99 protein-coding genes and 1 pseudogene (1 of these 100 running past the window's edge) are annotated in these 115,343 nt (G+C 60.9%); 24 read left to right on the forward strand and 76 right to left on the reverse strand.

Going from position 1 to position 115,343, the window contains the following annotated elements:
* Nucleotides 1-56 precede the first annotated feature (56 nt).
* Both L1075_RS00005 and L1075_RS00010 read right to left on the reverse strand, forming a co-directional pair.
* A complete protein-coding gene (locus L1075_RS00005; protein WP_040243598.1) occupies nucleotides 57-1,403 on the reverse strand; it encodes a Na+/H+ antiporter family protein in 1,347 nt (448 codons plus the stop codon).
* A 409-nt stretch (nucleotides 1,404-1,812) separates the two neighbouring features.
* On the reverse strand, nucleotides 1,813-2,013 hold the full coding sequence (locus L1075_RS00010; protein ID WP_098060090.1) for a hypothetical protein: 201 nt from the start codon (nucleotides 2,011-2,013) through the stop codon (nucleotides 1,813-1,815).
* A 456-nt stretch (nucleotides 2,014-2,469) separates the two neighbouring features.
* Here L1075_RS00010 and L1075_RS00015 point away from each other — a divergent pair, with 456 nt between their 5' ends.
* The 5 genes from L1075_RS00015 (at nucleotide 2,470) to L1075_RS00035 (ending at nucleotide 7,566) form a co-directional block, all read left to right on the forward strand.
* A complete protein-coding gene (locus L1075_RS00015; protein WP_246939022.1) occupies nucleotides 2,470-3,801 on the forward strand; it encodes a hypothetical protein in 1,332 nt (443 codons plus the stop codon).
* Between the two features lie 334 nt (nucleotides 3,802-4,135).
* On the forward strand, nucleotides 4,136-5,062 hold the full coding sequence (locus L1075_RS00020) for a GGDEF domain-containing protein (protein WP_246939025.1): 927 nt from the start codon (nucleotides 4,136-4,138) through the stop codon (nucleotides 5,060-5,062).
* A gap of 198 nt (nucleotides 5,063-5,260) precedes the next feature.
* Nucleotides 5,261-5,911: a hypothetical protein gene (locus L1075_RS00025; RefSeq protein WP_246939027.1), complete on the forward strand. Its 651-nt coding sequence runs from the start codon at nucleotides 5,261-5,263 to the stop codon at nucleotides 5,909-5,911.
* Complete coding sequence (locus L1075_RS00030) at nucleotides 5,908-6,648, forward strand: DUF3307 domain-containing protein (protein WP_040243601.1); 741 nt, start codon at nucleotides 5,908-5,910, stop codon at nucleotides 6,646-6,648. Before L1075_RS00025 ends, L1075_RS00030 begins: the two co-directional genes overlap by 4 nt.
* 24 nt (nucleotides 6,649-6,672) lie before the next feature.
* Nucleotides 6,673-7,566 (forward strand): N-acetylmuramoyl-L-alanine amidase, encoded by an 894-nt coding sequence (locus tag L1075_RS00035; protein ID WP_246939030.1) that lies wholly within the window; start codon nucleotides 6,673-6,675, stop codon nucleotides 7,564-7,566.
* On the opposite strand, the gene L1075_RS00040 is transcribed toward L1075_RS00035, so the two are convergent.
* Nucleotides 7,544-8,101 (reverse strand): helix-turn-helix domain-containing protein, encoded by a 558-nt coding sequence (locus L1075_RS00040; RefSeq protein WP_040243603.1) that lies wholly within the window; start codon nucleotides 8,099-8,101, stop codon nucleotides 7,544-7,546. The genes L1075_RS00035 and L1075_RS00040 overlap by 23 nt on opposite strands.
* Before the next feature lie 306 nt (nucleotides 8,102-8,407).
* Here L1075_RS00040 and L1075_RS00045 point away from each other — a divergent pair, with 306 nt between their 5' ends.
* Nucleotides 8,408-9,586: a benzoate/H(+) symporter BenE family transporter gene (locus L1075_RS00045; RefSeq protein ID WP_246939033.1), complete on the forward strand. Its 1,179-nt coding sequence runs from the start codon at nucleotides 8,408-8,410 to the stop codon at nucleotides 9,584-9,586.
* Here L1075_RS00045 and ppc read toward each other — a convergent pair.
* From ppc to cysM, 5 genes are all read right to left on the reverse strand, one after another.
* Nucleotides 9,583-12,234 carry a phosphoenolpyruvate carboxylase gene (gene ppc / locus L1075_RS00050; RefSeq protein ID WP_246939036.1) on the reverse strand — a complete coding sequence of 884 codons (2,652 nt, stop codon included), beginning with the start codon at nucleotides 12,232-12,234 and terminating at the stop codon, nucleotides 9,583-9,585. The genes L1075_RS00045 and ppc overlap by 4 nt on opposite strands.
* A gap of 107 nt (nucleotides 12,235-12,341) precedes the next feature.
* Nucleotides 12,342-13,184 carry a nucleoside triphosphate pyrophosphohydrolase gene (gene mazG, locus L1075_RS00055; RefSeq protein ID WP_246939039.1) on the reverse strand — a complete coding sequence of 281 codons (843 nt, stop codon included), beginning with the start codon at nucleotides 13,182-13,184 and terminating at the stop codon, nucleotides 12,342-12,344.
* The gene (gene relA, locus L1075_RS00060) at nucleotides 13,181-15,433 is read right to left on the reverse strand and encodes a GTP diphosphokinase (RefSeq protein WP_040243606.1); all 2,253 of its coding nucleotides are present in this window, start codon (nucleotides 15,431-15,433) and stop codon (nucleotides 13,181-13,183) included. Before relA ends, mazG begins: the two co-directional genes overlap by 4 nt.
* Nucleotides 15,417-16,844: a 23S rRNA (uracil(1939)-C(5))-methyltransferase RlmD gene (rlmD, locus tag L1075_RS00065; protein WP_246939041.1), complete on the reverse strand. Its 1,428-nt coding sequence runs from the start codon at nucleotides 16,842-16,844 to the stop codon at nucleotides 15,417-15,419. The genes relA and rlmD overlap by 17 nt, the downstream gene beginning before the upstream one ends.
* Nucleotides 16,845-16,846: 2 nt before the next feature.
* Entirely contained in the window at nucleotides 16,847-17,743 is an 897-nt protein-coding gene (gene cysM, locus L1075_RS00070; RefSeq protein WP_040243610.1) for a cysteine synthase CysM, read from the reverse strand.
* Nucleotides 17,744-17,890: 147 nt separating this feature from the next.
* Between cysM and L1075_RS00075 the strand changes: the two genes are divergently transcribed.
* On the forward strand, nucleotides 17,891-20,644 hold the full coding sequence (locus L1075_RS00075; protein WP_246894624.1) for an ATP-binding protein: 2,754 nt from the start codon (nucleotides 17,891-17,893) through the stop codon (nucleotides 20,642-20,644).
* An 11-nt stretch (nucleotides 20,645-20,655) separates the two neighbouring features.
* On the opposite strand, the gene pdxJ is transcribed toward L1075_RS00075, so the two are convergent.
* The 9 genes from pdxJ to rpoE all read right to left on the reverse strand — a co-directional run bounded on the left by pdxJ (nucleotide 20,656) and on the right by rpoE (nucleotide 30,142).
* Nucleotides 20,656-21,477 (reverse strand): pyridoxine 5'-phosphate synthase, encoded by an 822-nt coding sequence (pdxJ, locus tag L1075_RS00080; protein ID WP_246939043.1) that lies wholly within the window; start codon nucleotides 21,475-21,477, stop codon nucleotides 20,656-20,658.
* Nucleotides 21,478-21,525: 48 nt separating this feature from the next.
* Complete coding sequence (recO, locus tag L1075_RS00085) at nucleotides 21,526-22,230, reverse strand: DNA repair protein RecO (protein WP_178998215.1); 705 nt, start codon at nucleotides 22,228-22,230, stop codon at nucleotides 21,526-21,528.
* 30 nt (nucleotides 22,231-22,260) lie between these two features.
* Nucleotides 22,261-23,160, reverse strand: coding sequence for a GTPase Era (era, locus tag L1075_RS00090; RefSeq protein WP_075370416.1), 900 nt, complete (start codon nucleotides 23,158-23,160; stop codon nucleotides 22,261-22,263).
* On the reverse strand, nucleotides 23,157-23,849 hold the full coding sequence (gene rnc / locus L1075_RS00095) for a ribonuclease III (protein WP_075370415.1): 693 nt from the start codon (nucleotides 23,847-23,849) through the stop codon (nucleotides 23,157-23,159). Before rnc ends, era begins: the two co-directional genes overlap by 4 nt.
* Before the next feature lie 81 nt (nucleotides 23,850-23,930).
* Nucleotides 23,931-24,734 carry a signal peptidase I gene (lepB, locus tag L1075_RS00100; RefSeq protein WP_075370414.1) on the reverse strand — a complete coding sequence of 268 codons (804 nt, stop codon included), beginning with the start codon at nucleotides 24,732-24,734 and terminating at the stop codon, nucleotides 23,931-23,933.
* 11 nt (nucleotides 24,735-24,745) lie between these two features.
* Nucleotides 24,746-26,566, reverse strand: coding sequence for a translation elongation factor 4 (lepA, locus tag L1075_RS00105; RefSeq protein WP_246939045.1), 1,821 nt, complete (start codon nucleotides 26,564-26,566; stop codon nucleotides 24,746-24,748).
* A 195-nt stretch (nucleotides 26,567-26,761) separates the two neighbouring features.
* Nucleotides 26,762-28,195, reverse strand: coding sequence for a DegQ family serine endoprotease (locus tag L1075_RS00110; protein WP_246894626.1), 1,434 nt, complete (start codon nucleotides 28,193-28,195; stop codon nucleotides 26,762-26,764).
* Nucleotides 28,196-28,538: 343 nt separating this feature from the next.
* A complete protein-coding gene (locus L1075_RS00115) occupies nucleotides 28,539-29,315 on the reverse strand; it encodes a sigma-E factor negative regulatory protein (RefSeq protein WP_246894627.1) in 777 nt (258 codons plus the stop codon).
* Between the two features lie 221 nt (nucleotides 29,316-29,536).
* On the reverse strand, nucleotides 29,537-30,142 hold the full coding sequence (gene rpoE, locus L1075_RS00120) for an RNA polymerase sigma factor RpoE (protein WP_075370410.1): 606 nt from the start codon (nucleotides 30,140-30,142) through the stop codon (nucleotides 29,537-29,539).
* Nucleotides 30,143-30,529: 387 nt separating this feature from the next.
* On the opposite strand from rpoE, the gene L1075_RS00125 reads away from it, so the two are divergent.
* Nucleotides 30,530-31,609: a 3-deoxy-7-phosphoheptulonate synthase gene (locus tag L1075_RS00125; protein WP_075370409.1), complete on the forward strand. Its 1,080-nt coding sequence runs from the start codon at nucleotides 30,530-30,532 to the stop codon at nucleotides 31,607-31,609.
* Between the two features lie 111 nt (nucleotides 31,610-31,720).
* Here L1075_RS00125 and dinG read toward each other — a convergent pair whose 3' ends face one another.
* A complete protein-coding gene (dinG, locus tag L1075_RS00130) occupies nucleotides 31,721-33,886 on the reverse strand; it encodes an ATP-dependent DNA helicase DinG (RefSeq protein WP_246939047.1) in 2,166 nt (721 codons plus the stop codon).
* 3 nt (nucleotides 33,887-33,889) lie between these two features.
* Entirely contained in the window at nucleotides 33,890-35,164 is a 1,275-nt protein-coding gene (locus L1075_RS00135) for a DEAD/DEAH box helicase (protein WP_075370407.1), read from the reverse strand.
* A 230-nt stretch (nucleotides 35,165-35,394) separates the two neighbouring features.
* Between L1075_RS00135 and L1075_RS00140 the strand changes: the two genes are divergently transcribed.
* Both L1075_RS00140 and xthA read left to right on the forward strand, forming a co-directional pair.
* Entirely contained in the window at nucleotides 35,395-35,643 is a 249-nt protein-coding gene (locus L1075_RS00140) for a hypothetical protein (protein ID WP_246939049.1), read from the forward strand.
* Complete coding sequence (gene xthA / locus L1075_RS00145; protein WP_075370405.1) at nucleotides 35,643-36,458, forward strand: exodeoxyribonuclease III; 816 nt, start codon at nucleotides 35,643-35,645, stop codon at nucleotides 36,456-36,458. The genes L1075_RS00140 and xthA overlap by 1 nt, the downstream gene beginning before the upstream one ends.
* A 36-nt stretch (nucleotides 36,459-36,494) precedes the next feature.
* On the opposite strand, the gene L1075_RS00150 is transcribed toward xthA, so the two are convergent.
* The 8 genes from L1075_RS00150 to L1075_RS00185 all read right to left on the reverse strand — a co-directional run bounded on the left by L1075_RS00150 (nucleotide 36,495) and on the right by L1075_RS00185 (nucleotide 43,577).
* Entirely contained in the window at nucleotides 36,495-37,763 is a 1,269-nt protein-coding gene (locus tag L1075_RS00150) for a tetratricopeptide repeat protein (protein ID WP_246939052.1), read from the reverse strand.
* Nucleotides 37,764-37,766: 3 nt separating this feature from the next.
* Nucleotides 37,767-38,543 carry an energy transducer TonB gene (locus L1075_RS00155; protein ID WP_246939055.1) on the reverse strand — a complete coding sequence of 259 codons (777 nt, stop codon included), beginning with the start codon at nucleotides 38,541-38,543 and terminating at the stop codon, nucleotides 37,767-37,769.
* Nucleotides 38,540-38,950, reverse strand: coding sequence for an ExbD/TolR family protein (locus L1075_RS00160; protein ID WP_040243640.1), 411 nt, complete (start codon nucleotides 38,948-38,950; stop codon nucleotides 38,540-38,542). The genes L1075_RS00155 and L1075_RS00160 overlap by 4 nt, the downstream gene beginning before the upstream one ends.
* The gene (locus L1075_RS00165) at nucleotides 38,943-39,476 is read right to left on the reverse strand and encodes a MotA/TolQ/ExbB proton channel family protein (protein WP_246894633.1); all 534 of its coding nucleotides are present in this window, start codon (nucleotides 39,474-39,476) and stop codon (nucleotides 38,943-38,945) included. Before L1075_RS00165 ends, L1075_RS00160 begins: the two co-directional genes overlap by 8 nt.
* Entirely contained in the window at nucleotides 39,460-40,884 is a 1,425-nt protein-coding gene (locus L1075_RS00170) for a MotA/TolQ/ExbB proton channel family protein (protein ID WP_246939058.1), read from the reverse strand. Before L1075_RS00170 ends, L1075_RS00165 begins: the two co-directional genes overlap by 17 nt.
* Nucleotides 40,881-41,753 carry a DUF3450 domain-containing protein gene (locus L1075_RS00175; RefSeq protein ID WP_343310711.1) on the reverse strand — a complete coding sequence of 291 codons (873 nt, stop codon included), beginning with the start codon at nucleotides 41,751-41,753 and terminating at the stop codon, nucleotides 40,881-40,883. The genes L1075_RS00170 and L1075_RS00175 overlap by 4 nt, the downstream gene beginning before the upstream one ends.
* Before the next feature lie 148 nt (nucleotides 41,754-41,901).
* Nucleotides 41,902-42,828 (reverse strand): electron transfer flavoprotein subunit alpha/FixB family protein, encoded by a 927-nt coding sequence (locus tag L1075_RS00180; RefSeq protein WP_246939063.1) that lies wholly within the window; start codon nucleotides 42,826-42,828, stop codon nucleotides 41,902-41,904.
* The gene (locus L1075_RS00185; RefSeq protein ID WP_040243646.1) at nucleotides 42,825-43,577 is read right to left on the reverse strand and encodes an electron transfer flavoprotein subunit beta/FixA family protein; all 753 of its coding nucleotides are present in this window, start codon (nucleotides 43,575-43,577) and stop codon (nucleotides 42,825-42,827) included. Before L1075_RS00185 ends, L1075_RS00180 begins: the two co-directional genes overlap by 4 nt.
* A gap of 381 nt (nucleotides 43,578-43,958) precedes the next feature.
* On the opposite strand from L1075_RS00185, the gene L1075_RS00190 reads away from it, so the two are divergent.
* A complete protein-coding gene (locus tag L1075_RS00190) occupies nucleotides 43,959-45,599 on the forward strand; it encodes an electron transfer flavoprotein-ubiquinone oxidoreductase (protein ID WP_075367921.1) in 1,641 nt (546 codons plus the stop codon).
* Between the two features lie 72 nt (nucleotides 45,600-45,671).
* On the opposite strand, the gene L1075_RS00195 is transcribed toward L1075_RS00190, so the two are convergent.
* The 15 genes from L1075_RS00195 to L1075_RS00265 form a co-directional block, all read right to left on the reverse strand.
* On the reverse strand, nucleotides 45,672-47,867 hold the full coding sequence (locus L1075_RS00195; protein WP_246939065.1) for an ATP-dependent helicase: 2,196 nt from the start codon (nucleotides 47,865-47,867) through the stop codon (nucleotides 45,672-45,674).
* A complete protein-coding gene (locus L1075_RS00200; protein ID WP_246939067.1) occupies nucleotides 47,864-48,418 on the reverse strand; it encodes a DUF1285 domain-containing protein in 555 nt (184 codons plus the stop codon). Before L1075_RS00200 ends, L1075_RS00195 begins: the two co-directional genes overlap by 4 nt.
* 19 nt (nucleotides 48,419-48,437) lie before the next feature.
* Nucleotides 48,438-49,265 (reverse strand): TatD family hydrolase, encoded by an 828-nt coding sequence (locus L1075_RS00205; RefSeq protein WP_040243651.1) that lies wholly within the window; start codon nucleotides 49,263-49,265, stop codon nucleotides 48,438-48,440.
* Nucleotides 49,266-49,331: 66 nt separating this feature from the next.
* On the reverse strand, nucleotides 49,332-49,661 hold the full coding sequence (locus L1075_RS00210; protein ID WP_343310712.1) for a PilZ domain-containing protein: 330 nt from the start codon (nucleotides 49,659-49,661) through the stop codon (nucleotides 49,332-49,334).
* 72 nt (nucleotides 49,662-49,733) lie between these two features.
* Complete coding sequence (locus tag L1075_RS00215; protein ID WP_246939069.1) at nucleotides 49,734-50,711, reverse strand: DNA polymerase III subunit delta'; 978 nt, start codon at nucleotides 50,709-50,711, stop codon at nucleotides 49,734-49,736.
* The gene (tmk, locus tag L1075_RS00220) at nucleotides 50,702-51,340 is read right to left on the reverse strand and encodes a dTMP kinase (RefSeq protein WP_246939071.1); all 639 of its coding nucleotides are present in this window, start codon (nucleotides 51,338-51,340) and stop codon (nucleotides 50,702-50,704) included. Before tmk ends, L1075_RS00215 begins: the two co-directional genes overlap by 10 nt.
* Before the next feature lie 18 nt (nucleotides 51,341-51,358).
* Nucleotides 51,359-52,360, reverse strand: a complete 1,002-nt coding sequence (mltG, locus tag L1075_RS00225) for an endolytic transglycosylase MltG (RefSeq protein WP_246939073.1) — start codon at nucleotides 52,358-52,360, stop codon at nucleotides 51,359-51,361.
* A 14-nt stretch (nucleotides 52,361-52,374) separates the two neighbouring features.
* Nucleotides 52,375-53,190 carry an aminodeoxychorismate lyase gene (pabC, locus tag L1075_RS00230; protein WP_246939075.1) on the reverse strand — a complete coding sequence of 272 codons (816 nt, stop codon included), beginning with the start codon at nucleotides 53,188-53,190 and terminating at the stop codon, nucleotides 52,375-52,377.
* Nucleotides 53,191-53,195: 5 nt separating this feature from the next.
* Entirely contained in the window at nucleotides 53,196-54,428 is a 1,233-nt protein-coding gene (gene fabF, locus L1075_RS00235; protein ID WP_040243661.1) for a beta-ketoacyl-ACP synthase II, read from the reverse strand.
* A 173-nt stretch (nucleotides 54,429-54,601) separates the two neighbouring features.
* Nucleotides 54,602-54,835 carry an acyl carrier protein gene (acpP, locus tag L1075_RS00240; RefSeq protein WP_011506901.1) on the reverse strand — a complete coding sequence of 78 codons (234 nt, stop codon included), beginning with the start codon at nucleotides 54,833-54,835 and terminating at the stop codon, nucleotides 54,602-54,604.
* Nucleotides 54,836-54,933: 98 nt separating this feature from the next.
* A complete protein-coding gene (gene fabG / locus L1075_RS00245) occupies nucleotides 54,934-55,677 on the reverse strand; it encodes a 3-oxoacyl-ACP reductase FabG (RefSeq protein WP_075367920.1) in 744 nt (247 codons plus the stop codon).
* A gap of 20 nt (nucleotides 55,678-55,697) precedes the next feature.
* Nucleotides 55,698-56,654, reverse strand: coding sequence for an ACP S-malonyltransferase (gene fabD, locus L1075_RS00250; RefSeq protein ID WP_040243665.1), 957 nt, complete (start codon nucleotides 56,652-56,654; stop codon nucleotides 55,698-55,700).
* A 5-nt stretch (nucleotides 56,655-56,659) separates the two neighbouring features.
* Nucleotides 56,660-57,793 carry a phosphate acyltransferase PlsX gene (gene plsX / locus L1075_RS00255; RefSeq protein ID WP_246939490.1) on the reverse strand — a complete coding sequence of 378 codons (1,134 nt, stop codon included), beginning with the start codon at nucleotides 57,791-57,793 and terminating at the stop codon, nucleotides 56,660-56,662.
* A gap of 24 nt (nucleotides 57,794-57,817) precedes the next feature.
* Nucleotides 57,818-57,988 carry a 50S ribosomal protein L32 gene (rpmF, locus tag L1075_RS00260; RefSeq protein WP_040243667.1) on the reverse strand — a complete coding sequence of 57 codons (171 nt, stop codon included), beginning with the start codon at nucleotides 57,986-57,988 and terminating at the stop codon, nucleotides 57,818-57,820.
* A 29-nt stretch (nucleotides 57,989-58,017) separates the two neighbouring features.
* On the reverse strand, nucleotides 58,018-58,545 hold the full coding sequence (locus L1075_RS00265; protein WP_075367904.1) for a YceD family protein: 528 nt from the start codon (nucleotides 58,543-58,545) through the stop codon (nucleotides 58,018-58,020).
* A gap of 122 nt (nucleotides 58,546-58,667) precedes the next feature.
* Here L1075_RS00265 and L1075_RS00270 point away from each other — a divergent pair, with 122 nt between their 5' ends.
* Nucleotides 58,668-59,249 carry a Maf family protein gene (locus L1075_RS00270; protein WP_246939077.1) on the forward strand — a complete coding sequence of 194 codons (582 nt, stop codon included), beginning with the start codon at nucleotides 58,668-58,670 and terminating at the stop codon, nucleotides 59,247-59,249.
* A 33-nt stretch (nucleotides 59,250-59,282) separates the two neighbouring features.
* On the opposite strand, the gene sppA is transcribed toward L1075_RS00270, so the two are convergent.
* From sppA to L1075_RS00285, 3 genes are read right to left on the reverse strand one after another with little or no spacing between them, the layout of a single operon-like run.
* On the reverse strand, nucleotides 59,283-60,359 hold the full coding sequence (gene sppA / locus L1075_RS00275) for a signal peptide peptidase SppA (RefSeq protein WP_246894646.1): 1,077 nt from the start codon (nucleotides 60,357-60,359) through the stop codon (nucleotides 59,283-59,285).
* Nucleotides 60,356-61,066, reverse strand: coding sequence for an HAD family hydrolase (locus tag L1075_RS00280; RefSeq protein ID WP_246894647.1), 711 nt, complete (start codon nucleotides 61,064-61,066; stop codon nucleotides 60,356-60,358). The genes sppA and L1075_RS00280 overlap by 4 nt, the downstream gene beginning before the upstream one ends.
* Nucleotides 61,067-61,123: 57 nt before the next feature.
* Complete coding sequence (locus tag L1075_RS00285; RefSeq protein ID WP_246894648.1) at nucleotides 61,124-62,071, reverse strand: RluA family pseudouridine synthase; 948 nt, start codon at nucleotides 62,069-62,071, stop codon at nucleotides 61,124-61,126.
* Nucleotides 62,072-62,789: 718 nt separating this feature from the next.
* Here L1075_RS00285 and rne point away from each other — a divergent pair.
* A pseudogene (gene rne / locus L1075_RS15830) lies at nucleotides 62,790-66,269 on the forward strand (ribonuclease E).
* Nucleotides 66,270-66,382: 113 nt separating this feature from the next.
* On the opposite strand, the gene murB reads toward rne, so the two are convergent.
* From murB to L1075_RS00325, 7 genes are all read right to left on the reverse strand, one after another.
* Nucleotides 66,383-67,384 (reverse strand): UDP-N-acetylmuramate dehydrogenase, encoded by a 1,002-nt coding sequence (murB, locus tag L1075_RS00295; RefSeq protein WP_246894649.1) that lies wholly within the window; start codon nucleotides 67,382-67,384, stop codon nucleotides 66,383-66,385.
* Nucleotides 67,371-67,874: a low molecular weight protein-tyrosine-phosphatase gene (locus L1075_RS00300; RefSeq protein ID WP_246894650.1), complete on the reverse strand. Its 504-nt coding sequence runs from the start codon at nucleotides 67,872-67,874 to the stop codon at nucleotides 67,371-67,373. Before L1075_RS00300 ends, murB begins: the two co-directional genes overlap by 14 nt.
* Nucleotides 67,871-68,644, reverse strand: a complete 774-nt coding sequence (kdsB, locus tag L1075_RS00305; RefSeq protein ID WP_246894651.1) for a 3-deoxy-manno-octulosonate cytidylyltransferase — start codon at nucleotides 68,642-68,644, stop codon at nucleotides 67,871-67,873. The genes L1075_RS00300 and kdsB overlap by 4 nt, the downstream gene beginning before the upstream one ends.
* A complete protein-coding gene (locus L1075_RS00310) occupies nucleotides 68,641-68,865 on the reverse strand; it encodes a Trm112 family protein (protein WP_040243681.1) in 225 nt (74 codons plus the stop codon). The genes kdsB and L1075_RS00310 overlap by 4 nt, the downstream gene beginning before the upstream one ends.
* A gap of 3 nt (nucleotides 68,866-68,868) precedes the next feature.
* Nucleotides 68,869-69,861 carry a tetraacyldisaccharide 4'-kinase gene (gene lpxK / locus L1075_RS00315; protein ID WP_246939080.1) on the reverse strand — a complete coding sequence of 331 codons (993 nt, stop codon included), beginning with the start codon at nucleotides 69,859-69,861 and terminating at the stop codon, nucleotides 68,869-68,871.
* Nucleotides 69,858-71,525, reverse strand: coding sequence for a lipid A export permease/ATP-binding protein MsbA (msbA, locus tag L1075_RS00320; RefSeq protein ID WP_246939083.1), 1,668 nt, complete (start codon nucleotides 71,523-71,525; stop codon nucleotides 69,858-69,860). The genes lpxK and msbA overlap by 4 nt, the downstream gene beginning before the upstream one ends.
* A 150-nt stretch (nucleotides 71,526-71,675) precedes the next feature.
* Nucleotides 71,676-73,952, reverse strand: a complete 2,277-nt coding sequence (locus L1075_RS00325) for a DNA internalization-related competence protein ComEC/Rec2 (protein WP_246939086.1) — start codon at nucleotides 73,950-73,952, stop codon at nucleotides 71,676-71,678.
* A 120-nt stretch (nucleotides 73,953-74,072) separates the two neighbouring features.
* Here L1075_RS00325 and L1075_RS00330 point away from each other — a divergent pair, with 120 nt between their 5' ends.
* On the forward strand, nucleotides 74,073-74,600 hold the full coding sequence (locus L1075_RS00330) for a DUF2062 domain-containing protein (protein ID WP_040244741.1): 528 nt from the start codon (nucleotides 74,073-74,075) through the stop codon (nucleotides 74,598-74,600).
* 9 nt (nucleotides 74,601-74,609) lie between these two features.
* Here the strand turns inward: L1075_RS00330 and L1075_RS00335 are convergent, their stop codons facing one another.
* Complete coding sequence (locus L1075_RS00335; protein ID WP_040243687.1) at nucleotides 74,610-75,320, reverse strand: ABC transporter ATP-binding protein; 711 nt, start codon at nucleotides 75,318-75,320, stop codon at nucleotides 74,610-74,612.
* A gap of 10 nt (nucleotides 75,321-75,330) precedes the next feature.
* A complete protein-coding gene (locus tag L1075_RS00340) occupies nucleotides 75,331-76,572 on the reverse strand; it encodes a lipoprotein-releasing ABC transporter permease subunit (protein WP_040244744.1) in 1,242 nt (413 codons plus the stop codon).
* A gap of 225 nt (nucleotides 76,573-76,797) precedes the next feature.
* Here L1075_RS00340 and L1075_RS00345 point away from each other — a divergent pair, with 225 nt between their 5' ends.
* The 3 genes from L1075_RS00345 to L1075_RS00355 all read left to right on the forward strand — a co-directional run bounded on the left by L1075_RS00345 (nucleotide 76,798) and on the right by L1075_RS00355 (nucleotide 79,814).
* A complete protein-coding gene (locus tag L1075_RS00345) occupies nucleotides 76,798-77,910 on the forward strand; it encodes an agmatine deiminase family protein (RefSeq protein ID WP_052445081.1) in 1,113 nt (370 codons plus the stop codon).
* Nucleotides 77,911-77,914: 4 nt separating this feature from the next.
* Nucleotides 77,915-78,814 carry a carbon-nitrogen hydrolase gene (locus L1075_RS00350; RefSeq protein ID WP_040243689.1) on the forward strand — a complete coding sequence of 300 codons (900 nt, stop codon included), beginning with the start codon at nucleotides 77,915-77,917 and terminating at the stop codon, nucleotides 78,812-78,814.
* A gap of 139 nt (nucleotides 78,815-78,953) precedes the next feature.
* On the forward strand, nucleotides 78,954-79,814 hold the full coding sequence (locus L1075_RS00355) for a DNA replication terminus site-binding protein (protein ID WP_040243690.1): 861 nt from the start codon (nucleotides 78,954-78,956) through the stop codon (nucleotides 79,812-79,814).
* Between the two features lie 5 nt (nucleotides 79,815-79,819).
* On the opposite strand, the gene L1075_RS00360 is transcribed toward L1075_RS00355, so the two are convergent.
* The 11 genes from L1075_RS00360 to L1075_RS00410 form a co-directional block, all read right to left on the reverse strand.
* The gene (locus tag L1075_RS00360; RefSeq protein ID WP_040243693.1) at nucleotides 79,820-80,104 is read right to left on the reverse strand and encodes a YrhK family protein; all 285 of its coding nucleotides are present in this window, start codon (nucleotides 80,102-80,104) and stop codon (nucleotides 79,820-79,822) included.
* A 132-nt stretch (nucleotides 80,105-80,236) separates the two neighbouring features.
* Complete coding sequence (sthA, locus tag L1075_RS00365) at nucleotides 80,237-81,655, reverse strand: Si-specific NAD(P)(+) transhydrogenase (protein WP_143333958.1); 1,419 nt, start codon at nucleotides 81,653-81,655, stop codon at nucleotides 80,237-80,239.
* 174 nt (nucleotides 81,656-81,829) lie between these two features.
* Nucleotides 81,830-82,087: a (Na+)-NQR maturation NqrM gene (gene nqrM, locus L1075_RS00370; RefSeq protein ID WP_040243697.1), complete on the reverse strand. Its 258-nt coding sequence runs from the start codon at nucleotides 82,085-82,087 to the stop codon at nucleotides 81,830-81,832.
* Complete coding sequence (locus tag L1075_RS00375; protein ID WP_052445082.1) at nucleotides 82,084-83,136, reverse strand: FAD:protein FMN transferase; 1,053 nt, start codon at nucleotides 83,134-83,136, stop codon at nucleotides 82,084-82,086. The genes nqrM and L1075_RS00375 overlap by 4 nt, the downstream gene beginning before the upstream one ends.
* Entirely contained in the window at nucleotides 83,133-84,365 is a 1,233-nt protein-coding gene (nqrF, locus tag L1075_RS00380) for an NADH:ubiquinone reductase (Na(+)-transporting) subunit F (RefSeq protein ID WP_246939087.1), read from the reverse strand. The genes L1075_RS00375 and nqrF overlap by 4 nt, the downstream gene beginning before the upstream one ends.
* A gap of 22 nt (nucleotides 84,366-84,387) precedes the next feature.
* Nucleotides 84,388-85,008 carry an NADH:ubiquinone reductase (Na(+)-transporting) subunit E gene (nqrE, locus tag L1075_RS00385; RefSeq protein ID WP_040243701.1) on the reverse strand — a complete coding sequence of 207 codons (621 nt, stop codon included), beginning with the start codon at nucleotides 85,006-85,008 and terminating at the stop codon, nucleotides 84,388-84,390.
* Entirely contained in the window at nucleotides 85,008-85,682 is a 675-nt protein-coding gene (locus L1075_RS00390) for an NADH:ubiquinone reductase (Na(+)-transporting) subunit D (RefSeq protein ID WP_040243703.1), read from the reverse strand. Before L1075_RS00390 ends, nqrE begins: the two co-directional genes overlap by 1 nt.
* A gap of 2 nt (nucleotides 85,683-85,684) precedes the next feature.
* Nucleotides 85,685-86,461: a Na(+)-translocating NADH-quinone reductase subunit C gene (locus tag L1075_RS00395; RefSeq protein ID WP_246894662.1), complete on the reverse strand. Its 777-nt coding sequence runs from the start codon at nucleotides 86,459-86,461 to the stop codon at nucleotides 85,685-85,687.
* Nucleotides 86,458-87,693 carry an NADH:ubiquinone reductase (Na(+)-transporting) subunit B gene (locus tag L1075_RS00400; RefSeq protein WP_246894657.1) on the reverse strand — a complete coding sequence of 412 codons (1,236 nt, stop codon included), beginning with the start codon at nucleotides 87,691-87,693 and terminating at the stop codon, nucleotides 86,458-86,460. Before L1075_RS00400 ends, L1075_RS00395 begins: the two co-directional genes overlap by 4 nt.
* 2 nt (nucleotides 87,694-87,695) lie before the next feature.
* Nucleotides 87,696-89,045, reverse strand: coding sequence for a Na(+)-translocating NADH-quinone reductase subunit A (locus L1075_RS00405; protein ID WP_040243708.1), 1,350 nt, complete (start codon nucleotides 89,043-89,045; stop codon nucleotides 87,696-87,698).
* Between the two features lie 309 nt (nucleotides 89,046-89,354).
* Nucleotides 89,355-90,809 carry a glyceraldehyde-3-phosphate dehydrogenase gene (locus L1075_RS00410; protein ID WP_246894658.1) on the reverse strand — a complete coding sequence of 485 codons (1,455 nt, stop codon included), beginning with the start codon at nucleotides 90,807-90,809 and terminating at the stop codon, nucleotides 89,355-89,357.
* Between the two features lie 273 nt (nucleotides 90,810-91,082).
* Here L1075_RS00410 and mfd point away from each other — a divergent pair, with 273 nt between their 5' ends.
* Both mfd and L1075_RS00420 read left to right on the forward strand, forming a co-directional pair.
* Complete coding sequence (gene mfd / locus L1075_RS00415) at nucleotides 91,083-94,535, forward strand: transcription-repair coupling factor (protein ID WP_246939091.1); 3,453 nt, start codon at nucleotides 91,083-91,085, stop codon at nucleotides 94,533-94,535.
* A 160-nt stretch (nucleotides 94,536-94,695) separates the two neighbouring features.
* Nucleotides 94,696-95,817 carry a L,D-transpeptidase family protein gene (locus tag L1075_RS00420; RefSeq protein WP_246894860.1) on the forward strand — a complete coding sequence of 374 codons (1,122 nt, stop codon included), beginning with the start codon at nucleotides 94,696-94,698 and terminating at the stop codon, nucleotides 95,815-95,817.
* On the opposite strand, the gene L1075_RS00425 is transcribed toward L1075_RS00420, so the two are convergent.
* The 6 genes from L1075_RS00425 to topA form a co-directional block, all read right to left on the reverse strand.
* Nucleotides 95,787-96,323, reverse strand: a complete 537-nt coding sequence (locus L1075_RS00425) for a L,D-transpeptidase family protein (protein ID WP_245798006.1) — start codon at nucleotides 96,321-96,323, stop codon at nucleotides 95,787-95,789. The genes L1075_RS00420 and L1075_RS00425 overlap by 31 nt on opposite strands.
* Before the next feature lie 258 nt (nucleotides 96,324-96,581).
* Nucleotides 96,582-96,845: an Lpp/OprI family alanine-zipper lipoprotein gene (locus tag L1075_RS00430; protein ID WP_075367878.1), complete on the reverse strand. Its 264-nt coding sequence runs from the start codon at nucleotides 96,843-96,845 to the stop codon at nucleotides 96,582-96,584.
* A 379-nt stretch (nucleotides 96,846-97,224) separates the two neighbouring features.
* Nucleotides 97,225-98,337 carry a cobalamin-independent methionine synthase II family protein gene (locus L1075_RS00435; protein ID WP_040243719.1) on the reverse strand — a complete coding sequence of 371 codons (1,113 nt, stop codon included), beginning with the start codon at nucleotides 98,335-98,337 and terminating at the stop codon, nucleotides 97,225-97,227.
* Nucleotides 98,338-98,526: 189 nt separating this feature from the next.
* Nucleotides 98,527-98,766, reverse strand: a complete 240-nt coding sequence (locus L1075_RS00440) for a hypothetical protein (protein ID WP_040243721.1) — start codon at nucleotides 98,764-98,766, stop codon at nucleotides 98,527-98,529.
* A 98-nt stretch (nucleotides 98,767-98,864) separates the two neighbouring features.
* Nucleotides 98,865-99,326 carry a DUF6586 family protein gene (locus L1075_RS00445; RefSeq protein WP_075367876.1) on the reverse strand — a complete coding sequence of 154 codons (462 nt, stop codon included), beginning with the start codon at nucleotides 99,324-99,326 and terminating at the stop codon, nucleotides 98,865-98,867.
* The gene (topA, locus tag L1075_RS00450) at nucleotides 99,323-101,956 is read right to left on the reverse strand and encodes a type I DNA topoisomerase (RefSeq protein ID WP_246939094.1); all 2,634 of its coding nucleotides are present in this window, start codon (nucleotides 101,954-101,956) and stop codon (nucleotides 99,323-99,325) included. The genes L1075_RS00445 and topA overlap by 4 nt, the downstream gene beginning before the upstream one ends.
* A gap of 435 nt (nucleotides 101,957-102,391) precedes the next feature.
* Here topA and pyk point away from each other — a divergent pair, with 435 nt between their 5' ends.
* Nucleotides 102,392-103,861: a pyruvate kinase gene (pyk, locus tag L1075_RS00455; protein ID WP_246939098.1), complete on the forward strand. Its 1,470-nt coding sequence runs from the start codon at nucleotides 102,392-102,394 to the stop codon at nucleotides 103,859-103,861.
* A gap of 160 nt (nucleotides 103,862-104,021) precedes the next feature.
* Entirely contained in the window at nucleotides 104,022-106,232 is a 2,211-nt protein-coding gene (locus tag L1075_RS00460; protein WP_246939100.1) for a DUF3141 domain-containing protein, read from the forward strand.
* Between the two features lie 12 nt (nucleotides 106,233-106,244).
* On the opposite strand, the gene oadA is transcribed toward L1075_RS00460, so the two are convergent.
* Both oadA and L1075_RS00470 read right to left on the reverse strand, forming a co-directional pair.
* Entirely contained in the window at nucleotides 106,245-108,059 is a 1,815-nt protein-coding gene (gene oadA, locus L1075_RS00465; RefSeq protein WP_075367874.1) for a sodium-extruding oxaloacetate decarboxylase subunit alpha, read from the reverse strand.
* A gap of 13 nt (nucleotides 108,060-108,072) precedes the next feature.
* Complete coding sequence (locus L1075_RS00470) at nucleotides 108,073-109,488, reverse strand: acetyl-CoA carboxylase biotin carboxylase subunit (RefSeq protein WP_075367873.1); 1,416 nt, start codon at nucleotides 109,486-109,488, stop codon at nucleotides 108,073-108,075.
* A gap of 176 nt (nucleotides 109,489-109,664) precedes the next feature.
* On the opposite strand from L1075_RS00470, the gene L1075_RS00475 reads away from it, so the two are divergent.
* The 3 genes from L1075_RS00475 (at nucleotide 109,665) to lipA (ending at nucleotide 113,071) form a co-directional block, all read left to right on the forward strand.
* The gene (locus tag L1075_RS00475; protein ID WP_011506853.1) at nucleotides 109,665-110,639 is read left to right on the forward strand and encodes a LysR family transcriptional regulator; all 975 of its coding nucleotides are present in this window, start codon (nucleotides 109,665-109,667) and stop codon (nucleotides 110,637-110,639) included.
* An 89-nt stretch (nucleotides 110,640-110,728) separates the two neighbouring features.
* Complete coding sequence (locus tag L1075_RS00480; protein ID WP_040243738.1) at nucleotides 110,729-111,751, forward strand: zinc-binding alcohol dehydrogenase family protein; 1,023 nt, start codon at nucleotides 110,729-110,731, stop codon at nucleotides 111,749-111,751.
* 267 nt (nucleotides 111,752-112,018) lie between these two features.
* Complete coding sequence (gene lipA, locus L1075_RS00485) at nucleotides 112,019-113,071, forward strand: lipoyl synthase (protein WP_246939103.1); 1,053 nt, start codon at nucleotides 112,019-112,021, stop codon at nucleotides 113,069-113,071.
* Nucleotides 113,072-113,192: 121 nt separating this feature from the next.
* Here the strand turns inward: lipA and lipB are convergent, their stop codons facing one another.
* The 3 genes from lipB to L1075_RS00500 form a co-directional block, all read right to left on the reverse strand.
* On the reverse strand, nucleotides 113,193-113,849 hold the full coding sequence (lipB, locus tag L1075_RS00490; RefSeq protein ID WP_246939106.1) for a lipoyl(octanoyl) transferase LipB: 657 nt from the start codon (nucleotides 113,847-113,849) through the stop codon (nucleotides 113,193-113,195).
* Nucleotides 113,850-113,855: 6 nt separating this feature from the next.
* A complete protein-coding gene (locus L1075_RS00495) occupies nucleotides 113,856-114,152 on the reverse strand; it encodes an HP0495 family protein (protein WP_040243741.1) in 297 nt (98 codons plus the stop codon).
* Nucleotides 114,153-114,269: 117 nt separating this feature from the next.
* A protein-coding gene (locus L1075_RS00500; RefSeq protein ID WP_040243742.1) for a D-alanyl-D-alanine carboxypeptidase family protein crosses the window boundary here: on the reverse strand, nucleotides 114,270-115,343 show its 3' portion. It continues 129 nt past the right edge of the window; only the last 1,074 of its 1,203 coding nucleotides appear in the window; the start codon falls outside the window, past its right edge — the gene reads right to left on this strand; its stop codon occupies nucleotides 114,270-114,272.

A 115,343-nucleotide genomic window follows, 5' to 3' on the forward strand; every position in this document is an offset into this window, starting at 1 on the left:
CTTTCAAGCAAGCGAAGCGACTTTATCAGGTCTCACCTTCAAAGCAGCATGCCCATTTAAAGCCACATTGCCGCTAGCCAGCCGAAGACGATGAGCGGGATATTGTAATGAATGAAGGTGGGGACGACCGAGTCCCAGATATGGTCGTGTTGGCGATCGACGTTGAGTCCCGAAGTCGGCCCCAACGTCGAGTCGGAGGCCGGCGAGCCGGCATCCCCCAACGCCGCGGCGGTGCCTACCAGTGCCACCGTGGCCATGGGCGAGAAGCCGAATTGCACGGCTAGTGGGACATAGATCGCGGCAATGATGGGAATCGTCGAGAACGACGAGCCGATTCCCAGCGTAATGAACAGGCCGACCAGCAGCATGATCAATGCGGCAAGGCCTTGATGATCGCCGATAATGGCAAAGGCGTTTTCGACCAGCGTGTCGATCTCACCCGTGGCTTGCATGACCGAGGCAAACCCCGCCGCCGTAATCATGATGAAGCCAATTAGCGCCATCATGCGCATTCCACTGGTGAAGAGGTCATCGGCTTCACGCCATTTGAAGATGCCGCCCAGCGAGAGCAAGGCAAAGCCAACGAGCCCGCCCATGATCATCGAGCCACTATACAATTGAATCGATAAGGCGGCGACGATGGCCACGACGGCCATTACTAACCCGCGAGTGTGGAGGCTAACCTCTCCGGAATGATGCGGGACGTTACTCGTCACGACATCGCGCGCTTCATAATCACGCGGCTTGCGATAAGAATAGAGCACAGCCACCAAGAGCCCCAGCGCCATACCCGCGACAGGAATGCCCATGGCTAGCGGTACCATGCCACGCGTTACCTCGAGCCCCACGGCCTCGCCCGCCGAGTTGATATTGGCCAACAGAATATCGTTGAGGAAGATCGCCCCGAAGCCGACCGGTAACAACATATAAGGCGCCGTTAGGCCGAAGGTCAGCACGCAGGCCACCATGCGTCGATCCAGACGCAGGGGGTTCATGATCTTGAGCAGCGGCGGGACCAAAATGGGAATGAAGGCAATATGCACGGGAATCAGGTTCTGCGAGGAAATTGCTACTAATAGCAACGCCACGAGCAGGATGTATTTCACCACCGATTGACGTTTATATGACGCTTCGTGGCCGAGCAGACGAATCAACCGCTGAGCCAATAAGTCGGGAAGTCCTGAGCGTGAAATCGCCACTGCGAACGCCCCTAGCGTTGCGTAGGCCAGCGCTACCTTGGCGCCGCCTCCCACGCCATCGTTAAACGCGGCCAGCGTATCCTCGAGTCCCAGACCGCCGACCAAACCGCCCACCAAGGCGCCCACGATAAGCGCAAACACTACCGATACTCGCGCCAATGCGAGCCCCACCATGACCAGAACGGCCAAAATAACCGCATTCATTGCCGTGTTCCCGTTGAGTGTGTTGTATCAAAAGTGCGAAATACTAACAGAAGTGACTATTAGAAGCGGCCATCAAAAAGTGACCATGTAAACGTCACATCCGTGACGCGACATTGTCACAGAGACTGGGTACAACAGGCAGTGGCGATGCATGGCTCAGCAGGCCATTGCTCGTCAGACAAGGGACACTGTCGTTAAGCGCGTTAGGGAAGCATGTTGAGCTAGGAGGCTCACGGGAACCGGTAAAGTACCGGTGCGTCAGGAAGACGCCAAGGGAGCGCGGAATCTTACGCCATGGTCGGAATAACCGACCATGGCGTTTTTATGATGCTGAAAACGGTCACCACGAAACGACCACGCGGGAGCTGCTATAACGAGCTTTAGATGGCCGCCCACAATACATCGCGCTTCAGCAGTTGCCTTTCTTGGCTTGTCCGGGCGGACAGAAATCACCGCCATGCCCATGTTCATGTCGCTCATCGTGGTCATGGTGTCCATCACCGACTTCAACAACGGGCTCGGGGTCGATACGCGCGGGCGTGTAACTGCACGCCGACACGCTTGCTCCGATACCGCCTACTAGAATCGCCATTAGCCATACTTGGCGCATCTCGTTCTCCTTGTCCATGTTGTCTGCTTGCTTCCTCACCACACTCGCCCTTCTGTTCATCAGGCGTGGGTTGGTGAGGCATTATCGTCAATCGAGCGCTCAGCGTCATCTCACGATCGTTTGCCCCCCTGCGAAATGCTTTTAGGGCCCTTCATAAGCGCTCATACGGGGAATCCCCTGCCATTCCATAACACCTATTTATGTAACGGCAAGATTTAGGTATGATGCTGCTCATAACGAAAATAAAGGCAATCAAGGGAACGCCTGAATCATATCCAACGCATGGCTCGCGAAGCATGGGAACCGCCCTCGTTTTCTGGGGCGCGTCTTCGTGCATGGCATGGCGTTGTGTGCTCATCTAGAGCAAGCGATTCAGCGTTTCCCTGGCGTCAGTTCGCAAGGGCTACCCAGCCCATCCGACGACTCACGACCCTAAGCAGGAAACGGAGAAAAAAAGTGGCACAACTATCATTCAAGGCAGCCGGCCTCGCCATGGGCGTTACCGGCACACTGGCTTTTGCTGCGCCGGCATTGGCACAACAAGACACCGAGGCCATGCAGCGCCAGTTGGATGCCCTACGCGCGCAAGTCGAGCGTATGGAGCAGCAACTCGACGCTCAGCAGTCGACCACGACCGCCGACAGCAGCCAGGCGACCTCAGAGACGCGTGACCTCGCCGAGGAAAACCGCTCACTGATCGATTCGATCCAGAATTCCCAGATCAGCGGTACGCTCCAGCTCAACGCGAGCTACAACGACTGGAGTGAGCCCAGCAAGGACACCGCTGGCGACATGGATTTCGGCAAGTTCGTCCTCGCCCTCAACGGTGAGCACGGCAACTTCCTCTACGGGTTCGATTACCGATTCTACGACGGTTACCAGTTCCTGAAGAGTGGCTGGATGGGCTATCAGGCCAGCGACAACGACACCGTCAAGGTGGGCCTGGTCCAGACGCCGTTCGGCAACATGGATTACGGCTACCTGGGTTGGTATGGCAACCTGCCGTATCTCGCCGGCTTCAATGACAACCAGAACGCCGGTATCAAGTGGGATCATAGCCAGGGCGCCTGGGATACCTCGCTGGCCTTCTTCAAGAGCGACCAGTTGGGTGACGGCAACGAGCACTACGGTGCCAACCCCATTGGCGAAACTCCGGTAGATGAGGATGGCAACCCCACACGCCAAGGTAATACGGCAGAAAACCAGCTCGCCGGCCGTGTCGCCTATACCTTCGGCCAGGGCACTGACTACACCACCGAGATCAACTTCTCGGCCAAGGGCGGTCAGCTCTACAACAATTACACTCACGACAGCGGCAGCAACTGGCAGGCCGCCGTGGGCTTGAACGGTAGCTACGGCTCCTGGCTCACACAACTGCAGGCCACCGCTTACGAATACGACGCCGAGAATCCTGCCAATAGCGGTATCTCCGATGATGTTATGCAAATTGGTGCATTCGGCTTCAACTACCTGATCCCCGCCGAAGGCCAGATGTATTCCGCCAGCCTAGGCTACAGCATGAACGTCAACTGGGGTGACATCGATAACCTCTACTTCTACAACGACTTCAGCTATATCAGCCCGGCAGACGATTACTCGCCAGTCAATGGCGGTTACGGTAACGTCGATGATCCGATGCTCAACGATCTGGGTATGAAGGTCACGGCCGGGCCCTACTATGCCTGGTTCAGTGTCGTTTCCAACAAGAACGCACTCAACTACTTCGGCTCACCGATCGATGATGGCTGGCACACCAGCGTGCAGACCAACTTCGGTCTCAACTTCTAAGAGCTCTTTCTTGACTAGCTGACGTTTTATCGCCCCGCTCACCAGCAGCGGGGCTTTTTTATGCGCCATGCTTCACGCCAAGTGGACCCGAGCATGTCAGACATGCCTTATCATGTATCCACTCCACTCCTTCCTCCCCCACAAATTGAACCGATACTTTAAAAGTGAAACGCAACTTCAATGTCATAGTTGATATAACGCTTTTATTAAACGTCTGTTTAAAATGATCCACATCAACTCATGAAAATTAATTTTGCTTTACTTATATGATACCTTTATTTACATCGATTGACTGTTTAGACTGACCGCTTCATAAAAAACGGCATGGATACTAATGTCTATAATATCGATGCAGGGAAAACAACCACTTATCTTCAAGGGGCGATGGGCCCGCCTGAGTGTGTTGGCCTTCATGGGCAGCGGCCTGTTCGGCTGGGGAGTCGGTGGGGCGCACTGGCCCTGGCCCATACAGGTCATCGCGCTGCTACTGCTGGTATCGCTGACTTCAGGCTGGGTGCTACTGAGAATCGAAAGGGACCTTTTGCACCCCATGCGGCGGCTCTCGGAGCATGCTCGTCGACTGCATGAAGGTGACAATACCCATCTCATGATGACGACCTACCTCACCGAACGCCGCGATGAAGTCGGCGAGCTGGCACGCCAGTTCCAGCACTTGGTCGAGGACCTCAAAACACACAATGCCCAGTTGCTGGAACAATCGCTGGTCGATCCGCTCACGAAACTGGGCAATCGCCGCATGCTGGAAAATCGGCTCGATGTCGCTCTGCCCCTCACACGACGTCTCGACTGTACGGTTTCAGTACTGATGATGGATGTCGACCATTTCAAACCTTATAACGACTACTACGGTCACCCAGCCGGCGACGAATGTCTGGTGCAGATCTCGGGCGTATTGCGCGATACCTTCCGTCGTGAAACGGACATCGTCGTTCGCTTGGGAGGTGAGGAGTTTCTCGTCTTACTCATCGACACCCCTAGTCAAGAGGCCTGGCGCTTGGCCGATGCCATGCGTGGCATGATCCAGGCCATGGGCATCCCGCATGAGTACTCGCCCACCGCCAACGTCGTGACCGTCAGCGTGGGAGTCGTGACGAGTCCTCCCGGCGTCGGCGCAGACATCGACGACATGATTGCCTGCGCCGATGAAGCCCTGTATGCCTGCAAAGCCCAGGGCCGCAATACCACCCAGGCGCGTATGCTCTCGTCACCCGTCGAAGCGCTTGAGACCCACGCCGGATAGCAGCCCCCCTGATTACAACCTCGCTCCACCGACACGGTGGCCCCTTGCGGGGTTGGCATGCCCAAAATACTGTATATAATTACAGTATACAGGATATCGCTCTAGCTTAGTTCAATAATCGATTCATTTTACGAGTAGCTAGACTTATATAATTATTCTACTATTATTGCCAAATATCGTATTAAAAGGCGATAAAATATGGATGAAATCCCACTCAGCGTACTGACCGGCGACATCGTCGGGTCACGCCGCATCAATGACCAAACGCGGCTCGATCAAGCGCTCGAAAGCGCACTAGGGCTCCTCGAATCGCAATACGGGGCATGCGTGGACCGCTATCGAGGCGATGGCTTTCAAGTCGCCTTGCGTTCGCCCGTGCAGACCATGACCGCCGCCGTGCTGACTCGTGCCGCGTTGATACGGCATTCCCCTTCGCGGCGCGAGACCTGGGACGCCCGCATCGCAGTGGCCATCGGCTCGGGGCATTTACCCAAAACGGGACGTTTCGCCTCAGCCAATGGCGAGGTCTACGTGCGCTCCGGCCAGGCCCTGGATGCCTTGAGCGAGGGCGATACGCGCTTTGCGCTGTCATTGCCCGAACCCGATGACACCCTGGCCCTGTTAACGCGTTTCGCCGATGCCACCCTCCAGGGCTGGACCCATAACGCCGCTGAAGTAATGTACTGGCAACTGCAGCATGCCGAAACCCAGAAAGCCTTGGCCAAACGCCTCGGGCGTGCGCAATCGACTATCCACCAACGCTTGCACGCCGCACGTTGGCCGCTGATCGAGGAGTATCTCGCGCATGTCGAGCAACGTATTGCCGCCATCATGGAGGCTTCACGATGATTGGCTCTTCCTTGACCACGCTGTTGCTGTTGCTGATCGCGCACCTGGCCGGTGACTTTCTGCTCCAGAGCGCTGCCTGGGTTCGCGACAAGAACGCTCGACGCCAACGTTCCCGAGCCCTTTACTTGCATGCCGGCGTGCATGGCGCATTGACTTGGCTGGTATTCATCAGCTCTCAATCCCTTGCCACCGCCTCGTTGGGAGCGGCTTTCATCGCCGTCACGCATCTCGTCATCGATGCCTTCAAGAGCCACGCCCCGGCCGAGTACGTGCGTTATTTCGTCGTCGACCAAGCCCTACATGTCAGCGTGCTCGTCATCGCCTGGGCATGGCTGGTCGGTGACGGCGCTTGGCTCGGCCACGCCGTCGCATGGCTATTGCATCCTCGAACCCTGCTGGTGGCCTTGGCGTATTTGATCGTCATGCGACCGTTCTCGATTCTCATCGCCCTGATCATGCGGCGCTGGAGCCATGGCGTGGACAACAGCGGTACGCTCGCCGATGCGGGCGCGCGGATCGGCATGCTCGAGCGGTTTCTAGTGCTAACCTTCGTGCTGGCCGATCAACTCGTGCCCATTGGCTTCCTGCTGGCCGCCAAATCGGTATTGCGTTTCGGCGATCTGCGTGAGGATCGCGACCGCAAGCTCACCGAGTACGTTTTGCTGGGCACCATGCTGAGCTTCTCGTTGACGCTTACCCTGGGCATATTGATCGCCCACTGGTATGCCGCACTGTAATGAGTTAACGCCGGAGACGCCGCCATGCCGACGCCATGCTTCCATTCGCACCCAGCGCGCTGGCGGCTACCCATACCTTGCCTTCCATTGGCCTGCCTCGTTGTCGTCGGCCTGTTCACGCTGACGGCGTGCAGCGGCACACCGACAACCGAGTCGCGTGACGGCTACCGAGTCGATCATTCTTATCAGTCCACGGCACAGAGCAGTCGCGTGCACCACTTGGTACTGCATTACACCGACAGCAATGCACGGCGTTCGCTCCGCACTCTGACGGGACCGCGCGTAAGCTCACACTATTTGGTGACGCGCGAGGCAACGCCGAGGGTTTATCAACTAGTCGATGAATCACGACGCGCCTGGCATGCCGGGGCTAGCGCCTGGGGGTCGCGTTCGAACCTCAATGACACCTCCATCGGCATCGAGATCGTCAACCGAGGGCCACGCGACACGCCCCGTGGACGTACCTGGACGCCCTACCCCGCGCAACAGATCGACACGCTCATTGCCCTGGCGCGCGATATAATCGAACGCCACGACATCGATCCCGTGGATGTCGTGGGACACGCCGATATTGCCCCGCAACGCAAGATCGACCCGGGCCCGCGTTTCCCTTGGTATCGCCTGTATCGGGCCGGCATCGGCGCCTGGCCGGAGACAGAGCGCGTGATGGCCTACCAGAGGCGCTTCATGACGTCGCCGCCCTCGCTGACCCAGTGGCAGCGCGCGCTGGCGGCGTACGGTTATCCCGTGGATGTCACCGGCCGCTTCGACGCGCTCACACGCGATACCTTGCGCGCCTTTCAGATGCACTTTCGCCCCATGCGCCATGACGGCTATCCGGATGCGCACAGCGCAGCCATCCTCTGGGCATTGCTGGAGAAATACCGGCCCGAGGCTAAACCTGCGGGTAATGAATGATGTCGTGAAAGCGCACCGCATGATCGCCAAGGTTACGATAGCCATGCTCACGGTCGGCGGCAAAACGGCGCGCCTCGCCAATGCCGAGCGCGTCCCACGTCCCATCGAGGCCCAAATCCAGCACGCCTTCGAGTACCACGACGTGCTCGACAACACCACGCTCGTGGGGCGATGACTCGCTACACGCGCCCGGCGCCAGCTCGATCAAGAACATCTCGAAGCACAGGTCCGGATCGAAAGCGAAGAGCGGTGTCACCGTCATGCCGGCGGCGGCGTCTTCCAATATCGTCGTCGCGGCGTTACCCGGCGGGCCTCCCTCGACCGAGGCCTGTTCGAAGAAAAGCGAGAACGACACTCGGAACCCGCCCGAGATTTTCCACAACGTCGCCACGGTCGGGCTCGACTCGCCACGTTCGATCTGCCCCAGCATCGCCTTGCTGACCCCCGTAGCGCGAGATGCCCGATCCAGACTCCAGCCTTGCGCGGCGCGCAGCGTCTTGAGTGTCGCGGCAATGTGCGGTGTCGGTTCCTGCATATCCCTGACCTCCGAAAAACCATCCTTGGAATGACTAGGCACTGTCCGAAAAGTGTCTGCGCTCGACCATGCTGTGTTAAAAATTGGCTCAAAGTACTCATTTACCATTGTAAACTCCGTCTTTTCGCCGATTTTTGCCTTGCCTGATCATCGCTCGTCGACTTTTCAGACAAGGCCTACACCGTGGATTAATGCACTGCGGGTTAATGCACTGCAGATTAATTGTACGTCATCGTCGGCGCTGCTATCGTGCGTTATAACGCACAGAACGCCAAAATCAGACCATCGCCTGGGCAAGGAGCCACCATGCGTCAGCCTTTTTTCGTACGCGATCTTTCCGTCTCGGCGACCGTGGCGGGGTTCGTGGCCGTGCTGGTGAGCTACGCCAGTTCGGCAGTGATCGTCTTTCAGGCGGCCGAGGCTGCCGGCGCCAGCCCTGCGCAGATCGGCGGCTGGCTGAGCACTCTAGGGCTGGGCATGGGCGTCACTTCACTGGGGCTGTCGCTTTACTATCGCGTGCCGGTGCTTACTGCCTGGTCAACACCCGGCGCAGCGTTACTGGCGACGAGCCTCGGCGACTATACGCTTGCCGAGGCCATTGGCGTTTTTCTGTTCTCGGGCGCACTGATGGTGTTATGCGGCATCACGGGGATTTTCGCGCGGCTCATGGAGCGCATTCCTTATGCCCTTGCCGCTGCCATGCTGGGCGGGGTGTTGCTGCGCTTCGGGCTCGAGGCCTTCGCTTCCCTCGAGGATAATCTCACCCTGGTGGGCGCCATGTGCATCGCGTATCTGTTGGGGCGACGCTATTGCCCCCGCTACGCGGTGCTCGGTGTCCTCCTGGCGGGGTTGGCCGTCGCCGGACTGCAAGGCGGCATCGACACGACACGTGTCACGCTGGCCATCGACATGCCTGAACCGATTGCGCCGCGCTTCACACTGTCATCGTTGATCGGCGTGGGCATTCCGCTGTTCGTGGTCAGCATGGCGTCCCAGAATGCGCCAGGCGTGGCGACTTTGCGAGCGGCCGGTTATACGCCACCGCTATCGCCGCTGATCGCCTGCACCGGGTTGGCGACGCTGATATTGGCGCCACTGGGCGGCTTCTCGATCTGCCTGGCGGCGATCACCGCCGCCATCTGCATGGGACCCGAGGCGCATCCCGACCCCGAACGACGCTACATGGCCGCCGCTTGCGCGGGGGCGTTCTACTTGCTGGCGGGGGTATTCGGCGGTTCCATCGGCACGCTGTTTGCCGCCCTGCCCGGCCCTCTGGTACTGGCCATCGCGGGGTTGGCGCTATTGACCACCATCGGCGGTAGCCTGCATAACGCCCTGCACGACGCGACCCAACGCGATGCGGCGCTGGTCACCTTTCTCATCACCGCCTCGGGGGTGACGCTACTCGGTGTCGGCGCCGCGTTCTGGGGTCTCGTCGGCGGCATACTGACCCGGGCGCTGCTCACGCCCGCCAAGCGTGATTAGCCAGTATTGCGCAGGCCTGCCGCAATCCCCGCCATGGTCACCATCAGCGCCCGCGACAGCTCGGGGCTGATGGCGCCGTCGGCGTCACGGTTACGCTGCAAGAGCTCTGCCTGCAAGCCATGCAAGGGGTCGATATAGGGGTTGCGCACCTCGATGGCCTGGCGAATCAACGGCGTGTGCTCGAGCAGTTCATCCTGGTCGAGGATATCCAGCAGCGCCGTTTCCAGATGCGACAAGCGCTGGCGCAGCGACTTGCCCAAGGCTTGCAGCGCCGGCTCGTCGACCAGACGGCGCTCGTAATAGGCGGCGATGTCTGGATCGGCCTTGGCCAGCAGCATCTCGAGCATATCCAGGTAAGTACCGAAGAACGGCCAGCGTTCGCGCATGTCGCGCAGGCGATCGCGGCCATCCGGTTCGGCGAGACGCGTGGCGAAGGCTTCGCCGCTGCCCAGCCAGGCCGGCAGCATCAGCCGCGTTTGTGTCCAGGCGAAGATCCAGGGAATCGCGCGCAGCGATTCTACGCCGCCCTCCTGGCGCCGTTTCGCGGGACGCGAGCCTAACGGCAGGCGGCCCAGCGCGCTTTCGGGCGTCACCGAGCGGAAATACGGCACGAAGTCGGGATCCTCACGCACGACACCGACGTAGGCACGGTGCGCGACATCGGACAGCCGATCCATTTCCTCGCGCCATACCGGTTCGGGATCGGGTGGTGGCAGCAGCGTGGCTTCGAGCACCGCGCACGCGTAGATCTCCATGGAGCGCAGGGCGATATCCGGTTGGCCGAACTTGAAGCGGATCATTTCGCCCTGCTCGGTGACGCGCAGGCTACCATTCACCGACCCCGGCGGCTGCGAAAGAATCGCCGCATGCGCCGGACCGCCACCGCGTCCCACGGTACCGCCACGCCCATGGAACAGCGTCAACGCGACGCCGTGCTCGCGGCAAATGCCGACCAATTGTTCCTGGGCGCGGTACTGAGCCCAGGCGGCAGCTAGCTGACCGGCGTCCTTGGCCGAGTCCGAATAGCCGATCATGACTTCCTGGCCATCGCCTGCCATGCGTCGATAACCGGGCAACGACAGCAATCGCGCGATGACATCGCCGGCGCGATTGAGATCATCGAGCGTCTCGAACAGCGGCGCGATAGGGAGATGCATGTCGCCGCCGACTTCCTTCATCAACAGCGCTACCGCCAGCACATCGGACGGCTGCCCCGCCATGGAAATGACGTAAGTGCCCAGCGCCTCGCGATGTTCTCGAGCGATAACGCTAAAGGTATCGATTACCTCGCGGGTTTCCGCCGAGCAGTCCCAGCGCCGGGGGATCAACGGACGCGGCGATTCCAGCTCCTCGAGCAGGAAGGCCTGGCGCTGCTCTTCATCCCACTCGCGGTAGCGGCCCAGGCCGAGGCATTCGCTCAACTCGTCGAAGACCTGGGCATGACGACTGGATTCCTGGCGGATATCCAGTTTGGTCAGCGAGACACCGAACACCGCCACGCGCCGCAGGGTATCCAGCAGGCTACCATTGGCGATGGTATCCAGGCCCATGTCGCACAACGAGCGATAGCAGGACAACAGCGGCGCATAGAGCTGATCGCGCGTTTCGATGATCGGGATATCGCTATCGAACGGGCGCCCGTCGAGACGCGCCTTGGCCCAATCGCGTGTCGCCTCGACCCTTGCCAGCAAGCGTTTGAGCAAGGCCCGATACGGTTCGGGGTCACTACCAACCTCGGCGCGCAACGCGCCGTTGGCCTTCCACATCGAGAGCTCGGACTTGAGGCGCAGCAGGTCACGCGCGTAGAGATCGGCGGCCATCCAGCGTCCCAGCAGCAAGACTTCCTCGGTGACCCGCCCGGTGACGTTGGGATTGCCGTCACGATCACCGCCCATCCACGACGCGAAACGCAGCGGCGCGGCGTCCAGCGGTAAGCGTTCACCAGCGGAGGCCAACAAGAGATCATCGAGCTCACGGTGGAAATCAGGCACCGCTTGCCACAGCGAGTTTTCGATCACCGCGAAGCCCCATTTGGCTTCGTCCACCGGGGTTGGGCGCTCGTGGCGAATCTCGTCGGTGTGCCAGGCTTGGCTGATCAGCTCCTCGAGCCGTCCTCGGGCACGACCGGCGATCTCCTCGCGCTCGGTGGCGCCTTCCATGGTAGTCAGACACTCGTCTATGGCGTCGTACTTGCGAATCAGGGTGCGCCGGATGACCTCGGTGGGATGCGCGGTGAGCACCAGTTCCACACGCATGGCGGCCAGCGTCTCGACCAGCTTGCGCGGCGCATGACCAGCGCTTCGAATGCGTCCGAATAGCTCGCCGAGATCGGGCTGGGTGCCGGGCTTGTAGTCCTCGACACGACGAAAACGCGCACGGTAATGCTGCTCGGCGATATTGGAGAAATTGAGAAACTGGTTGAAGGCACGCGTCACCGGCAGTAAATCCTGCTCGGGCAGCGCGCGCAGGTATTCGATCAATTCACGGCGGCCTTCGCTGTCTTCCTGGCGCCCTTGCTTGGCCAGGCTGCGAATGGTCTCGATCTTATCGACGAAGCCATCGCCCAGGTCATCGGCAATGGTGCGCCCTAGGCTATCGCCGAGGATGCGGACGTTGTCGCGCAGCGATTCATGCAAGTCGTGACTCATGATGCCCTCCGTGGTGGATGTGCCGGTCACCGCAATGACCGACATGGCAAGTTATTGTCTTGACTACATTACCCGGGCACGCCGACACCCACAACGGATGTTGCCTCTCACGACACAGAGGTTTCGCGGCGCTTGGCGGCTTGCCAGTGACGCTCCATTTCGTCGAGGGAGGAGGCCTCGAGAGAATAGCCCCGCTCCGCCAGCGCACTTTCTACATGACGAAAGCGGCGCTCGAACTTGCCGTTGGCTTCGCGTAGCGCGCGCTCGGGATCGACATCGAAGCGCCTTGCCAGATTGGTGACGGCGAACAGCAAGTCGCCGATTTCCTCGCGTACATGATCGGCATCTTGATGAACCGCGGCTTCCTCGACTTCCGCCAGCTCCTCGCGAATCTTGTCATACACGCCTTGGGCATCGGGCCACTCGAAGCCGACCCGCGCGGCGCGCTTGGAGAGCTTGGCGCCACGCGACAGAGCGGGCAGCGTGCGCGGCACATCATCGAGTACCGATACCGCCTGGCGCGTCTCGCGCTCCTGCGCCTTGAGGGCCTCCCAGCGGGTCTTGACGCCCGCCGTCTCGACCTCGTCGGCCGACACGCCGACCGGACGCCGCGATTCAAGCGTTCCCTCGGGGAAAACATGCGGATGGCGCGCCACCATCTTGGCGGTCAGCACGTCGACGACATCGTGAAAATCGAAGCGCCCTTCTTCTCGCGCAAACTGGCTGTAGTAGACGACCTGAAACAGTAAATCGCCCAACTCGCCGGGCAGCTCGTCGAAGGCGCGGCGCTCGATGGCATCGGCCACCTCGTAGGCTTCTTCCAGGGTGTGCGGGACGATGCTGTCCCAGTCCTGCTTGACGTCCCAGGGGCAACCTTGATCGGTGTCCCGCAACACCGCCATCAACGTCAAAAGATCGTCGAGCCCGTAACGCGCGGATGCCTCGCTCATGCCGTCTTGCCTCCTCCACTGCGCAGCCGCTTGACGTCGATGACGTTGGGCAGCTGCTGAATCCGCGAAAAGATGCGTTCCAGGGCCTCGAGGCCATCGACTTCCAAGGTGATTTTCATACGCGCCAGGTTGTCATGCTTGTCGGTCAGCGTATTGACCGATAGCACATTGATGCGGTCACCGGTGAGAATATGCGTGACGTCGCGTAACAGTCCCGAGCGATCCCAGGCTTCGATCTCGATATCCACCGGGTACTGAGCGCTGGCATTGCCCCACTCGACATCGACGATGCGGCGCGGCTCCTCGGCACGCAGCTGCAGAATATTGGGGCAATCCTGGCGATGGATGGTGACCCCGCGCCCCTGGGTGATATAGCCGACGATCTGATCGCCGGGCACCGGGTGGCAGCAATTGGCCATCGAGGTCTTGAGGTTGCCGACACCCAGCACGGTGATATCGTCCACGGCCGCCTTGGCCGTCCGACGCGGCTTGGCCAACAGGCGGTCGAGTTGCTCTTGATCGTCGGTGTCGCCGAAGAGTTGCTGCGCTTGGTGCAGCACTTGCCCGATGCGCAGATCGCCGCCACCGATGGCGGCATACATGTCGTCGACCGTCTGGTAATTGACGGCTTGCGCCAGAGCGTCGAAATCCACACCCTCGATATCCAGGCGCCGAAACGCCTTCTCGAACAGGGTGCGACCTTCTTCGATGTTCTGGCTGCGCGCCTGATACTTGAACCATGCCTGGATCTTGGCCCGCGCCCGCGAGGTCTTGACGAAGCCCAGGTTGGGATTGAGCCAGTCGCGGCTCGGCCCGCCCTTGGTCGCGGTGAGAATCTCGACCTGCTGACCGGTCTCCAGCTGATAGGTCAACGGCACGATACGGCCGTCGACCTTGGCGCCCCGGCACAGATGGCCGACCTCGGTATGCACGCGATAGGCGAAGTCGATGGGCGTGGCGATCTTGGGCATGTCGATGACATGGCCATCCGGGGTGAAGACGTAGATACGATCCGGCGCCACATCGCTGGAAAGCCCCTCGCGCAGGTCGCCCAGCTCGCCGACTTCTTCCTGCCATTCGAGCACCTGGCGCAGCCAGGCGATCTTCTCCTCGTAGCTGCGGCTTTTCGAGTCGACATCGTGACCTTTATAACGCCAGTGGGCACAGACACCGAGTTCGGCCTCCTCGTGCATGGCGAAGGTACGTATCTGGATCTCCAGCACCTTGTTCTCGGGGCCTATCACCGCCGTATGCAGCGACTGGTACCCGTTGCGCTTGGGATTGGCGATGTAATCGTCGAACTCATTCGGCACGTGATGCCAGCTCGAGTGCACGATGCCCAGCGCGGTGTAGCAGTCGGCGACTTCCGGCACCAGAATGCGCACCGCGCGCACGTCGTAGACCTGCGAGAAGTCGATGTGCTTGCGCTGCATTTTGCGCCAGATCGAGTAAATATGCTTGGCACGGCCATCGACATCGTATTGCTTGATGCCTTGCTGATCGAGCAACCCTTTAAGGGTTTCCACCACGTCATGGATGTAGCGGTCGCGGTCGAGGCGTTTCTCGGCCAACTGCTTGGCGATAGCCTTGTAGTCACTCTCTTGAAGATAGCGAAACGATAGGTCTTCGAGCTCCCACTTGAGTTGCCCGATGCCCAGACGATGGGCCAGCGGCGCGTAGATATCGAAGACCTCACGCGCCACTCGCAGTCGCTTGTCACGCGGGGCATCGCGCACCATGCGCAGCGCACAGGTGCGCTCGGCGATCTTGATCAAGGCCACGCGCACGTCGTCGACCATCGCCACCAGCATCTTGCGCAGGTTTTCCTGCTGATTGTGCTGCGATAATCCCTGACGCGGCGCTTGCAGTTGGCTGATCGCCGCCATGTGCAACACGCCGTCGATCAGTGAGGCCACTTCAGAACCGAAGCGCTTCTCGATGGCCTCCAGCGTGATCAGCCCCTCGCGCACCGCGCGATAGAGTACCGCCGCCTCGAGAATCGACTGATCGAGCTTGAGTTCGCCAAGGATATCGGCCATTTCCAGGCCGGTGCGAAAGCTCGAGGCCGGTTCGGCCCAGTTGTGGTGCGGTTTCTCGGCGTTATAGGCCAGATGTCGGGCAAGCTCGCAGGCCTCGCGCATCTCCTCGGTGTCGCGCAGCACGACGTCATCCTCGAGACGCTTCAACCACAATGCGATATCGACCTCACCGGTCTGCGTCAGCGGCTGGTCTTCACGGACCTTGACCATGATCTTCCCTTTCTGCGGACATGGACCGACCGCGCGATCTCTCGCGGGTCAGTAACAGCATGGACTCCAAGTGCGCGGTGTGCGGAAACATGTCGACCACCGCGGCACGTTCGATGCGGTAGCCACCTTGCACAAGATATGCCGTATCCCGCGCCAGCGCGGCGGGATCGCACGAGACATACAGCACTTTTTCCACCGGATGCTCGACAAGCCCCCGGCACAGCGCTTCGGCACCGCCACGCGGTGGGTCGAGCACGACCCAGTCGACATCGTCGACATCTGGCATACGCGTGGCCAGATCGGCCTGATGTGCCTCGACATGGTGCAAACCGACACGGCGCGCGTTGTCGGCAAGGCGCTCGACCATCGCCGGACTGCCTTCGATGCCACTGATCGCGGCCACATGCGGCGATAGCGCCAGGGTGAAGTTGCCCACACCGGCGAACAGGTCGAGCACCCGCTCGTGCCCTTGAGGTGCAAGCCAGCGTAACGCCGTACGCACCAACTGAGCATTAACCTCGGTGTTGATCTGCAGGAAATCGCCCGGCGCACATCCTAGTTGCAAGGTGGTGTCGTCCAGCGCCAGCGTGACGTGCAGCGTCTCGCCAAACGGCGCATGCAGCCAGCGCTGCGTGGGCGAATCGCGCCCCACCTGCCAGACCAAGGTGATGTCGCGTTCGGCGGCGAAACGTTGCCAGCGAGTTTCGTCCCCGGGGACATCGCGCAATTGACGGATGACCACGCAGGCGCCTTCGGCAGTGGCAAGCAGCTCGATGTGGCCGACGCGTCGCGGCGCCTCCAGCGTGGTCAGGCATTCGCGCAGCGGGGCGATCAAGTCCGCGAGGACGGGCTCGAGCACCATGCAGTCGTAGATGTCGACCAAGTGTTCACTGCCACGGGCACGAAAGCCGAGATGCGGCGTTCCCAGGGCATCGCATTTGACGCCCAGGCGAGCGCGACGCCGATAGCCCAGCCCCTCGCCAGCCAAACGTTGCACCTCGGGGAGGCCGAGCCCCTGACGCGCGAACAGTTCCTCGAGCGTGCGCTGCTTATGGGTACGCTGCTCCTCGAGCGCCAGGTGCTGCAAGTCACAACCGCCGCAACGCCCGTAATACATGCAAGGCGGTGTCACCCGCTGCGGAGAAGGTTCGAGACACTCGACGACATGCGCCTCGTCGAAGCGCTTGCGCTGACGATGAATAGCGATGCGCACGCGCTCGCCGGGGAGTGCCTGATCGACGAACACCGTCTTGCCATGCGGGTCGCGTGCCACGCCTCGCCCATCATGTGCCAAGCGCTCGATGGTCAACGTATCTGCCGCTTCGCCACTACGCGGTGCATGCGTCCCACTTTCCCGACGTACGCGGCTTGTGGCGGCGCGCGGTGGGCGCCGTTTGCCCAGCATCGCCATCCTCAACGCTCCGGGGCAAACAGACCGGTGGACAAATAACGATCGCCCCGGTCGCAGACGATGAACACGATCACCGCGTTCTCGACCTGCTCGGCGATGCGCAACGCGCCGGCGAGCGCACCACCGGAAGAGACGCCCGCCAGAATGCCTTCTTCGCGGGCGAGCAAGCGCATATGTTTCTCGGCTTCCTGCTGACCGATATCCAGGGTGACGTCGACCCTTGAGGCATCGAAAATGCTCGGCAGGTACTCGCGCGGCCAGCGACGAATACCGGCAATGCTGGCGCCATCGGCGGGCTGCAGGCCGACGATCTGAATATCGGAACGCTGCTCCTTGAGATACTGCGAGACGCCCATGATGGTGCCGGTGGTGCCCATCGAACTGACGAAATGGGTGATTTGCCCGTCGGTCTGCTCCCAGAGCTCCGGCCCAGTGGTGCGATAATGCGACAATGGATTGTCGGTATTGGCGAACTGGTTGAGCGGCTTACCCTCGCCCCGCGCGATCATCTCATCAGCCAGGTCGCGCGCACCTTCCATGCCCGCGTCCTTGCTGACCTCGATCAACGTCGCGCCATAAGCGGCCATTGCCTGCTTGCGCTCGCTGGAAGCGCTCTCGGGCATGATCAAGGTCATGCGGTATCCCTTGATCGCCGCCGCCATGGCAAGCGCAATGCCGGTGTTGCCCGAGGTCGCTTCGATCAGAGTGTCGCCGGGGCTGATCTCGCCACGCGCCTCGGCTTCTCCGAGCATCGATAATGCCGGGCGGTCCTTGACCGAGCCCGCCGGGTTGTTGCCCTCGAGCTTGGCCAATAATGTGTTGTTACGACCTGCGTGCAGCCGGGTCAAACGGACCAACGGCGTGTGGCCAACCACATCCGCGAGAGTGGGAAATTGCATGGTTCATCCTTTGCAATGCGCGTCGCGTCAAAACGCATTCGTCGGTTATTCGATACGTCCAATTATATCCGGGACAGCCCGTCGGCGACAGGCGAACCCGCTGAGTGTGGCATACTGCCAACGAGGAAGACGAAGGGAACGGTCGGAATGTCACTAAGGCTGCGCTTGCTGCTTTTATTGCTGGGTTTGCCCTTGGGCGTGGGAATCATCTATGGGGCGTATGACATCTATGCCGGTCGCCAAGAGGCGCGTCAGGCACTCGCCACACGCGTCGCCGATGTCACCACGACGCTGGCGCCGGCCTTCACGCTGGCGCTCGATGAAGAGCGTGACGAGCATCTCCGCCAGCTAGCCCAACGCCTGCTGGATATCGATGAGATCGACGCCGTCAGCGTTCGTGACGGCGACGGCGACGCCGTGCTCAGCCTCGGCGAAACACAACAGGCCCCTGCTCGCCCGATGCCGACCCAGGGCACATTGCAGGAGCACGCGCAACGCTGGCGCTGGCTGCAACCCTTGGGTACGGTCACGGATCAAGATGCGCCGGATGAAACCACGACCTACTGGCTCGATGTCGATCTGGGTACCACGACGCTGACGCTGGCTTTTTATCGCCAGCTAGCTAGCCACGGCATGGCCGGATTGGTGCTGGGCCTGTTGCTGTTCCTGCTTGCCTACCCCTTGAGCCGTCGCCTTACCAGGCCTCTGCAACATCAGATCGATCTGCTCGAACGCCTCAATGGCGGCGATTACAGCGCCCGTCTGAAGCCTCGTGGTGCGCGTGAACTGGCAACGTTAGGGCATCAGCTCAATGACCTGGGCGATCACATGATGCGCTTGCGCGAGGATACCCAGGCGCAGATCGACCAGACGACCTTCGACCTGCGCGAGTCGATGGAAACCATCGAGGTCAAGAACATCGAACTCGATATGGCTCACCGCCGCGCGTTGGAAGCCAACCGCATCAAGTCGCAGTTTCTCGCCAATATCAGCCATGAAATTCGTACGCCACTCAACGGCATCATCGGGTTCTGCCAACTGCTCGGGCGCAGCGCCCTGGACAGTCGCCAACGCGAATGGCTCGAGCAGGTACAAACCGCCTCGGACAACCTGCTTTCGCTGATCAGCGATGTGCTGGATTTCTCCAAGATCGAGGCCGGTAAGCTCGAACTGGAAACCGTGCCGGTGGACATGGTGGCCCTCGTCGATGAAGTGCTTGGCCTTCAGGCCCCCAACGCGCAGCGCAAGAGCCTGCACCTGCTGGGCCTGGTCTACGACGATGTGCCCGACCAACTGCTCGGCGATCCGTTACGCATCAAGCAGGTGCTCACCAACCTGGTCAACAACGCCGTCAAGTTCACCGAGCGCGGCGAGATTGTGGTCCGCGTGATGCTCGACGATCTCAGCGCCACCAGCACCAAGCTGCGTATCAGCGTCCGCGATACCGGCATCGGCCTCGACCTAGCGAGTCGCGAGCGGCTGTTCCAGGCCTTCAGCCAGGGCGATGCCAGCCGCTCACGCAAATACGGCGGCACCGGACTGGGGCTGATGATCAGCAAGCGCTTGGTCGAGCAGATGGGCGGCGAGATCGATGTCGAAAGCGAAAGCGGCGAAGGCACGACCTTCACGTTTTCGCTGACGCTGATCGCCACGCAACAGCGCGAACGCCTTCCCGAATTGAACCTGGGCGGCTACCGCGTCGGCTTGTTCGAAGCTCATACCGCCAGTCGGCACGCGTTCACGCATCTGCTCGAGCGCTGGAACGCTCACGTCGTGCCGCTACCCTCGCGGGACGCCTGCACGGCCCAGCCGCCGGGAATCGACCTGTTGCTGTTGGGGCTGACCCAGGATGACCTGCGCCCCCGGGAGATCACTGCCTGGCGCGAGGCGCTGGATCGTTGCGCCTGCCCGGGACTACTGCTGGTCAATGCCGATCCCTTCGAGCTCCCCGACCTGACACTTCCCCACGGCGGCGATATCACCACCAAGCCTGTCTCGCGACGCGGGTTAGGTAATGCCATCAACACCTTGCTGACGAGCGAGCCCGAGGCGGCGCACGCAGCGGTAGAGGCGCCATCCTCCACGCCGGCCGGCAAGGTGCTGGTCGTCGATGACACCCCCTCCAACCGCTTGCTGGTCAAGGAGCTGTTGCAGGACCGCGGCTTGACGCCGCTACTCGCGGGAAGCGGCGAAGAAGCGCTGGCAATGGCGCATGGTGAGTCCATTGCCTTGGTATTGATGGACATCCAGATGCCCGGCATGAACGGCGTGGACGCCATGAAAGCGCTCCGCGCGCTTGGCGGGGATTGGCAGCGGCGGCCCATTGTGGCGCTGACTGCGCACGCGCTCGAAGAGGAACGCCAGCAGTTGCTGCGCGATGGCATGAGCGACTGCTTGATCAAGCCGATCCGCGAGTCGGCGCTAGACACCCTGCTCAAGCGCCACCTGGGCGAGGCCGTCAACTCCACAGCCGACGTTCGCCCCACGGCACTCCCCTCGCCACCGCCCGATGAGACACCGTCGCAAGACGCCCAGGACGATACCGCTGGAGATGAATTGCCGGTGGTCGACATGCAACTGGGCATGCGTATGGCCGGAGGGCGCGAAGCGCTGGCACACGACATGCTCACCCTGCTTTTCGAGCATTTGGATGAATCCGAGCAGGCGATTCACGCCGCCTGGGTTGCCCAGGACGCCGAGGCTTTCCATGAGCAGGTCCATCGTCTCAATGGCGCCTGTCGCTACTGCGGCGTGCCGCAACTGGCCTTGTTGGCGGAGACGCTGGAAACACGCTTCAAGGCCGAGGGGCTGGAGGCCTGCCAAGGGCTCTACGCTTCGCTTCAGACCGCGATCACGCGGCTACGCGAGTGGCAGGCCAAGCACTGGCAGACCGAGCACTGAGCAACGCAGGATCAATCGCCGCAACACTCGCCGTTATCGTCATGATCGTGGTCGTGGTCATGACCGTGTTCGTGGGCATCGAGCTGCGCCATGACCCCGGCTTCCTGCCCGGCAATCGCGAGACGCTTCATGTCCGCCACGGCCTCTTTGAGGCCCACGAACAACGCCCGCGCGATTATGGCATGTCCGATGTTCAGCTCGTGGATACCGGGAATCGCAGCAATCGCCTCGACGTTGTGGTAATGCAGGCCGTGGCCGGCATTGACCGTCAGCCCCAGCTCGAACGCCATCTCAGCCGCCGCCACCAGGCGCTGGTACTCGATACGCTGTGCTTCACCGCTGGCCTCGGCATACGCTCCGGTATGCAGCTCGACGGTCGGCGCGCCCAGCTCGAACGCGGCCTGGATCTGGGCCGGCTCGGGGTCGATGAACAGCGAGACTTCGCTGCCCGTTGCGGCTAGCCGGCGGCAAGCCTCACCCACACGCTCGCAAGCGCCCACGACATCGAGCCCGCCTTCAGTGGTGAGTTCTTCGCGCTGCTCGGGCACCAGGCAGACGTTGGCGGGACGCAACGCCTCGGCGAAGGCGATCATCTCGTCGGTCACGGCCATTTCCAGGTTCATGCGCGTGGCCAGCGTTTCGGCCAGCACACGCACGTCGCGTTCCTGGATATGACGGCGGTCCTCGCGCAGATGCAGGGTGATGCCATCGGCGCCGGCTTCTTCGGCCAGCATGGCCGCCTGCACGGGGTCGGGATAGCGTGTCCCACGGGCCTGGCGCAGCGTGGCGATATGGTCGATGTTGACGCCCAATAGGATGCGTGGCGGATGCATGGCGATGTCCTTTCGATAAGAAGTTGAAATAATAAGATGAAATGATCGTTAGGAGGTGCGTCGACGCTCGGCCAGTCGCCGCATCAATTCTCGTGAACGCAGGGGGCGTTCACCCAACAAGGGCGCCAATGCCGCACGCGTGACATGCTTGGCAACGCCGGCCAGACCCGGTGCTTCCCAGTCGCCCCGTGCCAACCACTTGAGACTACGACCGTCGATGCCGCCCTGTCCGGGCGCTATGGCGCGAAAACAATGACGCTCGGCGTGATACAGATAATGCGTGTAGGCGTCCAGCGGAGCATCGTGCTCATCGACGAAACGGGGCGCCATGTCGAGACTCTCCAGCAGGGTGATTTCCAGGCGTCTCAACGCGCCCGCTCGCTTGGCCGGCGATGGCAAGGCCTCGAGCGTCAGCGCGTAAAGCGAGAATACCTCGCCCACTGGATACTCCAGCGGCAATACCCGCGCCATGAGTTCGTTGGCGTAAAATCCGCACAGCAACCCTTCGCCGGCCAGCAAGGCCGTACTGCCCTGGCTTTCAAGCAGTCGCAAGCGCTTGAGTTCGCCATTGCCGCTCCAGGTGACGTGCAGGGGGGAATACGGCTGCAGAATACCGCGCGCCTTGCTGCCACCGCGTTGTACGCCTTGAGCAACGGCACGCACACGCCCCTGAGTAAGCGTCAGCAACTCGACGATGGCGCTGGTCTCACGGTAGGGACGTTTGTGCAATAAAAAGGCCGGTTCAGGCGTCATCGCGGCATCCATGCGCCTTGGCAAGCGCCATCAGTCGAGATCGTAACCCAAGCTTTTCAGGGCGCGATCGTCGTCGGACCACCCTCGCTTGACCTTCACCCACAGGTTGAGCATGACCTTGGCATCGAAGGCACGCTCCATCTCCAGACGCGCTTCGCGGCCGATGTTCTTGATACGCTCCCCTTGGTCGCCGATCAGAATCTTCTTCTGACCCTGGCGCTCGACCAGAATCAAGGCGCTGATATGCAGCGTCTTGCCGTCGTCCTTGAACTCTTCGATTTCGACGGTCATCTGATACGGCAGTTCGTCGCCTAGCTGGCGCATGACTTTCTCACGCACCAACTCGGCGGCCAGGAAGCGCTGACTCTTGTTGGTGATCTGGTCTTCCGAGAAGTAATGCACGCTTTCCGGCAAGCGTTGGGCGACTTCGGCTTCAAGCTCAGGCACGTTAGTGCCGTTCTTGGCCGAAAGCGGGACCACGGCCGCGAACTCGCGCTTCTTGCTCACGCTATCCAGCCAAGGCAGCAGACTGCTCTTGTCCTCGAGCCAATCGACCTTGTTGACGGCCAGAATCACCGGGGCCGGCACGTTGCTGAGCTTCTCGAGCACTACGTCGTCTTCCTCGGTCCACTTGGTGCGGTCGACGATGAAGATCACGCAGTCGATATCGCGCAGGGCGTGCGTAGCAGCTTGATTCATGAAGCGGTTGATCGCCTTGTTGCGATCCCGCGACTGAATGTGCATGCCGGGGGTATCGACATAGATGAACTGGGTGTCTTCCTCGGTCTTGATGCCCATCACCTGATGGCGCGTCGTTTGCGGACGACGCGAGGTGATGGAGATTTTCTGCCCGAGAATTCGGTTCATCAGCGTCGACTTACCGACATTGGGGCGGCCAACGATGGCCACGAAACCACAGTGTTGCGTCATGCGTGCCTGCTCTGGGAAGGTTCGAGTATTTCCAGCGCCTTTTCGGCGGCTTGCTGTTCGGCGTGGCGGCGACTGGACCCAACGCCTAGCGTATGATCCTCGAGCATCTCGACATGACACTCGATGGTAAAGACCTGCGCGTGCGCTTCGCCTTCGACCGAGACCACGTCATAGCGTGGCAACGCCGACTGCCGCGACTGCAAGAATTCCTGCAGTCGCGTCTTGGGATCTTTCTGATTGTCCTGTAGGTCGAGCGCTTCCAGACGCGTCGCGTACCACGACAGCACCCGCGCCTTGGCGACGTCCATGCCCGCATCGAGATAGATGGCGCCGATCAGCGCTTCCACGCCATCGGCGAGGATCGAATCGCGCCGGTAACCGCCGCTTTTCATCTCGCCGGAGCCGAGTCGCAGGCATTCGCCCAGCTCGAACTCGCGCGCCAGTTCGGCCAGGGTCTGCCCTTTCACCAGGCGCGCGCGCAAACGCGACAACTGGCCTTCTCGGGCTTGAGGGAAGCGCTGGAAAAGCGCTTCACCGATCACGAAGTTGACGATCGAGTCACCCAAAAATTCCAGGCGCTCGTTATTCTTGCCCCCATAGCTACGATGGGTCACCGCCAACTCAAGCCGCGCGGCATCGCGAAACTGGTAACCAATTCGTTTACTGAGGGCGTACAAAGGGCTACTCACGACACTGCCTTTTTCATCTGTTCTGGGTGAAGCGGCGGAGAGCGTTGCTCTCCCCCAGTATGAGTCATACAAGAGTATGGTTCATTCGATGACTCTGACACTAGAGAAACTCGGCAAGCCGCTATCCCAGTGCATCCACACCGCGAACGCCTTGCCCACGATATTCTCTTCCGGTACGAAGCCCCAGTAGCGGCTATCGTTGGAATGATCGCGGTTGTCGCCCATCATGAAGTATTGGCCTTCCGGCACCACGACTTCACGCATTTGCGGACCGGGATCGTCGGGATTGTTATATATGGCGTGCGACACGCCACCCAACTGCTCTTCGAGCTGTTGCTCACCGGGCGCTGCCTTGATCTCGTCATCCGTCACCGATTTGCCGACCGGCTCATCGTTGACGTAAAGCTGCTTGTCTTCATAACGAATGCGGTCCCCCGGCAAGCCGATGACACGCTTGATGAAGTCGACCGAGGGGTCGTCCGGGAAGCGAAATACCATGACATCGCCGCGCTCAGGCTCGCCGAAATCGACGACCTTGGTGTTGATGACGGGTAACCGCAGCCCGTAGGTGAACTTGTTGACCAAGATGAAGTCTCCGACCTTGAGTGTCGGACGCATCGAGCCGGAGGGAATCTGAAATGGCTCGACCACGAAACTCCGCAGCACTAGCACGATCAGCAACACTGGGAAGAATGAACGCGCATAATCCACCGCCCAGGGTTCTTTGCTCAACTTGTTCCGCGTGGCGGTATCCAGCCCACCGTCTACTTGCGATTCGGCCTTTTCCAGGCGAGCGCGGCGGGCGCGCCGCCACCATACGATATCAACCAGCCAGACAACGCCGGTGATGGCCACCGCCAACACCAGCAACAACGAAAAATCCATGGCTCTGATTCCTAATCATTCATCTTGAGGACAGCAAGGAAGGCATCCTGGGGAATTTCGACTTTACCCACCTGCTTCATGCGCTTTTTGCCTGCCTTTTGCTTTTCGAGCAATTTCCGCTTGCGGGTCACATCGCCCCCGTAACACTTGGCGGTCACGTTCTTGCGCAACGCCTTGACGGTCGAGCGCGATACGACCTGGCCGCCCAACGTCGCCTGGATGGCAACATCGAACATTTGTCGCGGGATCAGCTCTTTCATCTTTTCCACTAGCGCACGACCACGCGGATGGGCATGATCGCGGTGCACGATGGTAGCGAGCGCATCGACGCGGTCACCGTTGATCAATACGTCGAGACGCACGAGATTGGCGGCTTCGAAACGCTCGAAGTTGTATTCGAGCGACGCATAGCCCTTGGAGATCGACTTCAGACGATCGAAGAAGTCCATCACCACTTCGCTCATCGGCAATTCGTAGGTGAGCTGAATCTGACTGCCCAGGAACAGCATGTCGAGCTGTGTCCCGCGACGCTGCTCGCACTCGGTAATGACATTGCCGACGTATTCCTGCGGCACCAAAATGCTGGCACGTACGATAGGCTCGCGCATCTCTTCGATGTCGGCCATGTCCGGCAATTTGGACGGATTGGATACGTAACGTATCTCACCGTCCTTCATGACCAACTCGTAGATGACCGTCGGCGCCGTGGTCAAAAGGTCCAGGTCGTACTCACGCTCGAGACGTTCCTGGATGATCTCCATGTGCAAGGTGCCGAGGAAGCCGACGCGGAAACCGAAGCCCAATGCATCGGAGTTCTCCGGCTCGTAATCCAGCGACGCATCGTTGAGAGCCAGCTTCTCCAGCGCATCGCGGAAGTCTTCGTAATCGTCGGAGCTGACCGGAAACATGCCCGCATAGACCTGGGGCTTGACCTTCTGGAACCCGGGCAGGCGCGCGACGTCATCGCCGCCCTTGGCATGCACGATGGTGTCGCCCACCGGCGCGCCGTGAATGTCCTTGATACCCGCCACGACGAAACCGACTTCACCGGCACGCAGAACACCGGTTTGCTTGCGCTTGGGCGTGAAGATACCGACTTCACTGACCTCCCAGGCCCGCTCGGTGGACTTCATGCGGATCTTGTCACCCTTCTTGATCGTGCCGTCGAAGAGGCGCACCAGGGAAATCACGCCCAGGTAATTGTCGAACCACGAGTCGACGATCAACGCCTGCAACGGCGCCTCGGGATCGCCCTTGGGTGGCGGCACATCACGCACTAGACGCTCGAGCAAGGCTTCCATGCCCAGGCCACTCTTCGCGGAGACCTGACAGGCATCGGAAGCATCGATGCCGATGATCTCCTCTACCTCATGGGCAACGCGATCGGGGTCGGCCTGAGGCAGGTCGATCTTGTTGAGGACCGGCAAGACTTCGAGCCCTTGCTCCACCGCCGTGTAGCAATTGGCCACCGATTGCGCTTCGACGCCTTGCGCCGCATCGACCACCAACAACGCGCCCTCGCAGGCATAAAGCGAGCGCGACACTTCGTAGGAAAAGTCGACGTGGCCCGGCGTATCGATGAAGTTGAGCTGATAGACCTGACCATCCTCGGCCTTGTAGTCCAGCGTCACGGACTGAGCCTTGATGGTGATGCCTCGCTCACGCTCGAGATCCATGGAGTCGAGCACCTGCTCCTTCGTCTCGCGCTCGGTCAAGCCACCGCAGATCTGGATGATGCGGTCGGAAAGCGTCGACTTGCCGTGGTCGATGTGGGCAATGATGGAAAAATTGCGAATGAGTGGAAGCGTTGCGTTATTTTCGTCGCGGCTCATCAAGTCCTACCTGAGTCAGAAACACGATCCGGCCAAGCAATACCGCGAGGCAAGCGTACGCGGACCGACGGGCATTCAATTGAAAGGCATTGTACCGGCAAGCACCCTCCATGGACAGCGAGGGCGCGTGATCGACATGACGAGGCCCCGGCGGAGCGGGGCCTCGATTCCTAGCGTCGGCACGCCGACCCGGCGTCATTCATCGGCAGACTGCAGCCGCAGCGCCACGAACAGCGAACGCCCCTCGCGAACGATACGCACCGGGATGGCACGGTCGGTCGGCGCGTTCTCCACCGCCTCGATCAAGGCATCGGTGTCCTCGATGGCGGTGCTATCGAAGCTGACGATGACGTCACCGCGCGCGATCCCGGCGGCGGCCGCGGCACCGCGTGGATCGAGCTGACGCACCACGACGCCGTTGTCAACGTCGAGTTGACTGCGCATCTGATCGTCAAGGTCACTGACCGCGACACCCAGGCGCGATTGGCTATCGTTTTCAGACTGCTGTTGGCTGGAAGCCATTTTGCCCTCTTTCGGCCAATTGCCTACGGTGACTTCGATCTTCTGAGGCTCGCCATCACGCAGGATGCTCAGCGTTACTTCATCGCCTGGCGACACACGCCCCACCAAACGCGGCAAGGTGGAGGAATCTTCGACTTCGTCGTCGTCGACCGAGAGCACCACATCGCCGGCCTTGAGCCCAGCCTCACTGGCAGGGCTGTCGTCGGTGACATCGGCAATCAATGCACCCCGCGTATCGTCCAGGCCAAAGGATTCCGCCAAATCGTTCGACACGGGCTGGATCACTACCCCGAGCCACCCACGGCTAACGTGGCCGGAGTCTTTCAACTGATCGGCGATATCCATCGCCACGTTGATCGGAATGGCGAAGGACACGCCCATGAATCCACCGCTACGGGTATAGATTTGGGAGTTGATACCCACGACTTCGCCATCGAGATTGAACAAGGGGCCGCCGGAATTGCCGGGGTTGATCGCCACGTCGGTCTGGATGAAAGGGACGTAAGCGTCGCTCGGCAAGGTGCGGTTGATAGCACTGACAATGCCCGACGTCACCGAGTGATCGAATCCGAAGGGCGAGCCGATGGCAGCGACCCATTCACCAACCTGCAGGTCGTCGGAATCCCCCATGTCGAGTGTCGGCAAATCGTCGGCATCGACCTTGAGTACGGCGACATCGGTTTTCTTGTCGGCCCCCACCAGAGTGGCCTCGAGCTCGCGGCGATCGTTGAGTCGCACCACGATTTCGTCGGCTCCGTCCACCACATGGGCGTTGGTCATGATGTAACCGTCATGACTGATTACGAACCCCGAACCCAATGAATGGCGCTCTTGACTACCCTGACCGGGTGCCCCCGGCGTCATGGGCGGCATCTGATCGCCGAAGAAGTGGCGAAAGATGTCGGGGACGCCCTGCTCACCGAACGGCGAGCCCTGCATGGCCCGTGTATCGACCGTACTGGTAGTGGAAATGTTGACGACGCCCGGCGCAGCGTCTTCGACCAATTGAGTGAAGTCCGGCAATTCTCGCGCCTGAGCGAACTGCGCAGCGCATAGCGCAACGAACGCCAATAACAGTGGGGTGACATAACGAGAGAGACGTTGCATAAAAGACTCCTGATAAAAAGCGTGAACTCGTTAACCAAAACGAGGAGTCACATTGACGAGGTGCCGGTTCGCATTACCGGCTTACCATGGGACGGTGGCTAAGAAATCTAGCACCGCCAACTCCATTGATACACTAACGGGACAAGAGTTCACTGAACAACGTAATTAGTTCAACGCCACTAGCTCAATGCGCGGCCCAGTTGCCTGGCAACCGTGCCTAGCCCCTGCCACCCAGTGCATCGGCAAAGCGCAAAACGACAAAAGGCGCGCCCCTGACAACAGGTGACGCGCCTTGGCACGGATTCGACGGTGTCGTCACACGGGGGCGACAGACGCCATGGAATTAACGCTGACTCGACACCTCGGCACCCGAGCCATTGGCTGTGCGAGAAGACGACATCCACGCCTCGTCCGAACCACCGGCCTGCTGCTGATTCAGGTACGCCTGCAGCAGGCGTGCCTGTTCATGGTCGCTGCGTGTCGCCTGACGCGGAGAGTCGGAAAAGAGCGACGCGTCCATGCTGGCTTCCATGGCACCGCTAGGGCTCGAAGGCGCGAGGCTGGGAAATACTGGGTTCGCGCCGGGCGACGACGTCAAGAACCCGGTGCCGTCACCACCGAAGCTCGCTAGCCTGGCGCCGATACCGTTCCCCGAAGGTGCGCTCTGCAATGATGCAGGCTGCACACTGGCACCACCCTCGGCGGAGGGCGTCTCGACGGAAGAGGCGTTACCGCTGGCGAATTCGGCACCATCACCGCTGGCACCGCTTGGTGAATTGGCGTTATACACCTGGACGCCGGTGATGACCATCAGCGACACCGCAGCCGCAATGGCGGCACTTCCCGCAAAGGAAAACGGCACCGCGCGACGCGTGCCGGGTGTCGTCGCTTCCTGCAGCCCAGGTTCATCGGCAAGGCGTGCCATTATGCCAGCGGAAAGATCCGCGCTGACATCCACACCACGATCACGCTGCATCATGCTGCGCGCCAAGTGATAACGTCGCCAAGTTTCGGCGTCTTCTGGCGCGTCTTGCAACGACCTCATGACACGACGTATCTCAAGTTCGTCGCCCTCATTATCCATCAGCGCGGACAAGGACTCTCGCACGTTCTGATTCATACCTACACCCTCACATTCGAGAAGACGAATGCCCATCGTCTACTGGGCGCTACGCAGCGGTTCACGTGTGGCAACACCTTTTCTTGATATCTTGCACGAGCGTCCTGCCCACCTGACGCGGTAGCGTCCACTCATTCCACTGGTACTCGTTGAGACGTCAAAGTCGCCGGACAGTTCAATTTTGCATGCGATGAGCGACACTTTTTTATCACCCGATTCGATCACTCGACCGTGGCATCGGCCTGACGCGGCGCGTTGAGCATCGGCTCGATGGCTTTGTCCACCGCCTCACGCGCCCTGAAGATACGCGAACGTACCGTACCCACCGGGCACTGCATGATATTGGCGATGTCTTCATAGGCGAGCCCGTCCATCTCGCGCAAGGTGATTGCGGTCCGTAGATCTTCCGGCAGGTTCTCGATAGCCTCGAACACCACTGCTTCGAGCTGATCGCGCTGCATGGCAGCTTCCGGGGTTTCAATATCGGAAAGGCGACCGCTATGGTCGAGTACCTCGGCATCCGCGATATCCATGTCACTGCCCGGCGGTCGGCGACCGCGAGAAACCAGATGATTCTTGGCGGTGTTGATGGCGATGCGATACATCCACGTATAAAAGGCACTATCGGAGCGAAACTTGCTCAAGGCGCGGTACGCCTTGATGAAGGCTTCTTGAGCGACATCCTGCACTTCGGCGGGATCATGCACATAACGCCCAATCAAGCCGAGAATCTTGTGCTGGTACTTTTTGACCAGAAGATCGAAAGCTCGGGTGTCTCCCTTTTGGGCACGCTCGACGAGCTGGTGGTCGGTTTCCCTAGTGCCCATTCATTTCTCCCCCATGCCGGAGGCACTATAAAGCGAAGCGCCGACAACGGCGCCAGCGCAGGAAGATTGTATCTGCTGTGTGGTCATCATGTTCCAGTCGAGCCCGCGGGGCGCTGAATAATCAAGGTAATAGACGAAATTGGGCGAAGACCTAGGGTCATGTGGCCGATCCACTTGCTTAACTTAAGTAGTGCCTAGTGTTCCTTTTTCTGCCCGCCCCATCAAGACGATAAAGCGGCGGATGCGCTGATGGCATCCGAGCATTGACCGCCATCATGGCGAGAAGTTCGGCCATGACATTGATTTTCCCAGCGCCGACAAGCGATAGTAACGCTTCTTCGCAAGCGAAACCGATGCCCTTCGCGACACATATCTACAGGTAGCGGAATGTCAGAACAGCAGGTCAATAACATTAACGTCCTTTCACAGGACGTACTGGTCACACCCGAAGCGCTCAAGCGTGAAATCCCCCTTTCCGAGGAGGCCGAGCGCACGGTACTCGAAGGACGCCGAACCGTTCAACGGATTCTCGACGGCGACGACCCACGTCTCGTCGTCGTCATCGGCCCCTGCTCGATCCACGATGTGGACGCGGCACGCGATTATGCCCGCCGCCTACGTCAGTTGGCCGACGAGGTGAGCGATAGCCTGTACGTGGTCATGCGCGTGTATTTCGAGAAACCGCGCACCACCGTCGGCTGGAAGGGGCTGATCAACGACCCGCACCTCGACGACACCTTCGACATCCAGGAAGGGCTGCGAACCGCCCGGCGCCTTCTGGTAGAGCTCACCGAAATGGGTCTGCCATTGGCAACCGAGGCGCTCGATCCCATCTCGCCACAGTATTTGCAGGATTGCATCAGTTGGTCGGCCATCGGGGCACGCACCACGGAGTCCCAGACACACCGCGAGATGGCGTCCGGCCTCTCGTCTCCGGTAGGTTTCAAGAACGGTACCGACGGCAGTCTCGACGTCGCAGTCAACGCGCTCAAGTCCGTTGCCCACCCGCACAATTTCCTGGGTATCGACCAGGGCGGACAGGTCGCCGTCATTCGTACGCGCGGCAATCCCTACGGCCATATCGTGCTGCGCGGCGGCAATGGCAAGCCCAATTACGACAGCGTCAGCGTTACCCTCGCCGACAAGGAACTGCGCAAGGCGGGCGTGATACCTAACATCATGGTCGACTGCTCGCACGCCAATTCCAATAAGGATCCGTCCTTGCAGCCCTTGGTGATGGATAACATCGCCAACCAGATCCTCGAGGGCAATACCTCGATCATGGGGCTGATGGTCGAGTCGCATATCGGCTGGGGCAACCAGAAGATCCCGGAAGATCGCTCGCAACTGCAGTACGGCGTTTCGATCACCGACGCTTGCATTGACTGGCCAACCACCGAAACGGCCATGCACGAGATGAACGAGAAGTTGAAGCCGGTGCTGGCACAGCGCCAGCGCGGCGAGTAAAGCTCTCTCCCCGACCCCGCTTTACCGGCGGGGTCGACTATCGCTCAAGAGACCAGGCATTGCTCGAAACAGGCTGTCCGAAAAGTGCCTAAGCTCTGTCTACGAAGCGCTTTACTGCGCCACGCCGTCTATTTCACGCCGGAAAGGCGGTAACGAATCGAGCAGCGCCCTTCCATAACGACGCGTCAGGACACGGCGATCGAGTAATGTGATGCGTCCCTGATCGGCTTCCTTACGGATCAATCGACCGCAGGCCTGGACCAGACGAATCGAGGCATCCGGCACCGAGATGCGCATGAACGGATTGCCGCCACGACTCTCGATCCATTCCGCCAGGGTCGCTCCCACCGGGTCATCGGGCACCGAAAACGGCAAGCGGGTGATCACCACATGCGTGAGATACTCACCCGGCAGATCGATCCCCTCGGCGAAACTCGCCAGCCCGAAGATGATACTGCCCTCTCCGGCATCGACGCGCGCGCGATGGCGCTGCAGCAATTCGCGCTTGGGTAGGTGATTCTGCGCTAGCACCCGCTGACGCACCGCCTCTGGCAACGCATCGAGCACGGCGCGCATCTGCTTGCGCGACGAAAACAGCATGAGCACGGCTTCGCGCTCACCCAGCGCTTGGGTGAAGTCGATCAGCGCACGCTCGTGAGCCTCGCGATTGCTGGGGTCGACGGCTTCCGGCGGCACGCTAAGCACCGCTCGCGAATAATCGAAAGGGCTCGGCAGGCGTTGATAGCGATAGCGATTGGCAAGCCCGGCGCGCTCTTGCAAACGCTCGAAGCGATTGAGCGCAGTCAGCGTCGCCGAGGTCACCACCGCACCATAGCATGTGCCCCACAAATGCCGGGCCAAGGTCTCGGCGGCCGAGACGGGGCTGGCCGAAAACGTCAACTCTGCCTCGCCGGCGACACGCTCGAAGGTCAGCCAACGTGCCTGCGGCACGCCGTCCTCGGGGTCCGTCGTGGCCAATGCCTGCCACAGGGCATGCGCTTCCAGAGTCCGACCGTGCAGCAGGGCGATCAACGGCAGCCAGGCCTCGGCCTGTTCGCGCGGCAAGCCCGTGGCCTTTTCCGGATCGAGGCTCTCGCGCAGGATGTCGGCCATGCTCTCGAGCGTACGCGACAACTCGGCGAAGGCCGTGACCATCGCCCCAGCCTGCTCGGAAAGTGCTTCGGGCACCCGCCCCATGGAGAAGCGGTGATGCACGGCATCACTGGCTTCTTCAGGCAGCCCGTGTTCCAACTCGGCGATGCTATGCCCCATGGCGAACGCCTCGCCGAGGCGCGGTTCCAGCGCGGCGATGGCTTCCGGCAAGCTCGACAACAAGCGAGCCAGGGTCGGCTGCACGGTCAGCGCGGTATTGAGCTCGGTCAGCGACTTCTTCAGCGTGCGCAGCCAGCGTAGCGTACCGTTGACCGGCAATCGGTGATAAAAGTGGTCGAGAGCCTTATCGGGCAGATGGTGCCCTTCATCGAAGACGTAGATGCACTCCTTGGGCGATGGCAATACCAACCCGCCCCCCAAGGAAAGATCCGCCAGCACGAGATCGTGGTTGGCGACGATGATATCGGCCTGATCGAGCCCACGGCGGGCACGAAAGAAGGCGCAGGCGCCGAAGTGGCCACAGCGACGATTGGTGCACTGTCGATGATCGATGGTCAGGCGGCGCCAATCGGCATCGTCGATCCCCGTCGGCCAGCTATCGCGATCCCCTTCCCAGCGCCCTGCCGAGTAGGCCTCAGCCATCTCGTGCGCCAGGGCCTGGAAGTCGTCGCCGTCGCGGGACGTCATCGCCTCTTCGAAAAGCGACAGCGTGGGATTGTCTTCCCCGCCTTCCAAGGCTTGATCGAGTCGCGCCACGCACAAATAGCGCCCCCGGCCCTTGGCCAGAGCGTATTCGAAATCGAGGCCGCTATGCGCCTTGAGGGCCGGCAGGTCGTGATGCAGTACCTGCTCTTGCAGCGCCACCGTGGCGGTGGAGATCACTAGGCGCTTACCTCGCGCCTGGGCGATGGGCAGCGCAGCAAGCAGGTAGGCCAGCGTCTTGCCAGTGCCGGTCCCCGCTTCCAGCACGCAGACATGCTCGTTGGAGAGACGTCGACCAGCGTCATCCGCCTCGATGCCGCCCAAGGTCCGCGCGATCTCGGCGATCATCAGGCGCTGACCATAACGCGGCGTCAGCTCGAGCCCGTCGAGCACCTGCCGGTAGGCCGCCTGAATGGTCGCCTTGAGCTCGGGATCGAGCGCCTGGGATGCCGTTTCCGCCAAGGGTCAGAGCAACCCTTCGGGAGGATGCTGACAGGGCAGCTTGGCGTCGATGTAGGACTCGATTCCCGGCAGCGCAAAAGCATCTTCTTCGCCGACGAAACTGATCGACACGCCCTCGGCGCCGGCACGGCCCGTGCGGCCGATACGGTGAACGTAATCCTCGGGATCTTCCGGCAGGGTGTAATTCACCACATGGCTGACATCGTCGATATGAATGCCCCGCCCTGCCACATCGGTGGCAACCAGCACATCCACCTCGCCGTTGCGGAAACGGTCGAGCGTTTCGATACGTGCTTTTTGCGGCACATCACCGGAGAGCATCGCCACATTGATCCCCGCCTGGCGCAGTTCGCTGTCGAGGTTGCGCACCAGATCACGGCGGTTACCGAACACGATCACGCGTTCCATGCTCTCTTGGTTGAGCAAGTTGATCAGCAAGCGCTGCTTGTCGCTATCACCCACCAGATAGACACGCTGGTCGATGTTGGCGGCATTCTCGAGACTGGCCTCGATCTCGACGTGCGTGGCGTCATGCGTCCACTGGCGGGCCAAGTTGAGAATGTCCGGACTGAACGTCGCCGAGAACAGGAAGGTCTGGCGCTCTTCGGCCTTGGGCGTATGTTGGATGATGCGCTTGACGTCGGGAATGAAGCCCATCGACAGCATGCGATCCGCTTCGTCGAGGACCAGCACCTCGGTTTGCGTCAAATCGACATCGCGCTTCTCGTGGAAGTCGAGCAAGCGCCCCGGCGTCGCGACCAGTACATCGAGCTTGCGCGACAACTGATCGCGCTGCTTCTGATAGTCCATGCCGCCGACGACGCTGGCCACATTGAGCGACGTGAAGCGTGCCAGTGCCTTGGCGTCTTTCTCGATCTGCAGTGCCAGCTCACGCGTCGGCGCGACGATCAACGCACGCGGCGCACCAGGCTTCTGGCCGTCGGGGGCCTTCTCTTCCAGGAAATACGCCAGAATCGAAATCAGGAAAGCAGCGGTCTTGCCGGTGCCCGTCTGCGCCTTACCGACCACATCGCCACCAAGCAGCGTATGCGTCAAGGCTTCCGCCTGGATCGGCGTGCAGTATTCGAATCCCAGGGCGTGAATCGCGCGCATAAGCGGCACAGGAAGATCGAAATCGTGAAAACGCCACTTGCCCGCCACCGGTGTCACCTGAAACTGCTTGATATCCCACTGGGACTGCGACCGACGCGGCTTGCGACGCCGACGCTTGGGCTTGCGGTTCTGGGCCGGTGCTGGGGTTTTATCCGACTCACTCATAGGCTTCTATGTCTGTCCATATTCGTACGCAAATGCATGAATCCAGCGCGCTTGTCCGCCTTTCCGGAGCGCGCCACGGCCATCGCGACAGCCAAGCTGGATCACGACGCAAGCGGGCATTGTATCAGTCATTGCCGAGCGTCGCGCGTGCATCGCGCTCAAGCACGGATGTCGCCCGGCAACGCGGCTGGTAGAATGTTCCTCAAGTCAATACGACACAGGGTCACGACATGACACGCAGCAAAAAAACACGCTCGATCGCCAGCAAGGTGACGATTCGCACCGGGCGTCGCAAGGACTTTCGTAAATGGCGCCACGACAACCCCGATCAGGTCAAATCGTCGCCGCGCTACGTGCAGAAGAAACGTCAGCAACGCAAACTGCAGGCAGCTCGTCGCCAGGCACGTCAACAGCAAGCGCCAACCCTTGACGTGCATGGCACGCCGACACGCGACGACGACTCACGGGGTGATCGCTGATGCGCCTAGTCTCCTTCAACATCAACGGAATCCGCGCTCGCCTTCACCAGTTGGAGGCGCTCATCAAGTCGCACCGTCCTGATATCATCGGTCTCCAGGAAACCAAGGTGCAGGACAGCGAGTTCCCGCGCGAGGCCGTCGAGGCGCTCGGCTATCACGTCGCTTTTCACGGCCAGAAAGGCCATTACGGCGTCGCGTTACTCACCCGACAGCCCCCCGAGGCCGTGCATTATGGCCTGCCCGACGATGGCGAAGAAGCCCAGCGACGCTTGATCGGCGTCCGCGTCAGCTGTGACGACGGCGAGAGCATGACCGTGTACAACGGTTACTTCCCCCAGGGTGAAAATGTCGAACACCCCACCAAGTTTCCCAACAAACGCGATTTCTATGCCCGGCTCACGGCATTGCTGCAAGAGCGGCATACGCCCAGCGAACGGCTCGCGGTCATGGGGGACTTCAATATCTCGCCCGCCGACATCGACATCGGTATCGGCGAGTCCAACCGCAAGCGCTGGCTGCGCGAAGGCAAAACCAGTTTCCAACCCGTCGAGCGTGAATGGCTCACACGCCTTGCCGACTGGGGGCTGAGCGATTGCTACCGTCTGCGCTATCCCGAAGTCGACGATCGCTTCAGCTGGTTCGACTACCGTTCTCGGGGCTTCGAGCGCGAGCCCAAGCGCGGCTTGCGGATCGACTACATCATGGTCACCCCCACGCTGTGCGAGCGGGTGGAAGACGCAGGCATCGATTACGAACTACGCGGCATCCAGCGTCCTTCGGATCACGCCCCGGTATGGGCACAGCTAGCGTTGTAAGACCCATCAACGTCCGTATAACGCGGGGGCAATGCGTCATTGCGTATCGGAGGGCGCCTCGGGTGTCGTCTCATTGAGTGATGCGTCGACGTCGGGCGCTTTCCCGACACCCTCTTCGTCGAGCGATGCCAGCCATGCTTCGGCCTGCGAGGCACCGGCATCGCGCGCCGCTTCGAACGCCGCGCGCGCCGCTTCTTCATCCGACGACGCCAGTTGCGATACCCCTTCCAGCAACCAGGTTCGCGCGGGATCGGCCCCCTGCTCACGCGCCTGGCGCAGCGCTTCTATCGCCGTCGACCACTCACCCCAGCCATAGGCCAGCTCACCGAGCTGACGCCAGTCCTCGGCGGCTTGGGTCTCGTCGACCAGCGCGCGCCACGCCGACAACGCCTTTTGGTGCGCGCGCGCCGACGTCCAGGCCTCGGCCAGAAGACGCAGATGCTCGCGATCGCGTGGCAGCGTGCCCTTCTCGAATGCCGTTTCCAGATGCTCGGCAGCGCGCGCCGGGGTCCCGCCAGCCAGATGCAGCCGAATCAAACGCTCGAGGTCGTCCTTGCCCACGAGTACGCCCCGCCGCCAGCCGGCTTCCCATAATGCCGCTGCCAAACCAGGTTGCTGCATGCGCTGTGCCAGCGCCGCGGCACGTCGCCAGGACTGGGGGTCGTCACTCTCACTTTGCAGCTGATCGTCAAGCAGTTCCAGCGCTGCGTCGTAACGCTCGGCGTGCTGATAAACGCTGGCCGCCAAACGACGTCTTTCGGCATCCATGTCACCCGCGCGCCGCGCACGGTCGACCCACTGCGCCGCCTGCGACCACTGTTTTTGCGTTGCCTTGGCATGCACCATCAGCCACAAGGTGTCGCGATCACCGCCATGACGCTCGATCCACTCGCCGAGCAATTCGGTGCCTTGCGCAGTCTGCCCCGCGCGCAGCCTCAAACGCGCCTCTTGATTGAGCCAGCGCCGGCGCGAATCGCTGCCCACACCGTCAATGCGCCGCGCTTGATAGAACAAGTCCGCAGCGGCGGCATCCCGTCCTCGCTGCGCCTCTCCGGTGGCCGCCAGTTGCAGAAACAAGGCACGCGCCCAGCGATCCGCCCGATTACCGCCTTGTAGCCGCGCAGCGGCCGCCTTGGCGTCCTCGATGGCGCTCTCGCTGGCGTTATCCTGCATGCGCTGCTGCAGTGACTCCAACGCCTGCACCATGTCCGGCGCCAGTGCCGGCCCGGCCGCACTGGCACTCGTGCTGGCCATTCCCAGGCCCAGACAGAGCATCGCTACACATCCCCAATGACGCCACTGCATGCGTTACCTCTTGAGACGAAATTCCAGCCGCTGACGCGCTTCACGCGGGTGATCGCTTCGCGGAAACTGCCAGTCGGCGACGGCCTTGAGCGCCGCACGTTCGAACATGCTACGCGGCTCGGCATCGGTGACGCGCAAGGAATCGCCATCGACCTGGCCATTGGGCAGGATCGTGAAGCTCACCTCCACGAATCCCTCGATACCTCGCCGCTGCGCCCGCGACGGATATTCCGGCGGCACGCGCTGGGTCGGCTGAGGTGAGCCGACTTGTTCAGCGTCCTGCTCGCTCGTTTCGCCGCTCGCCGAGGCTTCGGTGTCCGCGGCCTCATCGCTGTCGCCTTGCGACGTCGCCTCCGAAGGTGACGTTTCTTCTGCAGGCTCAGGGTCGGGCTGCGGTTCGGGATCGGGCTGCGGTTCAGGCTCGGGCTCAGGCGTGGGCTCGATTTCCTCGAGCTCGGGCAACGACTCCTCCGGCACTTCCGGCGAGGGAGGCGCCGATGTTTCCGGCTCGGGCAACGTCAGCGCGCTATCACTCTGGCTCGCGGGCACTGGCGAGGGCGGCGGTGGCGGTGGCGTTTGAGTCGGTGGCGTCGGCGCATCCGGTGCAGCCGCTTCCGGCGCCGACGCCTGTTGTGTCTCGGGCGCCTCGACGCGTGACATCGACATCGGCTGCTCGACCGGTTCACGGTTATCTTCCGGCGGCGCCACCAGCAGGGCCAATAGGTAAAAAAGCCCCAACGCCATCAAGATGCCGCCTACAGCGCCTGCAATCGTCCTCATCCGTCGGCGCCTCGATCCGCCGCCACGGCGACGTTTTCAACGCCGGCATCGCGAATGGCATCCATGACTTCAATGAGAAGCCCGGTGGTCGATTGGCGGTCGGCCTGAATCACGACGCCACCTTCGTCGCTCACCAGACTGGCTACTTCATTGCCCACACGATGCGCATCCACCGGCTGTCCATCGACCCACACGGCGTCCTCGGCGGTGATCGCCACCATGACTTGCGCTTCGGGGCGTGCGGTCGCGGAGGACGACTCGGGGCGGTCGATTTCCACGCCACTCTCCTTGATGAAGCTGGTCGTCACGATGAAGAAGATCAACATGATGAAGACCACATCCAGCATCGGCGTGAGATTGATTTCCTGGGCGTCGTCGTTGACGTCCTGTAGTCGACGCCTACGCATTGGCATCCTCCACGGCACGTGCCATGCGGTCATGTAGCCGCTGATCCTCGCGCCGAATCACGTGTTCAAGACGGGTGGTGAACAATAGTCCCACCACGGCGACCGCCATGCCGGTCAATGTCGGTAACGTCGCGCGGGCCACGCCATCGGCCATGGCCCGTGCCTGGTTGACGTCGGTCAAGGAGAGGCTATCGAAGACCTGGATCATCCCGGTGACCGTCCCCAGCAACCCCAGCAGCGGGCACAACCCCACCAGTAGCTTGAGCCACGGCAGGGGGCGCCGCAGTTGGCCGATGAGCTCCGACGTCCAGACCTCGCGCAGCGTCAACGCGCTCCAACTGGCGTGATCATGGCGCGCGACCCAGCGCGCCACCAGTGCCCGACGACGGCGGCTATGCACGAACTGCCAGTACAAGCCGCGCTCCAGTCCCATGGCGAAAAGCGCCATGGCCACCACGGCAATCATCACCAGTACCGGGCCACCGGCCTTGACCAGCCAGACGATGGGCTCAGCGAGCGTGGACATCGGCCTGCGTCCTCGTATGCCCGTGTGAGGCCTCGAGATGCTCGGCCAGCACGGCACTCGCCCGTCCCTCGAGTGTGCCGAGCAATTCGCGGCTGCGACTACTCAAGGCGGTATGCACGAATAGAAGCGGCACAGCGGTGATCAGGCCTAGCACGGTGGTCACCAACGCCTGGCTAATCCCGCCTGCCATGAGCTGCGGGTCCCCGGTGCCAAACACGGTGATCGACTGGAAAGTGCCGATCATTCCGGTCACGGTCCCCAGAAGGCCCAACAGAGGCGCGACGGCCGCCATGAGCTTGACCAGGGGCTGGCCACGCTCGAGACGCGGTTTTTCAGCCAGCAGCGCTTCGTCGAGGCGTGCCTCCAGCGCTTCCGGTGCGTGATCGTGTCCGAGCGCCGCGAAGCGACCCAGCACCCGTCCCAGCGGATTATCGTTGCGCAGGGTTTCGGGAGTGCGGAGTTGACGACGCAGACGCAGGCTGACCATCAGCAAATACGCGTATTGCGCCAGCGCCACCAACAAGCCCGCGATGCCCAGCACCACGATGACATAGCCAACCGCTCCGCCCTGCTGAAAACGTTCCCACAGCGAAGGTTGCTGCGCCAGGGCATCGAGCACATTGCCCTGAGTGGGGTCGAAGATCACGCGTTCCCCTTCGCCATGCTGAAAGGCCTGCAGCGCATCGCTGGCATCCTCGGGCGTATGCGACACCATACGCAGGCCAGCCTCATCCGCTTGATTTCCCGTGTCACGCGTCAAGAGCTTGCCACCACTGAAGGCGAGAAAGTCGCCCAACCGCACCGCCTCACGCTTTTCGACGTTACCTTCGGCATCGGCGATGGGCGCCTCGAAGCGTACGCCGCGCCCGGTTTCCGCCGTCAGCTCGGCGAACGTCCGCCCCAAGTTTTCCAGTGTCTGGGTATCGATGATGGCATCATCGTCGAGCCGTTCCGGCAGTGTCGTCCGCGTCCCCACGGTCAACCAGCCGTCGCCCAGCGCATCACGCAATTCGCCGATTTGCCCTTGCGCCACATCGAATACGCCATCGAGATCGCCCGCTTCATCGCGACGCCGCTGATTGACATCGTCGAGCGCTTCACGCTGGCTCGTTTGCGTTGCCTCCAGCTCATCGCGCCGTTGCCGCGCATCATCGCGTTCGGCTTCCGCTTCTTCCACCGCGTCGCGCAGTGCAGTGCGGTCATCCACCAGCGCATTCAAGCGCTCCCGGTCTCGCGCCTCGGCAGCCTCACTATCCGTACGCAGACTTTCCAACATTTGTCCCAGCGAGGGGCTTGAATCGCCCTCCTGGGCCAACGCCGATGGCACGATGCCCGGCAGTGCCAGCGTCAATACCAGCGCCGGGGCCAATACCCATGCCCGGGACCACAGAGACTTCCTTGTGCTCATGACGACTCCTCGTCCGCGGCTGGAGAATTCGCGTCGTCGGCCGATTGCGTCTCGACCGCCACCGAGACCGGGAGGTCAAGCAATGCCGGCGCCCGCTGATCGCGCGCAATACGCAACCCCTTGCGCAGTTCATCGAGCGCATCGCCCTCAAGGGCTTGCCACTCCTGGGCATCGGCGCGCCAGACACCGCCCGAACGGCCATCCGGCGTGGCGTAATAAAGCCCAATACGCCCCACGCGGAGATAGTCGACCTGGCGGTCGTCATCGCCTACCAGCGGGCCTTGCCAGGCATCCATCTCACGGCCGTAGTCGAGTTCCGTGCGCCAGGCGGAGAGCACGCGGTCGAGTTTGTCACCCGCGCTCATTTCGCTGTCATCGAGCATCGAATCGAGACTCTCGACGCGCGCCAGGCGCTCCTCGCGCAAGAAAGGTAAGTCGGCTTCGATCAGGGTGCGCAATTGCGACACCATGTCACGCAACTGCCCCGGCAAAGCTTCACGCGTCACCGAGAGTTGATCGATGGCCTCGCGGCGCTTCTCGATCAAGGCCTGCTGCGTCTGATTGCGGCGGGCAAGTTCGTCGTTATAGCGCTCGAGACGCGAGGCTTCGCGGCTGGCATCGCGCAAGCGCGTCAGTAATTCACGCGTTTCATCGTCGGCGGCGTCTATCTTGTCCTGCAACGCCGCCTGCTCTTGCTGCGCCTGCGCACTGGCGTCTCGCAATGACGCCTGCTGCGCCGAGGCCATTGCGGAAATACCCATCAATAACGCCATACCGGCGCAAGCCGCACGCCGGCATGTCCGTGTTCGGCTTCGCGTGTCGTTAGGCACCACGCTTTCTCCCGTTGCTTGATCTTGTCGGTCGCTCATTAGCGCCGACGAAAGGACGGCTAGTACGCTAATACAAACAAGAATAATTATCAATCATGCGTCATGATACAGAAAACCGGCCACGAAGGCCGGTTTGGCAATGCATCGCGGCCTAACGCTACTCGGCAGGCCGCGTTGGGACTTCGACTTACAATTTGGACTCGAGTTCGGGAAGTACTTCGAACAGATCGCCCACCAGGCCGTAATCGGCGACCTGGAAGATCGGCGCTTCCTCATCCTTGTTGATCGCCACGATGACCTTGGCGTCCTTCATCCCCGCCAGGTGCTGAATGGCGCCACTGATCCCCACGGCGATGTACAGCTCCGGTGCGACGATTTTGCCGGTCTGCCCGACCTGCATATCGTTGGGAACGAAGCCGGCGTCCACGGCCGCTCGCGAAGCGCCAATCGCCGCGCCCAGCTTGTCGGCGATACCGTCGAGCAGCTTGAAGTTCTCACCGTTGCCCATGCCGCGACCGCCGGAGACGACCACGCGGGCACTGCCAAGCTCAGGCCGATCACTGCTGGCCAGTTCCTCACTGACGAACTGCGATAGGGTGTTTTCGACCGTGGCGTTGACCGACTCGACCTCGGCGCTCCCCGTCGCATCGACAGCATCGAAGGCCGTGGTACGCACGGTGATGACCTTGAGAGCATCGCTCGACTGCACGGTGGCAATCGCGTTGCCCGCATAGATCGGGCGCAGGAAGGTATCGGGGCTTTCCACACCGATCACTTCCGACAGTGCGGCCACGTCCTTGAGGGCGGCGACGCGCGGCATCACGTTCTTGCCTTGGGTGGAGGCAGCGGCCAGCACATGGCTGTAGTCGTCGGCGAGTCCGGCGATGAGCTCGGCCGTCGGCTCTGCAAGCTGGTGGGCGTAGACGCCGTCGTCAGCGACCCTTACCTTACTGACACCGGTCAGTTTGGCGGCCGACTCGGCAACGCCCGCGACGCTCTCGCCCGCCACCAGGATCTCGATGTCTCCGCCGATGGCCTGAGCCGCGGCGACCACGTGGGCGGTGCTTTCCGCCAGTTGGCCGTTATGATGTTCGGCGATAACCAGAATGCTCATGCGATCACCTTGGCTTCGTTCTTGAGTTTGTCGACGAGTTCATCCACAGAGGCCACTTTGGTGCCGCCCTGGCGTTCCGCCGGCGATTCTACCTTGAGCACGCTCAGGCTGGAGGCTACGGCGACGCCCATATCGTCGGGGCTCTTGACGTCGATGGGCTTCTTCTTGGCCTTCATGATGTCGGGCAGCTTGGCATAGCGTGGCTCGTTGAGGCGCAGGTCGGTGGTAATTACCGCCGGCAGCTTGAGCGCGACGGTCTGCAGACCACCGTCGATTTCACGGGTTACCTGGACTTCGTCACCCTCGACCTGTACCTCGGAGGCGAACGTGCCCTGTCCCATGCCTGCCAAGGCGGCCAGCATCTGGCCGGTCTGATTGTTGTCGGTGTCGATGGACTGCTTGCCGAGAATCGTCAGGCCGGGCTGTTCGTCGTCGACGACCCGCTTGAGGAGCTTCGCAGCGGTCAGCGACTCGACCTTGTCGTCGGTCTCGACGTGGATCGCGCGATCGGCACCCAACGCCAAAGCGGTACGCAGTTGCTCCTGCGCGGCCTTGGGACCGATAGTCACGGCGACCACCTCGCTGGCCACGCCCTTTTCCTTGAGGCGCACCGCTTCTTCCACGGCGATCTCGCAGAACGGGTTCATGGCCATTTTGACGTTGGTGAGATCGACGTCGGAGTGATCCGGCTTGACCCGAATCTTGACGTTATAATCGATGACGCGTTTGACCGCGACGAGTACTTTCATGGTGTCCTCGCTTGGTTAGAACCGGCAGGCATGCCCTTAGAATAAATTCATTCAAGCGTTTGATAGGGGGCGTGTCCCGTAAAAATGTCGCCCGTTAAACACTTGGCGACCCTGTATAATATTGCGTGATCTCGTCCAACCTGGTCAAACCCTGAAGCGCCGTCATGGCAGTGCTACAGGACAAACCACGCGGAAAATGACATCATGCGGGCCGGTCGCTCAGGGTGGAATCAAACGGCCGTTTAAAATACAATCCTTAGAATACAACCAAGAAAAACGCGACTTGTCCATGCACCATTGCTCGAAAGACACTGTGCATGCTCGGGCGCGTCGACCGCCCAACGCGAAGATGGAGGAGATCAAGCCGTGGAACGCGAATACATGGATTTCGACGTCGTCATCGTCGGCGCCGGCCCATCCGGGCTATCGGCGGCGTGTCGCCTGATGCAGCAGGCCCATGAGGCCCAGCGCGAACTCAGCGTCTGCGTGGTCGAAAAAGGCTCCGAAGTGGGCGCGCATATCCTTTCCGGCGCCGTGCTCGAGACGCGAGCCCTTCGCGAGCTCTTCCCCGACTGGGAATCGCGTGGCGCGCCGTTGAATACCCCTGTAATCAGCGACGACCTCTACCTGCTCAAGGACGCCGAAAGCGCCCAGAAACTACCCAATGCCCTGGTGCCCAAGAGCATGCACAACACCGGCGGCGCGCATGACAATTACGTCATCAGCGCTGGTAACCTGTGCCGTTGGCTGGCCGAGCAGGCCGAAGAACTCGGCGTGGAAATTTTCCCCGGCTTCGCCGCCCAGGAAAGCCTGCATGATGACGATGGCACGGTACGCGGCATCCTCGTCGGCGACATGGGCGTGGCCGCCGATGGCAGCGAAAAACCTGGCCATATGCCGGGCATGGAACTACGCGCCAAGTACACGTTGTTCGCCGAGGGCGCACGCGGGCATCTCGGCAAGCGCCTGATCGAGCGCTTCGACCTCGACGAAGGCCGTGATCCCCAACACTATGCCCTGGGTTTCAAGGAACTCTGGGACGTACCCGCCGATCAGCACGCCCCCGGACGCGTCTTGCATGGTTCGGGCTGGCCATTGCCCAGCGACACCCATGGTGGCTGGTTTCTCTACCATGCCGAGAACCAGCAGGTAGTAGTGGGATTGATCGTCGACCTTTCCTACGACAACCCGTATCTCTCGCCTTTCGATGAATTTCAGCGCATGAAGCACCACCCGGTGCTCAAGCAACATCTCGAAGGCGGCTCCCGCGTTTCCTATGGAGCGCGCGCTATCACCAAGGGCGGCGCCAACAGCCTACCCAAGATGACGTTTCCCGGTGGCCTGTTGATCGGCTGCGATGCCGGCACGCTCAACTTCGCCAAGATCAAGGGCATCCACATGGCGATGAAATCCGGCTTGGTCGCCGCAGAGGCCGTGTTCGAGGCCTTCGTCGCGGGTGACGAAGGCGGCGCAGAGCTGACTGCGTTCACCTCGAAATGGCAAAACAGCTGGGCCTGGGCGGAGTTGACCGAAAGCCGCAGCTTCGGACCGGCGATTCACAAATACGGTACCGTCAAAGGTGGCGCCTACAACTTCCTCGACCAACTGCTGGGCGGCAAGTTGCCCACCGTGCACGACACCACCGCCGATCATGCGCGCATGCGCCATGCCAACGAAGTGACCCCCATCGACTATCCCAAGCCGGACGGCAAGCTCTCGTTCGACAAGTCATCGTCGGTGTTCCTCTCCAATACCAATCACGAAGAGGATCAACCCTGTCACTTGCGGCTCACCGACCCCGAGATTCCGGTACGCGTCAACTTACCGGAATACGCCGAGCCCGCGCAGCGCTACTGCCCTGCAGGGGTTTACGAAATCGTCGAAGAAGACGGCGAACCCAAGTTCCAGATCAACTTCCAGAACTGCGTGCACTGCAAGACCTGTGACATCAAGGATCCTGCCCAGAACATTACCTGGGTGGCGCCGGAAGGCGGTGGCGGTCCCAACTATCCCAACATGTAGCCATGCTCACGATGTCCTCGCCGACGGGAGGGGACATCTTAGTGATGTGTTTACAAGAGGGATATACGCGACTCAGCTCGGTACCGCCCGATCCGCCACATGCTCAAGCGGCGCGCGCGCGGCGATCAACCGCCGGCGCCCCGCCTGGGTGAAGCGCACCTCGATGACTGGATTGGCGGGGTCGCCCTCGAGCACCACGATCTCGCCATCGCCGAAGACCTCATGCCGCACCCATTCCCCCACTGACCATGTCGCAGACGTTGATTCAGCGACTGGTTCTGACGCACGAGTGACGGTTAGATTCAGGCCACAACGTTCGAGATAACGCCCGACCACCTCTGGCGCACGCACCGCCAGCGTGTCAGATGGTGTCTCGCCGAGCGCGGCGGCGGCGCGATGGCAGTCGTCCCAGGCGGTCTCGTCGAGGAAGCGACTGGGACGATGATCGCCGCCATCATGCAGGACCAGCAAACGCTCGCGCGCCCGGGTGATCGCTACATAGTAGAGACGCCGCTCCTCCTCCAGGCGCTCGGCGTCCAGAGGCGTCTCACGCGTGTAGTGCGGAAAGTCTTCCTCGTTGACCCCCCACAGCGCGACCATCGGCCATTCGAGTCCCTTGGCGCCATGCACCGTGGTCACCAACACGCCATCCTCGCGCGCTTCCACCGGTTGGCTGAGTAGCTCGATGAAGCCTTCGGGATCGTTAGCCAGTTCGCCGGCCTGTTCGATCAACACATCGAGCAGACGCACATCATCCTCGGCCTTGGCGCGTCTCGAAGCGGCGCGTTTGAGGGCCTTGTCCGCCTCGGTGGCCTCGACGACATGTTCAAGCAACTTGGCCGGCGGCCAATTCGACATGCGTGGTAGTTCGCATAACAACTGCCAGCGACGCTTGAGGTTGCGCCGCTGAAGAGGCTTCAATGCATTCAACAAAGGGTCGTGCCGCTCAGGCCATTGCTGAGTCTGGGCCAGTTGGTGCGCCAAGGCGGTCAACGTCTCGCGAGGCACGAAAACCGTCGGCTGCGACAGCAGCAGGTTGAGCTGCTCGGGGTCCTGCAAACGGCGCCCATCACGCGCCAGGGCCAGATACCCCGCCAACGCCTGCACCAGCGGCAGACGAAACACGAAGCGATCCTCACGCGCGAGCCGGAACGGGATGCCGGCACGCAACAGCTGCAACTGCACGGAGACGGACAACGCCCAACTGCGCACCAGCACGCAGGCCTCGCCCAAGGCTCGCCCGTCGCCGCGCCACTGCTGAAGGGCCTCGAGCAACGCACTGCTGCCTACCGCCACGTCGGCACGGGTCGCCGGCGTCCCGGGTGCGGCCAGGCATAGTTGATCGGGACGCCGACGGTTGGCGCGAATGGCATGGTTAGCCGCCAATGCCAACACATGGCCATGCCGAAAGGTATACGACAGCGGATAATCGTGAGCAGTACCGAACAAGGTGGTAAAGCGTTCGAACATCGCATCGGGGCGCGCACCGCGCCACTCGTAGATGCACTGATTGGCATCGCCCACCGCCATCACCTGGGCAGAAGACCCCGCAAGAATCGCCAATAAGCGCTGCTGCACCTCGTTGATGTCCTGATACTCGTCAACGATCACATGATCGAGAAAGCCCTGCACCCGCGAACGCGCTTCGGGAGTCGCTTCCAGGCAGCGCAGCGGCCGATAGAGCAGATCGGCGTAGGTCATCAAGGCGTTATCCTCGAGCAACTCCTCGAAGACCGCATACGCTTCACAGAAATGCTGGGTACCGTCACCGAAATCCAAACGTTCGTGAAGCAGCTCCGGGGCGCACATCTCAGCCTTGACCAGCTCGCAGAACTGCGCCAGCGCTTCGAGACGATCAGACTCCAGCGCGGCGTGGCGCTGACTGTCGTCGGCGTGTTCCAGGCTCATCTGCACCGCCTGGCGCAGCAGACGCTCACGTTGCCAATCGGCAGCGATCAACTGGCGCGATGACAGATACCCCCAGCGCGTCAGGGTCTGGGTCAAGCGATGGCCGATGGAGTGAAAGGTGCGCACATCGGGCAGGCGCTGCCCCGCCGCCTCGTGAGCCAGCTTGTGGGTAAAGTCCTCGCGCGCGGCGCGATTGAACATAAGCACCAGCATACGTTGCGGTGGCACGCGGTTGGCCAGCAGGTGCAAGACGCGCTGCACGAGCGTGGTGGTCTTGCCCGCACCGGCGACCGCCGACACGCGCGCATGCCCCTCAATATGCGCGACCACGGCGCGCTGTTCGGGCGTCGCCTCGCTCACGGTGTCTCCTCGGGCAACCGGCCGAGGGGCTGCCAGGCGCCGTCGCTATATATCCCGAGTTCGCTACCGTTGAACGTCTCATGCATCTCGGCGGTATCGATCAGGCGATAATAAACATTGCGGTTGAGTCGTGCCGACAGCCCGAAGCGAATAGCGACCTCGGGCACCGGATCGCCGCCCGGCATAGCGCTGACCATGAGGCGGCGTTCCGCGCCCAGAGTGACGCTATCACCGAGGTTGGTGGTCAGCGTCCACACTCCGTCGCGACAATCGGCATCGGCGATCAAAAACGGGCGATCCTCAACCTGGATACGCAGCTTTTCGACCGGCGTGACCAGGTAATAATCGCCATCTTCTTCCCGACGTAGCAGACGCGACAGCAAACGTACCAAGCGTGCGCGCCCCATCGGCGTACCTTCATGCCACCAGCGGCCATCAGCGGCAATGGTCAACGCCATGTCACCGCAGAAAGGCGGGTTCCAGGTATCGACCGGCGGCAACGCTGCCGTGGGTGATGCGTCGAGATGTGCCGTCAACGACTCTAGTGGCATGCTCGCTCCTCGCTGGACGTTACTGGCCGCTCATCTGTGACAATGCCTCGCGCACATCGTCGGGCGCCTCAGGCAATGCGGCGCGGAACAGCCGGTAGAAATTGGCGCTCGTCTGCATCGCGACTTCGTCGACACTGATACCCCGCTCGGCGGCAATGCATTCCGCCACCTCCACGACCCACTGCGGCTCATTGGGCTTGCCACGATGCGGCACCGGCGCCAGATAAGGGCTATCTGTTTCGATCAATAGCCGGTCAAGGGGCACGAGGCGCGCCAGTTCACGAACCGAGGTGGCGTTACGGAAGGTCACGATGCCGGAAAGCGAAACGTAGAAACCCAGTCTCACCGCTTCCCGTGCCATGTCGAGATCTTCGGTGAAACAATGCAAGACGCCCCCCACCGCGGGATCGGTATGCTCACGAATCAACGCCAAGGTATCTTCCTTGGCATCACGGGTATGCACGATCACCGGCAATTCGAGTTCACGCGCGGCGCGCAGGTGGTGAGCGAAACGCTGACGCTGCACATCGTGAGCCACTTCATCGTAGTGATAGTCCAACCCTGTCTCGCCTATCGCCACCGCGTCATGACGCTGGGCACAGTCGACGATAGCTTGCACGTCGGGCTCGCGCTCGACTCGATGCAGCGGGTGCACGCCGGCGGACAGTGACACGTCATCATGGGCGCGCGCGATATCGACCAGATTAGGCACGTCATCCAGCGTGACGGCAATCGCCAGGAAGTGACGCACGCCACGCTGGCGGGCGGCTTCCAGAGCGCTATCGAGCTTGCCGTCATGGGCAGTGAGGTCGAGGCGATCGAGATGGCAGTGGGAATCAACGAACATGCGGTACCTAAAGAATCGAAAAGGTTGTGGCCCAGCCCATGGCATCAGGCACTTTTCAGACGAGGCCTAAAGGGTATAGCTGGGGCGTGTGGCGGTAATGCCTGCGAGCTGAGCTTCGATCAGCTCCCTTACACGCTGATCGGCATCGCTGAAATGCACGCCGATCCCCGGAACGCGTCGCCCGCCGACACCCGGCGGCGACAGCCAGGCAACCGTGCCCGAGACTGGCAGACGCTCGGCGTCCTCCGGCAAGGTGACCAACAGATACACCGCATCGCCGAGCGCATAACGCTCCTGCGTGGGAACGAAGATACCGCCCCGTTCCAGCCAGGGCATATAAGCTGCCTGCAGGGTCTGCGTATCGTGAAACGTCAGGGATAAGGCTTTTTGCGCCACGCCGTGTACTCCTCGGTCAGGGTGCACGTCTAGCTGCATGCACAATGTTGATGCCTCGCCAGCGTGGCGTGATCACGAGCGCAACAGCGACGCCCATCGCACCAGCCAGGCTTCCAGCACCAACTGTGCATTGGGATTGCCCCCGGCAGCGATCAAACGACGCTGTTCGCGCGCGTAGTCGAGCAGACGAAACCAATCGCGAACCCGCGCATTCTTGGCGGCCTGGCGATACAGCGGCAGAAGGTCCGGGTTGCGCACGTGCTGTGCTTCACCGGAGACACCCAGGCGAATCAAGTCTTCGAGCCAGACGATACCGTACCACAGCACGCGGTCCAACGACTGAGGATCGAGACGCGCCGCCTCGGCGACCGGCTCCGCGCCACGCACCAAGGCATCGAAGAGTTCACGCAACTCCTGGCGCAAGCCTCGCCCCTCGGCCAGCTCGACAGCAAACTGAGGCAAACCACCGGCCACGCGCAACCAGAAACGCGCTTGCTCGGGGTCTTCGAAACGTTCGTTCAGCCACTCCAGGGCGCTGTGTGGCTCGGGCACGCCCAAGCTCCAATGCTGACACCGCGAACGGATGGTCGGCAGCATGCGCGAGGGAATATCCGCCAGGAGCACGAACAGGGTCTTCGCGCCCGGCTCTTCGAGACTCTTGAGGAGAGCATTGGAAGCCGCCACATTCATGGCTTCCGCGGGATGCAGGCGAATCACGCGATAGCCGCCTTGTTGCGCGGTCTGCGACACGAAGGCATTGACCTGTCGAATCGGATCGATACGTATCTGGCGACGTTTTTCTGCCGGGGTGATATCGAGCAGATCGGGATGGTATCCCGACGCCAGCATGTGACAGGCATGGCACTCGCCACAAGCGGTGTCACCCGGTGCATGACACAGCGTACGGGCTATCAGGGCATCGGCGAGATCGTGCTTGCCGACCCCATGCGGGCCCGAGATCAATAGTGCATGCGCCAAACGGCCCGCGTCCTGTTGGCGAATCAGGCGCTGCCACAAGTCACGCTGCCAAGGCAGTGGCGTCACGACCATAATGCGTTTCTCGCTGCCAGATGATCGGCGATCGACGCCTGGACTGCATCCAGCTCTTGGTCGGCATCGATCACTGCGAACCGCGCCGGTGCATGGGCGGCGCGGGCAAGATAACTGTCACGCACGGCAGTGAAGAAGTGCTGCCGTTCGCGCTCGAAACGGTCACGCGTGGTGCCACGATGTTCGACACGGTGCTGGGCGGCCTCGACCGGCATATCCAGTAACAGCGTCAGATCGGGTTGCAGATCATCCTGCACCAAGGCTTCGAGTGTCGCGATACGCGACTCGTCCAACCCACGTCCGCCACCCTGATAGGCGAAAGTCGCATCGGTAAAACGGTCGCAGACGACCCACACGCCCCGCGCCAACGCAGGACGAATCTTGGCCGCCAGATGCTGGGCACGCGCCGCGAACATCAGCAGTAATTCGGCCGTGTCATCGAGCGGCTCCTGCGGTGCCGGGTCGAGCAGCAGCGCACGAATCGCCTCGGCACGTGGGGTTCCGCCCGGCTCACGCGTACGCAGCACTTCGATACCGCGAGCGCTCAGCCAGTCGCACACGAAATCCACGTTGGTGGACTTCCCCACCCCTTCGCCCCCCTCGAGGGTGATGAAACGTCCTGGCGTCATGGCGATGGTCTACCCCGCTCAGCGATTGAGAATGTAACGACGTACCGCGGCATTGTGCTCGGCCAGCGTACTGGAAAAGTGATGCGAGCCGTCGCCTTGAGAGACGAAATACAAGGCATCACCCGGGGCCGGATCCACGGCAGCTTGCAACGATCCCGCCCCCGGCATGGCAATCGGTGTCGGCGGTAGTCCGTCGATCACGTAGGTGTTATAGGGCGTCTCTCGACGCAGATCGGCCCGCGTGATATTGCCATCGTATTCGTCTCCCATGCCGTAAATCACCGTGGGATCGGTCTGCAATCGCATGCCGCTTTCGAGGCGCCGCGTGAAGACGCCGGCAATCTGGCGTCGCTCTTCCGGAACGCCCGTCTCGCGTTCGATCAATGAAGCCAGTATGAGTGCCTCGTAGGCGCTATCGAGGGGCAAGTCGTCATGCCGCTTTGCCCAGACATCTTCCAGAGTGGTCGCCATGCGTTCGTAGGCGCGACGCAATACCTCGAGGTCCGTCATTCCCTTGTGATAACGATACGTATCGGGAAAGAAACGTCCTTCAGGATATTCGTTCTCGTGCCCCAACGCCGCCATGACCTCGTCATCGCTCATGTCTCGAGTACGGTGCTCGAGTTTGGAAGCGGCATCCAATTCGCGGCGCATCTGCGCGAACGTCCACCCTTCGGGAATGGTAAACCGATAGGACACGACATTATCGCTGGACAATCGCGCCACCATATCGTTGCCGCTCATCCCGGGGTCGAGTTCGAACTCGCCGGAACGCAATCCATTGACCTCGTCGGGCGAGAGCCGTGCCAGCACGCGATACGGCCAGGCAGCGTCGATAATACCGCGCTCTTCGAGTTCACCGATGACACGCAAGAACCCCGCACCACGCTGCACTTCGTAAATCGCCGTCTGATCGAGGGCCAGCGGAGCCGCCAGGCGGGATTGCCAGTACTGATAGGCGCCCAACACGGCCACGCCAGCCAATATCGCAATCCCTATGAAAACCTTCACCACTCGCATGTCGATACCTTGTCTCACGCCTCATCGAAGGCGTCATGGGGGTAGCCCAGCAATGGGTGGGCATGCTGTTGAAGCTGTCGATGCGCAGTGTGTACCGCCCACCGCTTCAGGCAGGTACCGTCGGTATCGTCCAGCTGTTTCAGGGGCCAAACCCCTTGAACCGAATTGATGACCCAGGCTGCATCCGCCTCCATCAACGCCTCGATTCCAACGTCGCGTGCATGAATCGGCAAGCGCTGGCGTAACGCCGCCAGCAGCGTACCTTCCACGCCACATGCCGTCAGGTCGGGGGTCTCGAGAATGCCGTGCCGCCGCCACACCAGGTTCATGCTAGTCGCCTCGACGAGACGATCGTACTGATCGCACAACACGCCTTCGGCAACATCGGGATCACACCACTCACGACGCGCCATGACGTTCTCGAGACGGTTGAGATGCTTGATTCCTGCCAAGAAAGGTTGGTGTCCCAAGCGCAACCGACACAGGCGAACGCGTACCCCATCGCGCCAATACGCAGACTGCGGTGTGAATGGCATACACCGCCAACGCAGGCGCGGTGCGGGCGATTCGGGAGATGCATAACCACGCCCGCCGCTGCCACGGGTCACGAGCAGCTTGAGCACGCACAATCCGGCCCCCGCCTGCCCTGGCAAGCTCGCCAAGGTCTGTGTATCCGGCAATGGAATTTCCAGCCGCTCGGCACCGCGTGCCAGTCGCCGTAAATGCGCGTCCCACAATAAAGGACGCCCATCACGCACGAGGACGGTCTCAAAGAGACCGTCCCCATAAGCGAAGCCGCGATCGTCGAACGGTACTGCCTCGTCAGCCATGGCGCCTAAACGCGGCCGAAGATCAGTGACCCATTGGTGCCGCCGAAGCCGAAGGAATTCGACAGGCTGTACGCTACCGACTTCTCGCGCGCCTCGTTCGGCACGTAATCTAGCGTGCACCCCTCGTCGGGATCTTCGAGGTTGATGGTTGGCGGCACAACGCTATCGCGGATGGCAAGCACACTGAAAATCGCCTCGACAGCACCGGCGGCTCCCAGCAAGTGACCGATCATCGATTTCGTGGAGCTGACCGCTACGGACTGGGCTGCGTCGCCCATGACGCGCTCCACGGCCTGACTCTCGGCGACATCCCCCGCCTGGGTCGAGGTTCCGTGCGCGTTGATGTAATCCAGTTGACCGGCATCGATAGCGGCGTCCTTGACGGCATTGCGCATGGCCATTTCCGCCCCACTGCCATTGGGTGCGGTCATATGGTAAGCATCGTCACTCATGCCGAAGCCCAGAAGCTCGGCATAGATGGGCGCGCCACGCTGCTTGGCATGCTCGTACTCTTCGAGCACCAGTACCCCGGCGCCATCGGAGAGCACGAAGCCATCCCGTTCGCGGTCCCAGGGGCGGCTTGCTGCGGCGGGGTCGTCATTACGCGTGGACAACGCACGCGCCGAAGAAAAGCCACCCAGGCCCAGCGGCGTGGTAGCCATTTCGGCGCCCCCGCAGACCATGGCATCTGCATCGCCATAGGCGATGGTGCGGGCCGCGTAGCCGATATTATGCGTCCCCGTGGTACAAGCCGTGGTAATGGCGATGTTGGGGCCGCGAAAGCCATGCTGGATCGCCAGATTGCCGGAGATCATATTGATGATCGACCCGGGGACGAAAAACGGCGAGATCTTGCGCGGGCCACCACGATTCAAGGCATTGTGGTTATGCTCGATCATCGGCAGCCCCCCGATGCCCGAACCGATCGCCACACCGATACGATCGGCATTCTCGCTATTGCCTTCCAGCCCAGCATCGGCGATGGCCTGACCCGCCGCCGCGATCCCGTACTGAATGAACAGATCCATCTTGCGCGCTTCCTTGGGGTTCAGGTAAGGACTAATGTCGAAGTCCTTCACCGAACCGCCGAAACGCGTATTGAATCCTGTGGTATCGAAGTGGTCGATCGGTGCGATGCCGCTCTTGCCTGCCAGGATGTTATCCCAGCTTTCCTTGACATTGTTACCGACCGGGGTCACCAGACCCAGTCCGGTTACCACGACCCTTTTACGAGGCATCAGCTCTCCTCCAGACTTGCGAGTTGGCACGGCAGTGCCGTGTTTGGCGCGCATTATACCCGAAACACCGACGGGATGGAGACCGCACGCATGCACAAACGACGAAGGCCGCCCTGATGGCAGAGCGGCCTTCGCGAGTCGATGTCGAACCGGGCGACCCGGTACCGCTCTACTTACTGGTGAGCGACGACGTAATCGATCGCTTCCTGAACGGTCGTGATCTTCTCGGCTTCTTCGTCGGGAATCTCGGTGTCGAATTCTTCTTCGAGCGCCATCACCAGCTCGACAGTGTCCAGCGAGTCGGCGCCGAGATCCTCGGTGAAGGAAGACGTGTTCTGGATGTCTTCTTCCTTGACGTTCAGGCGCTCAGCCACAACCTTCTTCACGCGCTCTTCGATGGTGCTCATTCTCTTGTTACTCCTAGTGGTACGAATCCGCTAGCTCTGAAAAGCTGCGGCTAGTTTATAGACCGCTCCCAGACGACGCAACAGCGCCTTGGAGAGCGTCAACGCATATTCATGCCGCCGTTGACCTGCAGCGTCTCACCGGTAATGTAGCCGGCATTGTCGCTGGTGAGAAAGCCCACGGCAGCGGCAATTTCCTCGGGGGCGCCCAGACGCGACACAGGAATCTGTCCCAGTAACGCTTCGTGCTGGGCCTCGGGTAGCGCCTGTGTCATGTCGGTGGCAATGAACCCCGGCGCGACACTATTGACGGTAATGCCACGCGAGGCGACTTCACGCGCCAGGGAACGAGAAAACCCTTCCATGCCAGCCTTGGCCGCCGCATAGTTGGTCTGTCCCAGATTGCCCATGCTGGCGACTACCGAGCTGATACTGACGATACGCCCGAAACGCGCCTTGGTCATGCCACGCACGCACGCTTTGGTGACGCGATAAAGCGACTTGAGATTGGTGTCGAGCACCGCATCCCATTCGTCTTCTTTCATGCGCATCAGCAGATTGTCGCGCGTAATGCCGGCATTGTTGACCAGTATGGTCGGTGCACCGAACTCGTCGCCAATCGCTTTGATCAGGCTCTCGACGCTAGCCTGGTCAGTGACGTCGAGCACGCGACCAGCGCCCTCGACATCGTGCGCCTTTAGATCGGCATCGATCTTGTCGGCACCGGATTGGCTGGTGGCAGTACCGATCACCACACGTCCTTGACGGCCCAGCTCACGGGCGATCGCCTGTCCAATGCCACGACTGGCACCGGTGACCAGGGCTATCCTGCGTTCGCTTGTCATCTGGTTTCCCGCATTCATCACTAAGACTGCTCCCCTTCGCTACGCGCCAATTCCAGTGCGCTCTCGAGCGATTCGGGGTCGTTGACGGCAAGCCCCTTGGCTTGGCGTTGAATTCGCTTATTGAGTCCGGTCAGAACCTTACCCGGGCCACATTCGACAAAGACCCGAGCGCCACGTTCATACATGGCGTTGATGCAATCCGTCCAACGTACCGGTCGATAAAGCTGCTCGACGAGACGCTGACTGAGCGTTTGAACATCTTCATGCGCAAGCGCATCGACATTCTGTACCACCGTATAGCGTGGCGTTCTGAGATCGAGTCGATCGATTTCCGCTGCGAGGCGCTCGGCAGCCGGCTGCATCAAGTTGCAATGCGAGGGCACCGACACCGGCAGTTGCAAGGCCCGCTTGGCGCCAGCTTCCTGGCACAAGCCAATGGCCCGTTCAACGGCGGCCTTGTCGCCCGCAATCACGACCTGCCCCGGGGCATTATAGTTGACCGCCGCGACCACTTCACCTTGCGCTGCCTCACGACATGCCGTCTCGACCGTCGCATCATCGAGACCCAGCACCGCCGCCATCGCGCCACGGCCTTCCGGTACCGCTGCCTGCATCGCCTCACCGCGCAGACGCACCAGGCGCACGCCTTCCGCAAAGCTGATGACACCGGCACATACCATGGCGCTGTATTCACCCAGACTATGCCCCGCCATCACCAGAGGGCGAGGGCCCTCAAGCTCTTGCCAGACGCGCCAGATCGCGACGCTAGAGGTCAGCAGTGCAGGTTGCGTGCAGGCGGTAGCGTTCAAGGCGCTCTCGGGGCCTTCTTGCACGACTTTCCAGAGGTCGTAACCTAACGCACCGGACGCTTCGTCGAACGTGGTCCGCACGACGCTGTAACGCTCGGCCAGCTCCCTCAGCATGCCGACCTGCTGGGAGCCCTGCCCCGGAAAGACGAGGGCGAGGGATTGTGTCATGACAGTCACCTTTGAGGATGGGAGTCGTCGGGTTGAGCATCGCTCGCTAACCCACTATCCGCTCGACCGCTATCGGAGTCGACCGAGAGGATAGAAGGCTCAGGGCGCACCGTATCGCTCAACTCCCGTGCCAGATGCGAAGGTAAATCCATGTCTACCTCGCGCACCGCGCGTGAAATCGCATAGGCAAAGCCTTTGGCGTCTGCCCCACCGTGACTCTTGACGACAATACCCGACAGCCCCAGAAGACTCGCGCCATTATAGCGTACCGGGTCGAGTCGCCGCTTGAGACGAAGTAACGCAGGCCTTGCCATGGCACGCACCAAGCGCGTGGTCAGATGCGCCTCGAACGTCTCCTGCAAACGCGACAGCAACATCGTCGCCAAGCCTTCGCTGGCCTTTAAAACCGCGTTGCCTACGAAACCGTCGCACACCACGACATCCGCCGCCCCCGAGAAGACGCCATCGCCTTCTAGGTAACCGATATAATCGAAGCTATAACCATCTCGATGGCACGCCACACCTTGGCGCAGATACTCATCCGCTTCGCGTACGCTGGGCACGCCTTTATTGGCTTCGACACCGATATTCAAGAGCGCCACACGGGGCGTCGCCACATCATCGATCACCCGCGCCATGATCGCGCCCATGCGCGCAAAATCGACCAGATGATGAGCCTGAACACCGACGTTGGCACCCAGGTCGAGCAGATAACACTGCCCGCCGCCCTGAGTTGGCACCGCCGTGCTGATGGCAGGCCGGGCAATGCCCTTGACCGTGCCCAACTCACGTCTTGATAGCGCCATCAACGCCCCGGTATTCCCCGCGCTGACACAGGCATCCGCGTGGCCGTCGCGAACGCTCGCGATGGCACCGAGCATGCTCGACCCGCTGGCCTCACGTACGGCATTCGCTACCCGCATGGCCTGCGAAATGACACGCGGCGCGTGCTGCAGGACGAGACGGGGGCGATAGCCGGAAAGGCGTTTGGGAAGGGACTCTAGCTCGGCTTCCAAGGCGTCGCGAGGGCCGTGCATCTGAATCTCGAGATTCGAGTGCATGGCGAGCGCCTGGAGAGAGCCGTTGACGGTGGCGCGGGGACCCAGGTCCCCGCCCATCGCATCGATAGCGATTCGCACGGTCACGTGCGCGTCAACGACGTCTTAAACGTCGAAGACCTTGCGGCCACGATAGAAACCATCGGACGCCACGTGGTGACGGCGATGCGTAGTGCCGGTTTCCTTGTCCTGAGACAGGGTCGGTGCGCTCAACGCATCGTGACTACGACGCATGCCACGCTTGGAACGGCTCTTGCGGACTTTTTGAACTGCCATGGGTTACACTCCAGAGTGTCAACGATGATTCAAAGTTTGCCTTTCAAATTACGCAGCGCTTCGAAAGGGCTTGCAGGACGCTGTTCCGACACCTCGGCATCAGCGCCGCTTTCCAGCTGGTCGCGCGAAACGGCGCAATCCGCCTCGTCATGATAAACCACCTGCGGCAGGCTAAGGATGAGCTCATCCTCGACGACCGGCAGAAGATTCAGCTGTTCGTTTTCCACCAAGACCGGCTCGTAATCGCTCGGTAAATCGCCCGCCAGGCTATCGTCAGTGACAAGACCCAACAGAAAGCGACTCTCCAACGTCACCGGCATGAACTCTAGACAGCGCCTGCAAGGTATCTGCACATGCGCCAAGAGATGACCGTCCATGAGGCGCCGCCCTTGCGTATCGATATCGAAACTCAGGCGTACCTCGCAGTCGCCCTGCTGCTTGCCGATCTCTTCGCCTAGACGCTGCATCGCATCAAGCGCTACCAGCCCTTCGAGACGTTCGCGATTGGCAGCGAGCTTATAAGGCTCGACCTGCTTGGGGAGTCGTGTGGTTAACATAGGCGCGCAATAATAGGGACTCACCCCGACGCTGTCAAAACAAGCGCACTGTACAGAACCGACTGGACGCGACAGACTGCGAATTGACACGCCACCCCGCCATCGTTTTTCCAGGAGACGCCATGACTCGCCTTGTCCTCGCTTCCGGCTCCCGTTGGCGCCGCCAGCTTCTCGATCGTCTCGAACTGCCCTATGCGTGGGCCTCGCCGGATATCGACGAAACCCCTCACCCCCGCGAATCCCCCCAGGCTCTGGTGCATCGCCTCGCCCTAGGCAAGGCCACGACACTCGCCGGCGAATATCCCGAACACTTGATCATCGGCTCGGATCAGGTCTGCCTTTTCGAGGGTGAGGTACTCGGCAAACCCGGCGACATGGCCACCGCCCGCGCTAATTTGCGCCGCTTTTCAGGCCGGCACGTTCGCTTTCTAACCGGCATCGCCCTGATCGATACCGCCCACGCGCGTCATTGGGTCGATCATGAACGTTACGATGTCGTATTTCGCGAACTCAGCGACACCCAGATCGAGCGTTACGTCGAAAAGGAGCGCCCACTGGATAGTGCCGGCAGCTTTCGCATGGAAGGGTTGGGCATCACGCTCTTCGAACGCCTCGAAGGGCGTGACCCCAACACCTTGATCGGCCTGCCGCTGATACGCCTGTGTGAAATGCTGCGCGATGCCGGCCTCGACCCGCTGGGGTGATAACCGGCCTGGCGCCGTCATTGCACCTGGCCATCATTGTACTTGATAGCGCACGGGCGACGCATTGCTGGAGATCCCGGCCCACTCGGCCGCGACACGCCCTAGCTGGCGTGACAAGCGACTCAAGGGGTCGAGCGCTGGCGTATAATCATGCAGTTGCACATTATCGAAGCGCTCCCGAGACAATCCATCGAGACTCTCCAAGCCATCGATCAGCCCCAGATCGAGCGCTTGCTCCCCGGTCCAGACCAGGCCGGAAAAGAGCCTGGGGTCGTCGGCCAGGCGTTCGCCGCGCCCATCCTCGACGTCCTCGATGAATTGACGATGAGTGGTATCCAGCACGTTCTGCCAGAATTCACGTTGCTCATCGCGCATCGGGGAGAAAGGATCGAGAAACGCCTTATTCTCACCAGAGGTGAAGACCCGGCGTTCGATACCCAGCTTATCGATGGCCTCCTGCGCCCCGAAGCCGGAATAAATGACACCGATGGACCCCACCAGGCTCGCCGGGGCGGCATAGATATCGTCCGCCGCCGACGCCATGTAGTAGGCGCCGCTCGCGCCGATATCCTCGATCACCGCGACGACCGGTTTGTCGCCCTTTTCCGTCAAACGGCGCACTTCATCATATACGCGCTGTGACTGCACCGGGCTGCCACCGGGGCTATTGATATGCAGCACCACCGCCCGCGACGACGGCGCCTCCCAGGCGGCACGCAGCCCCTTGATGATGCGTTCGGCACTGGCCTCGCCATCGGCATCGATGACACCGTCGACCTCGACGACGCCCAGATGGGGCGCACCGACACCACCGGCCATGTCGCGATCGGCGAAGAATAACGCATACGCCGTCATCGCCAGCGATGACGCAATCAGCAGCACGACCACTAGACGAAAGAATAGCTTCCAGCGCCGTGAACGCCGCTGCTCGACGAGCACGCCATCGATCCAGCGATCGAGCATGCGCTGTTCGCGCAGGCGCCGAAGCTCACGCAAGCGCTCGGGATCGCTTGTCGCCTCTTCGTCAGACTCGTCGGCGGTGCGTCCGCGCGACGCACGCTCGACCTCAGGGCCCTGCGTCCAAGCGTCTTCGCGGTTATCGTCACTCATGAGATTTCACTCCGCCTCACTGTACCCAGCTCTGTATCACGTACGTCATCGTGGTGATCCACATACAGCCAATCCATCAACGCCGAGAACGTATCGGCCATCAGCACCGGCTCGCTACGCGCCAAGCGCTCGCGGGCATGAACGCCATAGGTCACCGCCACGCGATCCATGCCCAGTGCCCGCGCCATTTCCATGTCGTACTCGGTATCGCCGACCATCAATGCCTCTTCCGGCGCCAAACGCATCTCGGCCAACAATTCTTCCAGCATGCGAGGGTGCGGCTTGGACAGCGTTTCATCGGCCGTACGGCTAGCGTGAAACCATTCGCCACTGCCGGTGCTCTTGAAAATGCGCTCCAACCCACGGCGACTCTTGCCGGTCGCCACTGCCAGTCGCAGGCTCGACTCACCCCGTAGGCGCGCCATACCGGACGCCACCCCATCAAAGAAGTGCATCGGTTCTCGCTCGGCGGCGACGAAATGCGCTGCGTAATGCTCACGCAATCGCTCGCGTTGATCTGCCGCCATGTCCGGACATAGCTTGGCGATGGCCTCCGGCAACCCCAGCCCAATAATGTCACGTACCGCCGCATCCGACAGCGGCGCCCAGCCGATATCGTGCGCGGCGGCTTGCATGCAGGCGACAATCCGCGCCGCGGAATCCATCAAGGTGCCATCCCAGTCGAAGATCACTAAACGATAGCGCAAACCACTTTCCCCTCATCGGCGTTATTCGATGCCGCACTCTCGCGACTCATGAGCCAATCAATTGGCACGACGCGCTCTCGCCAGCACCGCTTCGAGCGTTTCCCCCAGCGGCGCCTTGACATGCACCGGGCGACCGCTCGTGGGCTCGGGAAAGGTCAAGGCATGGGAATGCAGGAACAAGCGATCGAGTTTCAACTCACGCGCCAAACGGGCGCCCTCGCGAGTACCGTACTTGTCGTCACCCAGCAGTGCATGCCCAGCATGCCCAGCATGTACGCGAATCTGGTGGGTGCGTCCGGTCACCGGCTCGGCCTCGATCAGCGTGACGCGTGAGAATGCCTCGCGCACGGCGAAACGCGTGCGCGACACCTTGCCTTGGTTATCGACACGTACACGTCGCTCGCCGTTACCTGCATTGAAGCGATCGAGCCGGGCGCTGACGAACTCGCGCCTAGCCGGCCAGCGCCCCTGAACCAAGGCCAGGTACTGCTTATCCATCTGGTGCGCCTTGAGCGCCTGATTCAAAGTCACCAACGCCTCTCGAGACTTGGCCAGCAACAGACAACCGGAGGTATCACGGTCCAGGCGATGCACCAGCTCCAGAAAATCGAGATCGTCACGGACCTGGCGCAACGCCTCGATCAACCCGATCTTCACGCCACTGCCCCCATGCACAGCGAGCCCGGCCGGCTTGTTGAGCACTAACCAGTCTGGGCCCTCGACCAGCACGCTGCCCGCCAGAAGATTGCGCAGCCCATCGCTGACTTCGCGCACGGCTTCTTCGGGCGCCAGGCGTAACGGCGGTATACGCACCATGTCGCCCAGCACCAGTCGGTAGTCCGCCTTGACCCGCTTCTTGTTGACGCGAATTTCACCCTTGCGCACGATGCGATAGATCAAGGATTTGGGCGCCCCCTTGAGCCGCGTACGCAAGAAATTGTCGATACGTTGTCCGACCTGCCCTTCGCTTATTTCCACCCACTGTACGTCGCGGCCTTCGGCCATGCGCACCCTCTCCTTTACAAATCGCCACCGAATTGTCGCCGACCGACATTCTACCGCAGCGAGACCGACTTGACGCCAATTGCTGCGTTATCGCTTTACTGTTATATTCGAGGTTCGTTCAAATGGGCATCAAGCGCCCGTCAGTTGCGCCTGCTTTGCAGACACGCAGGCCCGAACGAAGAACATGACATCCCCGCTGGCGACGACATCATCGTCGCACTAGGGGAAACGAACGTTTGGAACGCCATGCCCGCCAGTGGCGCATGATATGTTCTGCGCCACCACACGGGGTGACATAAACACCGTGCCGGGGCAGGCGTCGCCGAATCGACTGATTGCTAGCTGTCTGGCGGATGACCGCAGGGCCGGACGGGCACACTCCCGCCGGGACACGTCCTGCCTCCGCCGCGTACTCAACATGCTCTTACAGTGTTCAGGGATGTATACGACAGGATCGATACGAACGGGATAACGAAGTTGAACACCCCTCGAAGCGCTGGCGGGCCCCCTCGTCCACCGCATTCGGCGGCCATCATCAAGCGCATCGTCCCCGCCGGACGATGACGACCGTTGGTATGCCTGTCTTGTCGCCCACGGCCTTCCGGGTCGCCAAGACATCGTCACGACATGCACTGAGCACAAGCATGCAAGCAAACGATTCGACGCGCCGTTGCCACGCCTTGTCGTTAGACCGGCACGCCTAGTCAGTGAGACTTGCATGAAACGAATGCTCATCAATGCGACACAGCCCGAAGAGCTGCGCGTCGCACTCGTCGATGGACAACGCCTGTACGACCTAGACATCGAATCCGGTGCTCGGGAACAGAAAAAAGCCAACATCTACCGTGGCCGCATTACGCGTATCGAGCCCAGTCTCGAGGCCGCCTTCGTCGATTTCGGTGCCGAGCGCCATGGTTTCCTCCCGTTCAAGGAAATTTCGCGGGAATACTTCACCAAAGAACCTTCCGGGCGCCCCAACATCAAGGAAGTCCTCAAGGAAGGTCAGGAAGTCATCGTTCAGGTCGACAAGGAAGAACGCGGCAATAAAGGCGCCGCGCTGACCACCTTCATCAGCCTGGCCGGGCGCTTCCTCGTACTGATGCCCAACAACCCCCGCGCCGGCGGCATCTCACGGCGCATCGAGGGTGACGACCGCGCGCAGCTCAAGGACGCCATGGGCCAGCTCACCGTTCCCGATAAGATGGGCGTCATCGTGCGCACCGCCGGGATCGGGCGTTCCCCCGAGGAACTCCAGTGGGACATGGATTACCTCGTGCAGGTATGGGAAGCGATTACCGAGGAGGCTGGCAAACGTAGCGCGCCCTTCCTCATCTATCGCGAGTCCAACGTCATCATTCGCGCCATGCGCGATTACCTGCGCCATGATATCGGCGAAGTCTTGATCGACAGCCCCGAGGTACACGAGGAAGCCCTGCATTTCATCCGCCAGGTCATGCCCTCCTACCAGAACAAGATCAAGCTCTACGCCGACGACGTTCCGCTGTTCTCGCGCTTCCAGATCGAATCGCAGATCGAGACCGCCTATCAGCGCGAGGTCAAGCTGCCCTCCGGCGGCGCCGTGGTCATCGACCACACCGAAGCTCTGGTGTCCATCGACATCAACTCGGCACGCGCCACGCGCGGCAGCGACATCGAGGAAACTGCGCTACAGACCAATCTCGAAGCCTCCGACGAAATCGCACGGCAACTGCGGCTTCGCGACATCGGCGGCCTAGTAGTCATCGACTTCATCGACATGACGCCGGCCAAGAATCAGCGCGAAGTGGAAAACCGTGTCCGCGATGCGCTCAAGCTCGATCGCGCCCGCGTGCAGATCGGACGCATCTCGCGTTTTGGTCTGATGGAAATGTCACGCCAGCGCCTGCGGCCCTCGCTCGGCGAAACCAGTGGCGTGGTCTGCCCGCGCTGCAACGGTCAAGGCACCATCCGCGATGTACGCTCCATCTCGCTGTCCATCATGCGCCTCATCGAAGAAGAGGCCATGAAGGAGCGCAGCTCGCAGATTCGTGCGGTCCTCCCGGTGCCGGTGGCGACTTATCTGCTCAACGAAAAGCGCAGCGTGCTCAACGACATCGAGCAGCGGCAAGGCGTCCAGGTCGTGCTCTTGCCCAACCCTGACATGGATACGCCGCATTACGACATGCAGCGTCTGCGCGACGATCAAGTCAATGAAGAAGACGGCCAGCGTTCGAGCTTCGAACTGCCCACCGAGACCGAACTGACGCAGGAACCCGACCCGGCGCTCGAAAAGCCGGTGCAGCGCGCGGAAGCGGCGGTCAAGAGCATCGCACACAACGCCCCGGCACCTACCTCGCTGCAGACCGATGCCGAACCCCAAGGCAAGTCGAGCGCAGACTCTTAGCCGAGCTCCGTCACGACGCCTGCAACAGCCCCCGAAGGTGGGCTTTTCTCACGCATGGTGAAGGGGCTCGGCAAGCTGCTCAATGGCGATGACAGCGCCGCCTCGTCACAAGGCGCCTCGTCACAGAGTGCCGTGTCCGTCGCCGAGTCGCCCAAGCGCGCGGCCAGCAAGTCTACGACGGACTCCTCGCAGCAGCGCAACCGTAACGGCAACAACCAAGCGGGACGTTCTGGCGACAAGAAAACCGCCGACAAGCAGCAGCGTCAGACGTCACGCGACACCGACGAGACGCGCCGCGATACAGCGTCCAGCAATAGCAACAACGCTGGTAACAACGCCCGCAATGGCAATAATAACCGCCGGCGTCGCAATGGCGAGGAATCGCAAGAGCACCAGGCATCGCGCAACGAAGGCCGTCGCGAGGAGAGCAACAACTCGCAATCCAACCGCAATTCGCGGCCTTCGCGTGGCTCCGGCAAGTCGAACAATGCCGAACGTAGCGAAAACGCCAGTAATGGCGACAACGCGAAGCAGGACACGCGTAACGACGGTCGCAACGAAGCGCGTAACGCCGGTAAATCCAATAAGTCCCGCGCAGACAACAAGGACGCCAAGGCCAATAAGCCCAAGTCGGAGTCTGCAGCACAAGCGACGCCTGATGACAAGGCCTCGGCCTCTCCGGCACAAGACGAAACGCCGAAAGCAGACAGCAAGCCGAAGCGCACGCGCAATAACCCGCGCCGTCGCAGCCGCAAGCATGCCGTGAATCCGCAATCCGTCGCCGAGCAGGAAAAGCTGCAAGCCCAGCAGCAAGAAGCGGCAAGCGAACCAGCGCAAGACGTCCAAGGTGAAACCGCCAGCGCCGCGCCCTCGCCCGCCAAGCCGGCAGAAGACAAAGCGAGTGCCACGCCGAGCGAGACGGCATCATCCACCGTGACCGAAACGACGTCCGAGGCGACGACATCGCCCAGCGAGACGCAGCCGCGCACGGATTCGGATGATAGCGCTCAAGCGGACGAATCGCGCAAGAATGCGGCAACGCCATCGCGCCCGACCGAAGCACCGGCGGAAGGCAGCACGACCGAGGCGACGCAGACGCCTGCAGCGGATAGCGCCAAGCGTCCCGCCGCCCAGGCGACGTCGAAAGATGCTCCCGCTGATGACGCTTCACAAACGTCCGCTGACGACTCTCCGGCACAGGCACCGACGCAAGCCGCTACTGAGGATGCCGACGAAACCGTCGAAGCAGCCCCCAAGGAGGCAGATCTCACAGAGGCAGATCTCACAGAGAAAAGTGGCACAGCTTCTCCGGCCGAGAAGCACGCCCCGCAGGCTAGCGACGCGCCGGCCACAAACGAGAAATCCGAGCCGTCTACGCCCACCGAGCCCCTTGCGGCTCAGGCGAGCGATGACAAGCCGGCCAACGATGACGTGACGCCGTCCTCGCAGACAGAAGACGATAACGTCGCAGTCACCGATACGACCGACGCGACAACGCCCAAGGGCAGCGCCGAAGCGCAGGTCAGCTCGGCTTCGACCCCGACGCCCACACCGGCGCCCGAGGTTGAAACGCCAGCTGCGACCGACGCACCGGCCAGCACCGAGGAAACACCTGCGACGCCGGCCGAGGCTCCGGCACCGACGACCACACCGCGTGCCGAGGAAACATCCGCTCCGGCAGCCACTACTGCGGTAGCGTCGCAAGCGCCCCAGGAAACGGCCACGCCGCGTCCGCGTCGTCGTGCCCACAACGACCCACGCGAACAGCGTCATCGTCTCCAGGAAAACCTCTTCCGCGGCGACGACAACGCCTAAGCCCCAAGGCGGCCGACTCGGTCGCCTTCCAGACATAAAAAACGCCTGAAGGAGCGCTCCTTCAGGCGTTTTTTTATGGTCGGCTCACCGTTGGCGAGCGCAGGCGGCCCCAGCTACCCCATCAGGCGCGGCTCTCGCTCCAACGCCACTCCAAATGTCTGATACACGGTATCGCGAATATGATCGGCCAATGCCAACAGTTCCTGCCTGTCGCCACCACCTAAGTGCACCAGCACCAAGGCCTGGCGTTCATGCACGCCAAAGGCGCCCCAGCGAGTCCCTTTGAAGCCACAGCGTTCGATCAACCAGCCCGCGGCCAATTTGACGCTTCCATCCGGTTGCGGGAAATGCGGCATCACGGGATATTCCTGCAGAAGACGTTCGGCTTGGGTCGCCTCGAGCACGGGGTTGGTAAAGAAGCTGCCGGCGTTGCCCAACACGGTGGGATCGGGCAACTTCTCTCGCCTCACGGCACACACGGCATCAAAGATCTCCCGCACTTCGGGATGCACCGAGACACGCTGGGCGAGATCACCGTAGCCCACGCGCGGCGAAGGACTCCGCGACAACCTCAGCACCACCTGCGTCACCACGACACGCCCCGCCAAGGCGCGTTTGAAAATACTGTCACGGTAGGCGAATTCACAATCATCGCGTGTAAAAACGGCTTCGCGGCCATCATCGCAGTGCATGACATGGACCGCCTCCAGCACGTCGGCAAGCTCGACGCCGTAGGCGCCGATATTCTGGATCGGTGCGGCACCTACATGACCGGGAATCAACGCCAGGTTTTCAATTCCCCACCAACCGCGCTCGACACATGCCGTGGCAAGAGCGTGCCAGGACAACCCCGCCTGGGCGTATACGAGAACCGTCTGGTCATCGCTTTCTTCCCACCACCAGTCGTCACACGCCACCTGCAAGGTGATCCCGGGGAGATGGGGAGCCAAGATCAGATTACTGGCACCGCCCACGATGTTGAGCGGCACCGCATCATCCGCTGCCATGACTAACGCGGTGCGTATCTCCTCATGCGTGGTGGCCGCGATGAAACGCTCCGCACGACAGGGCAACCCCATCGTATTATCGAGTGTCGCGGCCTTAGCGAGCGCCATCGCCACGCTCCGAACGCTGCACTTCAAGGCGCTGACAACAAGTTTCAATCAGACCGTCGGCAGCCTGCTCGATCAAGGCGAACACATTGGCAAAACCATCACCCGGCCCGTAATACGGGTCCGGCACCGAGCGTCCTGGGGGCCCTGCAAAATCCAGCAGCAGGCCGAGATGCGCCTGACAGTCGGCAGGCGCCATACGCCGCATATGAGCCAGGTTGTCTGCATCCATGGCCAGCAGGTAATCGAACGCATGGAAGTCATCGACACGGAGCTGGCGCGCGCATAGTGAGGCAATGTCGATGCCTCGTGCTCGTGCTTCCTCCTGAGCACGCGGATCAGGCGATTCCCCCACATGCCAGCGCCCGGTACCGCAAGAATCGAGCGCTACGGCCTCCGCGAGGCCCGCCGCGTGCAAACGCGCCCTGACGATGCCTTCGGCAGTGGGCGAGCGGCATATATTCCCCAGACACACGAAAAGAATACGGATCATGTCGCCCCTCCCTCCTCGGCGATCAGGCGACGCACCCGTTCGAGATCCTCCTGTGTGTCGACCCCCGCCGGATGGGCCTCGCAGGCCAGCGCCACCTGAATGCGATGCCCATGATGCATGGCCCGCAATTGCTCGAGCTGCTCCAACTGCTCGAGCGGCGACGGTAGCCAGTCGACATACTCAGCCAGGAAACCGGCACGATACGCATAGAGCCCGATATGGCGCAGCCAGGCATCGGTCTCGAGATGCTCGGGACGCTGGGCGAAGCCCTCTCGGTCCCAGGGCACCGGCGCCCGGGAAAAATACAGGGCGCGCCCGTATAGATCGCGCACTACCTTGACCACGTTGGGATTGAACAAGGTTTCGACGTTGCCGATGGGCTCCGCCAGAGTGGCGATCGAGGCACTCGCATCGTCGGCGAGACGTCGTGCCACCTGGTCGATCAGCGACGCCGGAATGAGCGGCTCATCGCCTTGCACGTTGACCACGATGGTATCGGCATCCAAGCCAAGGCGTACCGCGACTTCGGCGAGACGGTCGGTACCGGAGGGATGATCGCGCTCAGTCAGCATGACCTCGGCCTCATAGGGCCGCATGGCCGACTCGATACGCTCATCATCGGTGGCCACTACTACACGCGTGGCCCCGCTTTGGCAGGCGCGTCGCCATACGCGCGCGATCATGGGCTCGCCGTGGATATCCAACAGGGGCTTGCCCGGTAGACGCGACGAGTCATAGCGCGCCGGTATCACCACGACCACCTCATTCATGTCGCGTCATCCCGTGCTTCTCCGGCGCTGCTACGGGTCTTGGCCAGCTTCTCGTCAGCGTCCATGCGGCGCGCTTGTTCTGCCAGCATCACCGGGATTTCGTCTTCCACGGGATATGCCAGGCCATCGAAGTAACACTTGAGCTCACCGCGCTCGCGGTCGTACTTGAGCTTGCCCTGACAGTGTGGGCACACCAGCATTGCCAGCATTTGCTTATCCATGGTTCACCTCTCGGTCAGCGCCGCCAAGCGGCCTTCTAGCCAGGTCATCAGCGCCGGATCGGGATGCGCTTCGACATCCAGTACCCAGCACCGTTCGTGCGCGAAAGGACGACATTTGACCGCATCCTTGGCCGTCATGACCACCGGACGATTGTCGGAAAATTGCAGGTCGGCGGCGTCGAAACGATGATGATCGGCCAACGGACAAGGATCGAATTCGACGTTCAGTCCCGCTAGCGTCTCGAAGAAACGCGATGGATGACCGATCCCCGCCAGCGCATGCACGCGCCCATTGAACGGCCGCCCCTCGATGGGGTAGCAAACGTCATCGATCAAATGACGCCAACGCGACGGCTTCAGATGCATGCTGTAGTGAGGCACCGGCAAGTCCTGCTGCAGGGGGCCATTGCCGATGACTGCGTCCACGTCTTCCAACCGAGAAAGCGGTTCGCGCAGCGGTCCCGCGGGCAGACAGCGACCATTGCCGAAGCCGCGCGCGCCATCCACCACCACGAGTTCGATATCGCGTCCCATGGCCAGATGCTGCAGCCCATCATCGGACAGCAGGATGTCACAACCGGCGGCGACCAGCTTGCGCGCGGCGCGCGGGCGGTCGGGGTCGACCGCGACGGGCAGTCCTGTCTGCGCCGCGAGCATGACCGGTTCGTCACCTGCTTCCGCAGGCGATGTTTCCGGCGTCACGTACAGCGGATAGCGACGTGCGTGCCCACCATAGCCACGCGACACGATGCCCGGATGCCAGCCACGTTCGGCTAGCCAGCGTGCCATCCATGCCACCAGGGGTGACTTGCCGGTTCCTCCCACGGAAAGATTGCCGATCACGATCAATGGCACCGGAGGTGCCCAGACCGTCTTCGTGCCACGCTGGTAGGCCCTGCGTCGCGCTCCCATGGCTGAAGCATACAGCCCCGCCAAAGGACGCAACGGCATGAGCCAGGCCGCGTCACGGTACCAGGCATCCTGCAAGCGACTCACTCGGCCTCCTGGAATTGCAGTTGGTGAAGCGCGGCATAGGCGCCATCCTGCGCCAGCAATTCGGTGTGCGTACCGCTTTCGATGATCTCGCCCTGCTCCATGACCAGAATACGGTCGGCACGCTCGATGGTCGACAAGCGGTGGGCAATGACAAAGGTCGTGCGTCCACGGCACACCGTTTCCAACGCTTGCTGAATATAACGCTCGGACTCGGTATCCAGCGCCGAGGTGGCCTCGTCGAGCACCAGCACAGGGGCATCCTTGAAAATCGCCCGCGCGATGGCTAGACGCTGCCGCTGGCCGCCGGACAGCATCACCCCGTTATCGCCGACGACGGTTTCATAGCCATTGGGCAAACGCTCGATGAACTCATGCGCATAGGCGGCGCGGGCAGCGCGCTCGACGGCTTCCCGGTCGGATTCGGGGTGTCCGTAGGCAATATTGGCACCGATGGTAGTGTTGAAAAGCGTTACCTGCTGGGAGACCAGCGCGATGCGCTGACGCAGCGGCGATAGCGAGTAGCTCTGGATGTCCACGTCATCCAACATCACTCGTCCCTCAGTGGGGCGATAAAAGCGTGGCAACAAGCTCACCAGGGTCGACTTGCCACTGCCGGAACGGCCCACGATAGCGACCATCTCTCCAGCGGGGATATCCAGATCGATGCCTTTGAGCACCTCGCCCTGGTCCTCGCCATAGTGAAAGCGAACACCCTCGAAACGCACACGTCCGTCGATGCGCGTCGGCACATAGGTGCCCTCGTCGACTTCGGGCGGTTGCTCGAGAAGGCCGAACAACTCCTGCGAGGCCGATAGCCCCTTCTGGATCGTGCTATTGACCTCGGTGAGCTGCCGCACCGGCTTGGCCATCAGCGACGCAGCGGTGATGAAGGCCACGAACTCGCCCGGCGTCATCGAGGCCATCAAGGCCGGCGACATCGCCAGCCATACCAATCCCGCCAGCGAAAGCGCCACCAATAACTGGATGACCGGCGTGCTGACGGCCTTGGTCAACGCCACCTTCATACTCTGTTCGCGGTTGTAATCACTGGCCTTAGCGAAACGCGCCTTTTCATAGCCTTCGGCGCCGTGAGTACGTACCACACGATAACCCGATAGCGCCTCGGAAGCGACGTGGGTGACATCGCCCATCGAGTTCTGAATACGCCGAGACAAGCGCCGGAAGCGCTTGCTAGTGTAACTGACCACAAGGCCAATCAACGGTGTAACGGCCAAGAAGATCAACGTCAGCATCCAGTTGGTCCAGAGGAGGTAACTGACCAGGCCGATCACGAACAGGCCTTCACGCAGAATGATGGTAATGGCGTTGGTCGCCGCACCGGTCACCTGTTCGACATGATAAGTGACGCGTGACAGCAGATGGCCGCTGGAGTGCATGTCGAAAAAACGCCCCGGCAGGCTCAACATGTGGTTGAACACTTCGCAGCGCAACGCATGGACCACATTACGGGCCACATCGCTCATATAATAGGTGCCCAGGAATGTCCCCACGCCCCGTGCCGCGAACATGCCGATCACGAACAGAGGCAGCATGAAACGAAACGCAGCATCGGGATTCTGGATGCCGTCGATCAGGCGCTTCATCATTTCCGCCAAGGCGGTGCTCGAGGCCGCATAGATGGCGTACCCCACCACGGCGGCCATGAATGCTTTCCAATGCGGCTTAACGTATCCCAGCAAGCGACGGTAAAGGGACCAACTGGTAGCGTTTCTCACGGCGTCTCCGCTGGTTGAGAGGCTTGCTCACCCCCCTCAAGGGGCAACTGCTGAAGTAGGCAATACGATACACACGTATCAACCGCCGGATTCTACCCCAATGCACGCCCCTTCGACACCGCCGGGCGGGCGCGCCGGATGCATGCGCACCGCCGGCACGCCCAGCGTGAAACGCAACGCGCCGTCCGTGGCAGTATTCCATAAGCAACTGCCGGCGCGACGAAAACGGCGCACCACCTCGGGATGCGGATGCCCATGCGTATTGTCCCGGCCGGCACTGAAGATGACTTGCTCCGGCCGAGTACGGGCCACAAATGCTGACGAGGAACTGGTACGACTGCCATGATGACCCGCCACCAGGACCGCCAACGGGGACTCGAGCCCTGCAAGCAAGCGCTTTTCGATAAAGCCTCCCGCGTCCCCCATGATCAACAAACGCTGATCGCCAGCCGTCACCTGCAACACGCACGAACGGTCATTGTCGGAGCGCGTTACGTCACCCGCCACGGGCGATAGAAATCGGTAGTCGACGCCATCTCGCTGCCACCCCACGCCTCGGCGACACGCCCGTGTGGCGATACCCACGGGCATCTCCGGTGGCCCCCACCAGCGCGTAACATGATGCATCTCGTCAATCGTCGCCACCCCGCCGGCATGATCGCGATCGCTATGGCTGACAATGACATCGTCGAAGTGCCGCCCTGGTGGCCATAGCGACTCTGCGGGTGTAAATCCCGAGCCATAACGCGGCCCAGTGTCGAATAGCAAATGCTGAGTGGCACTACGCAACTCGACTAACTGGCCTTGCCCTACATCGTGCACGGTAACCACGACCCGACCCGGCGCAATACCGGGCGGACGCAGGACAACCGCCAGGGCGATCAGGCTCACCGAGGCCCACAGGCGTAGATACCCTACCAATCCGGGGATTAGCCACACCATGCCCAGTGCAGCCAAGATCAGCGCCAGCGGCCATGTCTCCCATATCGGCGGCGACCACACAGGCAGCCACGTGGCAGCCACCGTCAGCCCTTTCCAAACGCCTTGAGCGAGTCCATCGAACATCCCCCACGGGATCATCGCCAGACTCGGTGACCAGGCCAGCGCCCAGCCCAGCAGGCCCAGCGGCACCATGATGCTGCCGACGAGCGGCACCGCCAGCAAGTTGACCAACGGCCCCACCGGCGCCAGCCGCTCGAAACCGATCAGCACGGCGGCAGCCATGAAAGGTGCCAACAAGCATTGCGAGCGTCCCAATGCCCATAGCCATCCCTTCACCCCACGTGGGGCGGGGCGTCCCTGCCATGCCGAGATCAGCACGCCCACCGCCAGAAACGATAGCCACAGCCCGGGGCGCCACACCGTGAGTGGATCACTCACTACGATCACTAGCAACGCCAGCCACCAGGCCTGCCAAGGCCCTGGTGCATGACGTCCGCTGGCCACCCATAGCCCCAGCAAGGCCATCACCGTGGCGCGTAACGCAGGCGGTTCGAACCCCGCCATACCCGCATATGCCAGTGTCGCAACCCCCGCTAACCACCATGGCCAGGTCGCAAGACGCCAATGCCCTGGTGTCACGCCTCGTGCGAGCAAGCGCAGCAATACTAGCGTTACGCTTGCCACCAAGCCGACATGCAACCCGGATATGACCATCAAGTGCGTGGTGCCGGTCGCGTTGAGCAAGTCCCAGTCATCTTGCGTCAGACGCTCGCTAGCGCCCAGGGTAAGCGCCGCCAACCAGCGAGTAGCAAGCTCGGACAATCCCTGTGTATCCAGAAATGCCAAGCCGGCATCGCGCATGTTCGAAGACGCGGCACTCAAACGCTGTGTCACGGACGAATCACGCACATAGCCCGTCGCCTGAATGCCCTCGCGCCATAGCCAGGCCGCGTAATCGAAGCCGTAATCATTGGCGAACCCCTGCGGTGGGCGCATACGCACGCGCCATCGCCAACGATCACCGACATGCAAGGGCGGCGCGTCGTACCAGGACAACCGCACCCGTGAAAGCGCTTCGCATGATGGTAAACCGGCCTCTCGAGGTGCGCAGTGCGTGACCGCGACGCGCATGCGCGTCAGCCCTTGATCTTCACTTACCTGCGTCACCTTCCCGGCGAGCGTGACGTCCTGCCGCGACAAGCCCTCCGGCAACGTGCCTACGCGCTGCTCGGTAACCTGCCACGCGCATAGTCCGGCCACGACGAGCATCGCAAGCCATCGCCATCGTCCACACGCCACAGCCAACAGAGTGGCCATACCCCACACGCAGGCAGCACCAGTCAGTCCCCAACAGCCCCAGACGCTGCCGACAAGCGCCGCCAGAGCCAGCGGCATCGCCCACCCCAGATTCATTCATCATCCTTTACTTAGCTAATGACGATATATGATCGTCTGCTGCGCGCTCGCGCGCAACGATAGCGAGAGCCCAGGGTTGTATGGATAATGAATCGACACTTCGATAGCTCGTGGACCATGCCCCGCCGACTTCTGCAGCGTTACATGCCCCGGCCGGAAACGCTGAAACGCCAAAGATCGCTGCGTTTCATGCATCACCTGCTGGGCGACCCGTCCCTATGGATGCTGTCGCGCCGTAGCGTAGGCAATGCTTTCATGGTGGGTCTTTTCGTTGCATTACTGCCCATCCCATTACAGATGGTCGTCGCGGCCTTCGGCGCTTGGCTGCTGCGCTGCAACCTGCCATTGTCGGTTAGCCTCGTCTGGCTGACCAACCCACTCACCATACCGGTGATTTTCTATTTTAATTACCGTGTCGGTGCATGGCTGCTCGACTCGCCCGCACGCCACATGCCCGACCGGCTGTCGACGGCGTGGATTGCCGAGAAAATGGCGGATATCTTACCCGCCTTGCTGACAGGCTCGCTCGTGGTGGCGATCATCGTGGGCTTGCTCAGCAACCTGATCATTCGGTTGATCTGGCGTTGGCAGGTGTCCCGAAGCTGGAAGCGCCGCGCACGACGGCGCCGCCAGCGTCAGACGTAACGTCCTCACTCAATCCGCGCTCAGACGTCCCTGATCGAGGCGCATCACGCGGTCTTGATGGGCGGCGAGGCCGGTGTCGTGAGTGACGATGATGAAGGCACAGGCGCTACGCGCGGCAAGACTATCCATCAGCGACAGAATATTGCCCGCCGTGGTCTGATCAAGATTACCGGTCGGCTCATCCATCAGCACCAGACTGGGATCGGTCACCAAGGCACGGGCTATCGCTACGCGCTGCCGCTCCCCTCCCGAGAGTTCACCCGGCTTGTGCTCGCAACGCTCCGCCATGCCCACCCGGGACAGAATGTCACGCGCCTTTTCCTGCGCTTCCTGCCGCTTTTGCCCGCGAATGAGCAATGGCATGGCGACATTTTCCAGCGCCGAAAACTCTGCCAGCAAATGGTGGAACTGATACACAAAACCGATATGGCGATTGCGAAAGCCGCCTAATGCGCCTTCCCCCATTTCGGTCAGCGACTGACCGGCAACACGTACATGCCCCGCGCTAGGGCGGTCCAGGCCACCCAAGAGGTTGAGCAATGTGGTCTTGCCTGATCCTGAGCTACCCACTACGGCAACGCGCTCACCGGCACGTACTTCCAACTCCAGCGCATCAAGCACGGTGACATCCTGCGGGCCCTCGCGGTAAATACGCGTCAAGCCATTGCACTGCAGCATGATCTCATTGTTGGCGTACGTGGAATTGCCATTCGATGTCATCGCGGTTTCCTCATTCATAACGCAATACCTCGGCCGGTTGAATACGCGCCGCACGCCAAGCGGGATACAGCGTCGACAGGAATGTCAGTACGAAGGCCGAGCCCGCGATGATGCCCACGTCGCCCCACTGAAGTTGCGAGGGCAGATAGCTGATGAAATAGACATTGGGATCCAGGAATTGGATACCCGTCAGCGCCTCGAACCAGGCAATCAAGTCCGATACCGACAACGCCAACACCACGCCGAGCGCTATCCCCACGACGGTGCCAATGGTGCCGATCGCCATACCCTGGACCATGAAGATGCGCATGATGGTCCCCGGCTTGGCACCGATGGTCCGCAAAATCGCGATGTCGGCGTGCTTGTCCGTCACCACCATGACCAGCGTCGAGACGATGTTGAATGCCGCCACGGCGATGATCACCATCAGCAACAACCCGATCATGCGTTTTTCCATCTGGATCGCCTGAAACAGATTGCCGTGGGTATAGGTCCAATCGATCCCTCGGTAGCCACTGCCCAGATCGTCCACGATCGCATTGGTGACCGGCCCCGCCTGAAAGAGGTCATCAAGCTCCAGGCGTAATCCACCGATCGAGTCCCCCAGGCGACCCAGCTTCTGCATGTCTTTGATGTTGGCATAGGCCAGGTTGGCGTCGAGATCAGCGCCTATCTTGAAGATGCCGCTGACGGTGAAACGCTTGAGGCGTGGGAAGACGCCCCCCGGCGTGATCGACGCCTCGGGCACCAGCAATGTCACGCGATCCCCCACGCCCACGCCAAGGTTACGTGCCAGCAAGTCACCCAGCACCACATGCCACTCGCCGGGCGCCAGATCGTCTAGCGAGCCTTGCGTCATGTGCTCGTCGATGATCGATACCTTGCTTTCATAGCTCGGCTCGATCCCGTTGACCATGGCTCCCTGGGTGCGACCCTCGGAAGAAAACATGCCTTGCTGTTGAACGAACGGCGCCGCGCCGATGACGTGGTCACGCTTCTCCAGGCGTTCGGCGAGTGTCTTCCAGTCCGTCATGCCCCCCTGGGCTTCGATCTTGGTATGCGGCACCATGCCCAATATTCGTGTTCGCAATTCATGATCGAAACCGTTCATGACCGATAACACGAGGATCAATACCGCCACGCCCAGCATCAAGCCCAGCATGGAAGTCAGAGATATGAATGAAATGAAATGGTTGCGACGTTTTGCGCGTACATAGCGCAATCCGATAAGAAACGGCAAGCGATCCAGCATCGACATCGATTCCTTGGTATGAGCCGGGCTCATGGTACGTGTTTTTGCGTGCTCCTGCATGAGCCAATGACGGCGAAAAAACCATTCGATGGCCGCATCATGGGCAGCGCCTGGTGATATTTGCATCCGTGCCGGCGAAGGCTAAAATGCCGCAGCCGCCGTCATCATCGACATGACACCGAGATCCTGCCACGGCGTCTTGCTTCAATCTCATAGGAGACCGCAATGCTCCCACGCCTGTTCCCCGAATGGCATCCCCAAGATGCCATTCAACTCACTTGGCCCAGTGCAGAAAGCGATTGGGAGCCCCTGCTCGAGCGTATTGAAGCCTCTCTGGAAGCCTTGGTCGTGGCTATCACACGATACCAGCCCGTCTTGGTCGTCGTCGCCGATGACGCAACACGCCAACGCCTCGATTCACGCTTTTCCCGCTTGGGCATTCATCCCAAACAATGGCATCTCATCGAAGCGCCATCGGACGACACTTGGACCCGCGACCACGGGCCGATTGCCATTGAACGCGACGGCCAGGTCGTGCTGCTCGATTATTGTTTCACGGGCTGGGGCGGCAAGTTCGCCGCCGAGCGCGATAACGCCCTGACCGCAGCCCTCTCGAGCGTCGGCATTTATGCCGCCCCTCGGGAGGCACGCGAGATGGTCCTGGAAGGTGGCGCCATCGACGGCGATGGCGACGGCACGTTACTGCTCACCGAAGCCTGTCTGCTCAATCCCAACCGCAACCCACACCTGACGCGTGAAGGCATCGAGGCCACCTTGCGTGACGACATGGGCATCGAACGTTGCCTGTGGCTGACGCAGGGCTACCTCGAAGGTGACGATACCGATAGCCACATCGACACCCTGGCCCGCTTTTGCGATGCCGAGACCATTGCATATGTGCGCTGCGAGGACCCTGATGACCCGCACTTCACGGCGTTGGCGCAGATGGAAAGCGAGCTCAAGGCTTTTCAGCGGGCCGATGGCGAGCCTTATCGCCTTATCCCCCTACCCTTGCCCCGCGCATGCTATGACCCCGATGATGGCCACCGCCTGCCCGCCACCTATGCCAACTTTCTGATCATCAACGGTGCGGTACTCGTGCCCACCTATGCCGATGCTGCCGATGGCGTGGCCCTGACGGCACTCGCCAGTGCATTCCCCGGACGCGATATCATTCCCATCGACTGTCGCACCGTGATCCGCCAACATGGCAGCCTCCACTGTCTGACCATGCAGTTGCCACGCGGCGCTTTCTTCACCGCGTCCACCGACAGGACCAATGACAGCGGTGCCAATGATCGTAGTGCCAACGATCGCAGTGCCAATGACAAGGAGTGACGCCATGTCCTCGACGCTCAAGGTAGGACTCGTTCAGCAACAAGCCTGGCCCGACAAGGCCCGTAGCCTGCAGGAAAGCGACGCTGGCATTCGTGAACTGGCGGGGAAAGGCGCCGAGTTGATTCTGCTTCAGGAACTGCATGCCACGCATTACTTCTGCCAGACCGAAGACGATAGCCTGTTCGATCTGGCCGAACCGCTCGACGGCCCCAGCGCCAAGCATCTGGCGGACCTAGCCGTCGAGCTCGATATCGTGCTCGTCGGTTCGCTTTTCGAGCGCCGCGCCGCCGGGCTCTATCACAACACGGCCGTGGTCTTCGATCGTCAGCGCGGTCGTGTTGGCCACTATCGCAAGATGCATATACCCGACGACCCGGGCTTCTATGAAAAATTCTATTTCACGCCCGGCGATGCCGAAGAGGACGCCGGATTCGAGCCCATCGAGACGTCCGTCGGCCGGCTCGGCGTCTTGGTTTGTTGGGATCAGTGGTATCCAGAAGCTGCACGCTTGATGGCCTTGGCCGGCGCCGACCTGCTGCTCTACCCCACCGCCATCGGCTGGCACCCGCCCGACGACGATCCCGAGAAGCAACGGCAAAAGGACGCCTGGACGTTGATTCAGCGCTCGCACGGGGTGGCCAATGGTCTACCGGTCATGGTCGCCAATCGCGTAGGCCATGAAGCCGACCCATCGAATGCGACGTCGGGCATCGACTTCTGGGGTGGCAGCTTCATCTGCGGCCCACAAGGCGAGATATTGGCCCAGGCCGGCGATGACACGACGCAACTACTGGTCGAACTCGACATGACACGTAGCGAACGAGTACGGCGGGCCTGGCCCTACCTGCGTGACCGACGCGTCGATGCCTACGCCGATCTCACCAAGCGTTACCGCGATCGTTGAATAGCGGGCCGCACTGGCCCGCCATCCATGGGCGGGCGCTGCCCATCTACCACTACTGACATTGAACGCTAGGTATACTTGCCAAGACGCACCAAGCTTGCCACCATGTATCCATTAGAATTTAGATAACGGTATAAGTATGGAGCGGCAATATCACCTCCTGGCCAGACTCGAGCACGACTTCGATCATGTAATCGAAACCTGCGAGGCACTCATCGGCCATGTCGAACACGCGCCACCGAAGGGCTGGGTACTGGGCGATACCCCCTTCGACATCGCATGGCTACGCCATGCCCTGCTCGACTTTTGGTATCAAGACGGCCAGGACGGTCGCGCGACGCGCAATTACATCGGCCTGATTGCTGCCGACTCCACATTGCTGGCGTACGTCGCCGACATCAATCACGCCAAGCAAACTTTCGCGGCGACACTCGCCGAGATTCGTCAGGACGCACCGAGCCTGCTCCCCGAGATCAAAGCCGTACTGCCCTTTCGTCATCCCACACTGCACGACCATCTACGTGGCCAGGGTCTGGCGCGCCTGCATCTCAAGCAATGCTGGCGTCACCTGCCCGTGGCAGACGCCCCGCTTTCGCGCGTACGTCTCGCCTGGTATAGCAGCGGGCGCTCCATCAAGCGACTGAGCGTGCGCGATGCCGAACGGCGGCTTTTGGAAATGGATACGGAAAGCCCACACATTCGCATCCAGCTACGCCATTTGGCAGACATCCCCGATGGCGAGCCATTGGCACAGGTACAAACCCAGGCCCCCGTCATGCGCGCCAATCTTTTCTTTCGCGAAGCGCTCTCGGATGGGCGCATGCGGCGTGCCATGAACCTGCCCTTGCCTCTATTCATTCCAAGCGAAGACGGTCGCTTGCCTTCGCACAATACCCCGAAGGCAACACCGCCCAACACGCGCACCCGCGCCAAACGCGCCGACACTAAGCTCGAAGACGCTCCCTTCCTGCCCAGCTTGCGGGTCTATCGCTACCGGTAGCTGTCTCAGAATTCCTGACTGCTGGAAGGCAACTGCTTGAGCGTAAGCTGACGGTGCAAACGGATCACCGGGCGAATCAGCAATTGCACACTGCCCAATACGAACAACCAGATACCCGCTTCCTTGACGCTGCCCTGATAGAAGAAACAGATGCTACCGATCGTGAACCACAGGCCCAGCAAGAGATCGTTCACAGTACTGGCCAATTCATGACGGCGGTGGATGATCAATTCTTCGCGCCCCAGTGTGAACGTCGTTTCGTCGCTATGTTGTTTGTCTTCCCGATACATAAAACCTCCTTTTACTCATGTGACGATGGATACCCCAACGCAACGAGCCGGCAAAAGTGCCGGCTCGTCGAATGCCGATCCACGCCGGCGAACACTCAAGGCTCTTGAACTACGAGCCCATGTCGGCCCGTATCAGAATATACGATTCAGGCCGTTTTGAGCCGCGACGCGATACGCCTCGGCCATGGTCGGATAATTGAAGGTGGTATTGATGAAATACTTCAGGGTATTCGCCTCACCCTTCTGCTGCATGATGGCCTGGCCGATATGCACGATCTCGGAGGCCTGGTCGCCGAAGCAGTGAATGCCCAGAATCTCTAGTGTCTCGCGGTGGAAAAGGATCTTGAGCATGCCCACCGTGTCCCCGGTGATCTGCGCACGCGCGGTGTCCTTGAAGAACGCCTGCGCTATCTCGTAGGGCACCTTGGCTTCGGTCAACTCGCGCTCGTTCTTGCCCACCGAGCTGATCTCGGGAATCGTGTAGATGCCAGTGGGGATATCCTCGACGAAACGAAAGTCTTCTTCCAGGAAGTCATCGCTGGCACTACGTCCCTGGTCGTAGGCGGCACTGGCCAGGCTCGGCCAACCGATGACATCCCCCACGGCATAGATATGCGGCACCATGGTGCGATAGTGCTCATCGACCTGTAGCTGACCGCGCCCATTGGGTTCGAGGCCGATGTTCTCCAGTCCCAACTGATCGGTATTGCCGGTCCGCCCATTGGCCCACAGAAACGCATCCGCGCGCAGACGCTTGCCAGACTTGAGTTTGACGACCACACCGGACTCATCGCCCTCGATGCTTTCGTAATCTTCGTTATGGCGCACCAACACGCCATTCTGGCGCAGATGGTAGGAAAGCGCGTCGCTGATCTCGTCGTCGAGGAACGACAAAAGCCGCTCGCGCATGTCGATCAAGTCAACCTTGACGCCGAGTCCTGAGAAGATCGAAGCATACTCGGACCCGATGACCCCGGCCCCGAAGATGATCAAAGTGCGGGGCGTATGGGAAAGCCCCAGGACGGTATCCGAGCAATAAATGCGTGGATGCCGGAAGTTGATATCGGCAGGACGATAAGGCCGAGAACCCGTGGCGATCACAAACTGCTGAGCGCACAACTCCTCGACGCCTTCCTGATTGTCCCGCACGATCAGGGTGTGCTCGTCACGGAAGTTCGCCACCCCGAAGAAAAGATCGATGCGATTGCGTGAATAGAACTGAGTGCGCATCTCGACCTGCTGGTCGATGGTCACCTTGGAACGTTCAAGCACACGAGGAAAGGAAAACCAACGCGGTTCGCCGATGTCGCGGAACATGCGGTTGGTATTGAACTGCATGATCTGCTTGACCTGGTGGCGTAGCGCCTTGGACGGGATCGTCCCCCAGTGAGTGCAGTTGCCACCCACCGCTTGCTGCTTCTCGACGATGGCCACGCGTTTGCCGTGCTTGGCCGCGTTGATCGCAGCGCTTTCTCCTGCGGGCCCCGAGCCAATCACCACCACATCATAATTGTGAACTGCCATTAGGTTCGCCTGCTCCTCTCGATGCATGAGGAACCGCTGCGATAAGCCTCAACGCAAGACTGGCCACGGCAAGCGGGGATGACGAGGCATGCTGCCTTCAGGGCGCAGCTCGGATTTCCCGCGATAACATGTCGGGACACGCCCTCGGGCGCCTTGGACTCAACCAACGATTCCAGCGTCAGTATTGATTGACGAGTGCGCTCAGCGTCGAACGGCGTCGTAGCCGAGGTCGGCGCCCCGGTTCTCGTCGCTGGAACGACGTGCACTCTTGCGGCGCTTTTGATTCTCTTCTTCGCAGACCTTGTCGTTCCCACCGCAGATATCGCATCCCTCCTTGAGACCCAACTGATTGAGCCCCCCGCACGAGCCTGCAATGGGCTTACGGCCGAGAATGACGCCGATGGCCATGCCGGCCAACAGCAATAGCATCAATGCGAATACCAAAAGCCATACTGTCATTGCTTTTCCCCTTCGGACGGCTCATCCGCAAGATAGGTATGAAACGCCTCGCTGAGCTCTGTCTTGAAACCCTCATCGGTTTTGACGATGAAATACGCCGCAATATCCTCACGGTTCGCCAACGCCATGCCTTTCTCGGGTCCCAGTACCTCCAATGCCGTCGCTAGTCCATCGGCCGTCGCGCTACGCTCGGAGACGACCGTCACTGAGGCAAGGTGATGCGTGATCGGGCGACCGGTACGCGGATCGATGGTATGCGAGAAACGCTGGCCATCTTCCTCGTAATAATTGCGGTAATCTCCCGATGTCGCCACCGCCACGTCTTCGAGTTCGAGCACGCGTTGTACGCTACGCTCCCGAGACACCGGCTTTTCCACGGCGATGCGCCAAGGTTCGCCATTGGGTTTTTCACCCCGCGTGCGGATCTCGCCACCGACCTCCACGAGATAAGACGTCACGCCCAGTGCATCCAGACGAGCCGCTACTTGGTCGACCCCGAACCCCTTGGCGATGCCCGAAAGATCGACATACACCGGCTTGGTCTTGGTCAGACGATTGCCATTCAATTTCAGCGCTTGGTAGCCGACCTTGTCCAGCGCCTGGGCGATTTCGTCATCGTCGGGCACTTCATCCGGACGCATCTCGGGGCCGAAGCCCCACAGGTTGACCGCGCTGCCGATGGTGACATCGAATGCGCCATTCGAGAGATCGCCGATGTCGATAGCTTCCCCGATCACGTTCGCCGTGGGCGAGGATAATTCGAACGGCTCATCTACCGGCGCGGCATTGAATCGAGACAGCTCGGAATCGGACTTATAGGTCGACATCAGGTGGTCGACCTCGTCGAGCGATTCCTTGATGCCATCCTCCAGCGAGGCAAGTTGCTTATCGCTGAAGTCGCCATAGACAGTCACATGGTAGCCCGTGCCGAAGATGGGGCCCTCGAAGCGATGCGCTTGCGGCGGTTGATCGCAACCGACCAGCGCCAATAATGCAAACAGGACCAGCCCTCTCCAGGCCGGTCCTGCACAGTATGCTGCCAGTCTCATCCGCCGAAGTCGTCCAACATGATGTTTTCAGGCTCTACACCCATATCGGTCAACATCTTGATGACGGATGCGTTCATGATGGGCGGGCCGCACATGTAATATTCGCAGTCTTCCGGCGCCGGGTGATCCTTGAGGTACTTCTCGTAAAGCACGTTATGGATGAAGCCAGTGTCACCTTCCCAATTATCTTCCGGCAAGGGATCGGAAAGCGCGAGGTGCCACTCGAAGTTATCGAACTCCTCGGCCAACTGGTCGTATTCTTCATTATAGAAGGTCTCACGCCAGGAGCGGGCGCCATACCAGAACGAGATCTTGCGCGTCGATTCGAGGCGCTTGAGCTGATCGAAGATATGGCTGCGCATGGGTGCCATGCCCGCACCACCACCAATGAAGATCATTTCCGCATCGGAGTCCTTGGCAAAGAACTCACCGAAGGGCCCCATCACCGTTACCTTGTCACCCGGCTTGAGCGAGAAGGCGTACGTCGACATCAGCCCCGGTGGATGTCCGGTATTGGGTGGCGGCGTAGCGATACGGATGTTGAACTTGAGAATACCCTTTTCATCCGGGTAGTTAGCCATCGAGTACGCGCGGATGATCTCCTCATCGTTCTTGTGGGAGATATCGAAGAGATTGAACTTGTCCCAATCGCCGCGATATTCGTCTTCGATATCGAAGTCCGAGAACTTGATGTCGTAAGGTGGCGCCACCAGCTGGACATAGCCCCCGGCCCGGAAAGCCACATCCTCGCCTTCGGGCAGCTTGAGGTTGAGCTCCTTGATGAAGGTGGCGACGTTGGGATTTTCGGTAACCTCGCATTCCCACTTCTTGACGCCGAAGACCTCCTCGGGAACCTCGACCTTCATGTCCTGCTTGACCGGCACCTGACACGACAGCCGCCAGCCTTCCTTCTTCTCACGCAGGGTGAAGTGAGACTCCTCGGTGGGCAGAATCGAGCCCCCGCCGTCGACCACACGACATCTGCACTGGGCGCAAGAGCCGCCGCCACCGCATGCGGAAGAAAGAAAGATGCCATTGGCAGCCAGCGTTTGCAGCAACTTGCCACCCGCCTGGGTCGTCAAGGTGTTCTCGGGATCGCCGTTGATCTCGATGGAGACGTCGCCACTGCTGACTAGACGGCTGCGCGCCGTCAGGATCACGGCCACCAGACCGAGCACGATCACGGTGAACATGACGACGCCGATCACGATGATGGATGTATCAACCATGTCGGTTTCCTATTTCCGTTGCTTAGAGCTGGATGCCGGAGAAGGACATGAAGCCCAATGACATCAGTCCGACGGTAATGAACGTAATCCCCAGCCCTTGGAGGCTGGCCGGCACGTCACTGTACTTGAGCTTTTCACGAATACCCGCCAATGCAGCGATCGCCAGCGCCCAGCCGAAGCCAGCCCCGGCACCGTAGATCACCGATTCGCCGAAGTTGTAGCTACGTTCGACCATGAACAGTGAAGCGCCGAGAATCGCGCAATTCACCGTGATCAACGGCAGGAAAACCCCCAACGCGTTATAGAGCGAGGGGACGAACTTATCGAGAAACATCTCGAGGATCTGAACCAGTGCCGCGATGACACCGATATAACTCAAAAGTCCCAGGAACGACAGGTCGATATTTTCGGCGCCTTCAAGGCCCGTCCAGGTCAGTGCCCCTTCCTTCAACAGATACGTCAGGATCAGGTTGTTGACCGGCACGGTAATGGTCAGCACCACCACGACCGCGATCCCCAGCCCGATGGCCGAGGACACCTTTTTGGAAACGGCAAGAAAGGTACACATGCCGAGGAAGAAAGCCAGTGCCATGTTCTCCACGAACACTGCCTTGACGAAGAGGCTCAGGTAATGCTCGAACATCACACGGACTCCTTAATCTTGGCCTTGCTGTTAGCCACGATCCGGTACTCGGCTTTTTCAACCTGCTCGGTACGAATGCTCCGCAGGACCCAGATGATCAAACCGATGACGAAGAATGCCGAGGGCGGCAACAGCATCAGGCCGTTGGGCACGTACCAGCCGCCATCCTGCACCGGCGTCAGCACCGTGAAGCCGAAGACGCTGCCGGAACCGAAAAGCTCACGGAAGAAGCCGACGATCAGCAGGATCACGGCATATCCCAGACCATTACCGACCCCATCGAGAAAGCTCATGACGGGGCCGTTTTGCATGGCATAGGCCTCGGCACGGCCCATGACGATGCAGTTGGTGATGATCAGCCCGACGAAGACCGACAGCTGCTTGGACATCTCGTAGGCATACGCCTTGAGCACCTGATCGACCACGATGACCAGCGAGGCAATGATGGTCATCTGCACGATGATGCGGATCGACGATGGAATATGCTGACGAATCAATGAAACGAACAGGTTGGAACACGCCGTGACCGCGATAACGGCCAGGCCCATGACCAACGACACACTCATGGAGTTGGTCACCGCCAGTGCCGAACAAATCCCCAGCACCTGCAGCGCGATCGGATTGTTCTTGAAGACCGGCGAGAGAACAACGTCTTTTACGGACTCAGCAGCCATGTTCACGCTCCTTCGGAATTGCCGTGGAAGCGGGCGAGATAGGGGCCGAAGCCACTCTCGCTCAGCCAGAAATGCAGCATGTTGGTAACGCCGCGGCTCGTCAGCGTCGCCCCCGACAAGGCATCGACTTCATACTTGCTGTCGGCGCCGCCCTTGACCAGAGAGATGTCGGGACTCATGCCATCTTCCGCATAAATCTCCTTACCTTTCCACTTCGACTTCCAACGAGGATTGTCGACCTCGCCGCCAAGCCCCGGTGTTTCGGAGTGAGAATAGTAGGACAACCCGATAATGGTATTGCCATCGCCTTCAATGGCGAAGAAGCCACGCATCAGCCCCCACAGGCCCTGCCCTCGAATCGGCAGAATAATCTGCTCGGGGTCATCGGGATTGTCACCTACCAGATAAACCGTCGAGTACATCTCTTCGCGCCCAATCCCCGCACTGTCCTCTTCACCGGACAGGGTGCGTGATGTCGCAGGGTCTCTCGCGGCATCGAACTGATCGTAACTTTGCGGATCGAATCGGTCGCTGTACTCACCAGTCTCGAGATTGATCACACGCGAGGTAATCAGCTCATCGAACGCATCGTCGACGTCCATCCCCGGCTCGTAGAGGTCGGCCACCTGCAGGATGTTGCTCTTGCGGTCGAGCTCCTGGTTCTTCTGCTGAGTAGGCTGCAGGACCACGGCGGCGGTCGATACCACCACCGAGCACACGATGCAAAGCGCGAGTGCGACCGTTAGCGTCTTCTTGATGGAATTGTTGCTGGCCATCAGGTGGTCTCCTCGGTCGTCGCGGTGGAATACGCGGCATCACGCTTCTGGCGGCGCTTGATGTTGGCCTGCACGAAGAAGTGATCGATCATCGGTGCGAACAGGTTGGCGAAAAGAATCGCTAGCATGATGCCTTCCGGAAACGCGGGATTGACCACTCGGATCAATACCGTCATCACCCCGATCAAGAGGCCGAACAGCAACTTGCCACGGTCCGTCATCGACGCCGATACCGGATCGGTGGCCATGAACACCATCCCGAAGGCGAAGCCGCCGAGCACGAAATGCCAATACCATGGCATGCCGAACATCGGGTTGCTGTCCGAGCCAATGGTGGTGAACAGCATCGCGGTCAGCGCCATGCCTACGAACACGCCCAGCATGATGCGCCACGAGGCGATACGCGTAATCAGCAAGACCACCGCGCCGATGAGGATCGCCAATGTCGAGGTTTCCCCCACCGAGCCGGGAATGAAGCCCAGAAAAGCGTCCCACCAGCTATATGCCTGCTGCACGGCGCCCATGCCGTTCTGTGCCGCCGTGGAGAGCGCGGTGGCCCCTGTATAGCCGTCGGCGGGGACCCACACGCTATCACCGGAGATCTGCGCCGGGTAGGCGAAATACAAGAAGGCGCGCCCAGTCAGCGCCGGGTTGAGGAAGTTCTTGCCGGTGCCACCGAAGATTTCCTTGCCGATCACGACCCCGAAGGTAATCCCCAAGGCCACCTGCCACAACGGAATAGTCGCCGGCAGGATCAGCGCATAGAGCACGGAAGTGACGAAGAAGCCTTCATTGACCTCATGGCCGCGCTTGACGGCGAACAGTACTTCCCAGAACCCACCGACGACGAAGGTCACCAGATAGATAGGCAGGAAGTAAGTGGCGCCGAGCACGAAGTTGGCCCAGATGCTGCTGGGGTCGTGGCTCCCCGCCAGTGCCATGGTGATGGCTTCACGCCATCCGCTCATCGCACCGAAGCCGTCGCCAATTGCCATGTTGGCCTGCAGGCCGGCGTTGTACATGCCGAAGAACATCGCCGGAAAGGTACACAGCCATACCGTGATCATGATGCGCTTGAGGTCGATGCCATCACGCACGTGCGCCGTGCTCTTGGTCACATCCGGGGGGGTATAGAAGATCGTATCGACCGCTTCGTACAGCGCGTAGAACTTCTCGTATTTACCACCCTGGTGAAAATGCGGCTCGAGTTTGTCGAGCGTATTACGAATTCCCATCGTCAGACCTCTTTCTCGATCATGGTGAGGTTATCACGCAGGATGGGGCCGTACTCGTACTTGCCGGGGCAAACGTAGGTACAAAGCGCGAGATCTTCTTCATCCAGCTCCAGACAGCCGAGTTCCATCGAGCTCTCGATGTCGCCCACGATCAATGAGCGCAGCAGCTGCGTGGGCATGATATCCAGCGGCATCACGCGCTCGTAGGCGCCCACTGGCACCATGGCACGTTCGGAACCGTTGGTGGACGTATTTGGCGAATACCGATTGAGTCCCAGAAACTGAGAGACATAGATGCCCATCACCGAATGACGCCGCAACCCGAGTGACAGCCAGCCCAGGAAGGCGCGTTTATTGCCCTCTTCGAGCAGCGAGAACTGGCGATGGAAACGCCCCAGGAAACGCCGCGAGCCTTCAGCGATATCACCACCGAAGACCGAGCCTGAAATCACGCGAGTATCTTCGGGCGATTCGATCTCGCCTTCCAGCAGCTCACTGCTGCTCGCCCCGAGGCGCGTCCGCAACAAGCGCGGCTGCTTGGCGCGCGGACCGCCGATGGCCACTACGCGCTGTGTCTCAAGGCGCCCTTCGGCAAACAGCTTGCCAAAGGCGATGACATCCTGATAGCCGAGATGCCATACCTGACGCGCAAGGCTCACCGGCGAAAGATAATGGATGTGGGTGCCCACCAGGCCAGCGGGATGCCGGCCGGCAAAGGCCTCGAAACGCACGCCTTCGAGCTCGCGGCCCGGCAGCTCGGCACCTTGTCCATGGCATACGAACACTTGGCCCGGAGTGAGATGCTTGAGCACTTTGAGCCCCTGCTCGAACGCAGCGGCGTCCTCGCCGATCACCACGCTGGGGTCGGCAGAAAGGGGGTGCGTATCGATGGCGGTAACGAAAATATCGGCGGGGGTGGCATCGGGTGCGGGCGTGCGAGAATAAGGGCGAGTTCTGAATGCGGTCCAGAGCCCTGAATCGACCAGCTGATCGACGACCGTCTGGCGCTCCAACCGGTCCAGCGCATCCGCGCCATGCGCCGTGAAGGGTACGGCCTCTTCGTGATCATCGAGCTTGATGACGACCGACAGCAGGCGCCGCTTCTCGCCACGATTGATCGCCACCACCTCACCTGCGCCTGGTGCCGTGAACCGTACGCCCGGGATCTTCTTGTCGGTGAACAGTAGCTGGCCCAGTTTTACCTTGTCCCCCTCTCGGACCTCCATCGTCGGCTTCATGCCCACGTAGTCGGTGCCAAGAATCGCCACCTGCCGCACGGGCGGCGCATCGTATATGCGCTGCTCGGGCGACCCGGCGATGGGGAGATCCAGGCCTCGTTTGACTTCGATCATAGTCTCGCCCAGTTGTCGGATCTGATGTTTCGAAAGGAAAGGGGTCCATGAACGCCCACACGCTCGCCACGCGTCTTTTAAGCATGCTGAACAGCGCGGGCAACCTTCACGGTAGTCGGATTCTTTTCTTATCAGACGATTGCTTCTTTCGGCCCATGGCCAAGGGCCGTCCCCAAAATCGGGCACCATTATAGAGAGACAAGTGCCGAATGACTACATAACCTTAGGAAGTATGGGGCTTACGATGGCGCATGCGAGAAACGACAGCGCCCCGGGATCGGGGCGCAGGTGAGAAGAGGCGAGTAATACTCAGCGCGTTTCGCGCGGCAAGTACACAAAACGCACGTTGGACATGTGCTGCAGGATACGCACGACCTGACAGCTATAGCCGAATTCGTTGTCATACCACACATAGAGCACGACCTGACGATCATCGGCGATCGTCGCCTGAGCATCGATGATGCCGGCATGGCGATTGCCCACGAAATCGGACGACACCACCTCCGGTGAGTCGACGTAATCGATCTGCTTTTGCATGCGTGAATGCAAAGCCATATCGCGCAGGTACTCGTTCAACGCCTCGCGGTCGGTGGCCTTGTCCAGCGTAAGATTGAGAATGGCCATGGACACATCAGGCGTAGGCACGCGAATGGCATTCCCGGAGAGCTTGCCCGACAGCTCGGGCAGCGCCTTGGCCACGGCCTTGGCGGCGCCGGTTTCGGTCAACACCATGTTCAGCGCGGCACTGCGCCCCCGCCGGTCGCCCTTGTGGTAGTTATCGATCAGGTTCTGGTCGTTGGTATAGGCATGCACCGTCTCGACATGCCCGTGTGCGATACCGAACTCGTCGTTGACCGCCTTGAGGATAGGCACGATCGCATTGGTGGTGCACGACGCCGCCGAAAGTACACGGTCGTCGTCGGTAATCTCGTCGTGGTTGATGCCGTGCACGATATTCTTGACGTCGCCCTTGCCAGGCGCGGTCAGCAACACCTTCGCCGCGCCCTTGGACGCTAGATGCTGGGACAGGCCTTCCGCATCACGCCACTTGCCGGTGTTATCGACGACCAGGGCACTCTGGATGCCATACGCGGTGTAATCGATCTCGCTGGGTGAATCGGCATGAATGATCTGGATATAGTTACCGTTGGCGATGATCGCCTCGTTTTCATGATCGACGCGGATCGTGCCGGCGAACGGCCCATGCACGCTATCGCGACGCAAAAGACTGGCACGCTTCTCGAGGTCATCGCCGCCGCCACGCACCACGATGGCACGCAGCCGAAGCAGGTTACCGCCCCCCGCCTTCTCGATCAGGATACGCGCCAGCAGACGACCGATGCGCCCGAAGCCGTAGAGCACGACATCCTTGGGCTCGCCACCCATGCCGGTATCGGCGTGACGCCCCACGATATCGGCCAGTTCCGTTTCGAGGAAGGCCTTGATGTCGTCTTGCTCGGAGCGCTTGAAGGCTACCCCCAGCTTGCCGATATCGATGTGCGCCGGCCCTAGCTCAAGCTCGGTCATGGCCTTGACCATCGGCAACGTATCGCGCACCGAGAGCTCGATACCCTCGACCTTCTTGACGTAGCGATGATTCTTGAGAATGCGAATGACCGAGCGATTGATCAACGAACGCCCGTACAGGGATGGCACGACATTGTACTTGCGGTAGAGACGTCCCAGCAGGGGGATCATCTCCTCGGCCAATGCTTCGTTTTCTTGCCAATCCTGAAAATAGGTCTCGAGTTTTTCTTGACTCACGGCGGGCCTCGTCACGGCAGCAGGGAACGAAATAAAATGCATTATCCGTAGCCTTTCATGCCCTTAGCAATGCTTGCTTGGTCGCATGCGGTGTAATTCCACTACACCAATAGGCCCTTGACTACAGGGCAAAAAAAAGGCAATGAACATCGATTTATGCGACCGTTTTTGACTACAAGAGCGGTAACGGACTTGGCTTTAAATCCCCGCGTATCGCCCCCAACCCTTGTTTTGCCTGCTATCATCGTCTCGACTTAGAAAATGAAGCGCACCATGTCGTATTTTTCACCGCTCGATCCGCCGCATCCTCAGGGCCTGCGTGACACTGTCTATTGGCAACGTCCGCACGCTGCCGCTGGCGCCCTGGCGCTGGCACGCCTCGCCGACGACGCTCCGCTGATGGTCGTGACTCCCGATACCTCCAGCGCTCAACGGCTCGAAGGCGCGCTGCAGTTCTTTGCCGATCATCCCATCTTATCGTTCCCTGATTGGGAAACGCTGCCCTACGATAGCTTTTCGCCGCACCAGGACATCGCCTCCACACGCCTCAAGACACTGCGGCAACTGCAAGAAGGGACACGCGGCATCGTCGTGGTGCCCATCAATACCCTTATGCAACGGCTCCCACCCACCGACTACATCGCCGGTCGCGTGCTTACATTGCACACCGGCATGCAGCTCGACCGGGAAGGCTTCCGGGAACGCCTCTCGCGGGCTGGCTACCGCGCTGTGGAGACCGTTTACGAACCTGGCGAATACGCGCTTCGTGGTGCCTTGATCGACCTTTACCCGATGGGCAGCGATCATCCTCTGCGTATCGATCTGTTCGATGATGAAGTCGATACCTTGCGGTACTTCAACCCCGACACTCAGCGCTCTCTGGATAAGGTCGAACGCGTGGAGTTGCTGCCGGCACACGAATATTCGCTGTCGCGCTCGGCAATCGCCTGCTTCCGCGAAGGGTTCGAGACATTGTTCGACGTCGACCCACGCCAATGCCCGCTGTACAACGACGCACTCAAGGGCATTCCGTCTCCCGGACTGGAGCAGTACCTGCCGCTTTTCTTCGAGGAGACCGCCAGCCTGTTCGAGCATCTGAATGCGCATACGCGCATTGCGCTGATGCCCGGCGTCCACGACGCGGCCGAGCACCACTGGAGCGCCATCGAAAGTCGCTACGACAATCTTGGCGTCGACCCCACGCGGCCCTTGCTGCCGCCGGCACATGCTTTCGTGCCCGTGCCCGAGGTATTCGCTTCCATCAAGCAGCACCCGCGCGTGGCACTGGTTAACGACGACGAATCACACCCGCATGCCAAGGTACCGGCCACGCACCCTCTCCCGGATGTGGCCATTCATGCGCGCGGTCATCACCCGCTCGCCAAATTGGAGGCGTTTCTCGGTGCCCCCGACGCCCCGCGCGTTCTATTGGTTGCCGAGTCGAGTGGGCGCCGCGAAGCACTGGAAGAAACCCTCGCTCCGTTGGGGCGTCCTCTGGCCGTGGCCGATGGCTGGCAACACTTCCTGGATGGCAGTGCACCGCTGGCGATTTGCGCGGGCGGCCTAGATGAAGGGCTATGGCTCGACAATCCTGCCACCTGCGTCATCACCGAAACCGAGCTGTACGGCGATGTCGTTCGCCAGGCACGCCGCCGTGGTCGGGTGACCGATGACAACGAACTCGCCGTACGACACTTGGCGGAATTGCGCCCCGGCTCTCCGGTGGTCCACCAGAGCCACGGCGTAGGCCGTTACCAAGGGCTCGAGACGTTGGAAGCCGGCGGTCAGGCCGCTGAATTCCTGGCGCTTGAATACGCCGGCGGCGCCAAGCTCTACGTTCCGGTAGACAGCCTGCATCTGATCTCGCGTTATGCCGGCGCCACCGATGAACTGGCTCCGCTGCATAAACTCGGCTCGGAAACCTGGGACAAGGCCAAGCGCAAGGCGGCCGAAAAGGTACGCGATACCGCCGCCGAGCTGCTGGATACCTACGCCCGACGCGAGGCGCGCGAAGGCTTCGCCTGCGACGCGCCCGGCGAGGAATACGCACGCTTCACGGCCAGCTTCCCCTTCGAAGAAACGCCCGATCAACACGCTGCCATCGATGCGGTCATCAACGACATGACCGCACCGCGTCCGATGGACCGCGTGGTCTGCGGCGACGTGGGCTTCGGCAAGACCGAAGTCGCCATGCGCGCGGCATTTCTCGCCGTGCACTCCGGTCGCCAAGTCGTGGTACTGGTTCCCACTACCCTGCTTGCCCAACAACACTATGACAATTTCCGCGACCGTTTCGCGGACACTGCGGTCCAGATCGAGCTGCTCTCGCGCTTCACTGCCGGCAAGGGGCAACAAGCGTCGCTGGAGCGCATTAACGAAGGCCGCGCCGATATCGTCATCGGCACCCACAAGCTGCTCTCCAAGACGATGTCGCTCCCCAACATGGGGCTGTTGATCATCGACGAGGAACACCGCTTCGGTGTCTCGCAGAAGGAAAAGCTCAAGAGCTTACGGGCCGAGATCGATATTCTCACGCTCACCGCGACGCCGATTCCCCGTACCTTGAACATGGCGATGAGCGGCATTCGCGATCTCTCGATCATCGCCACTCCTCCGGCACGACGTCTATCGGTCAAAACCTTCGTCCAGCAGCGCAACGAAGGCGTCCTGAAGGAAGCCTTGCTACGTGAAATTCTGCGCGGCGGCCAAGTCTACTTCCTCCACAACGAAGTCAAGACGATAGAAACCACTGCCGAGCGCGTTGCCGAGTTGGTACCCGAAGCGCGCGTGGCCGTCGCCCACGGTCAGCTACCCGAGCGTGCGCTGGAACGCGTGATGTCGGACTTCTATCACAAGCGTTTCAACGTGCTGGTATGCTCGACGATCATCGAGACCGGCATCGACGTACCTAGCGCCAACACCATCATCATCGAACGCGCCGATAAGTTCGGACTCGCTCAATTGCACCAGCTCCGCGGGCGTGTCGGTCGTAGCCACCATCAGGCCTATGCTTATCTCCTCACGCCACCGCCCAAGGCGATGACCCAAGATGCGCTCAAGCGCCTCGAGGCGATCGGCCTGGCGGAAGATCTCGGGGCCGGTTTCACCCTCGCCAGTCATGACATGGAGATTCGCGGCGCCGGCGAACTACTGGGCGATGAACAAAGCGGGCAGATGGAGACGGTTGGCTACAGCCTTTACATGCAAATGCTCGACCGCGCGGTCAAGGCCATCAAGAGTGGCAAGACACCCAATATCGAGTCTCCGTTGGACGATGGCGTAGAAATCAGCCTCAACTTGCCGTCATTGATTCCCAACGATTACCTACCCGACGTGCAACAGCGCCTGATCATGTACAAGCGCATCGCCAACGCCGAGGATGAAGCCGAGCTCAAGGAATTGCAGGTCGAGATGATCGACCGCTTCGGCCTGCTACCAGGGCCGCTCAAGACACTTTTCCGCCAGACCCGGCTACGCCAACGTGCCGAACGCCTGGGCATCGTGCGCCTCGAAGCTGGCGCCGAGCGTGGCCGCCTCACTTTCGGCACGCAAACCGCCGTCGACCCCATGACGCTGGTCCAGATGATCCAGCAAAACCCAGCGCACTACCGGCTGGACGGCGCGGACACGTTACGTTTTGAAGGCGATATGAGCGACGAGGATAAGCGCTTTTCCCTGCTCGAGGCGTTACTCGGACAACTCAACCGCAAGACGGAAGCAGCGTAACGGGCAGCACCCGCCATGCGGGTGCCCTGCCAGATCACTCGCACAGATGCACGGATGCGCGCCATAAGCCTGCTGAAGGCTTGTGTCGGCATGAAAATACGCCAGAATGCAGGTGACCGTGGCGTCCGCCACTTGCCTGAACGAAAAAGAGTCCATATCCATGCCGGTTACTTCCCGCGGCCTATCGCCTTTCCTGCTGGCCCCGTTGCTCTCTCTCTCCACGATGGCGCTTGCCGATTCCGCCCCGGGCCCTGTCATCGATCCTGAGGCAACCAGCTTGCCGAAAACCCAAGCGGGGCCCCACGACCAGCGTGTCACGCGCTTCGAGATCGACGAAGAAAGCAACATCGTCGGCGAAGCACGCGTCGTCGAAGCCGAAAAGGAAGACACGCTGCTCGACATCGGTCGCTACTACGGGATCGGCTACGAGGAAATGCGCCGCGCCAATCCTGGCGTCAGTGTCTGGTATCCCGGCGAAGGCACCGAAGTCACGGTCCCCACGCGCTTCATTCTCCCCGATGCCGACCATGAAGGCGTCGTGGTCAACATCCCCGAAATGCGCCTCTATTACTATCCCGAGCAAAAGGAGGGAGAACCAGCACAGGTGGAGACCTACGCCATCAGCGTCGGGCGCATGGACTGGTCGACGCCGCTGGGAGAGACGAAGATTACCGAAAAGCAGAAAAATCCGCCCTGGTATCCGCCCCAGTCAATCATCGATGAGCACGCAGAGGACGGCCGAGAACTCCCCGACGTGGTGCCGCCCGGCCCCGACAATCCGCTGGGCAAGTACAAGATGCGCTTGGGCATCCCCGGCTACCTGATCCATGGTACCAATCGCCCGCAAGGTGTCGGCATGCGCGTAACGCATGGCTGCATTCGCATGTTCCCGGAGGACGTAGAGCATCTCTTCGGCAAGCTCCCGGTGGGTACCCAGGTGAACCTGGTCAGCGAACCGACCAAGTTCGGCTGGCGCGACGAGACACTCTACGTACAGTCTTTCCCTCTGCTCGAGGAAGACCGTCGGTCGCCGGTGCTCAAGCGTGTGCTCGACGCCGATGAAGCGCTCGTTGCCACCTTGAAACGCCACGATATCGACACCGACATCGATCACCGGCGCCTGGCAGACGCGGTGTTGATTCCCGATGGTGCGGCGGTCGCACTCAACGTCGAGCCGGAAGAAAAAGCGCCGCGTGAACCGCTGCCTGGCAGCCTGTACGACGCTTTGCCGATGCCGCCGCATCTGCTCTATCAGTCGGTCAGGGTTCTAGAGTCGACCTGAGGCTTGTCATGTAAGGCCGCGATCGGCGCATCGTCGTCCCCTCGGATCACGACGCGTGTGCCGATCGAGACCAGGCGCGTCAATTTTTCGATCTGATCGTTGGTGACGGCCACGCATCCTTCCGTCCAGTTAAAGCGCCGATGGATCTCGGGATCGCTACTACCCAAGCCATGAATACCAATATAGCCGCCCAGCACCGTATCCTGCGGCGGCGCTCCATCACGATAATAGGCATCCTGGAAATCGGCGTATTCAGTGGGTGACATCAACCCGGCTCGCATCGCTTCACGTGCAGTATCGAGCTTGGGGTAATCCAGCCCCAGGAAGATATTGAATTTGCTGTCGCGGTTGATGCGATTGATATGAAATTCACCGGTAGGCGTCATCCTGCTGCCTCGCTGGCGCACGCGCGCTGTTCCACCCCGCCCCAACGCCACCGGCTCGAAGTGCTCGATACGGGTGTCACCGCGATAGATATCCAGGGTGGAATCATTGTCGTCGATCAAGATCCAAATTTCGTCATCGGCGTTCGCCAGCGCACATGACCCACACCAAACCGCTAACGACAAAACACTCAAGGTCATTACCAAAGCACGCGCCCATCGCCTCATGTTCCACTCCGAATGATCGTGACAAGGCGTTAGCGTACACCGAAAGCCCCCGGGGGCGTCATCCCCGTCAGCTGCAAACGAAAAGGGCCCCGCCGATGGCGGGGCCCTTTTCTGGACCAGGCGTCGAAACGCCGGCCCTATACTGCCTACGCATTACTTGCGCATGGACTTCTCGAACATACGGTCCATCTCGGCACGATTACGCTGAGTCGCTTCGAGAGCGGCATTCGCATCGCGCTGCGCTTTCTCGGCAGCATTCATTGCCTGCTGAGACATGCTCTTGGCTTCAGACGCGTCAGCCTGCGCCTGATCGATATCGCTCTTCATCTGTTCCTGGCCAGAGGCACAACCTGCCAACACGGCCAGAGAGCCAGCGGCGACCAGAAGCTTGAGCGTGTTCTTGCTGTTGGACAACATCTGCGTTCTCCTTGAAAACCTTTCTGTGTGTGGTGATGAAGCCCTGATACATCAGGTCCCTCATGTACCGCCCACAGGATAATACGAATACCGCTAATATCGCCAATATCAATTGCCTGAGAAACGGTAAATTTTCCTGCGCTGCCCATGATCAAGGGGTTCAGAGATTCCTATTCGTCGCCGAATGGACACACCACCGACGCCGATAAGCGTCATAATCCCCCTCGTGGAAGCGATGACTTACCGTTACACGGCAGGGTGAGTCAGCGATTAACGTTCCATCAGCATCGTCTTCATTGATATGCAACGCGGCCCCACCTAATAAAACGCCCCCACATACGAGCATGTGAGGGCGACGATCAGACAGGCGCAGCAGAGCTCAGTCTTGCCAGACGGCCTTGGCGATATCCACGACGTGGCGCAGCTTGTCCCACTGCTGCGTTTCGCTGAGCAAATTGCCCTCCTCGGTCGAGGCAAAACCGCACTGCGGGCTCAGGCAAAGCTGAGAGAGCGGCGCATAGCGCGACGCTTCGGCAATGCGGGCGCTAACCGTATCGGCGGGCTCCAGCTCGCCACTCTTGCTGGTGATAAGCCCCAGGACAGCTTGCTTGTGACCTTCAGGCAGAAAGCGCAGTGGCTCGAAACCGCCCGCGCGCTCGGTGTCGTATTCGAGGAAGTAGGCATCGACATCGACGCGCCCCAGCAGGGTCTCGGCTACCGGTTCATAACCTCCTTCGCTGATCCATGTCGAGCGGAAGTTACCCCGGCAGACGTGCAGACTGACATGCAGATCGTCGGGACGATCGGCCAACGCGTGGTTGAGCACCTCGGCATAGATGTGTTGCAGACGATCGGCGTCCTCGCCACGCTCACGCGCCGCCGCCAGCTCCTTCTCGGAGCACAGATACGCCCACACCGTGTCATCGAGCTGAAGGTAACGACAGCCCGCCGCGTAGAAATGCTTGACCACGTCACGGTAAGTATCGGCCAAGTCGGCGAAGAAGGTATCCAAGGAGGGATAGACACTACTATCGATATTGCGGCGACCGCCACGGAAGTGCAGCACGCTGGGGCTCGGCAGCGTCATCTTCGGCGTCGCTTTATCGACCGTGCCCGCCAGGAAACGGAAGTGACCGAGCATCGGGTGCTCGGGATCGAAGCCCAGCTTGTCGGTCACGCGCACGCTACGCGCCTGCGTCTGCCGCCCCTGAAACTGGATCCCTTGATCCGAGCTATAGCCTTCTACGCCCTTGAGGTCTTCGAGAAAATCGAAATGCCACCAAGCGCGGCGGAACTCGCCATCGGTGACCGCTTTGAGTCCCAGCGCTTCCTGCTTGGCGACGACACGTCGAATCTCGGCGTCTTCAACGGCACGCAGCGCCGCGTAGTCACTTTCACCGGCTTGAAAAAGGCGTCTCGCCTGCTTGAGCTCGTCGCTACGCAACAGGCTGCCCACGGTGTCGGCACGAAATGGAGGCTGATACTGGCTCATAGCGTTTCTCGACTCTCGGCTCGAAGATTAGGGCGCTCACTTTGCCGTGCCACAGCGGCCATGACCACTGCATATCCTTCAAGTGAACATGAAAGAAATTCATGATGCCATGCATGATAACGTCCGGCGCTTTATCGGTCGCCGGACGTCATGGCAACAACACTATCATCGACCCTTAGGCCAAGCGCATCAATGTACCGTTTCCGGGACCTCTTGCGACTCTTCCTCATTGCCTTCCCACAGGCGCGTGCGCGTGATCGCATGATCGATCATCTGACGCGCCACCTCGAAGCGGCTCTGACGCAATAAATCCAGGGCTTCTTCCGAGAAGCGAATACTTACCAATGGCTCACCCTCGGCTTCGGAAGGCCGAAGCACGACTTCACCATCGGCAAGCTCGACGATTTCCAGAATCGCGGTATCGGACACGCTATATTCTCCCGTTTGTTCCAATAAAAAACGACCAAGGCGAACGCCATGGTCGTTTCTTTTCATTACCTACAGGATACCACCGCATGCATGCGGCGTCACCACTCCTCACTGGTCTCACGCAGCTCGTCAAGCTGAGCTTTGAATCCCGCGATACATGCATCGAGCTCGTCGGACAAGGCCATGCCCGAGGCGCTGGCAATCATGCTCGAGCCGCCGGCACGGCGGCGCGATGCGCCTTCGATGTCATGCAGAGACTCGAGGTGCGCCAGTATGCGCTCCAGCCAGCTGCCCTCTCGTCGCGCCAGCTCTCGCAACTGCACGACACCCGCTAAGGACGGGCCTTGATCGGCCAGCAGCTCGCGCCAATCGTGCCGCGAGAGTTGCGCGTGCTCGGTCAACTCACGCAGCGCCGCGTTGAGCGCCAGCTCCAGCGTGGCCAGAGCGCCTTCTTCATGCGCCATACGCCGAGCATCGGTATGCTCGTCGTCGGCCCAGGCGGTATCCAATAACAACTGAGCATGGTAGAGCAGCTGATTGGTACGACCTCTCGGCGTCATTTGCGCTTATCCTCGATCCGCCATTTTCCGTCTTCGTACTCGGCACGCCAGCCACTGGCCTTGCCGTCACGCTCGCTCATCACGTACTGGCTCTTGGTCTTGCGCGAGAAACGAATCTGCGCGTCGCGCCCCTCAGGATCTTCCCCCGGTGCATCGAGCAGGAAATGGTACTTTTCGGGTAGCTCGTCGCGGTGCGCCTTGAGCTCCTTGACCAAAGGGGGACGCGTTTCACGGTTCTTGGGAAATTGACTCGCCGCCAGAAACAGGCCGCTGGCGCCATCGCGCAAGACGTAATGATCTTCTACCTTCTGGCAGGCCAACTCGGGCATGGGGATCGGATCCATCTTGGGTGGCGCAACTTCGCCGCTCTTGAGCAGTTTGCGGGTATTCTTGCAATTCTCGTTGGTACAGCCGAAGTACTTACCGAAACGCCCGGACTTGAGCTGCATCTCGCTGCCGCATTTGTCGCACTCGATGACTGGACCGTCGTACCCCTTGATACGAAACTTGCCCTGCTCGATTTCATGCCCGCTGCAATCGGGACTATTGCCGCAGATATGCAGCTTGCGCGTCTCGTCGATCAGGTAGCTATCCATCGCCGTGCCACATTCCGGGCAGCGGTGCTTGGCTCGCAAGGCTTCGGTTTCGGCCTCCTCATCGGCATCCGACGCTACGGCTTCGTCACCCGCGATAAGATCGATGGTCGTCTTGCAACGCTCCTTGGGCGGCAGATTGTATCCCGAGCACCCCAGGAAGACACCGGTCGATGCCGTGCGAATCTGCATCTTGCGGCCACAAGTAGGACAGTCGATGTCCGTCGGCACTGGCTGATTCGGTCGCATACCCTCTTCGGCCTCGGCATGCTCGAGCTTGGTCTTGAACTCGGCGTAGAAGGCATCCAGAAGCTCACGCCATTCCCGGTTGCCGGTGGCGATCTCGTCGAGATGATCTTCCATACGTGCGGTGAAGCCGTAATCCATCAGGTCGCTGAACGATTCGGCTAAACGGTCGGTGACGATATCACCCAACTTCTCGGCATAGAAACGACGGCTCTCAAGCTTGACGTAACCGCGATCCTGAATCGTGGAGATGATCGAAGCATAGGTGGAAGGCCGCCCGATCCCCCGCTTTTCGAGCTCCTTGACCAGGCTCGCCTCGGTATAACGCGCCGTCGGCTTGGTAAAATGCTGCTGAGGATCGAGGGCCTGCAGGCTCATCGATTGCCCTTTCTCGAGATCCGGAAGTGCCTGATCCTCTTCCTTCTTGCCTGCCGGCTTCATCACCCGCGTGTAACCGTCGAATTTGAGCACTCGACCACGCGCTTTGAGCTCGAACTCCTCGGCCTCGACGGTAAGCGTCGTCGCCAAGTATTCCGCCGGCACCATCTGGCAGGCCACGAACTGGCGCCAGATAAGCTCATAGAGGCGCTGGGCGTCGCGCTCCACCGCAAGCTCGTCGCCGTTTTGCGCCACCTCGGTGGGGCGAATCGCCTCGTGCGCTTCCTGCGCCCCCTCCTTGCTGGCATAACGGTTGGGCGATTCGGGCAGGTACGCTTGGCCGAAACGCTCGTCGATATAAGCCCGGGCACTCTCCACCGCGTCTTGCGACAGGTTGGTCGAGTCGGTACGCATATAGGTGATGTAACCTGCCTCATAGAGACGCTGCGCCAGGGTCATGGTCTTCTTCACCGAGAACCCGAGGCGCCCGCTGGCGGCTTGCTGCAGGGTCGAGGTAATGAACGGGGCGTTGGGCTTGGAGCGTGTCGGCTTGGTTTCGCGATCGGTGATCACCAGCGCCGCCTCGCGCAACGGCGCGATTCGCTCTAGCGTTTCTTGTTCGGAGGTGGGGCGAAACGCCTGGCCTTTATGACGTGCCACCTCGAAGCGAACTGGCGCCGCATCGCCCTTCTCAGGCACGAGATCGGCGTGAACATCCCAGAACTCCTCGGGTACGAAAGCGCGAATCTCACGCTCACGCTCGACGATCAAACGCACCGCCACGGATTGCACCCGGCCCGCCGACAGCCCCCGGGCGATCTTGCTCCACAGCAATGGCGACAGCATGAAACCTACGACACGATCCAGAAAGCGCCGTGCCTGTTGTGCCTCGACGCGTGACAGATCCAGTTCGCCGGGGGTCTTGAACGCCTCCTGAATGGCATTCTTGGTGATCTCATTGAAGACCACGCGACGATAGCGTGACGCATCGCCACCAATGGTTTCCTGCAGGTGCCAGGCGATAGCCTCTCCCTCGCGGTCCAAGTCGGTCGCGAGATAGACGGCATCGGCCTTCTCGGCGTGCTTTTTGAGCTCGGCGACGACCTTTTCCTTCCCCGGAAGGATCTCGTAGTTGGCGTCCCAGCCATGCTCGGGATCGATCCCCATGCGGCGCACCAACTGAGTCCACTGCTTATGCTTTTTATAGGTGGCCTTTTCATCAGGCGACATCTTGCGTGTCGCCGCTGCTTGGCGGGCTCGCTCCTTGGGATCGGTGGCGTTCTTGCCGCTGCCACTTGTCGGCAAGTCACGGATGTGCCCGACACTCGACTTCACCACGAAATCGTTGCCGAGATACTTGTTGATCGTCTTGGCCTTGGCCGGTGACTCCACGATGACCAGTGACTTGCCCATAACGCTCCGCTCGAATGGCCAACGCGCCCTGTCAGGGCGTCGGCAGTGATGTCGTGGCCGGGGGACTCTCCCGGCGAAAAATGCGCCTACCCTACCTTAGCGCCTCGTTGCGCGCCAGCCCGTCGCAACACGGGCCTTCAAGCCAGGTCCATGACGATCTTTACGCCACTGGCTTGAAAAACACTAGACGCGACGCCTTGCCACCGGCAAGCAAAACCAGCATCCAAATCGACATGCTTTCCCTAGCGGTGCGACTGGCAAGCACCTCCAGAGTCATCCAACCTTGAGACATGTCCATCATGCAAAAAGTGATAATCTAATGTTCACGACCTGGGGGTCATCGCACCTGTCGAGACGATGAGGCACAATGTAGTAAAATAACGACATGGCTCGCACGGAGCCGTTACTACCTTTCATGAGGCCAAGGAGAATTCCATGCAGAATGCGTTTCACGGTCCGATTCGCCGCACCAAGATCGTCGCGACCCTGGGCCCGGCCAGCGACCGCGACGGGGTCCTCGAAGACATGATCTCCGCGGGCGTCGACGTGGTACGACTCAACTTCTCCCACGGCTCCGCGGACGATCATCGGCGGCGGCTAAAGGCGGTACGCGATGCTGCCGCACGCGTCGGACGCACTGTCGCCGCGCTGGGCGACTTACAAGGCCCCAAGATCCGCATCGCACGCTTCAAGGACGAAGCGGTCACGCTCGAGAAAGGCCAGACCTTCGTCATCGACGTTTCCCTTGATCGTGATGCCGGCGATGCCCAGCGGGTAGGCTGCGATTATCAGGACCTGGCCGACGATGTTGCCCCGGGCGATGTCCTGCTGCTTGACGATGGTCGACTGGAACTGCAGGTCGAGCGCGTTGACGCCCCGGCTATTCACACCACGGTCAAGGTGGGTGGCAAGCTCTCCAATAACAAGGGCATCAACAAGCAAGGCGGCGGCCTGTCTGCGGCCGCACTGACCGACAAGGATCGCGAGGATCTCAAGACCGCTATTGATATCGGTGTCGACTACCTGGCTGTGTCCTTCCCACGCCATGGCGACGACATGCGCCTGGCCCGCGACCTGCTCGGCGAAGCGGGTAGCGAGATCGGCCTGGTCGCCAAGGTCGAGCGCGCCGAGGCAGTCGCCGACAACGACACTCTAGATGACATCATCCGCGCCAGCGAAGCGGTCATGGTCGCGCGTGGCGACCTTGGCGTGGAAATCGGCGACGCCCAACTGATCGGCGTGCAAAAGCGCATCATCCAGCATGCACGTAGTCTTAATAAAGTGGTGATCACCGCAACGCAGATGATGGAGTCGATGATCGACTCGCCGCTACCGACCCGCGCCGAGGTCTTCGACGTCGCCAATGCAGTGCTCGATGGCACCGACGCCGTCATGCTCTCCGCCGAGACCGCCGCCGGCGATTATCCCGTGGAGACCATCAAGGCCATGGAGCGCCTCTGTCTGGGCGCCGAACGTGAGCGTGCCGCACAGCAATCGCAGCATCGTATTCATGAAGGCTTTACCCGGGTCGATGAAACCGTGGCGCTGTCGGCCATGTACGCCGCCAACCATCTCGACGGGGTCTCCGCCATCGTCTGCATGACCGCCACCGGTTATACGCCATTGATCGCCTCGCGCATTCGTTCCGGCCTGCCGATCGTGGCCTTGGCGCATACCGAAATCGCGCAGCGCCGCATGGCATTGTATCGCGGGGTCGTCTCGCTGCCCTTCGACACACAAAGCCTCAAACCCACTGAGTTCAATAACCACGCCGTCGATAACCTCGTCTCGCTAGGCATCGTCAAACAGGGCGATCACGTTATCCTGACACGCGGCGATCATATGAATGCGCATGGCGGCACCAACACCATGAAGATCATTCAAGTTGGCGACGATATTGATTGATCAGCACCTTTTGCCGGCAAGCTGCCCATAGCTTGCTACTTTGAAGCACCGCGACGCATGCCTAGTCTTGGCGGCATGCGTCGATTTCACATGCCAGATACGCGTTTTCGGGTTACGCTCAATATTGCAGTGCAGCAATTCGTGACCAGGAGCGCCCTTCATGTTTTCCATGCACGCCGCTTGGCTGGAAGCCGCCAGCCCCATTCTCGATCCCTTCGGCCTGATTCGCGCCACCCAGGACTACTGGCAGGATACCTTCGAACGCAGCGTGCTCTACTGGGACGTCATGCGTCAGCGTGGCAACCAGTATCTTGAGCACATGGCGCAGACTAAACCCAACGTGCTAGGGTTCGAGGCCGAAGTGCTCATGGATGGCCGCGACCTGCCGCGCCCGGTCAACTACGAATTGATGCGCATCCTGCCCCCGCCCGGTATAACGATCGACCCGCTCCAGCGCCCTTTCGTCATCGTCGATCCGCGAGCCGGCCATGGGCCCGGCATTGGTGGCTTCAAGCCCGATAGCGAGATCGGCGTCGCCATGCGCGCCGGTCATCCATGTTACTTCATCGGCTTTCTGCCGTTTCCGGTGCCGGGACAGCACGTCGAAGATGTCGTCGATGCTGAAATTGCCTTTATACGCGAGGTCGGCGCTCGTCATGGCGAGGCCAATGAAAAACCCGTGGTGATCGGCAACTGCCAGGCAGGCTGGCAGTTGATGATGGCTGCCGCCCTTGAACCGGAGGCCTTCGGACCGATTCTCGTCGCTGGCGCACCGCTGTCCTATTGGGCCGGCGAGCGTGGCCGCTACCCCATGCGCTATAGCGGGGGCCTGCTCGGCGGTAGCTGGTTGACCGCTTTTGCCGGTGACCTGGGTGCAGGGCTCTTCGACGGGGCCTGGTTGGTGCAGAACTTCGAACGCCTCAACCCCGCCAATACGCTGTGGAGCAAGCAATATCGGCTTTACGCCGACGTCGATCACGAAAGCGAGCGTTATCTCCAATTCGAGCGCTGGTGGGGTGGGCACATCGTGCTCAATGCCGAGGAAATACAGTACATCGTCGACAACCTCTTCATCGGCAATCGTTTGAGCACTGCCCAACTGATCACCCGCGACGGACGGCGCATCGACCTACGCAACGTCCGCTCGCCTATCGTGGTGTTCTGCTCGCAAGGCGACAACATCACGCCACCGCCCCAAGCGCTCGGCTGGGTGTCCGATCTCTACGATGGCGTGGACGACATCATCGCCAACGAGCAGACCATCGTGTATTGCGTACACGACTCGACCGGGCATCTGGGAATTTTCGTCTCGGGCAGCATCTCGCGCCGCGAACATGCCGAATTTACCGCCAACATGGACTATATCGACGTCCTGCCCCCCGGCTTGTACGAAACCGCCATCACGCCACGCGATGCGACCGGGGATGCCACCGATGGTGACTATCTGCTCGAATTTCGCCCGCGTGGCGTCGACGACCTGCAACCGCTAGTGCAACGACGCGATGACGACGAGCGCCGCTTCGCCACCGTAGCGCGTCTGTCTGAAAGCGGACTAGCGCTGTATCAACAATACACGCAGCCGTGGATACAAGCCGTCATGACCCCCGAAGCAGGGCGCTGGCTACGCCGACTGCACCCCATTCGGCTGGGCTACAAGCTACTCTCCGACCGCAATCCATTGATGTCTACCGTGCCGGTGCTGGCCGAGCGTATTCGTCACCAGCGCCAACCGCTTTCGCCGGACAATCCTCTGACGCAATGGGAGCGCAGCATAGCCACCCGTATCGAAGAAAACCTCGAGGCCTATGGCGAATGGCGTGACCGCATCAGTGAAGCGCTTTTCATGAACATTTATGGCCAACCCTGGCTACAAGCGCTTGCCGGCATCGGCCCGGACATGGCGCGCATGCGCCCCCATCCCGGACGCGCACCGGAGCATCAACACTTCCTGCGGACGCGACGTGCCGCCTTGCGGGAACGCATCGCCAGTGGTGGCGCACGCGAGGCGGTGGTGCGAGCCTTGATCTACATACTGGGTGGGGCGCCGACGACCGATGAGCGCAATTTCCAGCGCCTCAAGGCCACGCGCGAGGAACTCGGCAAGAGCCTGGACCTTCAGCAGTTCAAGATGCTGGTCCGCGAGCAGTTCTTCATTCTCAAGCTCGACGTGCGCGAGGCGCTCGAGGCGCTTCCCACGCTCATCGCACGTAGCGACGCCACGCAGGTCGATGACTACTTGACCCACATCACCCACATCCTCGACGCCAGCGGGCCACAAAGCGAGCATGTGCAGAAGCGCCTGGAGCGCGTTCGCACCCTGTTCGAGAAAGCCAGGCCTGCAGCGCCGAATCACGAGGCGCCGCAGGCATGAGCAACGTTCCCGTTAGGTGATCTCGATCAATACCTCGCCCGGCGTCACGCGGTCGCCCTTGGCGACGTGGACGGCTTCGACGGTGCCCGAGACCCGCGCCTGGACCTCGGTTTCCATCTTCATCGCCTCGGTGATCAAGACCGCCTGACCCTCTTCGACGCGGTCGCCCTTGGCGACCAGCACATCGACGATATTGCCAGGCATGGAGGTCGTGACATGCCCAGGCTGCGAGGCGCGCGCACGGCCCGAGGTCTCGCCGCCGACGAAGGCATCCTTGGCTTCGAACACGACCTCTTCCGGCATGCCATCGAGCGTCAGATAAACCTGGCGCTTGCCGCCACTATTACCGCCCACGCCGGTGATTTGCACTTCGTAGGATTCGCCGTGCACGTCGATGACGAACTCGGTGGGCACGCCTTCGGTCACCGGTCGGTTGGCGTCTCCCGCATCGGGAGCGGGAATCGGCTCCGAGACCAACGATCCATCGCGTCGTCCCTGCAGGTAATCGCGCCCCAGCTCGGAGAACATCGCATAGGTCAGAACGTCTTCCTCACCCTCGGCCAATTCGCCGATGTCCTTCGTCAAACGCGCCATCTCGGGATTCAGCCGATCGGCGGGGCGCCCTTCTTCCACCGGGGAATTACCGATGGCCTGACGACGAACGTCGTCATCCACCGGTGCTGGCGGATGACCATAGCCGCCCTGAAGATAACGTTTCACCTCGTTGGTGATGGTCTTGTAGCGCTCACCGGTAAGCACATTCATCACCGCCTGGGTACCGACGATCTGCGAGGTCGGTGTCACCAGGGGCGGATAACCGAGATCGGCGCGCACGCGAGGTATCTCGTTGAACACGTCGCGGATCTTGGACAGCGCGTTCTGTTCTTTGAGCTGATTGGCGAGGTTGGACATCATGCCGCCCGGGACCTGGTTGATCTGTACCGAGACATCCTCGCGGGTGAACTCACTTTCAAAGGCCGCGTATTTCTGGCGCACGCCGCGGAAATAGTCGCCGATCTCCTTGAGCGCTTCGAGATCCAGGCCACTGTCGTAGTCCGTACCTTGAAAGGCAGCCACCATGGCTTCCGTCGACGGATGGCTGGTACCGCCGGCAAACGCCGATATGCAGGTATCGATATGCCGGCATCCCGCTTCCACGGCCTTGAGATGGCACATCGGCGCCAGCCCGGACGTCGCGTGGGCATGCAAGTGGACCGGCACGTCCACGGCCTCGACCAATGCCGCCACCAGCTCGCCCGTGGCATACGGCGTCAAAAGCCCCGCCATGTCTTTGATGGCGATCGAGTCAGCGCCCATGTCGACTAGCCGCTTGGCCTGATCCACATACATCGCCAGGGTATGCACCGGGCTCACCGTGTAGCAGATCGTGCCCTGAGCGTGCTTACCACTGGCCTTGACCGCGCGCATGGCGGTTTCCAGGTTGCGCAGATCGTTGAGCGCATCGAAGACGCGGAACACATCGACGCCGTTATCCGCCGACTTGGCGACGAAGCGCTCGACGACATCGTCGGCATAATGGCGATATCCCAGTAAGTTCTGGCCACGCAGCAGCATCTGCAGCGGCGTGTTGGGCATCGCATCCTTGAAGGCGCGCAGGCGCTCCCACGGGTCTTCCTTCAAAAAGCGCACGCAGGCATCGAAGGTTGCCCCGCCCCATACCTCGAGCGAGTGATAGCCGATGGCGTCCAGCTTGGCACAGGCGGGCAGCATGTCCTCGGTGCGCAGGCGCGTGGCGATCAGCGATTGATGGCCGTCACGCAACACGACGTCGGTGATATTGACTTGGGAAGATGATACGGCATTCATGATGGGTATCTCCTTATAGACCGGCGTGGGCGGCGATGGCGGCGGCAATCGCTAGAGCGACTTCCTCGGGATTGCGCTTGACCGAATAATTGAGCAGTTCGGGATGGCTGGGCACGAAGCCGGTATCGAAGTGCCCGCTGCGGAAATCGGGGTGACGCAGAATTTCCTGATAGTAAGGCGCGGTCGTCTTGACCCCCTGCAGACGCATGTCGTTGAGGGCGCGAATGCCACGATCGAGGGTTTCTTCCCAACTCATGCCCCACACGATCAGCTTCAGGCACATGGAGTCGAAATACGGCGGAATCGTATAGCCGGTGTAGATCGCGGTATCGGTGCGCACCCCTGGCCCCCCGGGGGCGTAATAACGCGTGATGCGCCCGAACGACGGCAGGAAATCGTTCTTGGGATCCTCGGCATTGATGCGGAACTGGATGGCGTAGCCGTGGTGGCGTATATCCTCCTGGCGGTAGGCGAGCTTTAGCCCCGCGGCGATACGCAATTGCTCGCGCACGATATCCACACCGGTGATCGCTTCGGAAATAGTGTGCTCGACTTGCACGCGGGTATTCATCTCCATGAAGTAGACCTCGTTGCCCTTGACGAGGAACTCCACGGTACCGGCGTTTTCGTAGCCCACCGCACTGGCCGCACGGACCGCCATTTCGCCGACGTAGGCACGTTGTTCAGGTGTCAGTTGGGGGCTGGGCGCGATTTCGATGAGCTTCTGATTGCGACGCTGGATCGAACAGTCCCGCTCGAAGAGATGGATCACGTTGCCGATGCTGTCGGCGAGGATCTGCACCTCGATGTGATGCGGCTCGACGACGCATTTCTCCATGAACACATCGGCACTGCCGAACGCCTTGGTCGCCTCGGAGATCACGCGTTCCCAGGCCTGCTCGAGCTGCGCCGGCGTGTCGCAACGGCGAATCCCGCGCCCACCGCCCCCGGACGTGGCCTTGAGCATGACCGGATAGCCGATGGTATCGGCCAGCGACAAGGCTTCGTCGCAGGTCTCGAGATTGCCCTCCGAGCCCGGCGTCACCGGCACGCCGGCGTCACGCATGGCCGCGCGCGCCGCCGTCTTGTCGCCCATCCGCGCGATCACCTCGGCGTCCGGCCCCACAAAGGCCAACCCGGCGTCCTCGCAGATGCGCGCGAAGTCGGCGTTTTCCGAGAGGAAGCCGTAGCCGGGGTGAATCGCGTCACAGCCGGTCTCGCGCGCCAGGTCAACGATACGCCGCGGATCGAGATAGCCCGCCAGCGGGTCCTCACCGACGAAATGCGCCTCATCGGCACGCTTGACGTGCAGCGCGAAGCGATCGGGCTCGGTGTAGATCGCTACCGAGCGGATGCCCATCTCAGCGCAGGCGCGTACAATGCGTACAGCAATTTCGCCACGATTGGCGATGAGAAGTTTCTTGAACACCGTCTGCCCTCCGGTTATGGACGTCGCGTTGACACAGCGTGTCATCGTGGCGCCCTCTGGGTCGCTGAGTGCTTGTCGTTATCGTACTCTCACGCTACCCACCGAAGGATCAATAGAAAAATTGATATTTTTTTGCCAAGCTATAAGTAATAGCTTATGACCACGCCGGGGGCGTCATGTCACGACCCAATCTGCTCAATCGTCTGACCTTTCGCCAATTGCAGGTTTTCCAGGCCGTGCACCGGCAACAGTCCTATTCGCGGGCGGCCGAACAGCTCGGCCTCACACAGCCAGCGGTCAGCGCCCAGATCCGCCAACTCGAACAGGCACTCGAGCAGCCACTCTTCAAGTACGCGGGCAAGACGCTGCATGTTCTGCCCGCCGCGGATGCACTGGCCGCCTCGGTACAGTCGATCTTCGGTCAGGTCTCGAGCCTGCAGATGGAGCTTTCCGAGCTGGCGGGCACCATCAGAGGCGAACTCAATCTCGCCGCGGTCAGTACTGCACAGTACGTGGTGCCCCATATCCTGGCCCGCTTTCGCGCCCGTTACCCGGAGGTGCAGGTGCGCCTGCGCGTCTGCAATCGCGGCCAGGCGCTGGAGCGTCTCGCCGAGCGCCGCGACGACCTGGTGATTATGGGCATGGTCCCCGAGGACGCCAACCTCGCCTTCATGCCGATTCTCGACAATGAAATGATCCCCGTGGTGTGGCCCGGGCACCCGCTGTTGACGGCCGACGCGCCCACGCTCGAGGATTTCACACGCTATTACGTGCTGATGCGCGAACCCGGCTCAGGGACGCGCACCGCGTTCGAGGACTTCGTCGCTCGCGAGCGAGTATCGCTGCGCCATACCCTGGAGCTTGGCACCAACGAGGCGATCAAGCAGGGGGTCATGGCGCATCTCGGAGTCGCCGTGCTGCCGCGCCTGGCGGTACAGCTCGAGCTCGCCTCGGGATTGCTGGCCTCACCGACATTGCCGGGCTTTCCGCTACGTCGTTCGTGGTGCACCGTGCATCCTAAGGATCGTTATCCCACTCCCGTGACCGAGCTCTTCCTGCGCTTCGTCCGGGAATTGCTGCCGGAACTGAACGCCCACTTCAAGGCACCGCTGGTCCCCGCTCCCGGCCCCAGCTTCGCGTGCACGCCCTGATCCATCGCCATCGACCTTGACTCCATCGAGGACGGCCCTCATCTAGGAGGGCAACGTCATTTCGTTTCGACTTTCCTACGGAGTCAATCATGCAAGCGATCACCACCACCGGTCAGCCCCAGGCCGCCCCCGAGGAGGCCTTCGAAACTCGCCAACGCGAGACGCCCACACCCGGCGACTGGGATCTGCTGGTGCGCATTGAGGCGGTCTCGGTCAACCCGGTGGATACCAAGATACGCCAGGGTGCCTTCCTGCCCAGCGATCAGCACAATGTGCTCGGCTGGGACGCCGCGGGCCGGGTGGAGAGCGTCGGCGCCAACGTCGAGCACTTCGCCCCGGGAGATCGCGTGTACTATGCCGGCGAGGTCGAGCGTCCCGGCTGCAACGCCGAATATCAACTCGTCGATGCGCGCCTGGCCGCCAAGGCACCGAGCAAATTGAGCGCCGAGGAAGCGGCCGCCATGCCGTTGACTGCCCTGACCGCCTGGGAGGCCCTGTTCGACAAGCTCAAACTGACACAGGGCGAAGATACCCATCGCGAGCAGACCCTGCTGATCATCAACGGTGCCGGCGGTGTCGGCTCGATCGCAACGCAAATGGCCCGCCAACTCACTGGCATCAAAGTCATCGCCACGGCGTCGCGCGATACGTCCATAGAATGGTGTCGGCGCATGGGCGCGCATGAGGTCGTCGATCACCACGACCTCGTGGCGAACATGCAACACGCCGGCCACGAGCAGGTCGACTACATCTTCAATTGCCATGATATTGGCGACCACTGGGAGAACATGACCACGCTCATTCGGCCCTTGGGCCACATCGTGGCCATCGCCGAGACCCAGAAACCCGTCGATCTCAATGCTCTGCAAGGCAAGGCGGTGACGTTTAGTTGGGAATTCATGTTCGCGCGGCCATTGCATGGCGCCGACATCGCTCACCAGGGCAAGATCCTGGCCACGCTCGCCGAGCATTTTGATGCCGGCCATCTGCGCAGCACGCTCAGCGATATCGTCGGCCCATTGACCCCAGCCAATCTCGGGGAAGCCCATCGTCGCCTCGAAACCGGACATACCACGGGCAAGCTGGTGTTGAGTGCCATGCCCGAGGCATGACATTCCCATAACCGACACAGTCCTGTGCAAGACGACATGCCCGGCATCGGCCGGGCATGGTATCGCATGCGGCCAGGCGCTCTCCTTGACACTGAAGCGCCATTGCCAGCCTGTCCAGCACTACGCCTTTTGTGGTATGTTGGACGTATCAATTCACGCATCATCAGACGTGCCAGGCCCCCCGGAAACGTCGACCGACGCCCTTCCCCTCTTTCTGTGGTAGCGTCGCCTCGGCGCCGTCGGCCGGCTTGCAGAGAGGCTCACGCTATGAGCGACACTCCTACCCAACGCGTCACCAGCGGCAAGAAATACCGCAACGACCAGGGCATCGCCGCCATCAAGGATGGCATGAAGTCACGCGAGCAATCCGCAGGCGATGGCGTCGGCGGTCGCAAGCCCTCATGGTTACGCGTCCAGATGCCCGGCGGTGAACGCTTCGAGGCGGTCAAGCGCAACGTCAAGGAACACCGGCTCAGCACCGTCTGTGCCGAGTCCCACTGTCCGAACATGGGTGAGTGCTGGAGCAACGGTACTGCCACCATCATGTTGATGGGGTCGGTCTGCACCCGGGCTTGTCGCTTCTGCGCCGTCGATACCGGCAACCCGCGAGGCTGGCTGGACCCCGAGGAACCGGCGAATACCGCCGAGTCGGTTGAGTTGATGGGGTTACGTTACGTGGTACTGACCTCGGTGGACCGTGACGACCTGCCCGATGCGGGCGCTGGCCACTACGCCGACTGCATTCGCGCGATCAAGGCGCGCACGCCCCAGGTGGCGGTGGAAGCACTGACGCCGGATTTCGATGGCATACCCAGTGCCGTCGAGCGAGTCGTCGATTCCGGCTTGGAAGTATTCGCTCAAAACGTCGAAACCGTGGAGCGCCTGACACAACGCGTGCGCGATCCGCGTGCCGGTTATCGCAAAACGCTCGATGTGCTGGCGCATGCCAAGCGCCACCGCCCTGAGATCATTACCAAGACCAGTATCATGCTGGGGCTCGGCGAAACCGAAGAAGAGATCCTCCAGACCTTCGATGACCTTCGCGACATCGGCGTCGACATCGTGACACTGGGTCAGTACCTGCAACCGACTCGGAACCACCTACCGGTGGAACGCTGGGTGACGCCCGACGAATTCGAGCACTACCGCCAGCAGGGCTTGGCAAAAGGCTTCATGGAAGTGCCGTCGGGGCCGTTGGTGCGCTCCAGCTATCGCGCCGACCGAGTGTTCGAGAAGAATAACCTAGGACTGGCAGAGCCCGCTGAGGTGCCTGGTCAATCGCCCGATCCCGACCGCATTGCGGTCGTCAACGTCGGCTGAAGACCGCACTTTTCAAGCCTTAGTGATGCAATGAAACCGGCCCGCCGTAGACTAAGTCCACGGCGGGCCGGTTTCATTGGGACGCGCCGCTCGATGTTGGATGACGCTGAACGACGGTGCGTCAGGCGCCGACGGTAGCAACTGGCACGAGCGTTCGCTCCAGCGTTCGCGCCAGACGCTCGGCCAGCTCGACGGCGACCGTATCGCTATCCGGACAATCGTCAACCAGATCGGCAAGCCGCGTCATGGCCATGCCGGCATAGCCGCAGGGATTGATGCGCTGAAAAGGAGATAAGTCACCATCGACATTGAGCGCGACGCCATGGAAGCTGGCGCCGCGTCGAATACGCAAGCCAAGCGAGGCAATCTTGGCCTCGCCGACATAAACACCCGGCGCGTCAGGGCGCGCATGCGCCTCCACACCATACTCGGCCAGCAACGCGATCACCGTGTTCTCGAGCGCCGATACAAGCTCCCGTACGCCCAGCTTGGCACGACGTACGTCGATCAACGGGTAAAGCACGACCTGACCCGGCCCATGATACGTCACCTGCCCACCACGATCAGTGGCGACGACCGGAATATCGCCAGGCATGAGCAGATGCTCGGGCTTACCGGCCTGCCCCTGCGTGAACACCGGTTCATGCTCCACCAACCAGAATTGATCGGGCGTCGTAGCATCACGCTCATCGGTGAGCTTGCGCATGGCCTGCCACACCGGCTCATAGGCGCGACGCCCTAGGCGATGCAACTGCACCGGTGGGCGCGCTTCGCTCATCGCCACCTACAGCACCATGTGCACACGCCCCGTCGCTTTCAGCGAATGGAACAGTGCATTGAGCTGGTCTTGCCCGGTGGCGTGGATCACTACGCGCACGGATTGAAAGCGGCCATTGCGGCTATCGACCATGCGCACGCTGCGACGATCGAAGCCAGGCGAGTGTTGCTCGACGATATCGACCACGGTGACCTTGAAGTCCGGTGCCGCGTCACCGACGATCTTGATAGGATACTGACAGGGAAACTCGATCTTGGGCGCTTCTGGCGATGCACCCTGCTCGGTTGGTGAAGTCTGTTGCATGAAGAACGGCCTCACATGGGCTCGACATGATATTTCCGAGTATTTTACTCAACCTTATCGTATCGACCAAGGGCAAAGCTTTCGAAACGCTTCGCCCTTGAGCCGAACCACAGTGGGTTAGTCGAAAAACCCATTCACGAACTGCAGGACGCTGTCCCAAAGGCGCTTGAAGAAGCCACCTTCGGAGATCGACTCCAGCGCTACCAGGGGACGCTCGTCGAGCACTTCACCATCCAGCTTGATTTTCAATGTGCCAAGCTGCTCTCCCTTCTCGACCGGCGCATCGATGGTTTTCTTGATGTCGAGCTGAGCGTTCAACTCATCACTGTGTCCACGCGGCACGGTCAAGTACACGTCATCCGCCACGCCCAGACGCAGCTCGTCCTTCTCGCCACCCCAGACACGCGGCTTGTTGAGCACGGCACCAGCTTCGTAGAGACGCTGTGTCTCGAAGAAGCGGAACCCATAGCTCAACAGTTTCTGAGTTTCTTGGGCTCGTGCCTCGTCAGAATCGGTCCCCATCACCACGGCGACCAGGCGTGTATCGTCCTTCTTGGCGGATGCCACCAGGCAGTAGCCTGCCGCCTCGGTATGCCCTGTCTTCAAGCCATCGACGTTAGGATCGCGCCACAACAGACGATTACGGTTGGGCTGACGGATATCGTTCCAGGTGAAGTACTTCTCAGAATACACTTCGTAGTGATCGGGATAATCCTTGATGATGTGCTGCGCAATGACAGCCAGATCGTGCGCCGAGGAGTAGTGGTCATCGTGCGGCAGACCGGTGGGGTTCATGAAATGCGTATGCTGGAGGTGCATACGTGAGGCCTGCTGATTCATGAGATCGGCAAAGGCGTCCTCACTGCCCGCGATATGCTCCGACAACGCGACACTGGCATCGTTGCCCGACTGAATCACGACCCCCCTGAGCAAATTGTCGACGCTTACTTTGCTACCCGGGTTGAGGAACATCCGCGAGCCGCCGGTGCGCCAAGCATTCTCGCTAATCGTCACCTCGTCGTCGGCATCGATATTTTCGGCGTCGATTTCACGCTCGACGATATAGGCGGTCATCATCTTGGTCAGACTGGCCGGCGGTAGCTCTTTGTCGGCATTGTGCTCGACCAGGATCTTGCCGCTATCGGCGTCCATCAGTACCCAGGAAGACGCCGCCAGGTTCGGCGCCGACGG

It is taken from the genome of Chromohalobacter beijerinckii (assembly GCF_023061185.1).
Taxonomy (GTDB): Bacteria; Pseudomonadota; Gammaproteobacteria; order Pseudomonadales; family Halomonadaceae; genus Chromohalobacter; species Chromohalobacter beijerinckii.

Excerpts from the sequence above, each read along its gene's own strand:
- L1075_RS00005 (WP_040243598.1), bottom strand. The coding sequence starts at position 1,403 with ATGAATGCGGTTATTTTGGCCGTTCTGGTCATGGTGGGGCTCGCATTG.
- L1075_RS00010 (WP_098060090.1), bottom strand. The coding sequence starts at position 2,013 with ATGCGCCAAGTATGGCTAATGGCGATTCTAGTAGGCGGTATCGGAGCA.
- L1075_RS00020 (WP_246939025.1), top strand. The coding sequence starts at position 4,136 with ATGTCTATAATATCGATGCAGGGAAAACAACCACTTATCTTCAAGGGG.
- L1075_RS00025 (WP_246939027.1), top strand. The coding sequence starts at position 5,261 with ATGGATGAAATCCCACTCAGCGTACTGACCGGCGACATCGTCGGGTCA.
- L1075_RS00030 (WP_040243601.1), top strand. The coding sequence starts at position 5,908 with ATGATTGGCTCTTCCTTGACCACGCTGTTGCTGTTGCTGATCGCGCAC.
- L1075_RS00035 (WP_246939030.1), top strand. The coding sequence starts at position 6,673 with ATGCCGACGCCATGCTTCCATTCGCACCCAGCGCGCTGGCGGCTACCC.
- L1075_RS00040 (WP_040243603.1), bottom strand. The coding sequence starts at position 8,101 with ATGCAGGAACCGACACCGCACATTGCCGCGACACTCAAGACGCTGCGC.
- L1075_RS00045 (WP_246939033.1), top strand. The coding sequence starts at position 8,408 with ATGCGTCAGCCTTTTTTCGTACGCGATCTTTCCGTCTCGGCGACCGTG.
- ppc (WP_246939036.1), bottom strand. The coding sequence starts at position 12,234 with ATGAGTCACGACTTGCATGAATCGCTGCGCGACAACGTCCGCATCCTC.
- mazG (WP_246939039.1), bottom strand. The coding sequence starts at position 13,184 with ATGAGCGAGGCATCCGCGCGTTACGGGCTCGACGATCTTTTGACGTTG.
- relA (WP_040243606.1), bottom strand. The coding sequence starts at position 15,433 with ATGGTCAAGGTCCGTGAAGACCAGCCGCTGACGCAGACCGGTGAGGTC.
- rlmD (WP_246939041.1), bottom strand. The coding sequence starts at position 16,844 with ATGGCGATGCTGGGCAAACGGCGCCCACCGCGCGCCGCCACAAGCCGC.
- cysM (WP_040243610.1), bottom strand. The coding sequence starts at position 17,743 with ATGCAATTTCCCACTCTCGCGGATGTGGTTGGCCACACGCCGTTGGTC.
- L1075_RS00075 (WP_246894624.1), top strand. The coding sequence starts at position 17,891 with ATGTCACTAAGGCTGCGCTTGCTGCTTTTATTGCTGGGTTTGCCCTTG.
- pdxJ (WP_246939043.1), bottom strand. The coding sequence starts at position 21,477 with ATGCATCCGCCACGCATCCTATTGGGCGTCAACATCGACCATATCGCC.
- recO (WP_178998215.1), bottom strand. The coding sequence starts at position 22,230 with ATGACGCCTGAACCGGCCTTTTTATTGCACAAACGTCCCTACCGTGAG.
- era (WP_075370416.1), bottom strand. The coding sequence starts at position 23,160 with ATGACGCAACACTGTGGTTTCGTGGCCATCGTTGGCCGCCCCAATGTC.
- lepB (WP_075370414.1), bottom strand. The coding sequence starts at position 24,734 with ATGGATTTTTCGTTGTTGCTGGTGTTGGCGGTGGCCATCACCGGCGTT.
- lepA (WP_246939045.1), bottom strand. The coding sequence starts at position 26,566 with ATGAGCCGCGACGAAAATAACGCAACGCTTCCACTCATTCGCAATTTT.
- L1075_RS00110 (WP_246894626.1), bottom strand. The coding sequence starts at position 28,195 with ATGCAACGTCTCTCTCGTTATGTCACCCCACTGTTATTGGCGTTCGTT.
- L1075_RS00115 (WP_246894627.1), bottom strand. The coding sequence starts at position 29,315 with ATGAATCAGAACGTGCGAGAGTCCTTGTCCGCGCTGATGGATAATGAG.
- rpoE (WP_075370410.1), bottom strand. The coding sequence starts at position 30,142 with ATGGGCACTAGGGAAACCGACCACCAGCTCGTCGAGCGTGCCCAAAAG.
- L1075_RS00125 (WP_075370409.1), top strand. The coding sequence starts at position 30,530 with ATGTCAGAACAGCAGGTCAATAACATTAACGTCCTTTCACAGGACGTA.
- L1075_RS00135 (WP_075370407.1), bottom strand. The coding sequence starts at position 35,164 with ATGAGTGAGTCGGATAAAACCCCAGCACCGGCCCAGAACCGCAAGCCC.
- L1075_RS00140 (WP_246939049.1), top strand. The coding sequence starts at position 35,395 with ATGACACGCAGCAAAAAAACACGCTCGATCGCCAGCAAGGTGACGATT.
- xthA (WP_075370405.1), top strand. The coding sequence starts at position 35,643 with ATGCGCCTAGTCTCCTTCAACATCAACGGAATCCGCGCTCGCCTTCAC.
- L1075_RS00150 (WP_246939052.1), bottom strand. The coding sequence starts at position 37,763 with ATGCAGTGGCGTCATTGGGGATGTGTAGCGATGCTCTGTCTGGGCCTG.
- L1075_RS00155 (WP_246939055.1), bottom strand. The coding sequence starts at position 38,543 with ATGAGGACGATTGCAGGCGCTGTAGGCGGCATCTTGATGGCGTTGGGG.
- L1075_RS00160 (WP_040243640.1), bottom strand. The coding sequence starts at position 38,950 with ATGCGTAGGCGTCGACTACAGGACGTCAACGACGACGCCCAGGAAATC.
- L1075_RS00165 (WP_246894633.1), bottom strand. The coding sequence starts at position 39,476 with ATGTCCACGCTCGCTGAGCCCATCGTCTGGCTGGTCAAGGCCGGTGGC.
- L1075_RS00170 (WP_246939058.1), bottom strand. The coding sequence starts at position 40,884 with ATGAGCACAAGGAAGTCTCTGTGGTCCCGGGCATGGGTATTGGCCCCG.
- L1075_RS00175 (WP_343310711.1), bottom strand. The coding sequence starts at position 41,753 with ATGAGCGACCGACAAGATCAAGCAACGGGAGAAAGCGTGGTGCCTAAC.
- L1075_RS00180 (WP_246939063.1), bottom strand. The coding sequence starts at position 42,828 with ATGAGCATTCTGGTTATCGCCGAACATCATAACGGCCAACTGGCGGAA.
- L1075_RS00185 (WP_040243646.1), bottom strand. The coding sequence starts at position 43,577 with ATGAAAGTACTCGTCGCGGTCAAACGCGTCATCGATTATAACGTCAAG.
- L1075_RS00190 (WP_075367921.1), top strand. The coding sequence starts at position 43,959 with ATGGATTTCGACGTCGTCATCGTCGGCGCCGGCCCATCCGGGCTATCG.
- L1075_RS00200 (WP_246939067.1), bottom strand. The coding sequence starts at position 48,418 with ATGCCACTAGAGTCGTTGACGGCACATCTCGACGCATCACCCACGGCA.
- L1075_RS00205 (WP_040243651.1), bottom strand. The coding sequence starts at position 49,265 with ATGTTCGTTGATTCCCACTGCCATCTCGATCGCCTCGACCTCACTGCC.
- L1075_RS00215 (WP_246939069.1), bottom strand. The coding sequence starts at position 50,711 with ATGGTCGTGACGCCACTGCCTTGGCAGCGTGACTTGTGGCAGCGCCTG.
- tmk (WP_246939071.1), bottom strand. The coding sequence starts at position 51,340 with ATGACGCCAGGACGTTTCATCACCCTCGAGGGGGGCGAAGGGGTGGGG.
- mltG (WP_246939073.1), bottom strand. The coding sequence starts at position 52,360 with ATGCGAGTGGTGAAGGTTTTCATAGGGATTGCGATATTGGCTGGCGTG.
- pabC (WP_246939075.1), bottom strand. The coding sequence starts at position 53,190 with ATGGCTGACGAGGCAGTACCGTTCGACGATCGCGGCTTCGCTTATGGG.
- fabF (WP_040243661.1), bottom strand. The coding sequence starts at position 54,428 with ATGCCTCGTAAAAGGGTCGTGGTAACCGGACTGGGTCTGGTGACCCCG.
- acpP (WP_011506901.1), bottom strand. The coding sequence starts at position 54,835 with ATGAGCACCATCGAAGAGCGCGTGAAGAAGGTTGTGGCTGAGCGCCTG.
- fabG (WP_075367920.1), bottom strand. The coding sequence starts at position 55,677 with ATGACAAGCGAACGCAGGATAGCCCTGGTCACCGGTGCCAGTCGTGGC.
- fabD (WP_040243665.1), bottom strand. The coding sequence starts at position 56,654 with ATGACACAATCCCTCGCCCTCGTCTTTCCGGGGCAGGGCTCCCAGCAG.
- rpmF (WP_040243667.1), bottom strand. The coding sequence starts at position 57,988 with ATGGCAGTTCAAAAAGTCCGCAAGAGCCGTTCCAAGCGTGGCATGCGT.
- L1075_RS00265 (WP_075367904.1), bottom strand. The coding sequence starts at position 58,545 with ATGTTAACCACACGACTCCCCAAGCAGGTCGAGCCTTATAAGCTCGCT.
- L1075_RS00270 (WP_246939077.1), top strand. The coding sequence starts at position 58,668 with ATGACTCGCCTTGTCCTCGCTTCCGGCTCCCGTTGGCGCCGCCAGCTT.
- sppA (WP_246894646.1), bottom strand. The coding sequence starts at position 60,359 with ATGAGTGACGATAACCGCGAAGACGCTTGGACGCAGGGCCCTGAGGTC.
- L1075_RS00285 (WP_246894648.1), bottom strand. The coding sequence starts at position 62,071 with ATGGCCGAAGGCCGCGACGTACAGTGGGTGGAAATAAGCGAAGGGCAG.
- murB (WP_246894649.1), bottom strand. The coding sequence starts at position 67,384 with ATGGCGCTCGCTAAGGCCGCGACACTCGATAATACGATGGGGTTGCCC.
- L1075_RS00300 (WP_246894650.1), bottom strand. The coding sequence starts at position 67,874 with ATGATCCGTATTCTTTTCGTGTGTCTGGGGAATATATGCCGCTCGCCC.
- kdsB (WP_246894651.1), bottom strand. The coding sequence starts at position 68,644 with ATGAATGAGGTGGTCGTGGTGATACCGGCGCGCTATGACTCGTCGCGT.
- L1075_RS00310 (WP_040243681.1), bottom strand. The coding sequence starts at position 68,865 with ATGGATAAGCAAATGCTGGCAATGCTGGTGTGCCCACACTGTCAGGGC.
- msbA (WP_246939083.1), bottom strand. The coding sequence starts at position 71,525 with ATGGCCGCCGTGGTGGGGTACGCCATCTATGCGGCCTCGAGCACCGCC.
- L1075_RS00325 (WP_246939086.1), bottom strand. The coding sequence starts at position 73,952 with ATGAATCTGGGGTGGGCGATGCCGCTGGCTCTGGCGGCGCTTGTCGGC.
- L1075_RS00330 (WP_040244741.1), top strand. The coding sequence starts at position 74,073 with ATGCCCCGCCGACTTCTGCAGCGTTACATGCCCCGGCCGGAAACGCTG.
- L1075_RS00335 (WP_040243687.1), bottom strand. The coding sequence starts at position 75,320 with ATGACATCGAATGGCAATTCCACGTACGCCAACAATGAGATCATGCTG.
- L1075_RS00340 (WP_040244744.1), bottom strand. The coding sequence starts at position 76,572 with ATGCTGGATCGCTTGCCGTTTCTTATCGGATTGCGCTATGTACGCGCA.
- L1075_RS00345 (WP_052445081.1), top strand. The coding sequence starts at position 76,798 with ATGCTCCCACGCCTGTTCCCCGAATGGCATCCCCAAGATGCCATTCAA.
- L1075_RS00350 (WP_040243689.1), top strand. The coding sequence starts at position 77,915 with ATGTCCTCGACGCTCAAGGTAGGACTCGTTCAGCAACAAGCCTGGCCC.
- L1075_RS00355 (WP_040243690.1), top strand. The coding sequence starts at position 78,954 with ATGGAGCGGCAATATCACCTCCTGGCCAGACTCGAGCACGACTTCGAT.
- L1075_RS00360 (WP_040243693.1), bottom strand. The coding sequence starts at position 80,104 with ATGTATCGGGAAGACAAACAACATAGCGACGAAACGACGTTCACACTG.
- sthA (WP_143333958.1), bottom strand. The coding sequence starts at position 81,655 with ATGCATCGAGAGGAGCAGGCGAACCTAATGGCAGTTCACAATTATGAT.
- nqrM (WP_040243697.1), bottom strand. The coding sequence starts at position 82,087 with ATGACAGTATGGCTTTTGGTATTCGCATTGATGCTATTGCTGTTGGCC.
- L1075_RS00375 (WP_052445082.1), bottom strand. The coding sequence starts at position 83,136 with ATGAGACTGGCAGCATACTGTGCAGGACCGGCCTGGAGAGGGCTGGTC.
- nqrF (WP_246939087.1), bottom strand. The coding sequence starts at position 84,365 with ATGGTTGATACATCCATCATCGTGATCGGCGTCGTCATGTTCACCGTG.
- nqrE (WP_040243701.1), bottom strand. The coding sequence starts at position 85,008 with ATGTTCGAGCATTACCTGAGCCTCTTCGTCAAGGCAGTGTTCGTGGAG.
- L1075_RS00390 (WP_040243703.1), bottom strand. The coding sequence starts at position 85,682 with ATGGCTGCTGAGTCCGTAAAAGACGTTGTTCTCTCGCCGGTCTTCAAG.
- L1075_RS00400 (WP_246894657.1), bottom strand. The coding sequence starts at position 87,693 with ATGGGAATTCGTAATACGCTCGACAAACTCGAGCCGCATTTTCACCAG.
- L1075_RS00405 (WP_040243708.1), bottom strand. The coding sequence starts at position 89,045 with ATGATCGAAGTCAAACGAGGCCTGGATCTCCCCATCGCCGGGTCGCCC.
- mfd (WP_246939091.1), top strand. The coding sequence starts at position 91,083 with ATGTCGTATTTTTCACCGCTCGATCCGCCGCATCCTCAGGGCCTGCGT.
- L1075_RS00420 (WP_246894860.1), top strand. The coding sequence starts at position 94,696 with ATGCCGGTTACTTCCCGCGGCCTATCGCCTTTCCTGCTGGCCCCGTTG.
- L1075_RS00430 (WP_075367878.1), bottom strand. The coding sequence starts at position 96,845 with ATGTTGTCCAACAGCAAGAACACGCTCAAGCTTCTGGTCGCCGCTGGC.
- L1075_RS00435 (WP_040243719.1), bottom strand. The coding sequence starts at position 98,337 with ATGAGCCAGTATCAGCCTCCATTTCGTGCCGACACCGTGGGCAGCCTG.
- L1075_RS00445 (WP_075367876.1), bottom strand. The coding sequence starts at position 99,326 with ATGACGCCGAGAGGTCGTACCAATCAGCTGCTCTACCATGCTCAGTTG.
- topA (WP_246939094.1), bottom strand. The coding sequence starts at position 101,956 with ATGGGCAAGTCACTGGTCATCGTGGAGTCACCGGCCAAGGCCAAGACG.
- pyk (WP_246939098.1), top strand. The coding sequence starts at position 102,392 with ATGCAGAATGCGTTTCACGGTCCGATTCGCCGCACCAAGATCGTCGCG.
- L1075_RS00460 (WP_246939100.1), top strand. The coding sequence starts at position 104,022 with ATGTTTTCCATGCACGCCGCTTGGCTGGAAGCCGCCAGCCCCATTCTC.
- oadA (WP_075367874.1), bottom strand. The coding sequence starts at position 108,059 with ATGAATGCCGTATCATCTTCCCAAGTCAATATCACCGACGTCGTGTTG.
- L1075_RS00475 (WP_011506853.1), top strand. The coding sequence starts at position 109,665 with ATGTCACGACCCAATCTGCTCAATCGTCTGACCTTTCGCCAATTGCAG.
- L1075_RS00480 (WP_040243738.1), top strand. The coding sequence starts at position 110,729 with ATGCAAGCGATCACCACCACCGGTCAGCCCCAGGCCGCCCCCGAGGAG.
- lipA (WP_246939103.1), top strand. The coding sequence starts at position 112,019 with ATGAGCGACACTCCTACCCAACGCGTCACCAGCGGCAAGAAATACCGC.
- lipB (WP_246939106.1), bottom strand. The coding sequence starts at position 113,849 with ATGAGCGAAGCGCGCCCACCGGTGCAGTTGCATCGCCTAGGGCGTCGC.
- L1075_RS00495 (WP_040243741.1), bottom strand. The coding sequence starts at position 114,152 with ATGCAACAGACTTCACCAACCGAGCAGGGTGCATCGCCAGAAGCGCCC.